The sequence below is a fragment of the Rugamonas sp. GW822-FHT03B10 genome, from assembly GCF_058801745.1.
Genome location: NZ_JBXANP010000007.1, coordinates 112,501 through 227,412, shown reverse-complemented (window position 1 = coordinate 227,412; position 114,912 = coordinate 112,501). Strand labels below are relative to the sequence as shown.

The window sequence follows — 114,912 nt, the reverse complement described above, 5'->3', positions numbered from 1 at the left end:
TCGCCATGTCCTTCTGCTGCCAGCCCACGCCGAGCTGGGCGCCGTAGACCATGCCGTACAGCAGGTGGGCCGCATCCAGCTCGCCGCTGACGAGCTTGTCGCGCACGCCGGCCCACGACGGCTCCTTGCGCAGCACGATCTTGATGCCGTATTTCTCGTCCATGCCCAGCACGGAGGCCATGACCACGGTGGCGCAGTCGGTCAGTGGATTGAAGCCGATCTTGACGGTTTGCTTTTCCGGTCGCAAGGCGCTGCTCATGGCCGCGCTCCGGTTGGCTGGGTTCGCATGTGGGTACATGTCATCGCAGTGCTCTCCATCGACAAATAAAAAGGCGCCCTTCCCGGCATGCTCGCTGGCATGCGGTGCAGACGCCCTTGTCTCGTGCAGCCCGGCCGCCGTTGGCCGGACCCGCTACGGTATGAAGTGCAAGGACCATGCCATGCGTTGCAGGGGCGTTACGCGGCGTTCGGGGGGAAAAGATGGGGCGGCAGGCACGCAATGCGCACCGTTTCTGTGCCGCGCACCATTTTGGACAGCGTTCAGCCCAGCAAGTCCTCGACATCGAGGATGCGCTGCGCGATCTCGGCCAGCTTGAGGTTCTTGTTCATGGCCATGTTGCGCAGCTTTTGGTAGGCCTGGTCTTCGGTGAGCCGGTGGCGCGCCATCAGCAAGCCCTTGGCGCGCTCGATCACCTTGCGCTCGGCCAGCTTGTGCTTGGTGTCCGACAGTTCCGTGAGCAGCTTCTGCTCCTGCCTGAAGCGCGCCAGCGCCACGTTGAGCACGGGCTTGATGCGGTCGGCCTTGAGACCGGCGACGATGTAAGCGCTCACTCCGGCGCGCATGGCCTGTTCCATGGACTGCTGGTCCTCGCTCTCCGTGAACAGCACGATGGGGCGGCGCTCGTCGCGGGTGGCCACGACAATGTGTTCAAGCACGTCGCGGGCGTCCGATTCGGCGTCGATGATGATCATATCGGGCTGCAACTGGGCGATCTGCTCGGGCAGATGCATGTCGGCCGGCAGCGAGGCGACGATGTCGTAGCCGGCCTCCAGCAAGCCCTCGCGCAGGGCCTGGGTCCGCGCCGCCTGGGCGCGCTGGGCCACGTCGCCCGCGTTGGCGGCCGTGATGACGGTGTTGACGATGACGATACGTAGATTGCGCATGGCTGATTGTGGTGGCAGCCGAGTATTCAAGGCGTGCAAAAGTTAAACTTCATGCAGCTTAACGTAAGCAAGAACCGCACCACGCGCTGAGGGGAACGCCGGGGCGGACGGCATGGCCGACCGCCCCGGCGACGGCGTTAGGCCGCCTGTTGGCCGTACTTTTGCAGGCGGGCGGCCAGACGGGGTGCCAGGTCTTCGGCGGAAGTCACCGTCATTTCGAGGTCGTTCAGCAGGCCATCCTTGAGGCCGTAGACCCAGCCGTGCACGGTCAGTTGCTGGCCGCGGTCCCACGCATCCTGCACGATGGTGGTCTGGCACACGTTGACCACCTGCTCCACCACGTTCAATTCGCACAGGCGTTCCGAGCGGGCGGCGGTGTTGAGCACGTCACCGAGGTAACGCTCATGCTTCTGGTTCACGTCCTGCACGTGGCGCAGCCAGTTGTCGGCCAGGCCCACGCGGGCGCCCGTCATGGCCGCGTGCACGCCCTTGCAGCCATAGTGGCCCACGATGATCACATGCTTGACCTTCAGCACGTCGATGGCGAACTGCAGCACGGACAGGCAGTTCAGGTCCGAGTGCACCACCACGTTGGCAATGTTACGGTGCACGAACACGTCGCCCGGCGCGAGGCCCAGCAGTTCGTTCGCGGGCACCCGGCTGTCGGAACAACCGATCCACAGATATTCGGGCGAAGCCAGTTGCTCCAGGCGTTTGAAAAACTCGGGATCGCGATTGACCTCCGATTCGGCCCACTGGCGGTTGTTACGCAGCAGATCTTGCAGGGGGGAATTACCGATCACTTGCTCGCTCATTTCGTCCTCTCTACATAATAAAACCGCCGTTCTGTCCCGGAGGGCATGGCGGCGGTCTGTCTGTGGACGCCGAAGCGTCCTGGATGTGTGGAGCGAATTCTACCTGAAATTACTCAAAGAAGTCTTTGACCTTGTCTTTCCAGGTTTTGCTCTGCGGGCTGTGCTTGGCGCCGCCCTCGGTGGTGGCCTTCTCGAACTCGCGCAGCATGTCCTTCTGCTTTTCCGTCAGCTTGACCGGGGTTTCCACGGCCACATGGCAGAACAGATCGCCGGCGTAACCGGAACGCACGCCCTTGATGCCCTTGCCCTTCAGGCGGAAGGTCTTGCCCGACTGGGTGCCTTCGGGAATCGTGAACGACACCTTGCCCGACAGCGTGGGCACTTCGATGTCGCCGCCCAGGGCCGCCTTGGCGAACGAGATCGGCATTTCGCAATGCAGGTCGTCGCCTTCGCGCTGGAACACCGGATGCGGCTTGATGTGGATCTCCACGTACAAGTCGCCCGACGGCCCGCCGTTGGTGCCCGGTTCGCCGTTGCCGGACGAGCGGATGCGCATGCCGTTGTCGATGCCGACCGGAATCTTCACCTCCAGCGTCTTGTTGCGCTTGATGCGGCCCGCGCCGCCGCAGGGCGAGCACGGATCGGTGATGATCTTGCCCGTGCCGTGGCACTTGGGGCAGGTCTGCTGGATGCTGAAGAAGCCTTGCTGCATGCGCACCTGGCCGTGGCCGCCGCAGGTCGAGCAGGTCGACGGCGAGGTGCCGGGCTTGGCGCCGGAACCGTGGCAGGTGTCGCACTTGTCCCACGACGGCACGCGGATCGTCGTGTCGAAGCCGTGCGCGGCCTGTTCCAGCGTGATTTCGAGGTTGTAGCGCAAGTCGGCGCCGCGGTACACCTGCGGGCCGGCGTTGCGGCCGCGGCCGCCGCCAAAGATATCGCCGAAGATGTCGCCGAACGCGTCGCCGAAGCCGCCCGCGCCGCCGCCGAAACCGCCGCCGCCACCCATGTTGGGATCGACGCCGGCGTGACCATAACGGTCATACGCTTCGCGCTTCTCCGGGTTGGTCAGCATCTCGTACGCTTCTTTGACTTCCTTGAACTTTTCTTCCGACTCTTTGCTGTCCGGATTGCGGTCCGGATGGTATTTCATCGCCAGTTTGCGATAAGACTTCTTGATCTCGTCTTCCGTGGCATTTTTTGCGACACCGAGTGTCTCGTAGAAATCACGCTTTGCCATGTTGTCGGCACCTTGCTGTATTTACTGATGTACTGATTATGCGAAAAAGCCGAGCGACCACCATCAGGCTCGCCCGGCTCGGCAGGAGAGCGCGGCGCAGGGGAGCCCCACGCCGCGCGGATGCCTGGATTACTTGCTGTCCTTGACTTCCTTGAAGTCGGCATCGACCACGTCGTCCTGCGGCTTGGCCTGCTCTTGCGCGCCAGCGTGCTGCTGCTGGGCGCCTTCGCCGCCGGCCGCGGCCTGCTGCGCCTGCATGTCGGCGTACATCTTCTCGCCCAGCTTCTGGGACGCGGTCGACAGCGCCGCCACCTTGGCGTCGATCTCGGCCTTGTCGCCGGACTTGATCGAACCTTCCAGCTCGGTGATGGCCGCTTCGATCTTCTCCTTCTCGCCCGCTTCCAGCTTGTCGCCGTATTCGGTCAGCGACTTGCGGGTCGAGTGCACGAGGGCGTCGGCCTGGTTGCGCGATTCGGCCAGTTCCTTGATCTTCTTGTCCTCTTCCGCGTTGACTTCGGCGTCCTTCACCATCTTCTGGATTTCCGCTTCCGTCAGGCCGGAGTTGGCCTTGATGGTGATCTTGTTTTCCTTGCCGGTGGCCTTGTCCTTGGCGCCCACGTGCAGAATGCCGTTGGCGTCGATGTCGAAGGTCACTTCAATCTGCGGCGTGCCGCGTGCTGCCGGCGGGATGCCTTCCAGATTGAATTCGCCCAGGCCCTTGTTGCCGGCCGCGATCTCACGCTCGCCCTGGTAGACCTTGATGGTCACGGCGGGCTGGTTGTCGTCGGCGGTCGAGAACACTTGCGAGAACTTGGTCGGGATGGTCGTGTTCTTGTGGATCATCTTGGTCATCACGCCGCCCAGCGTTTCGATGCCCAGCGACAGCGGGGTCACGTCCAGCAGCAGCAGGTCCTTGCGCTCGCCCGACAGCACGGAACCCTGGATGGCGGCGCCCACGGCCACGGCTTCGTCCGGGTTCACGTCCTTGCGTGGATCCTTGCCGAAGAATTCCTTGACCTTCTCCTGCACCTTGGGCATACGGGTCATACCGCCGACCAGGATGATGTCATCGATGTCCGACACTTTCACGCCGGCATCCTTGATTGCAATGCGGCATGGCTCGATGGTGGCGTTGATCAGCTCTTCCACCAGCGATTCCAGCTTGGCGCGGGTCATCTTCAGGTTCAGGTGGACCGGCGCGCCGTTCGCCATGGCGATGTACGGCTCGTTGATCTCGGTCTGCTGCGACGACGACAGTTCGATCTTGGCGCGCTCGGCCGAAGCCTTGATGCGCTGCAGGGCGATCGGATCCTTCTTCAGGTCCAGGCCGTTGATCTTCTTGAACTCGTCGATGATGTAGTCGATCACGCGCTGGTCGAAGTCTTCGCCGCCCAGGAAGGTGTCGCCGTTGGTCGACAGCACTTCGAACTGCTTCTCGCCGTCCACGTCCGCGATCTCGATGATGGACACGTCGAACGTGCCGCCACCGAGGTCATACACGGCGATCTTGCGGTCGCCCTTTTCGGTCTTGTCCAGGCCGAAGGCCAGCGCGGCCGCGGTCGGCTCGTTGATGATGCGCTTGACGTCCAGACCGGCGATGCGGCCGGCGTCCTTGGTGGCCTGGCGCTGCGAGTCGTTGAAGTAAGCAGGCACGGTGATGACGGCCTCGGTGACTTCTTCACCGAGGTAGTCTTCGGCCGTCTTCTTCATCTTGCGCAGCACTTCTGCGGAGATTTGCGGCGGGGCCAGTTTCTTGTCGCGCACACCGATCCAGGCGTCGCCGTTGTCGGCCTTCATGATCGAGTAAGGCATCAGGCCGATGTCCTTCTGCACTTCCTTTTCCTCGAACTTGCGGCCGATCAGACGTTTGACGGCGAACAGCGTGTTCTTCGGGTTGGTGACGGCCTGGCGTTTGGCAGGCGCGCCGACGAGGATTTCACCATCTTCCTGGTAAGCAATGATCGATGGCGTCGTGCGCGCGCCTTCGGCGTTTTCGATTACCTTTGGCTGACCATTTTCCATGATGGAAACGCAGGAATTTGTGGTTCCCAGATCGATACCGATAATTCTACCCATGATTGTTTTCCTTATTTGCTAAAGTTCAGATGGTTCTAATGTGTGGAAATGCTGTACGTTTTCAAGTGCTTGTCGCGAAATTTCAAACGTTTGCCGCAGTCCCCGTTTATTTGGCCTGGGCCGCCGTCACGATGGCCGGGCGCAGCAGGCGGTCGGCGATCATGTAACCCTTTTGCAGCACGGCCACGACCGTGTTGGCCTCCTGCTCGGCCGGCACCACGGCCACGGCCTGGTGCTTGTTCGGGTCCAGCTTGTCGCCCTGGGCCGGCATGATCTCCAGCAGACGGTTCTTCTCGAACGCCGACGTCAGTTGCTTCAAGGTCATCTCGACGCCCTCTTTCAGCGATTCGAGCGAAGGCGACTCGACCTTCAGGGCCATTTCCAGGCTGTCCTTGACGGGCACCATGGCCTCGGCGAAGCTTTCCACGGCGAATTTATGCGCCTTGGCGACGTCCTCCTGGGCGCGGCGGCGGATGTTCTCGCCCTCGGCCTTGGCGCGCATGAAGGCGTCGTGCATCTCGGCCAGACGCGCCTCGGTGGCGGCCAGTTGCTCTTCCAGAGTAGATTCAGCGGGAGTCGAAGCTTGGGCCGACGCCTGATCCGCCTCTGGATTAGGTACAGCTTGGTTTTCCTGATCTTGCATCTAAAAGACTCCTACATTCATATTGTTTGACTAAGCATTGACGACTGCACTGTGCGATCAGATGGGGCTAATCCCTGTCGTTTCAAGGGCTTGCCCGCGCTCCACCCGGCGCCGCCTGTGCCATGTAACAACGGTTACAAAACTTCCGATACGCGCAGATTCTCTTTTGCCAAGAACCGGCTAGTATGAATAGAGACGGCTGAGCAGACGACTGTGCAGACCGTTTTCCCGGGAGCGCCCCATCATGAAGTTGCCATTGATCGCAGCATCCATCCTCGCCTACATCATCCTGGCAACCGCCTGGCTGTGCTACGCGGCCGATCCCCTGGGCCGGCTATTTTAACAGGCTGGCACTCGTCACCGCCAAGTGCTGATTATGCCGCGACGGCGCGCGGAGTTCCAGTCCCCGCGCGCCGCTTTCGCATCTTTATGCGGCCGCGCCGCGCCGGATGGCCGCCTCGCGGCCCAATTCCGCCTCTTTTTTCAGCAACGCGCGCTGGGCTGGCGTGGTCAGCGTGGGCCAGCCGACGAGATGCTGTTCGGCAATATCGGCCAGCGCCGCGATCCAGGCCGGGGTCGCGTTCAGGCAGGGGATGTAGTGGAACTCGCGGCCGCCGGCCGCCTCGAAGTCGTGCCGCACTTCCATCGCGATTTCCTCCAGCGTCTCCAGGCAATCGCTGGTGAAGCCGGGGCACAGCACGTCGATGCGGCGCACGCCGTCGCGCGCCAGTTGCTGGACGGTGGGCGCCGTGTACGGCTGCAGCCACTCGGCCTTGCCGAAACGGGACTGGAAGGTGACCACATATTGCTCGGGCGTCAGCTTGAGGCGGGCCGCCAGCAGGCGCGCCGTCTTCAGGCATTCGCAGTGGTAGGGGTCGCCCAGCAGCAAGGTGCGCTTGGGCACGCCGTGGAAGCTGAGCACCAGTTTGTCGGGACGGCCGTTGGCCTCCCAGTGCGCCTGCACCGACTGTTCGAGCGCCTGGATGTAGCCTTCGTGGTCATGGTAATGCTTGACGAAGCGCAACTCCGGCACGTTGCGCACGCGCGCGTAGTGGCTGAACACGGCGTCGTAGATGGAGCCGGTGGTGGTGCCCGAATACTGCGGATAGGCGGGCAGCACGGCGATGCGTTCGCAACCTTCGGCCTGCAGCTGGGCCAGCACGCCGGGCAGCGACGGGTTGCCGTAACGCATGGCCATGACGACCTTGACGTCGTGGCCGCGCTCGCCCAGCAAGCCTTGCAGGTACTGGGCCTGCTGCTGCGTATACACTTTCAGCGGCGAACCTTCACGGGTCCAGATCGACGCGTATTTCGCGGCCGATTTACCGGAACGGAACGGCAGGATGATGAGGTTGAGGATGAACCACCAGACGGCGCGCGGGATTTCCACCACGCGCGGGTCGGACAGGAATTCCTTCAGGTAGCGCCGCACGGCGGGCCGGGTCGCCTCGTCGGGCGTGCCCAGGTTGACCAGCACGACGGCGCTGCGCGGCACCTTGCCATGCGTGTGGGGAGGTTCGGGAAGAAAGGTCATGGCGGGCGCGGTGGTGGACGGAGCTTGCCATTATAGTTAAATCGCCCGGCGCGGGGGGAATGCCGGGGTCAGGTCCAACATCGCGCCCGTTAAGACGCCAGCAGCTCGCGCGCGTGCTTGCGCGTGGTGGCCGTGATTTCCAGCCCGCCCAGCATGCGCGCCACCTCCTCCACCCGGGCCTTGGCGTCGAGCACGTCGATGCGCGAGGCCGTCTTGCCGTTCTCCAGCGTGCTTTTCGCCACCTGGAAATGCTGGCCGGCCTGGCTGGCCACCTGCGGCAAGTGCGTCACGCACAGCACTTGCCGCTCCTGGCCCAGCCGGCGCAGCAAGCGCCCCACCACTTCGGCCACGCCGCCGCCGATGCCGCTGTCGACCTCGTCGAAGATCAGGGTCGGCGTGGTGGTGGCGTTGGACGTGATGACGGAGATGGCCAGCGCGATGCGCGCCAGTTCGCCGCCCGAGGCCACCTTGGCCAGCGGCCGTGGCGCCACGCCCGCGTGGCCGGCCACCAGGAATTCCACCTGCTCCAGGCCGTGCCCGGCCGGTTCGCACGGGTTGAGCGCGACCTCGAAGCGGCCGCCCGTCATGTTCAGGTCCTGCATCGCGCGCGTGACGGCCTCGCCCAGCTGGCGCGCCGCCTGCGCGCGCGTGGCCGACAGGCGCTGCGCCACGGTCAGGTAGGCCGCCTTCAGCTTCTGCTCCTGCTGGCGCAAACCATCCAGGTCGGTGGCGTCGGCCAGCTGGCGCAGCTTGGCGGCCAGCGCCGCGTGCTCGTCCGGCAACTGCTCCTCCGTCACCCGGAACTTGCGGGCCGTCGAGTGGATCGCCTCCAGCCGCGCGTCGACCTGGCGCAAGCGCTCCGGGTCCAGCTCGACCCGGTCCAGGTAGCTGTTGAGTGCGTAGGCCGCCTCCTGCAACTGGATGCGGGCCGGCTCGATCAGGTCGACGATGGCCTGCAGTTCCGTGTCGATGCCGGCCAGCTTGCCCAGCTTCTGGTTCAGGGCCGACAGTTGCGACAGCACCGGGTGGTCGTCCGCCTCGGAAATGACGGCCAGCGCTTCCTGCGCCCCTTCGAGCAGGCTGGCCGCGTGCGACAGGCGGCTGTGCTCGTTGCTGATCTCGGTCCATTCGCCGGGCCGCACGGCCAGCTTGTCAAGCTCGCCCACCTGCCACTCAAGACGCTCGCGCTCGTACAGCACGTTGGCGGCGTTGGTCTCGTATTCCTCGCGCTGGCGGGCCAGTGTGCGCCAGGCCTTGTAGGCGGCGGCCACGGCCTTGCCATCGTCGGCCGCCGTGGCGCGCGCGCCGCCGTCGGCCGTCAGCGCCTGATGGTCGAGCAATTCGCGCTGGGCGTCGGCCTTGAGCAGCGACTGGTGCGCGTGCTGGCCGTGGATGTCGACCAGCAGGTCGCCGAGCTCGCGCAACTGGGCCGCCGTGGCCGCGATGCCGTTGATGTAGGCCTTGGAGCGGCCGGCGTTGTCGATCACCCGGCGCAGCAGCGCGCCGCCCTCGTCGGCCGCGTATTCGTTCGCCTGCAGCCAGGCGGCGGCCTGCGGCGTGACGGCGAAGTCGGCCGTGATGTCGGCCTTGGCCGCGCCCTCGCGCACCACGCTGGCGTCGCCGCGCCCGCCCAGCGCCAGCGTCAGCGCGTCGATCAGGATGGACTTGCCGGCGCCGGTCTCGCCCGTGAACACGGAAAAGCCGGCGGAAAATTCCAGTTCTATGGTATCGACGATGACGAAGTCGCGGATGGTCAGGGTACGCAGCATGGTGGACTGGGGATGGGGTCGCTGGATGGTGGGTCGGTGGGCCGGGTCAGCTGAGCTTGCCTTCGCCGGACGGGTATTCGTTCCAGTGCAGCTTTTCGCGCAGGGTGTTGTAGTAGCTCCAGCCCTCCGGGTGCAGGAAGGTGATGGTGTGCGGCGAACGCTTGATCAGGATGCGGTCGTGCGCGGCCAGGCTGGCGAAGGTCTGCATGTCGAAATTGACGCTGATGTCGCGCCCGCGCATGATCTCGATCTCGATCAGGCTCGATTCGGGCAGCACGATGGGCCGGTTCGACAGCGCGTGCGGCGCGATCGGCACCAGGCCGATGCCGCCCAGGCTCGGGTGCAGCAACGGGCCGCCGGCCGACAGCGCGTAGGCGGTCGAGCCGGTCGGGGTGGCGATGATCAGGCCGTCCGAGCGCTGGTTGTACATGAAGTGGCCGTCGACGTCCACGCGCAGCTCGGCCATGCCGGCGCCCGCGCCGCGCGACACCACCACGTCGTTGACGGCCATGCCCACGTGGATCACCTCGCCGTCGCGCAGCACCTGGCCTTCGAGCAGCGTGCGGCGCTCGGCCTGGAAGCTGCCCGTCAGCATCTTGGCCAGCACGTCGAGCATGCCATCGAGCGGAATGTCGGTCATGAAGCCGAGCCGGCCCTGGTTGATGCCGATCAGCGGCACGTCGTACGGCGCCAGCTGGCGCGCGATGCCGAGCATGGTGCCGTCGCCGCCCATCACGATGGCCAGATCCGCGTGGGCGCCGATCTCGATCGCGCTCATGGCCCGCGCGCCGGTCAGGCCCAGGTGCGCCGCCGTCTCCTCCTCGAACACGACCGCGTGGCCACGGCGCTCGAGGAACGCGACGATGTGGCCCACCGATTCCTCGATGCCGTCCGTGTTCTGGCGGACGACGAGCGCGATGGTGTGGAACGGGACATGCAAGTCAGGCATAAGGATCTCGGTGTAGTGAGGAGTAGCGACACGCAGCAGGGTAACCGATAACGCCGGCTTCTGCCATAAACGGCGCGGCCGCTACGCGCAGACCGGATGCCCGGCCGCACGCCTGCACGACTCGACCATCGAACACTGTATAGGCGAACAGTATAGTGCGGCGGCCGCGCCGGCGTCAATGACCGGCCGTCAGCACGCCGGCGCCGATGGTGAACATGAAGCCGATGGCCATGGTCACGGAATAAGCGGCCATCAGGGCCAGCCAGCGCCACGTCGTGGCCAGCTTGCCGCCGGGGTAGACGCGGCGCATGGCCCACGGCAGATAGGCGATCAGCCACACCCACAGCGCGAACCGGACGATGCCGGGCATGGGCAGCATCAGGCCCATGAACACGGCGAACGCGAACGCGTTCACGTGCAGCGCGAACAGCAGGTGCTCGCCATAACGGCGGCCCGAGCCCAGGTACAGCAGCTTCAAGTACAGCGCGAACAGGGGCAGCAGCAGGAACATCGCGTACGGCGCGAAATGGTAGAAGCCTTGCGTGAACACGTCCACGCGCTGCGCGTCCGTCAGGCTGGACAGGTATTGCTCCTGGTGCTTGAGCTTGGCCGCGCCGGTCGGCCACACGCCCTTCAGGCCCGTGACCAGCAGATCGCCATCGCTGTCGCCGTCGTCGTCAAAGAACACCACCTCGCCCCGTTGCGGCTTGGCGGGCGCGGCCTTGCCTGACGTCGCGTGGGCCGTCGCCGGCGTGGCCGCCGCGCCTGGCTCGGCCGTCGAACCGGCGAGGTCGATGGGATTGGCCAGCTTGATCAGCGCGAAGAACAGCACGCTCAAGGTCAGGTACAGCCGCAGCGGCTGGACGAAGCGCACGCGCCGGCCCCGCACGTACTCGTTGGTCAACGCGCCGGGCCGGAACAGCAGCCGGCCCAGCGTGCCCCACAGCTTGCCTTCCAGCGCCACGTAATGGCCGATGAACTCGTGCAGGAATTCGCGCGCGCTGGGTGGATGGAGCACCGTCTCCTGTCCGCACTGGTGGCAATAATTGCCGCTGACGGCGGCCCGGCAGTTGGCGCAATGGGACGGCGCGGCATGGGCATGGACATCGGCGGCGTGCAGTTCAGAGCTCAAGGCGCTTCCTTCGCAAACAGCGACCTGCATGGTCGCGAAATCAATGATGGCGAAATAGTAACCGAGTTTCGCCCGGAAAAGACAGTCCGCATCCCGCCCCCGGCGCGCGCCAGCCGTGCGCCAATCGCGCGACCGGCACGCGCGGGGCGCGCTAAGATGGCGCCTTCAAGCCTTACCTGGAAAGGCACGATCATGGCGACAACCAGCAAACCCGGCACCGGGCCCGGCGGCGGCCACCTGCCCCACGAACGCGACGAAACGACGGAACAGCCGCCCCGCCACCCGCGCACCATCATCGAACAGGCCAATAGCGACCTCGAACGCGGTCTGGTCGATACCGACCTGCACGGCGTGCGCGGCGTGGATCAGGTCAAGCCCACCGCGCCCCATCCGGGAGGCGCCAAGCCCAAGCCGGACGTGCGGCGCGACTGAAGGCCGACGACCATGTGGCCCACGCCCCGCTGGGCGCCGCGCGCGCTGGCGCGCATGATGTTGCCGCTGCTGGCGGCGTTGTGCGCGTGCGCGCTGGCCGAGCAGCCATACCCGCAATATCCACCCGGCTTCGGCCCCCACCCCGAGCTGCCCGAACCGTCCCGCTCCCTCATCCCCACGGTCGCCGTGGCCCCGGTCGCGCGCTGGCAGGAGAATGAACGCCCGGTGCCGGCCGCCGGCTTCCAGGTGCAGGCCTACGCGCGCGGCCTGGACCATCCGCGCTGGCTGGCCGTGCTGCCCAATGGCGACGTGCTGGTGGCTGAAACCAACGCACCCGCGCACGCCAACGACGGCCACGGCGTGCGCGGCATGATCACGCGCCACCTGATGAAAAAGGCCGGCGCCGGGGTCGCCTCGGCCGACCGCATCACCTTGCTGCGCGGCGTGGGCGCCGATGGCATGGCGGCCGAGCGCACGGTGTTCCTCGACCAGCTGGCATCGCCGTTCGGCATGGCGCTGGCCGGCAACCACCTGTACGTGGCCAACACCAACGCGGTGCTGCGCTTCGACTACCGGGACGGCCAGACCAGCATCGTCACGCCCGGCACCAAGGTGCTCGATCTGCCGGCCGGTCCGCAAAACCAGCACTGGGCCCGCAACCTGCTGGCCACGCCCGACGGCCGCACGCTGTATATCGCCGTGGGTTCCGGCAGCAACGTGGGCGAGAACGGCCCGCAGGCCGAAACGGGCCGCGCCGCCATCTGGCAACTGGACCTGGCCAGCGGCCAGAGCCGGCCGTACGCGACCGGCCTGCGCAACCCGGTCGGCATGGACTGGGAACCGCACAGCGGCCAGTTGTGGGTGGCCGTCAACGAGCGCGATGAACTGGGCGACGATCTGGTGCCCGACTACATGACGGCCGTCCACGACGGCGCCTTCTACGGCTGGCCCTACAGCTATTTCGGCGCCCACGTGGACCCGCGCCCGTCGCCCGCGCGGCCCGACCTGGTGGCGCGCGCCGTGGCGCCCGACTACGCGCTGGGCGCGCACACGGCCTCGCTGGGGCTGGCGTTCTACCGTGGCCAGCTGTTCCCGCCCAGCTACCGCGAAGGCGTCTTCATCGGCCAGCACGGCTCGTGGAACCGGCGCCCGCCCAGCGGCTACAAGGTGATCTTCGTCCCGTTCGCCAACGGCGCGCCGTCCGGCCCGCCGCGCGATTTCCTGATCGGCTTCCTGGACCGCAAGGGCACGGCCCACGGCCGTCCGGTGGGCGTGGCCGTGGCCCGCGACGGCGCGCTGCTGGTGGCCGACGACGTGGGCAACACGATCTGGCGCATCACGCCCAAGGCGCGCTGACATGGCCTGCCTTATGTGCGTCCCCGAACGGAGGCGGGGCTGCGGCCGCGTCATCATGACGCATCCCACGTTACACAGGAGCACATCATGAAACGCACAGGAACGGCGGTCTGGAGCGGCGACCTGAAGGGCGGCGGCGGCCGGGTGGCGACCGAGAGCGGCATCCTCGACAACGTCTCGTACGGCTACCACAGCCGCTACGAACACGACGCCGGCACCAATCCGGAAGAACTACTGGGTGCGGCCCACGCGGCCTGCTTCACGATGACGCTGGCGGGGGAACTGGCGGCGGCCGGCATGAAACCGCGCAGCCTGATCACGACGGCCACCGTCTCGCTGGGCAAGGTCGGCGATGACTACCAGATCGGCTCGGTGCACCTGAACCTGATCGCGTTCATCCCCGGCGCCAGCCAGGCCGCGTTCGAACAGGCCGCGCTCAAGGCCAAGCTAGAATGTCCGCTGTCGCGCGCGCTGAACGCCCACATCACGCTCGACGCGCGGCTCGATCACTGAACGCCGCCGGGCGGCCCCCGGCATGGTTGCGGCAAAACGCATAAAATGCGGCTTACTCTCCACCGTCAAGAAAGACCACCATGCGTATTTTGCACACCATGCTGCGGGTAGGCGACCTGCAACGTTCGATCGATTTCTACACCAAGGTGCTGGGCATGAAATTGCTGCGCACCAGCGACAACCCGGAATACAAGTACACGCTGGCCTTCCTCGGCTACGGCGCCAACCCCGAGCACGCGGAACTGGAACTGACCTACAACTACGGCGTGAGCAGCTATGAGATGGGCACGGCCTACGGCCACCTGGCCATTTCGGCCGACGATATCGTGCGCGCCTGCGAGGCTGTCAAAGCCAATGGCGGCCATGTGACGCGCGAGCCGGGGCCGGTGAAAGGCGGCTCGACCGTGATCGCCTTCGTGACCGACCCGGACGGCTACAAAATTGAACTGATCGAGCGCCAGTTCGACGGCGCCGGCGCCGGCCTGTAAGCCGGCCCCGGCCCGTCCGGGCTGGCCTGCGGCGCCTTAGTGCGCCAGCAGGGCGTTGACCGTGTCCAGGTCTGCCGGCTTGAGCGAGCCGGCGGCCGCCTTCAGGCGCAGACCGGCCATGATGGTGTCGTAACGGGCCTTGGACAGGCTTTGCTGGGTCGAGTACAGCAGCTTTTGCGCGTTCAGCACGTCGATGTTGATACGCACGCCGACCTGGTAGCCGAGCTTGTTCGAATCGAGCGAGGACTTGCTCGACACTTCCGCCGCCTCCAGCGCCTTCACTTGCGCCAGCCCGCTGTTGACGCCCAGATAAGCCTGGCGCGCGCCCTGCGCGGCCGCGCGCTTGGTCGCCTCCAGGTCGTTGCGGGCCTTGTCTTCCAGCGCGATCGACTCGCGCACCTTGCTGGTCACGGCGAAGCCGCTGAACAGCGGGACATTCCACTGCACGCCGATCGAATTGTTGTTGGCCACGCTACTGTTGGTCTGGTTGCTGTGCGCGCTGCTGGCCACCAGGTTGACGGTCGGATAGTGGCCGGAGCGGTTGCGCTCGATGTCGCGCTTGGCGATCTCCAACTGCAACTGGGCGCCCACGACGGCGTAGTTCTGGCCCTCGGCCGAGCTGACCCACGGCTCCATGGCGGCCGGCTGCGGGCCGGCGATGGTGACGCCGGAGCGCAGCGGCGCCAGGTCGGCCGGCGCCTGGCCGACGATCACCTGAAGCGCCGTGCGCTTGTTCTCGAGGTCGTTGATGGCGGCGAACTCCTGCGCCACCACCAGGTCATAGGCGGCCTGGGCTTCGTGGGTGTCGGTGATGGTCTGGGTGCCCACCTCGAAGTTGCGCTTGGCCGAGGCCAGCTGCTCGGTGGTGGCCACTTTCTGGGCCTGGGTCGCGGTGAGGAAATCCTGCGCCGTGAGCACGTCGAAATACGCCTGCGCCACGCGCACGATCAGGTCCTGCTGCGCCTGGGCATAGCTGGCCTCGGCGGCCGCCTGCACCAGTTTGCTTTGCTGGTATTGCTGCCAGCTGGCCCAGTTGAACAGGGGCTGGGTCAGCGTGACCTGGTAATTGTTGACGTGATAGTCGTTGTCGCGCTTGGGCGCGGGATCGATCTGCAGATCGCCGGTGTTGCGGCTGTTGGCGCCGCTGGCCGAGATGAACGGCAGCAGGCCGGCCCGGCCCTGGGTGATGCGTTCCTGCCCCGCCGTCAGGCTGGCGCGGGCGCCGGCGAAGGTCGCGTCGTTGGCCAGCGCCTGCTGGTACACCTGGACCAGATCGGCCGCCTGTGCGTTGAACGTCATGAAAGCGCTGGCGATCAGCACGGCGATAAGGGGTCTCTGCATTGCGTTCTCCGTGGGAGTCATCAAAAAAAGTTAATCATATCAAAAAGACACCATTCGTTGCCGCCGAACCCAGCGCCGCGTCGCCGCGGCCCGGTCGTGTGTTGCTAGTACTTGGGCATCGCGTGGTCGACCTGCACGGCCCAGGCGTGCACGCCGCCGGTCAGGTTGCTCACCTTGCCGAAGCCGTGACGCTCCAGGAAGGCGGCCACCTGCAGGCTGCGCGCGCCGTGGTGGCAGATGCACACGATGGCAGCATCCTCATCGAGGTCGTCGATGCGGGCCGGGATGGTGTGCATGGGGATCAGGGTCGAACCGGCGATGCGGCACGTCTCGAATTCCCATGGTTCACGCACGTCCAGCAGGAAGGGGCTGGGGCGGGCCTCGTCGGCCAGCCAGTCGGCCAGCTCCAGCGCGGTCAGATGCTGCATGCTGCCCCGCTCAGAACGTGAAATGCGAAGGCGCCGACGCTTTGCTCAGCAGCTTCACATTGGTTTCAAACAAAGTCTTGGTGTCGTAGCCGGCCTCGCCCGTGCGGGTGATCAGCTGCGCCTTCATCAGCGGTGCTTCGCCGATGATGGCCACCAGGCGGCCGCCGACCTTCAGCTGCTGCAGGAACGCCTCGGGCAGCGCGGGCAGGCCGCCGGAGATGACGATCACGTCGTAGGGCGCGCCCTGGGTCCAGCCGTGGGCGCCGTCGCCCAGTTCGACCGTCGCATTGGTCACGCCGTTGTCGGCCAGGTTCTTCTCGGCCAGCGCCTTCAGTTCGGGGTCGATCTCCACGGTCGTCACGTGACGGCCCTTGTGCGCCAGCAGGGCGGCCATGTAGCCGCTGCCGCTGCCGATTTCCAGCACGTTCTCGTGTTTTTTCAGTTTAACTTCCTGCAACAAGCGCGCTTCCAGCTTGGGGGTGAACATGCTCTGGCCGCCTGGCAGCGGGATTTCCGTGTCGACGAAGGCCAGGTTTTTGTGGGCGGCCGGCACGAAATTCTCGCGCTTGACCACCACCAGCAGGTCCAGGACGTCTTGGTCCAGCACATCCCAAGGGCGGATTTGCTGTTCGATCATGTTGAAGCGGGCTTGTTCGATATTCATCTTATGACTCGGTGGAAAAAGAATAATCCGTCATTTTATCGTTGATCTGGCAAGGAAGGCACATGTTAACGAGAAACCTGACGGGACGCGGGAAATTGCGACAGTCTGCAGTTTGAGGGGGTTGAAGTGGCCAAATCGGCCCGCCGGATCGGTGCGCACGGGCATCAGGCGGCATTGGCGGCGGGCGGCAGCAAGCCGTTCAGGGCCATGTCGATGAACGCCGCCATGTACGCTTGCGGGTCCAGCGCCGACATGTCGCAGGGCAGGAACGAATGGGTCCACATCATCAGCATCAGCACCGGGGCCGTCAGCACGGGGGTCATCACCTCCGGGTCGAGCGGGCGGAATTCGCCGCGCGCCACGCCGCGCACCAGCACGCTGGAGATGAGGCGGTTGCCGCGCTCGATCACCTCGACGTTGTAGAACTGGGCCAGGTCGGGGAAGTTGTTGGCCTCGGCCATCATCAGCTTGGTGATGCCGGCCAGCTCGGTGGCGCCGATCTGGTCCCACCAGCGCATCAGGATGGCGCGCAGCAGCTCGCCGCTATGGCCGTCGAATTCGGCCACGGTCTGCTCGGCCGCGCCGATGGCGTTCACAATGTGATCGCGCACGACTGCCTTGAACAGTTCTTCCTTGTTCTCGAAATACAGGTAGAGCGTGCCCTTGGACACGCCGGCGCGGCGCGCCACGTCCTCCAGCCGGGTGGCCGCGAAGCCGCGTTCGACGAACTGGCCCAGCGCGGCGGCCAGCAATTCCTGCGGCCGCGCATCTTTGCGCCGCTCCCAGCGGGGCTTGGGTTCGGGTGGGGCTTGCATAGGCATCCAGTTTTAACTTACTTTCAAGTCATTAATATAGACGGGCCTGCCGTCAGCGTCAAGCCGGGGGCATGACAACCGGCATGGCGGAATGTTCTATGCACAAGAATCGGCACAATATTTACGCATTGTACAAAATTCTGTACCATGAACATGCACTGACCACCTGCCGAGAACAAAGGACCAATCCCATGAACATTTTCACTTTCAGCGAGGCGCGCGCCGGGCTGAAGGCGGTGATGGACGAAGTCTGCAATGACCACAATCCGGCCGTCATCACGCGCCAAAACGGGGAAGCCGTCGTCATGTTATCGCTGTCCGATTTCAATAGCATCGAGGAAACGCTGTATCTGCTCGAATCTCCGAACAACGCCAGCCGTCTGCTGGCTTCGTTCGAGCAATTGAAAGCCGGCAAGGCCAGGAAACGGGAGCTGGTCCGCGATGAAGCATCACAAGGCAAGTAGCAAGGAGCAAGCCCGGCAAGCGGCCGTCGCCTTCACCGACATTGGCTGGGAGGACTACCTGCATTGGCAGGAGGCGAACCCCAAGCTGGCGGAAAAGATCAACGAACTGATCGATGCCATCATGGCGGACCCGTTCAAGGGTTTGGGCAAGCCGGAACCACTCAGAGGTAATCTGACAGGCTTGTGGTCGCGCCGGATCGACCGTGAACACCGCCTGGTGTACATGGTGGAAAACGATACGGTGTATGTGGTCGCATGCCGCTACCACTATTAGCGACAGAACGTGGAAGGCGCCCGCGCGCGCAGGTTGCTGCGGCGATTTAACCACGGCGTGACAATTGAGGAGATTTCCTCGCCCCCTCGCGTAGCAAACTACCCAACATTGGTATTGATTCATCTCAATACCCATGTATTCTTCGACTGCGCCTGCGCACTTGTAACGGGAAATTGGCGATGAGATTCTGTACGGTAGCGACTGTCATCGTGGCGACGCTCGGCCTGGCCGGTTGCTCGACGCCCATCGTCACCCAGACCAATGCCTTCGTGAACGCCGGCGCCACCATCGCGCGCACGGTCGAGACGTCGCAGCAGAACAATCTGGACCAGGAGAACGGCCAGCGCGCCTCCATGCTCGCGGCCAATTACGTGGTCAAGCCGGTCAGCAACCCCGAGCGCCCCGGCGATGGAACCTTCCCCGGCTTCGTCGAGGGCAACGGCCAGTGCGACCTCAAGGGCCGGATCTACCTGCGCTATGTGTACACGCCGGAACGGCCAGCCGAGCCATTCCTGCAGGATAAGCCGACGCTGGACATGCTGAAACAGACCAGCTTCTGGTCGCCCCGGCTGGCGGCCCAGTGCGGCGCACTGCAGCGTTGCGAACAACATCCGCAGGCCGCCAATTGCAACACGACCTGTTACAGCACCGACGAGCGCGCTTGCATCGACGCCATCAGCACCATGGTGGCCAAGGAAAAGGATGGCGCCAAACGGGACGCCATGCTGCCCGTCGCCATGACACTGGGCGTGCACGCCTATCCGCTGCAGGTGCCGATCGAGGCGCGCGCCAGCCTCGACGCGCTGCTGGCCTTCACCAGCTACCTGCACCTGCTGCAGGCGGCGGCCGTGCCGCAACCGAGCCGGCTCGACCGGGCCATGGGCAGACTGGGCGGCGACCCGACGCAATCGGTGGCCGACAACGCCAGCACCCTGGCGCAGAACGTGGTGTCGCTGCGCACGCGCTACAACAACGCGCAGCAAAAGGCGCCGTTCCTGCCCAAGATAGGCGGCGTGTCCGACACCAGGCTGACCACGCAACTGGGCGCGCTCGGGCAATTGCTGTCGGTGCTGAACGAGATCAGCAAGACCGAGACGTCGGCCCGCCACATCGAGGACATCCTGCTGGAGAACGTCAACGCGCAAGGCGAACGCGCCAGCGGCGAAGGCACCCGGCCGCGCTACCAGGGCATCGACCAGGCCATCACGGAGATCGGCACGGCGCTGGCGGTGCAACTGAACAACACGCTGGCGATCCAGACCATCACCGCGCTCAACATCCGCGACATCTACGGCGCCCGCTTCACGCAGTCGCACTCGATGGCGACCCGGCTGGAAACGCTCAAGGCGCTCGATGATTTCCCCTTGGTCAGCATCGCCGACTACAAGGCCGAGCAGGAGAACGTGGGCAAGCAGTTGCCGGCCACCATAGCGGCGCTGATCGCGTCGCACGACCGGCTGGTCGAGATGATCGTCGATCCCTCGTCCGACGACCGCAAGAGGGCCTTCGTCAGCGGCGTGCAGAACCTGAAGACGGTCGTGCAGGCGCTGGCGGCCACGGTGTCGGCGTTCAAGTAAGCGAGGGAGCACCATGACCATCACCCTTTCCGACCTCAGCAAGGACATGGCCAATCTGGCGGCGGCCTTTGGCGCCCTGGCCGCCTCGCCCCAGCCTCCGTTCACCAGCGCCGACCAGGCCCATCTGGCCAGTTGCGCGGGCACGGCCGTGCAGGCCACCACCCACCTGGCCATCGTCGGCGCAGGGGGCGGTGTGAAGAAGTCCACCGCGCGCGCACTGGAGCAGTGCCACGCCGACGCGATCGCCGTCACGGCCAAGCTGACCGCCGTGGGCAATCCACCATCGCAGGTGGCGGACACGGCGCAACAACTGTTCGAACAGGCCAAGAACGTCACCAACGCGGCTTACGCGATCGCCTGATGCAGCGGGCCGCCTCGCGCGCGGCCCCATACCACATCAGAACATCAGAACACCTTGACCACCCGTAGTTGCGTGAAGTCGCCGTGCTTGGCGTTGCGCGACGACGTGGTCGTCATGTATTGCAGCGTCAGCGCGGCGTCGATACCCGGGACCTTGGTGGTGAAGAACATCCCCGCGCTGTTGGAGCGGAAGCGGCTCGCGCCGAACGGGTTGTTGTCGTCATCCTGGTACTGGCGCAGATACACGCCGTGCACGCCGAGAACGCCCACGGCCGTCTTGTAGCCGGCCGCCGCTTCGACGCTGACCCAGTTACCGCTGCGCAGTTCATTGTCCTTGTTGCGGGTATTCAGGCCCACCGACACTTTGGTCGCCAGTCCGATGTCGGCCGTCGGCAGCCAGGCCAGTTGCAGCGCGGGCCGCAGGGTGTAGTAGTTGCCGGTGCTGAGATGCGGCCCGGGGCTGGTGTCGTACTTCCCGGTCGGCAGCACCACGCTCGCACCGGCCAGCACGTGCACCTGCGCCCCGGTGTACAGCCAGCCCGCTTGCAGCTCCACGTCGCCGATGCCGGTCACTTCGCCGCTGAAGTCGGCCGACTGGGCGGCCACCTGCCCCTGGTATTGCGCCCCGAACTGCGCCTGCACGGCCGATTGCACGGGCGCCGGAATGGCCGCGTTCCAGTTCAGCGCCGGCGTGCCGGCGGTGATGTTGACGTCCTGCTTCTTGCGCCCGTACGGCACGTCCACCACGAACGCGAACTGGCCGCCGGCATACCGTTCGGGGGTGATGTAGCCGATGGCGAGATCGACCCGCGTCATCGGGCCGGTGGCGTCGAAACGGGCGGTGCTGGTGCCGTAGGCGGGATACAAGGCGGCAGGCGTCGGGGCTGGCAGCGGCACCACGCCGCCGGGCAGCGTGGTGGAGATGGCCTGGCCATCGTTGCCGGTCACTTTGCTGACGCTGATGTGGGTGACGGCGACGCCGCCGGCCCACCCGGCCTGGTCGGGCGGCACGAACATTTCGCCGCCCAGGCTGCCGGCCATGTTGTAGCGCGGCTCGAATGCTTCGGCCGCGTGGGCCGGGACGCTGCCGGCCAACGCGCCGCACATGGCTGCGGTGGCGGGGATGGCGCGCATTGCGGCCGTTTTAAAATCGATCATGCTGGTCTCCTCGTTGTTATGGTTTGTAGTGGTACTGCCTGTTGCCTCTTATCGTGTCCGCCGCATGCGCTAACCCATGCGGGACGTCCGCAAATGCGCTGGTTGCAGGCCGGGCGCCGCCCGCGCCACGCCGAGCAAGGCCAGCGCCTCGCCGACGATCGCGTCGGCCTGCGCCAGCGGGCCGTCGTGCAGCACCGTGCGGTCCGGCCGCACCACGGCCAGCCAGCCCACCGGCGCCGCGCCGGGCACCAGACAGTCGCTCATGTCTTCCCACGATGGCTCGCCGTCCACCGCCACCTGGCCGCGATGGCGCAACTGCAGCGTGGTGCCGCCGGCTTGCGCCCAGGCGGCCTGCAGGCCGGCGGCCAGCACCGTCTTCGGATCGCAGCCGAAGCCCACCAGCGCCAGCCTCTGCCCCAACGCCTCGTCGCTGAGCATGAACGGCTGGCCGGCGCCGCGCCGCACCAGTCCCTGCGGGAACAAGCCGCCGCGCACCAGCCGTGCATCGCGCGCGCATGCCTTGAACAGGCCGCGCCCGAACCGGCTCGGCGGCTTGATCTTCAAGTCCTGGAACAGCGCCCGTGTGGCCGGCAGCAGCTGCATCAGCGACATCAAGCCATGCACGCCCAGCGCCGTCAGGCGGTTGCGCGGCATGACCAGGCGGCCCATCAGCAACGCCAGGTTGACGATGGACTTGGCGTGCGGACGGCGCTCCATGTCGTAGCTGTCGAGAATGGCCGGCGCCGCGCGGCCCTGCACCACCCAGGCCAGCTTCCAGCACAGGTTGGCCACGTCGCGCAGGCCGGCCACCAGCCCCTGACCGATGAACGGCGGCGTGATGTGGGCCGCGTCGCCGGCCAGGAAAATGCGGCCGCGCGAGAAGCGGTTCACCACGCGCGCATGGAAGCGGTAGACTGCCGTGCGCTCGATGGTGATGTCCTCCGGCCGGCACCAGGGCTTGAGCAGTTCGCGGATCTTTTCGGGGCGCTCCATCTGCTCGCGCGTCTCGCCCGGCTGCAGCATGAATTCCCAGCGCTGGCGGCCGCCCGGCGCCACCATGTGCGGCGTGGGCCGGCGCGGATCGCACATGAATTCGATGTGGTCGATCGGGTTCGGCACGTTCAGCGCGTCCACCACCAGCCAGTCCTGGGTGAAGGTCTTGCCGTGGAAGTCCATGCCGGCATGACGGCGCACGAAGGAATTGGCGCCGTCCACGCCGACAATGTAGCTGGCCCGCACGCGCTTTTCCTGGCCGTCGGCCAGCCGCAGGCGCGCCTGCACGCCCTGGTCACGTTCCTCGAAATCGATCAGCTCCGCGCCCAGTTCCACGTGCACCTCCGCGCGCGCTGCCAGGCGCGCGCGCAAGGCCCGCTCGAGTTCCGGCTGGTAGAACGTCACCAGCCTCGGATGGCCGTCGATATGACCGGCCGTGTTGGCGCGCGCGTAATTGCCGAACAGGGGGGAATGCATCTGCACCTTGGCGATCGCATGGGTGGCGAAATCGCCCTCCTCCAGGCCCGCCATCTGCAGGATGCGCAAGGCTTCGTTGTCCAGCGCGATGGCACGCGGCGCCATGAAAATATCGCTGCTCTTGTCGATCGCCAGCGTGCGCACGCCGTAGCGTCCCAGCAGGTTGGCAGCGGCGGCGCCCACCGGGCCCAGGCCGACCAGCAGCACGTCGACGACGTCGGGAATAGTCTGTTTCATCATTGGTCTTTCGGTTGCGGGAGGGAGTGGACGGGACGTCATGCGGCGGGCACGACATCGATGGGCAGGCTGAAACGGCCCAGCAGTTCAAGCACGCGCACCTGATGTGGCACGGCGCACGTGACCAGCGCCACCGTGCCGCGTTTGACATCGGCGCGCACGCGCACGCTGGCTTCGATGCCGTGTTCGCGCAGGATGCGTTCGAACACGTGCTCGGCGGCGCGCATGCGCAATTCCGCCTTGGCCACCTTGCCCACGGCCGTCAGCACCATCTGCGGCAGGATGGCGACGCGCACCGGCGCGGCGGCGCGCTCGGGCACCAGGCCGGTGGCGGCGTCCACCAGTCCCTCCGGCGTGGCCGTGGCGCCCGGCTTGAGCGTGACGTAGGCCACCGGCAGTTCGCCGGCGTGGGCGTCGGGCTGGCCGACGGCGGCCACCATGGCCACGGCCGGATGGCGCAACAGGGCGTCCTCGATCATGGCGGGGTCGATGTTGTGGCCGCCCCGGATGATCAACTCCTTGGCGCGCCCGGTCAGGTGCAGATAACCATCCTCGTCGACGTAACCGAGATCGCCCGTGTTGAGCCAGCCCGGCTTGAGCCAGATGCCGCGGTTGTCCTGGTCGCGCAGATAGCCCGGGAAGATGTTGGGGCCGCACACGCCGATGACGCCGATCTCGCCCACACCGCAAGCCTCGATGGCGTTGCCGGCGCTGTCGATGCGCCACGCCGCCAGTTGCTGGTGCGGCAGCCGCAAGCCAACCGTGCCCAGGCGGCGCCCGCCATGCACCGGGTTGACCGACGACACGCAGGCGCCCTCCGTCAGCCCGTAGCCTTCGCACAGCGGGATGCCAGCCGCCGCCTCGAAGCGCCGCGCCACCTCGCCCGGCAGCGGCGCGGCGCCGCAGAAGGCGTAGCGCAGCGAGGAGATGTCGGCGCCGTCCAGCGGCAGATTGGCCAGCGTGGCGTAGACGGTCGGCACGCCGCTGAAGCTGGAGGCGCGGAAGCGCTCGACCAGCCGCCAGAAATTGCTCATCACGTTCTTGCCGCGATAGCCGGCCGGCGTCAGCATCACCACCTCCCAGCCGCCGCAGAACGCGGCCAGGCCGGTCACCATCGCGCCGTTGACGTGGAACAGCGGCAGCCCGCACAACACCACACTGGGGCGCGGCTCCAGCACGTTGAGCATCCAGGCCACGAAGGTCTCGTTCAGGTGCGTGTGCATCGCCACCTTCGGCAGGCCGGTGGTGCCGCCGGTGTGGAAATAGGAACAGATGTCGGCGCCGCCGATATGCCGTCCCGAGGCCAGCATGTCGTAGCGCTCGCGTTCGAGCGCGGCGTCGAAGCCGATCACGGCGACGTCGCGCCGGGCCGGCCGCCGCGCCTTCGCATACAGCGCCTTCAGCAGCAGGCGCTTCGGCAGGCTGACGTAGGATTCCGCGCTGACCACGAAAACGGTGCGGATGGAGGGGCAACGATCGACCACCGCCACCGCCTTGTCCCACAGGTCGCTGTCGGGCACCGGGGCGAAAGCGACCAACGCCTCGGCGCCCGTCTCGGCGACGATGCTGGCGATGTAGTCCACCTCAAGCATCGGGTTGACGGGACTGGCGATGCCGGCCGCCTGCGCGCCCAGTAGCGCAAAGTGCATCTGCGGCAGGTTGGGCAGCAGCAGGGTGACGGCCTTGCCCTTGTCGATGCCGGCGCGGTGGAAGGCGTTGGCTGCCTGCGTCACCCGCCGCTTGAGCGTGCGGTAGTCGACGGTGAATTCGGGCGCGTCCACGTCGCCCGTGAGGACGAAGCGCAGCGCCGTCTGGGCGGGATGGCGTTCGCACACCCGGCACAGCAGGTCGTAAGTGTTCTGCGCCGGCAGCTGGTCCTGCCATGGGGTTTGCTCGAACGTCAGAACGTCGTGCAGATCGCGGATGCCGGCGCTGTAGCGCGCTTCGGCTTGCGTGTTATCGGGCATGTTGGTCTCCTGGTTGTTGTGATGGCGTTGCTGCGGGGCTTACGACGGGATCAGCACGGCGCGGCCGGGCAGACCTTGCTCAACGTGGCGGTGCGCCATCGCCGCCGCGCCCAAGGGATAGCCGGTGCAGGCCGGCGGCGGCAGCCGGTGCGCGCACTGCCCCAGCGCGGCATACAGCCGGCGTTCGGGGCGGAACACGGTCCAGGCGTAGCGCGCGCCAGTCGGCGCCAGCGCGCGCATGCGCCGCTTCTGGCGCAGCGTGGCAAGGGCGCCGCCCAGCAAGCCTTGGCGGTCGACGTTGGCGAGCATGGGGTGGACCGTGGTGGCGTGGCCCAGCGCGTCGGGCGACAGCAGGCGCAGTAGCAGCGCTTCGTCGTCCCAGTTGGCGAAATTCAGGGTCGCGGCGTAGCGGCGCGGCAGATCGTGCAGGGACTGGCGGTGGCGGTCGATCACGGTCGCGGCGCCGGCGGCCTGGCAGGCGGCCAGCCCTGCCGCGCCGCCCACGGCCGTTACCTGCGCGCCCATCTCATGCAGCAGCCACGTCGCCAGCAGCCCGACACCGCCGGACGCGCCATGCACCAGCACCTCACGTCCGCGCAGCGTGTCGGCCGTGATGCCGGCATCGGCGATGGCGCGCGACGCGGTCAGGAAGTTGTAGGGCAAGGCGGCCAGCGCCAGCAGGTCCACACCCTCCGGCTGCCGCAGCGCGTGCTCGGCGCGCACGATGACGTGGCTAGCGTGGGTGCCGGCGCTCGATGGCGGCTTGGCGCCGAACACGGCGTCGCCCACGCGCCAGCCGGTGACGCCGCAGCCCAAGGCGGCCACCGTGCCGGCGAAGTCGTTGCCAAGCACCAGCGGCATGCGCGCCGCGCCCATCAGCGCGAACAGGCGGCGGCCGTAGCCGGCGCGCCGCCGCACGTCGATGGGATGGACGGCGGCGGCCTGCACCCGCACCAGGATCTCGCCCGCCTTGGGCGCCGGACACGGCAGGCGTTGCAGGCGCAACATGGCGGCCGCGCCGAAATCGCCCGTCGTCACGGCCAGCAGTTCGGTGCTCATGGCGCGACGATCCGGTTGCGCTGTTCGCCCAGATCGAGGGCGCCGTCGTCGGTGCGGATCGATGCCGTCATCGTGTCGCCGGGCCGCAGGTAGGCGGCGTTGCGCAGTCCTTTGCGGATGAACATGCGCCACTTGCCCTGCTCCGACAGCAGGTGACGCGCCACCCACATCGCCAGCCGGTTCGGCGCGCGCGCCGCGCAGCCGGCCGGCGTGCCGGTGGCGATCAGGTCGCCGGGGCGCAGGTCGTGCAGCGCCGACAATTCCGTCAGCGTCTGGTGCGGCTTGAACAGCATCTCGCCGCAGTAGGCATCCTGGCGCGGCTGACCGTTCACTTGCAACCGCATACGCAGTTGCGGCCAGTGGCGCCACTCGTCCGCGCTCAGCAACAGCAGGTAGGGGCCGGCCGGACCGAAGCCGCGATAGCTCTTGCCCTTGTAGAATTGGGCCTGCGGCAGTTGCACGTCGCGCGCCGACACGTCGTTCACGATGGTCACGCCGGCCAGCCATTCGTGCAGCTGGTCGGGCTGGACCACCGTCGCGCGCGTGAGCGGGCGGCGCATCACCAGACCCAGTTCGACTTCGTAATCGAGCAACTGCACATGGGCCGGGCGCACCACGTCGGCGTGGGCCGAGGTCAGGCAGGACGAGGCCTTGGCGAAGATCGTGTTGAAGCCGATCTTGTCCGGGTCCATGCCGGACTCGCGCACATGGCTGGCGTAATTGATGCCCTGGCAGATGAACTGACGGTCATCGGTGACGGGCGACAGCAGCGTCACCGCGTCCAGCGCCAGCGCCGGCGTTGCTGCGCCCGGCGCGAGCGACCGCGCCTCGTCCATGCCGTCCTGCACGAAATCGGCCGTGCTGGCATAGTCGCGCGACAGCGGCGCGATACGCCCGGCGTGCACCACGCCCCACCCTTGTTTGCCGCCATGCGTGTAGCGGACCACTTGAACTGCCATAGATTTCCCCCGGTTGAATGAAGATGGGCTGCGCGATCACAGCCAAGGACGCGGCTGCGACATGGCGCGGCCGAGCAGCTTGAGCCGCTGCATGCTCAGGCGTCCGCTGCGCAGCAGCCTGATGACTTTGAACAGGGTGGCCAGATTGCGCGGCGCGCCCATGGACTTGGGCACGTCGTCGCCCCAGGCCCAGATGCTCGACATCTCCAGCGGCACGTAATGGGTCTCGTGGCCGGCGGTGAACACGTCGCCGTCCGTGTAGTGCTCGAACTCCATGCCGTCCGGGTCGTACCAGTAATCGAACAACTGGCTCCCCAGCACGTGGCGGCCGATGCCCCACATGTGCCGGTGGCCGTTGGCGCGCAGCACGTTGTGGCCCTGGCCCAGCGCGTCGAGGTCGACCACCTCGTAGGCGCTGTGCTCGTATTTCTCCTCGATGCCGCCGGCCAGCACGAAGCTGTGGTGGTCGGCCGGCGTGTCGCCCAGGTCGAGCCGGAAGAAGCACAGGTTGGGCGTGCCATCCTCGAGGTACTGGACGTCGGTCGGAATCAGGCCCAAATAGCGCATGTACCAGTCCGCCATGTCGCCGAACGCCGTGGTCTGCAGCACCACGTGGCCCAGCTTGGCCACGGCGGCCGGCTCCAGCGGCGGCCGGACCGTGGCGTTCACGCGCAGCGTCATATCCGGGCCGTTGGTGAGCGGATGCAGGGGCGCGCGCAGCGGCAGCGGCGCCAGCGCTTGCTGGCCGGTGATCAGCCACAGCAGGTTGCCGGCCGGGTCGATTAGCTCGACCCCGCTTCCGCCGCCGGGAATGGCGCCGGGCGGCAGGCGGCGCGCCCCGGCCTGCGTTGCGGCCAGCGCCAGTTCGGCCTCGCCGGCCACGGTGAAAGCGGCGCCCAGGTAGCGCGAACGGGTTCCCGCGTGCGCCATGTAGATGCACGGCGCGCCGCCGGCGCCACGCATCAGCAGCCGGTCGACGCCGCGCGACACGGCACGCATGCCGAAGTCGGTGAGGAAGGCTTCCACGGAACCCAGATCGGGCTTTTCGAACATCAGGAACGCCAGCGCTTGCGCCTTGAGCAGCGCAGCCGGGCGGGTCAGCTGTTGCACGCCGGGTGGCCGCGCGCTTTCCGGGTGGGCGATTGGCACGCGCAAGGCGGCGGGGGATGGGGCAGGCATGGTGTCTCCTCGGTGGCAAGGTGGTGGATTGCGATGGCCTTGATCGGCGTCATTTTTTTCTCGTTTGACTGACATTATCGTTAGGCTGACGTTTATGTCAATCTATTTTTTGGGTATAATTCCGCTGGCCGGCGCTGCCGGCGACGGCAACGGCAACGGCAGGCTTATTGGAGAGGGCGGCGATGGGTGAGGAAGTCCAGGTGGACAGGCGGACACGTGTTGCGGCGGAGCGACGCGAGCGCACCCGCGCCAAGCTGCTCGAATGCGCGCTGCAAGTGTTTTCCCGCAAAGGTCCGCAGGCGGCCGTCATCGACGATGTGCTGGCCCTGGCCGGCATGTCGCGCGGGTCGTTCTACAACTACTTCCGCACCAACGAGGAATTGCTGGTGGCCGTCGCCAGCGAGACGGGCAACGAACTGCTGCGCATCATCGATCCCGTGGTGCAATTGCACGACGACCCGGCGGCCCGCATCGCCTGCGGTGCGCGGCTGGTGATGCAGACCGTGCGCGCCTATCCGCTGCTGGGCGAGTTCCTGGCCCGGCTGCCGATGCCGGACGCGGAAAGCCAGCTGATCGGCGTCGCCTTCCTCGCGCGCGACCTGGAGCAGGGACTGGCGGCGCAGCGCTTCCAGGCCATCCCGGCGCGCGTGGCGATGGATTTCGTGGTGGGCGTGCTGTTCAGCGCGGCCCGCTCGTTAGCGCGCGGCCAGCATCCGGCCAGCTATGCCGACGCCATGGCGCAGGCCATGTTGCAGGGCCTGGGACTGCCGCAGGACGAGGCGCGCCGCGTGGCCACCCTGCCCTTGCCGGCGATCGCCATCGACGACAGCTCCATCATCCGCGCCGCGCGCCCTGTACCGGCCAACGCCCCGGCAAGCGCGCCAGCCTAAGTACACCAAGCACACTGCGCACACCAGGCACACGGGCGCGGCGCGCCGGCGTGCCCGTCTGTTGCGAAAATGCCCCCGCGTCGTTGCGCCATGGCGCGACCAGCTGCGCTACACTAGCTGACCACCCCGTGACGGCCAGACCGATGATCGCCAAGAACCTGCCCGAACTGATCGCCCTCAAGCGCCTGATCGACGAAGGCGGGAAGCACTTCGAGGTGTCCACGCCGTGCGCGGTGGACATCGACGGCCGCCAGTTCCCCGTCTACACGCTGGCCATCGGCAATCCCGATCCGGCCGTGCCGGCGCTGGGCTTCTTCGGCGGCATCCACGGTCTGGAACGGATCGGCACCCAGGTCGTGCTGTCGTTTCTGGAAAGCCTGCTGTCGCGCCTGCGCTGGGACCGCACGCTGCACCACCAGCTCGACCACATGCGCCTCGTCTTTATGCCGCTCGTCAACCCGGGCGGCATGTGGCGCGCCACCCGCTGCAATCCGCAGGGCGTGGATCTGATGCGCAACGCCCCGGTGAACGCGCTGGAGAAAGTCCCGTTTATGCTGGGCGGCCAGCGCTACAGTGCGCGCCTGCCTTGGTACCGGGGCACGCCGGGCGCGCCGATGGAACCGGAAAGTAGCGCCGTGTGCGCGCTGGTGGAGCGCGAACTGCTGTCGCGCCCGTTCAGCATGGCGCTCGACTGCCACTCGGGCTTCGGCCTGCGCGACCGCATCTGGTTCCCGCACGCCCACACGGCCACGCCGATTCCGCATCTGGCCGAGATCGGCGCGCTGGAAGAACTGTTCAGCCAGAGCTATCCCAACCACAACTATGTGTTCGAGCCGCAAAGCCGCCAGTACCTGACCCATGGCGACCTGTGGGACTACCTGTACCTGAACGTGGAAGGCGCCGGCGAACGCACCTTCCTGCCGCTGACGCTGGAGATGGGCTCGTGGGCCTGGGTCAAGAAAAACCCGCGCCAGCTGTTCAACCGGCTCGGCATCTTCAACCCCACGGCCACCCACCGGCTGCAGCGCGTGTTGCGGCGTCACCTCGTGTGGTTCGATTTCCTGATGCGGGCCGCCGCCAGCCATGGCCACTGGCAACCGCAGGGACTGGCCCGCAAGGCCCAGCAACGGCGCGCGCTGGCGCGCTGGTACGACTGATGGGCCGCTGGGTCCTGCTGCGTGGCCTGATGCGCGAACAGCGCCACTGGGGCGACTTTCCCGCCCAACTGGCGCAGGGACTCGACGGCGCCACCGTCATCACGCCCGACCTGCCGGGCAACGGCAGCCGCCATGCCGACGCCAGCCCGACTTCGGTGGCCGCCATGGTCGACGCCTGCCGCGCCCAGTTGCGGGCCGACGGCCAGCCACCACCCTACCGCCTGCTGGCCCTGTCGCTGGGCGGCATGGCGGCCGTGGAATGGGCCAGCCGTTATCCGGATGAGATAGCCGCTTGCGTGCTGATCAACACCAGCATGCGGCCGTACAGCCGCTTCCACCAACGCCTGCGCTGGCGCAACTATCCGGCCATCGCCGGCCTGCTGCTGCGCGGCGGCGTGGCGCGCCAGGAAGGCCTGATCCTGCGCCTGACCAGCCGCGACGCCCACGCGGACGATGGCTTGCTGCAACGCTGGATCGCCTACCAACACGATCATCCCGTCAGCCGCGCCAACGCGCTGCGCCAGTTGTGGGCGGCGGCCCGTTTCCGGGCGCCGGCCAAGCGTCCCGACGTGCCCATGCTGATCCTGTCGGGCGCGGGCGACCGGCTGGTGGCGCCGTCGTGCTCGCAGCGGCTGGCGCAAGCGTGGGCCGTGCCGCACCGCATTCATCCCAGCGCCGGCCATGATTTGCCGCTCGACGAAGGGCCGTGGGTGGCGCAAGCCGTTGCGCAATGGCTACGCGCGGGCACGCAGGCCAGTGATGGCGGGCAAGCGGAGGTTGTCTTGCCTGCCACCGATCGCCAGACAGCCGGTCAAAGCCGGGTAGAATGACGCCTCACGCCGCGCCTGCCGCCGGACTCTTTCCTCTGAACACGTATGACTTTGCCAACCTCCGCCATCGCCTGCCGTCCCGGCTGTGGTGCCTGCTGCACCGCGCCCTCGATCACCAGCCCCATTCCCGGCATGCCCAACGGCAAGCCGGCCGGAGTACGCTGCATCCAGTTGAGTGAGGACAACAGTTGTCGGATATTCGGGCGGCCAGAGCGCCCCGCCTTCTGCGCCGGCCTGCAACCGTCGGCTGAAATGTGTGGCGACACACGCGAATACGCGATGCTGTGGTTGTCCACGCTGGAACGGGCGACGGCACCGGCCCGTTCCTGAACCTGCGCAAGGTCAAGGCGGCCCCTCGCAAGGCTCGACAGCCAGGGGGGAGCCCGGCGCCCATCGCAGCCCGGCAGGCGTATCATGGCGATAAGCACGAGAAGGAGGCCATCATGGAACGCGAACGGGCAAAGGCCGGCGATACGGTGCGGCCTATCGGCTGGCATCGCCGCATGCTGGTGATTAAGACAACAACCGGCCTCACCGGCATGAGCGACGACGACGACGTGCTGTGCCGCTGGCTCGACGACCACGGTGAGCACCAGCAAGTATTCAAATCCGGCCAGCTGGAAGTGGTCACACCGGGCGCGCGCGCCCACAATCCCGGCATGCGCACCGTGCGCTGAATTTGCACCGAATTTGCACTAAATAACCGCTCCCTCCCCCGCGCGCCGCCGCCCCGGCGCCATTTTTCCCACCCGATTTGCGCCCGATTCAGAATGGCGGCACGCCGCCATGGTAAGCTTCGTGCCCGCGCAGCGCTGGCGCCCGCGCCGGACACCATTTCCACCATTAAATTAATTCGACATCTAACGATTATTCATGGATATCATTCTCGCGCTCAAAGCCCTCATCATGGGCTTGGTTGAAGGTTTCACCGAGTTCCTGCCCATCTCCTCCACCGGCCACCTGATCCTGGCCGACAGCCTGCTCAACTTCGCCGGCATGGAAGAGAAGATGAAAGTGTTCGAGATCGTGATCCAGGCCGGCGCCATCTTCGCCGTGTGCTGGGAATACCGGGCCCGCATCGCGGCCGTGCTGAGCGGCCTGTTTAGCGACCGCAAGCAGCAGCGCTTCGCCATCAACGTCTGCATCGCCTTCCTGCCGGCCGCCGTGCTGGGCGTGGCGTTCAACAAGGCCATCAAGGCCGCACTGTTCAAACCCGTGCCGGTGGCGCTGGCCTTCATCGTCGGCGGCCTGGTGATCCTGCTGGTCGAGCGTAGCGAAGCGAAGAACCCCGGCATGGCCCGCATCACGTCGGTGGACGACATGACGCCGCTGGACGCCATCAAGATCGGCCTGGCCCAAGCCTTCGCCCTGATCCCCGGCACCAGCCGCTCCGGCGCCACCATCATGGGCAGCATGATGTTCGGCCTGTCGCGCCAGGTGGCCACGGAGTTCTCGTTCTTCCTCGCCATCCCCACGCTGCTGGGCGCCACCGTCTATTCGCTGTACAAGGAACGCGCGCTGCTGTCGGCCGCCGACCTGCCCCTGTTCGGCATCGGCTCGGCGGCCGCCTTCGTGTCGGCCTTCCTGTGCGTGCGCTGGCTGCTGCGCTACATCAGCACCCACACCTTCACCTTCTTCGCCTGGTACCGCATCGTGTTCGGCCTGGTGGTGATCGCCACCGCCCATTACGGCCTGGTGCAGTGGGTGGACTAAGCTAAACCGGAATTCGCATCATGACCGACACCAGCACCCGCGCCCTGCACCTGCTGCAAACCGTTTTCGGCTACCCGGCCTTCCGTGGCCAGCAGGCCGAGATCGTCGAGCATGTGAGCACCGGCGGCGACGCGCTGGTGCTGATGCCCACCGGCGGCGGCAAGTCGCTGTGCTACCAGATCCCGGCGCTGGTGCGCGATGGCGTGGGCGTGGTGATCTCGCCGCTGATCGCGCTGATGCAGGACCAGGTGGACGCGCTGGCCGAGGTGGGCGTGCGCGCCGCCTTCCTCAATTCGACCCAGACCTACGAGGAAGCGAACCGCATCGAACGCCTGGTGCGCACCGGCCAGATCGACCTCGTGTACGTGGCGCCGGAACGGTTGATGACGGAGCGCTGCCTGAACCTGTTCCAGGATTCGAAGATCGCCCTGTTCGCGATCGACGAGGCGCACTGCGTGTCGCAATGGGGCCATGACTTCCGGCCCGAGTACATCAAGCTGTCGGTGCTGCACGAGCAGTTCCCCAACGTGCCGCGCATCGCGCTCACGGCCACGGCCGACCAGCAGACCCGCGCCGAGATCGTGCACCGGCTGCAGCTGGAGGACGCGATGCAGTTCGTGTCCTCGTTCGACCGCCCCAACATCCGCTACCAGATCGTCGAGAAGGCCAACGGCCGCAAGCAGCTGCTGGACTTCATCACCGGCGAGCATGGCGGCGACAGCGGCATCGTCTACTGCCTGTCGCGCAAGAAGGTGGAGGAGACGGCCGAATTCCTCAACGAGAACGGGGTGCGGGCGCTGGCCTACCACGCCGGCATGGAGCACACCAAGCGCGCCGCCAACCAGGCCCGCTTCCTGCGCGAGGACAACATCGTGATGGTGGCCACCATCGCCTTCGGCATGGGCATCGACAAGCCGGACGTGCGCTTCGTGTGCCACCTCGATCTGCCGAAAAGCATCGAGGGCTACTACCAGGAGACCGGCCGCGCCGGCCGCGACGGCCAGCCCGCCAGCGCCTGGATGGCCTACGGGCTGCAGGACGTGGTGCTGCAACGGCGCATGATCGACGAGTCGGAGGCCGACGAGACCTTCAAGCGCGTGCTGGGCATGAAGCTCGACGCCATGCTGGGCCTGTGCGAGACGCTCAGCTGCCGGCGCGTGCGCCTGCTCGACTACTTCGGCGAGGCGGCGGCCCCGTGCGGCAACTGCGACACCTGTCTGATCCCGCCCGTGTCGTTCGACGGCACGGTGCCGGTGCAAAAATTGCTGTCGGCCGTGTACCGGGTCGATCAGCGCTTCGCCGCTGGCCACGTGATCGAAGTGCTGCGCGGGGTGGAGACGGAACGCATCAAGACCTGGCACCACGATTCCCTGTCCGTGTTCGGCATCGGCGCCGACCGCAGCGAGCAGGAATGGCGCGCCATCCTGCGCCAGGTGATCGCGCTGGGATTGGTGACGGTGGACCACGAACAATACAGCTCGCTCAAGCTGACCGACGCCGCGCGGCCCGTGCTGAAGGGCGGGCAGAAGGTGCAGCTGCGCCAGTACCAGAAGCCGGTCAAGCAGAAGCGCCCGACCACGGCCTCCAAGGGCTATGTGGAGAGCGACCTGTCGCCGCGCGAGCAGGCCATCTTCGACAAGCTGCGCTGGTGGCGCGTGGAGACGGCGCGCGCCCACAACGTGCCGGCCTATGTGATCTTCGTCGACGCCACGCTGCGCGAAATCGCCAAGGCCCGCCCCACTTCGCTGGCCGAGTTGCGCGGTGTGTCGGGCGTGGGCGAGAAGAAGCTCGCCTCCTACGGCGACGAGCTGGTGGCGATGATCGCGGAGATGGACTAAGCCGCGCCGGCGCCCCGGTCGGCCGGGTGGTTGACGCCATCGTTGGTGGGCACGGGCCCCAGCGCGAACGGATCGACGCCCTCCAGACAAGCCACGTTATAGCCATACTGGTGGGGGTTGGAGCGGCGCTGATGGTGGGTGTAGATGCCGCAGCGCGAACAGAAATAGTGTTTTGCCGTGTGGGTGTTGAACTGGTACAGCGTCAGCGCGTCCGCGCCCTGCACCACGCGCAGCCCGGCCAATGGCACGGAGCCGGCGATGGCGCCCCGGCGCCGGCACATCGAGCAATCGCAGCGGCGCGGCTCGACGATACCATCGGGCAGGTCCAGTTCCAGCACCACGGCGCCGCAATGGCAACTGGCCCGGTGCACGGGCAGGATGGCGGTGCCGCCGACTTGCTTGATCATCCGTTCAGTCTCCTGGTGAGTGGCCGATTCAATGCTCGATGTTCAATCTTATCAAAATAATTCGAAGCGCATCGCATGCGGATCGGTTGGAAAAACCGGGTGGGAATCCGTCCGTTCCGCTAAGATGACGTCCTTTGCATCTACAAGCCCGCCATGGAATTCGCCCTCCCCCTGCTGATCGTCGTCGTGACGGCGCTGCTGGTCTACGCCATCATCAAAACCAATCCGGCCAAACCGGCCGCCATCCCGCCGCGCGCCGGCGGGCCGTATCTGCCGCAACTGCCGGCGACGGCGCCGGCGCTGCACTGGTCCGACGAGGGCCGGTTCATGGTCGAGGTGGTGAACGAGTCGCGCTATCAGGCCACGCTGAAGGAACTGGCGGGCGCGCACGGGGAACAGGCTGCGGCCGTGCCCTTTGTGGCCACGTTGGTGCCGGACGACCAGAACGCGTACGAGAACACGGCGGTGGCGGTGTTCCTGGCCGGCCGCATGGCCGGCTACCTGGCGCCGAAGGAGGCGCTGCACTTCCGCCAGCGCTTGAAATTGAAGGAGATCGAAGGCCAGCCGACCACCTGCGATGCGCAGGTGCGCGGCGGCGGCATGTGGCAGGGACGCCATCTGGCCTACGTGGTGGTGCTCGATATCGAACCGCTGGACTGAATTGCGGAAAACCAGGGTCAGGTCATGAATTCACGCAAGTTGCGTGATTTCATGACCTGACCCCGGTTTTGCGTTATTTCTTGGTGAACACCAGATCCCACACGCCGTGGCCCAGCTTGAGGCCGCGGTTCTCAAACTTGGTCAGCGGACGGTAGGCCGGTTGCGGCGCATAGCCTTCGGCCGTGTTCTGCAAGCCTTCCTCCGCGCCCAGCACTTCCAGCATCTGCACGGCGTAGTCTTCCCAGTCGGTGGCGCAGTGCAGATAGCCGCCCACGGCCAGTTTTTGCGTTAGCAGCTTGACGAACGGCCCCTGGATCAAACGGCGCTTGTTGTGGCGCGCCTTGTGCCACGGGTCGGGGAAGAAGATGTGCACGCCGTGCAGCGAGCCGTCCGGGATCATCTGGTTCAGCACTTCCACGGCGTCGTGCTGGATCGCCTTCAGGTTGGTCAGCCCCTGTTCGCCGATCAGCTTGAGCAGGCTGCCCACGCCGGGCGTGTGCACTTCCACGCCGATGAAGTCCTTGTCCGGCATCGCCTGCGCGATATGGGCCGTGGTGCCGCCCATGCCGAAGCCGATCTCCAGCACCACGGGCGCCTTGCGGCCAAACGCTTGCGCGTAGTCGAGCGGCGCCTTGCTGTATTCGATCAGGAATTTCGGTCCCAGCTCTTCCAGCGCGCGCGCCTGCGCGGTCGACAGGCGGCCGGCGCGGGTGACGAAGCTGCGGATGCGGTGTTCGGTCGGGTCGTACAGCATAGGCCGTGCTGGGCCATTGTTGGGCGTATCAGAAGACATGGGGTGCGGATTTCAACGGTAAAAAGGAACGCCCGGCGCGCGGGCGCAGGACGGTACGGGCGGCGCGAAGGCCGGCAGCTCGGCTGCAATAACCGCGCATTATATCAGCCGCCCCGCAGCAGCCGCAGGCCGTTGACCACCACCATCAGGCTCACGCCCATGTCCGCGAACACGGCCATCCACAAGGTCGAGTAGCCGGCCACCGCCAGCACCAGGAACAAGGCCTTGATGGCCAGCGCCAGCACGATGTTCTGCACCAGGATCGCGTGGGCGCGCGCGCTCAGCCGCATGAACCAGGCCAGCTTGCGCAGGTCGTCGTCCATCAACGCCACGTTGGCCGTCTCCATCGCCGTGTCGGTGCCGACCGCGCCCATGGCGAAGCCGATGGCGGCCTTGGCCAGCGCGGGCGCGTCGTTCACGCCGTCGCCCACCATGCCGACCGCGCCATGCTCGCTGGCCAGCGCCGTGATGATGCGCAGCTTATCGTCGGGCAGCAGGCCGGCGCGCACGTCGGCGATGCCGAGCCGGGCGCCGACGGCGCGCGCCGTGTCCGCGTTGTCGCCCGACAGCATCACCACGCGCACGCCCAGCGCGTGCAATTGCGCCACCGCCTCGGCGCTGGTGGCGCGCACCGCGTCGGCCACGGCCACCACCAGCAGGGCCGTCGTGGCGGAGCACAGCACCACCACGCTCTTGCCGTCGCGCTCCAGCGCGGCCAGCGCGGCGGCCAGCGCGTCGTTCCACAGCCCCAGCTCGCGCACCAGCCGCGCATTGCCCAGGTAGTGCGTGTCGCCGTCCACGTCGCCACGGATGCCGCGTCCCTGCAACGCCTCGAAGCGCGCCACCGTGGCCAGCGCGGCGCCCTGCTGTTCGTCATGCCAGTGCTGCGCCAGCGCGCGCGACACGGGATGGGTGGACAGGGCGGCCAGGCTGGCCGCGCGCCGCAACAGCGCCGCGCGCTCGCCGCCGGCCAGCACGACAACGTCCGTCACCTGCGGCGTGCCGAGTGTGAGCGTGCCGGTCTTGTCCAGCGCCACCGCCTTCAGCTTGCGCCCCAGTTCCAGATACACGCCGCCCTTGACGAGGATGCCCTGGCGGGCCGCCGCCGCCAGCCCGCTCACCACCGTCACCGGCGTCGAGATGACGAGCGCGCAGGGGCAGGCGATCACCAGCAGCACCAGCGCCTTGTAGAGCCATGCGATGGGGTCCGCGCCCGTCACGAGCGGCGGCACCACGGCCACCAGCACGGCCAGCCCCACCACCACGGGAATGTAGGTGGCCGCGAAGCGGTCCACGAAGCGCTGGGTCGGCGCGCGCTCGCCCTGCGCCTGCTGCACGCTGCTGACGATGCGCGACAGGGTGGACTGGCTCTGCGGCGCCGTCACCGTGTAATCGAAGCTGCCCTGTTCATTGATGGTGCCGGCGAACACGGTGTCGCCCGGCAGCTTGGGCACCGGCATGCTCTCGCCCGTGATCGGCGCCTGGTTGACGGCGCTCTCGCCCGCCGCCACCACGCCATCGAGCGCGATGCGTTCGCCCGGCATCACGCGCACCAGCGCGCCCGGTTGCACCTGGGCCGCCGCCACGCGCTGCCACGCGCCCGACGGCGCCTGCACGGTGGCCGTGTCGGGCGTGAGCGCCAGCATGCCGCGGATGGCATGGCGCGCGCGGTCCAGCGAGCGCGCCTCGATCAGTTCGGCCAGCGAGAACAGGAAGATCACCATCGCCGCTTCCGGCCACTGGCCGATGGCCAGCGCGCCCAGGATGGCCAGCGACATCAGGAAGTTCATGTTCAGCGACAGGTTGCGCAGCGCGATCCAGCCCTTCTTCAACGTCCCGAGGCCGCCGCACGCGATGGCCGTGAGGGCCAGCGCCAGGACCGGCCAGCCATGGTCGCGGCCCGTGCTCCACGCCACGCCCTCGGCCGCCAGCGCGGCCAGCCCGGACACCGTCAGCGGCAGCCAGCGCGGCAGACCGAAGGGCGGCGAGCCGGCCGCGCGCGGTGGCGGGGACGGCGGCGCATCCGCCCCGTCCCGCGCCGGCAGCGAACTGGAGACGACGGCCGGCGCCATGTCGAGCGCCGTCAGCGCCGCCACCAGCGGCGCGATGGACGGCAGCCGATGCTCCACCGTCAGCTCGCGCCGCATCAGGTCGAACCGCAACGCGTCCACGCCGGCCATGGCTTGCAGCCGGTCGCGGATCAGCTTTTCCTCGGTGGGGCAATCCATGTTCTGGATCAGGAACACGGCTTGTTCGGGGCTGGCGGAAGCCGCCGCCGCCGTGGCAGCCGGGGCGATGGCGGCGCCGCCGCAGCCATCCTTGCCGTCGCACGCGCTCATGGCGATGTCATCCCGTCAGTCCGTGTAACTGGCTTCGGCCGCGATATGGGCCGGCAGCGTGAGGTGGAAGCGTTGCAACTGCTTGCGGCTGTAGAGGAATTTGCCGCGGTCGGCCGTGACGGGGTAGATGCGCTCGGGCGGCGTGCCGGACAGGATCCTGAGCGCGATCTCGGCCGCCGCCTTGCCCTGGTCGCGGCCATACAGCACCAGGCCGCCGATGGTCTTCTCCGGCCCCACGGCCCAGTCCCAGAAACCGAAGATGGGCACCGGCGCGTGGGCCGCCGTCCAGCGCGCCACCTGGTCCGTCGTGTTGACGCTCTTGCCGGCCCCGTCGTGCAGCGCCTGGTACAGGCCGACGAAGATCACGTCGTAGTTGTCCTTCGCCTTCAGCACCTCGGCCTGCCATTGTTCCCACTGGCCCACCAGCTTCAGTTCGACGACGGTGGCGCCGATCTGCTGGCGCGCCCTGCCCTCGAACGTCTCCTGGCGCACCACCTGGGACGTGATGTCGGTATCGAACAACACCAGCGCGCGCTTCGCCTGCGGCACCAGCTCGGATACGAGCGCGATGTTGCGCTTGAGGATGGGCCGCTCCAGCACACCCGTGATGTTCCTGGTGAGCCTGGCGTCGAAATATTCGCGCGGATTGTTGTTGATGCCGAGGTAGACCACGGGCGTGGCCGTGGTGCCCAGGCGCGGCGCCAGCAGCTTGAGGGCCGCGTCGTCGCCGAGGATCACCAGCACCGGGTGCAGCGCCTGGTACAGCGCCCAGGCCTTGTCGGCCATGGCCGCGTGCCGCTCGCGCGGCAGGCGCTTGGTGTCCATCTGAAAATACTCGAGGCGGTACTTCCTGCCCAGCGCCTCTTGCAACGCCTCCTTGTAGTTGGCGTCCCATGGCATCTCGGCGTTGTAGCTTTCCACCACCAGGATGGTGTCGGCGGCGGCGCGGGCCGGCACGGCGACGGCCGCCAGCAGCAGCGCGGCCAGCATGGCCAGCACGCCATGCCACGCGGCACGCAGGGCCGGCGGCGGCCCGGTCAACATAAGAGGAACAACGTCTGGCGCGGGGCCGACGCGGTGGCGAGAGCGGACATGGAAACCGGAACAACTCGTTTGTTGTCACATCGATTGGAGCGGGTGAAGGGAATCGAACCCTTATATTAGGTTACCACATGAGATGGACAAAGCTGAAACGACTGCTGCCATATGAGAAACGCGCAACGTCGGCAATATGCATTTGGATGCATTTTATTGCATCAGCGAGCTTGCTGCCCCCCTTCCCTGTAGACGAGCTACAGCAAGATTTAGCGATTGCCTGCTATAGGTGAAGACCACAGAGCAAGCTGGATACAGCGCTACCACGAACGTTGCATTAGCTGCCCGGACGAAGTTAACAACTACACTTTCTTGTCGACCGGGGTTGCCCAGACAATTGCTATGCCGGCCGTTCAAACAGACCTACACATTGGTCCACGCTGGGCCCCACTTGGAATCACATCTACCGTGCTGTTTAGTCGCAGCCGTACAGCCGGTGTGCACTTAAATTTCTCGCCAGTATGTGCTCGAGCTAACCCTTCCTTTACGGGCGTTCACCCTCGCCTGGCTGCAGACTCTCGCGCCAGTTCAGTCTGGAACCCGGCTTACCCGAAATCTACTTAGCTCAAGGCCACTCGACGGCCCCGTCTCGGTCATCTGCATGATTGTAGGGCGCCCGTTCGGTTAGAGATGTTACGCGGCAGCGGGCTTTCGCCATGGCTCACTCGGGTAAATCACTTTGCGCCTGTGTGTTAGCTATTTCATCTTCAACTGCTTTGAGAAAAGCTGGTGTCGAGACGCCCATCGCCGTGCACCATGCTCGTAGTTCTATTAGGTCTAACCGGCGCTGACCGCTCTCACACTTGCTGATGAATACTTGCGTGACGCTCAACTTGGATGCGAGTTCTGTTTGAGTGAGAGACACCTGTTCACGCATGTCACGAAGAACCTTAAGCATGACACCGTACTCCCGTGTGTAAATTGTCTTTTCCATTGTCGGCCGTCGCGTGCTGAGAGCGACAGCGTGCACGTGGGAGAGTGATATTCCAAATCAGAATATTCTATGATAGAATATTCTATTGTGGAATATTGCTCTTTGTCCCGGTTGTTAACTTTGTTAACAGTTCGAGGTGCTGACTAAGGCTGTAACACCAACAAACCCGAACGAAGTGCCCTAGCCGAAACAGAAATTCGTACTCGGTTCGGACGAAGACTTTGGAGTCGTCCTACGAGCCAAGAAATTAAAAGACTGAACACTTCACCGAAGTAGACTACAAATGAGAATTTCGACGTTCAACCTGCACACGCCCGGATTGGCCTTAAACGTTGTTCAGGTCATTAAAGCTATTGTTGCGTATGCAGAGAAACACAAGGAGACGTGCACTCATCGCATAGCACTATCAGAGTTCTATAGAATCGCCGGCTTTCCGTCGAAAATGACACAAGCGCAAGTAGTGACACTCATGTCACGTGCACATACAGCAACTGCTTCAATGCGCGTAGTTGAAGTCTTGATGTCGCGAAAAAAGGTACTTCTAACAGGAAGTTGGCCAGTATTCGATTATATTTTTATCACCCATACTGAAATATCATTTGAAGTTTGCCCGAAAATGTGGATGTGGGAAAGTCTTTCAGAACGCGTGTAAATCAAAATTAAAATGCAGGATTATTCGTTTTCCTAAGAGGGTAAAAATGCTCGTAGAAAACATTCGCCCAGAATACTCACGGCCATGGCTAGGCCGTCAATTCGTTCTCAACGAAGAGTCGATAGCATGGGGGCGTTATGTCGTGACAAACCAAAAGTTCAACGCAACCAATAACAAAAAGTGGAGCTATCTTAAATCCATGATTAAGCAAACCGACCCAAGGGAGCTTGCTTCAGAATTCGAACACTTAATCCATGTTTACTGCCAAGAAAACTTCCCTGACTTTCTTCGTGAAAAACAAGCTCTGGCGGCGTTATATAACGCAAAAGAGCGTATGAAGGCGCTACTTCGCGATGGTTGCGCTCCAGACGATTATTATCGAGCAAGCGTTGCCACGGTCTGCGCTTTTGACGAAGCTCTTTCGGCAGTATTCGAGTCTGCCCTACCGCTGCATGGACTGAGTCGGCTAACCTATGTTCGGTATCGCCAAAAATTGCACGGCATGCATTTGACCACATTTTCTGATGACGAACGTACGTATGACGTTGCGTTCACGCGGGACCTAGTGCTGGCGTCTATCAAACACGACAGTGATTGGAGCCGTATTTGGCCAAAGTTCACTTAAATTTTCCAGTGGTATTTCAGCCTAGTAAATAGGAGAAATACACTAACTTGATACCGAGTAATGAGATTAAGAGGCAACATACATGGAAAAGGATGGCAGTATGAGGCATGACGCTCCCCCCCTCGTATTTCTCGACATGGACGACGTCCTTTGCTTGGACGATACGCATCATAGCGGCGAGATGTTGAGAATATTCAAGCAAAGAATTCCAGACTATCCAGAGATATGGGAGCGCCTTGTTGACTCGGGCGCTGCAGAGAATTTGCGTCAGCTGCATGTTGAGTTCAAACCGCTTTACGTTATTAGTTCGTCATGGGCAACATATCTCGACCGCGAGCAGATGTGCGAAGCCTTGACTCGGACGCAGCTATTGTTCGTAGTGGAGAACCTGCATGCGGAATGGAGAACGCCGCGGGCACTTTCGTCAAGTAGGAGAGATGAAATCGAGTGGTGGCTCGAGGCACATCGTGAGCCGTCGCAGCCGTTCCTCATCATTGACGACAGCTGGAGCGGGACCCGCCTGGCGCACTCTCCCCTCGCACTGGACGGACACGTTGTCTTGTGCAGGAGCGGATACGGATTCACTAAGCGGAGGTTGAAAGAGGCACGTAGACAGCTGCAGCGCCAAAGAGCAAGTGGCAGTGCCGCACTGGTGTATTAGCAAAAGCCAAGAAAACGCCCTTGGCCCTAACGTGTGCACTATTTCGCCGGCGGCATAGTAATCGAAAGTCCGAAGCGAGTTAAGGCTTTCCGAAGAAACGACTTGCCGAGCTTCCCATAAACATAGTCAGCACGATGATTGGCCGCAATATTTTCAGCCGTATTCTCTTTCATTTCTTCGGGAGTTCGCGCGTTCCTTCCGATATTAAGGAGTGAAAAAGTCTCCGCAAGTTGCTGCTTCGTCATCTTTTCCAGCAGCTGCTCGGCGGAAATCTCAGCTGCAGTTGGCTCAGCCAATATAGATTCAAAGATACTTTCTCGACCGGGGCTTTGACAGCTCTTTTGTTCCGCAGCAAGCGCATCGTCAAACTGAATCAGTTTCTGAAGCAGCTGCAAATCCAAGTGCTCTAGGACCAGTTCCTGCCTAGGATGATTTGACGCCTTTAATAACCGTACGAACGGCCGCAAATGCATAGAATCAATTTCGGCTTCGGCGTTAAGCTCCTCGAAATAACCCTGGAATAATTCACGCAAACCTTCAACGCCGCGTGCTTGGGCTGTGCCCATGTAGTCGTCAATTGCGTTGTAGATTCCACCCGTCGGTGCGAAAACAAAAATTCCTTCTTTGAAGCGTCTTTCACAGCATACGCCCACAGAAGAGTTGGCTGGCTCATCATCGTTTGTGTCATCAGCCACATAGTCACAATCCCCAACCTGCCGCAGCATCTCTGACGTCGTGGTTGCGTGTCTCTTGTCAACACCCAATGGCGTAACTTCTGAGGTTTCAAGAACAGCATAGCCAAGTTCCGGTTTGCCAACAAACCGCTCCAAAGTCAACCGCAGCGGCTTCAATATGAGCTTGCCGCCAAAGGGAATTTCTAGTGATAACATAGTGCCGTTTTCACAGACACTGACTCGTGATATTTGTTGGCCTCCTCCTTCTGGAAAGAAGAAGTGGTTTAAGCCATCGCGGCGCGACAAAATTCCAAGAGCACTTGCGATATATTCAACCGTCTCCCACCGTGCTCGCACGAGGCCGGGCCCAGAGACAGCATCGAGCTCAGCTGCAGCCCACTGAGCGGTATTTCCCCTACGAAAATCGGACTGCAATTGAATTACATCGCGCAGACGTCTTGCGAATTCTGAGGCAGTCGGTCTTGCGGAAGGGGTGGACATAGTACTGTCGCTCAACAGGCTCTCTAGCGGCTCGGTAACGAAGCCTTTGGACTGCGAGCTTGCGCTCAAAGACTCGCGGCCTGTGGCACTGTACTGACCGGCAAACGGCACCTTCTCTTCGGTCAAAATGGCCCATACAGTTTTCGCCAAACTGTAAATGTCGGCTTTATATGGGTCGGCTGTGGTGGGACTGTCGAGCATCTCGCGGGCCATATATGCCCATGGACCCATCGGCTCATTCTCTTCCGTGAGTCCCAGCTTGTCTGGAAATGACGCAATCCCGAAATCTCCATAGCGGTACGTGCCACCGAAAAAAAACAGGTTTTCAGGCTTGATATCTCTATGTGCTACCAAGCTTTTATGAATGTCAACCAACCCCTCGGCCAGTTCAGCTAATGCTAGCAATTTGGCGTCCCATACTGTCCCTGCAAGCACCTTTGTGACCGGTTCAGCGAGTGGCATGATGTAATATGGAACGTCTATATCAGGGGCAGCTAAGTGAGCCTCCAAAATGGGCAACACTCGAGGTGAACCCTGCAACAGACCAGTAACGATTTTAACTTCATCGCAGAACCGACCGTAGCGCTTCTTGTCATTGTTAAGCATGAACTTCGCAGCAACCGAGCCCAAGCTGACATGTGTGCCCGAATAGACGACCCCATTGCCACCTGCGCCAATTTGCTTCAATAGTTTGACCTCCATCGACACCTGCTGAAGCTCTGTTTTCTTCTTTGGCACTAAAACCATTTACCGCTCCTGGTTCTCAAAACATAATTCGCAATTTTAAACCTGCTGGTCCCTGCCACCGCAAATCATTCGAAGACCTCGGTAATAATCTCTTCAATCGCCGCCGCATCGATGACCAACGCTCGTCGTTGACGGTTGAGGTTCTCTTAGGGCAGAGTGACATGGCTCAATCCCTGCCGGTAAGCGCGCATCGGCAGTTGCTGGAGCTTTTGCAGCTCAATGCAGCCCTAGAGACAGTTGGATAAGCCGCCCCTCCGTCTCCACTTATTAGATAGCGTCGTTGGTTATAACGCTGATGACCATAAAATTGTCGGCTTTGACAATCTCGTGGGCTTCATCGGCCAGTCCAACAATTATGAGGGCCAAAACTGTTCGGAGCCGTTAATCGGCTTCAATGTGCTACGGTCACCTTATTGCCTAGTGACATAGACTAATCCATTTTATTTGCTAGCAAGAATTCGTGGATGCGCTTTCCGGCTTTAAGTTGAAGTGCTATGACAGATTGCAACCAAGTAAAGAGGCGCTGCTCTATGTCCTGATGGCTCTCGATAAAGAAATCTCGGCCCAAATACCGTTCAGGCTGTCCGTTTGGAAGACAATCGCGCCAGCCTTGGAAAGAATAGTGCAATGGCATATCGTTTATTTCAGCAGTAGCAATTCCAACGTAGACCTTCTCGAGTTCTAGGGCGGATGTGGAGTGAACGACGTCATGGCGAAACTGGATAAGCTCCGCAATATCTGCATTGGAACTGCGTTCGAGCATGAGCTCGCTCCCAATCTCCCTAGGCACGCGCCGAGCGTTGAACTTGGTCAGGTCTGAAAAATGACGTCCTCCAGCTGGTTTAAACTTTAGAGCTTTAGGGTCTAATTGGTCGAGATAGTGAATAAGTTTGCTCAACAAGTCGAGTGATGTGCACATTGAAATTGCAGACATCGACGCAGCGGTCGCTGCAGCATAAGAATCATGGCCACGATGAATTACTTCATTTGTCCGAAGTTGAGAAATTGATGGCACTGCATTAATTATGCAGGAGCGCTGCACTTTCAATAAGTCGATGAATGATGCTATCGCACGGCTGATGAGAGACATTATTTCAGTACAGATTCGTTTAAATTGACTTATTACGAGCCAAGTTTCTAATGTCTCGGCTGAGAAAGGTGCAATTCCCTTTTCTATTGCATCGCGCACAGTTCTGTCTATTATTTCTAAAGTTTGACGAGCGCCATCTCCGTGCCCTAGTTCGAGGTAGGCGATGGGCAGAAAGTATTGCTCATCGTGATATTTTGACGATTGTGAATCAGCCACCAAATAGGTGTGAAGTGCGTAGTTTAAATGGGCAACATAGTAATACTCGAGCTGATTCCACCTGAATTCACTATAGTGTGGAAACTCACTTAGGTTTTGGACGTCGACCAACGGTCGTATTTTAAACTTGGCTAACAATACATCGACAAGTTCGGTTTCGTTTTTCGTAGTGAATGGCAAGCAGCTTGTGCCAAAGACATCATGAACGGTGTACCGGTTCTCATTCAGCCGACGTACAAACAGACCTTTCGTGGTAAAAAATGAATTTGCTAATGCCATTCGGCGACCGCCTTTTTTCATGATGCAAACGTTGAAGGGCTTGCGCCAATCGCAGTCCGTAATTACGGCTCCCCCGTCGTATGGGGAGTACCATCCGCGCCGGAACCCAACGCGTAACGCTTAATATCGGCCACCAAGCTTCCAAATTATTGGAAGCTTGGCGAGTTCTGAAATTCAATCCGAGTATTCGGCCGAAACCAGACCGCGTTCACTCAATTCAGCTACCACCAACGGTGACAGTTGCTGTACCAAGGACGTCGACTGCTGTAAGAACCAAGTGCGAACCTGGTCCGAATTCATCGACGAATCCGTAATAAGCGAGGCAATTGCGGCGGCTGTGATTCGCGACAAGCCGAATTCGACCAGCGAACGACCAGTGTGCGTCGACACCCCGAGTTCAAGAGCCAACGAGAAGTCGTAGACCTGGGTAACCTTATCTTCCAGCCCCTCTTGGACAAGGGCGTATTTCAGAAGGTCGACGTAGGCCTTCGCCCACTGGACAAGTTTGAATCGAATCGTTTGTTCGATAAGCGTGAACATTTCCCGGATTGCGCCATCGATAGCCGCCTGAGTGAGTGGCCGTTTGTTCGCTTGCTGCGCGACCTTCTTCTTGTACTTTACGGCTTCGGCGACTAACTGCGTCAATGGTTCGCCTTGCATCCACTTCAAGGCTGTAACTGTCACGTGGTTAACATAGCCGCGCTGTTTTTTCCCCTCTTCTCCTGAAAGGTTCATACCTCCTAGATACTTATACAGTCGGCGGATAATCGAGTTATACACTGTGTACGCGTCGCCCGAGGGATTCGAGGGCATCAATTTCGAGAAGTCGCGCTGACGCACAAGTTCACGAATCCGCTGCAGAAGGCCTGCGAGTGCGACTGGGTCGAGCATCCAGCTAGTGGTCAAAACCGAAGTCGGTAGCTCAAGGCTCGTAAGCGCCTGGTCAGCCAGCATCGTGAGGGTGTCTTTTTGCTGAGTAGTTAGCGAGAGATTACGGCGTCCTAGCAACCCGTCCAGTGTGTTCTCGGACGAACGAACCAGGATTAGACCTGCCGCAGCGGTAATCCGGTCGCCAGACGCGCGGTCGCGCACAATAATGGGAGCCTTGTCCACGGCAGCCTTCAGTGCCTCAACGACCGCATCAAAATCCTTCTCTACTGTTTGCTTGAAAGCCGACTGCATTGGGAACGGCTTGCGCTCGCTTAGTGGTTTCGTCTCCCAATTCGCGTAGTTCACGAGGAACACATTGCCAACCAATTCCTCACCAAGACGCCCCGCACGACCAGCGAAGTTCCACAGCGAAGCTTCATCGAGCGCCGCGCCCTTACCCCGAGTTGGCGTATCAATGAAGACGTTCCGTGCAGGGAGATTCACTCCCTGAAACAGAGTGGTTGTGCAACAAAGGTAATCCAGTTCGCCACGCTTGAACGCCGCCTCAATTCCTTCGCGCAAGAGGCTCGGCATGTTTCCATAGTGGAAAGCGACACCTTGCCGCACATAATTCGCAAGAGAATATTGCTTGTGGATATGTTGCTCGATGAATTTCGCTAGGTCAGATAACCCCTTCGAGCCTTCAGATTGGCGATTACGTGCGAGTAGTTCCGTTAAATCTTCCGCGTTTTTGGCTCCCGTGGCATAAACCAAGGACCGGCCTGATGCACCCAGCTCGAGCGCGACCGCCGCGAGCTTCGTGTCGTCGCTTAACGCAAACCCACGTTTGAACTGGTACGTCCCGATTGGCTCAAGCTTCTTCGGAGTAACCAAGTCGAGACGCACCATGTGCTCGTCGAGGACGGAAAAACCAACACTGATTCGGTTCTGCACCACCGGTGAAATAGCCGTTTCCTTTACGGTGATTTCGGGAAGCCCGATGCAGTCGCCAATCAGCTGTAGGCCAGAGGCCCCCGGCGCCAAAAAAAGGAAGCGAGCAGCAGGATTGGACTCGCGCAACTTCTCAAGCGTGTCCTGCAAAATCATGCCTCGGCTGTCGTCACCGAGGGACTGTGCCTCGTCGGAAATGACAATGTCAATGAGGCCGGCGACGGCGACCGTCGACAGAAGAAACTGGGCTCGCTCCTGTGTAAGCACGTAAATTTGTTTCGGCCGGCTCTCTGGGTCGGGCACCGGAATGGTCGTGATTCGGATGGAATCGGAAATGCTCGACAGGCGTTTTTCCAATTTGCCGTGTATCTCAGCCAGCAACGCCCGTGTCGGTGCAATATAGATTGCGCCAAATCGCTTGGATGCAATGGCGCGCTCGGCCAAATGCTCAAGCACAACAAAAGACTTTCCAGACGAGGTCGGCGCGGAGACAGCTGTAGCCGGAGACGAGTCCAAGCTTCGCCAGAGGTCGAGCTGGTACTCCGTCAGCGGCACCCGTGCGCCGGCCATATCGACAGTGTTGAGCTCTCGTAGTAGTGAGCTGCGCATGTAGGTTTCGAAGCCGAGGTCGACAGGATGCTCGTGTTCCAATTTACGGAGACCGGGGAAGTTGCCGAGGTCAGAAAGAATGCTAATGCTTGCCTCGCGAACGACATCGTCGACCGAGGCCAAACTTGCGAACACCGCAATCTGCTGAGCCAGGTCCTTACTCTCTTCGTCCTTTGCGGATGCGAAGACACTCGCGGTATTGAGCAGGCGCGTCAGGGCCTGTTCGGCAAGAACTGGTCCTTCAATGCGGACCTGCTCATTTTCCTGCAGTACTGTCGACCGGATGCCTACCGCGCGAAGTTCGGCAAGGTCTCTCCAGAAGCCCGGCTCCTGTCGGATTTCAAACGAAACTTCGGTGGCGAATGTGCTCATGTGTTCAACTCGGAAAAGATTCGCTTGAATTCATTGACATCAGGTATAGCAACCAAAAAGACGATGCACCCGCCCAGGTCAACGCCTTTCGCATCGGCCTGATTCTTCAGGTTCTTGCTGAACGCGCCGTGCTTGGCCGCATACAACTTCTCTAGATGTTCCTCATGAATTTCTGGCGGCTTACTGAGGTCACGAGGCAGTTTGTCTTGGAAGGCACTCTCGCTGAATACGAGACTACCGACGTGGATGTCGCGACGCCGGAGATGGCTGCCATCGCCAGTGTAGGAGTTGAAGAACGACTTAGCCGCCACACGCGCATCTCCCTCTAAAGAATCTAGGTTAGACAAATCGCTAACAAGGCGAAGTTCGTTCAGCATCCGTCCCCGGTCTGCCTGATGCTCCGCGATGGAATCGACCATTTCTCGCGACGCATCCGTTGCGCTTGGGGTTAGCTTTGATTCCAGCAGGTAGAAGAGAACGGACCCATCGTCAGCTTGACTGCCATGCAATCCGTCAACCCCATGCACTGGCATTTCGGAAGACGTCTTAAGCGCCATTTTCGCGCCGAGCTGCGCCGCGCCGAGGTATCGCACCGCGACAACATACGCAATGAGCTCGCCGACTTCGCCATAGCGTCCGGGGTGCTTCTGGTTATACGTGACTAGGAGTCGTTTGGCCTCGCGGCGAAGCCGCAATGCCGCTGCCAAATCGCCGCCCGTCGCCGAGTTGTTGCTCTGGGCGGAGGCTTCTCTCCGTTTGCGAAGAGGTATGACGTAGTTGACGAGCTGGTCAACGAGCAATTCCGCAAGCGCATTGACTTGCGGAATGTGTTCCTGCATTCGAACGAAAAGAAGCCGCGGCTGTTCGAGCGGCGGCGTCATCGTCACTTCCTTCAGGACGTTGTCGACGCCATGAATCGGGTCCAATAATGCGCCAAAGCTATTTTTCGCGTTCGTCATGAGCGTTGTCCAGGTTCGCTGCCGCAACCTTCAGTCGTTCTAGTCGGCACTACGCTCTCTCCGAAATTTGTCGTGGGCGGCGGCCCTGACGCCCGATATGTAATTGCTATTTTACATGTTTGTTGTATTAAAAAATCAATATCCGAATGCAATTCCCGTTGTCAGCACGCACAAATCTGGCTGCAAACCCGAAGCTCGAGGCGCGGATTCGCAGTGAGCAAGATGAGGCGGTACGGATGAACAAGGAGCTGCGCAGAGGAAATTTCAAGTAGGACTGGGCATTAAGCATAAACACGCACGTTTATGCATATTTATTTTCAATATAAAAGCTCTCTCACACTCTCCAATGACAATAAAAGTCCTGAGATAAGGGTTCGGATTCACTAAGAAGCGATTGAAGGAAGCGTGTAGGCGGCTGCAGCGCCAAGGAGCAATGGGTGGTGCTGCTCTAGTCGAAGGGTTAAATGAAAATGGCGGCACGCTCATCTAGCCGTGCCGCCGCCATCTTCAAAGCGCTCAATCACATCATCCAGGCAGTTACTTGACAAGAAAATCGTCTTTGTTTTTACCCGCCAACCATCGAGGGGCGCGGCCGCGGCCCGTCCAGGTTTCACCGGTTGCCGTATCACGGTATTTTGGTGGAACTGGCCGGCGGACCTTCGATATCGTCGGCTTTGCGATGTTGCCAATGTCACTAATGGTCAGACCATAGGTCCGCATGATTTCAGCAATCTTTGCTTTCGCCGACGCAACCTCCGATATGCGCACCTCTTTTGCCTTGTTTTCCAGCTCCGCAATTTGCGCTTTGATTTCGGCGTATGTACTCATGTGTGATTTCCAAGGTTGGCCTGTAATGCTGGTAATCTATCATCATCAGGAACCGCAGACCAGTGGAAATCCAAAAGAGGAATCAGTAGACGTCCGTTTGGCGAGAGGATTAGAAGGCCCCAATCTCGTAGGCCAACTGTACCTCTCGGTTGAGTGAACTGCAGTGCTTGAGAACGAGTAATCCGGCTTCAACCAGCTTGATGTCGCGGGCACGATTGCCATACTCTGGTGACCACACTTTTGCGCCATGAAACAGGTTGTTCCTAATTCGGCGAACCATCAGGAGCACCTGCTGCGCTTTGGGGAGGTTTGGGTCGGGCGGCGAGTCTTTCCAATCAACCCTTCCATTCCGAAGGACCTGCTTTCGCGGAGGCTCGCTTAATAGAAAATGTACGGCTTGCTTGAAGGCCTCGTCGGTTACACGCCGCAAGTGCCAATCGATAGCTGTAGCAAAAGTATCCCAGTTTGCCTCTACTGAGGCCGTTTTGCCTTTTGCGAAACCTGAGCTTTTGAGGGCATATTCACAGCGCGCAAATGTTCCCAGAAACTCGTAAGTCAACGCTTGTGGTAACAGCATTTGGGGAAAAGGTTGCTCCATAAATTGGTTTCCTCTAGGTGGTTGAATTGGCCAGCACCGGCTGTGCGCTCAATTCATTAGCAGGGTACAGCTCTATGCGTGCGCGCAAACTCAGGATTTTTAGAACTGAGCCAAACATCGTAGCGCTCCGGCCGCAGGATTGCCACATCAAGGGCGGTGACCAGGAGCGAGAGCTTGCGTCGCGCTAGTCATTGCTCGCCGATGCCAAAGACCTGCGACCTCGACACCAAAAGTCCGCAAGCCAGAGTGGGTGGAATGTCCGCAAACCAAGTCATAGCTGCACAGCGCAAATTGCCCCTTAACAGATGGCTACTTCTTCCGCAGAGGACTATCTGAAATGCGTCCAACGTGGCAATATGAAGTTGTGCAAATAAAGCATGATTCTACAATCCGAATGTTACCTTTGTACGATAGTCAACACAAAACAGAGCTCGCTCGTGTTGTGACTCTGGTTTATGCAACTTTCACGAATGCACTTATGCTTATTATTGGCCCGGCCGAATTATTAGAAGGTGACGGTACGCAGCTGCGGAATTCTGAAGCTTCATGAACTCGAAAGCTACTACCGCCGGTGCTGTAACCACCGACTCGGACTTGGTGCGAACGAGCAGAGATGGCGACCAGTTCCACTATCATTGGGCCGCGCGCCACTGCCTATCGCTATTGCCGGGCGTTAGCGACTTGGTTGCCATTTCCATTGAGGGCGCATCGGCTCTCGAGGGGCCGGGCTCTGCCAACGAAGGCGATGAGCTTATCGATGTAGGTTTCTACTTTGGCAGCGAGAGGTTAAAGGACGCGCGCCTCATTCGCTATGTGCAGTTGAAGCATTCTACGAAGCGTGCGCGCGACCCGTGGACTGCCAGCGGGCTGAGCAACACGCTTAAAGGCTTTGCAGACCGTTTTGCGAAGCTGCGCGAGGCGTTCACGTGGGATGAACTCAAGGATACCTTGCGCTTCACCTTCACGACCAACCGTCCCATCGATGAGAAAGTGATTGAAGCGCTAGCGGACCTCGCCGCTGGGAAAACTACGCGACACCCTTCAGTTGCGAATACTCTGCTCGGATATGTGAAGGGACTCGAAAGTGAGAAGGCAAATTTTTTCAAGCTCTTCACAATTGAACCGGGGGAACCTGACCTCTGGAATCAGCGCAATCTACTGTTCAAGGATGTAAGAACATACCTGGTCGAGACTGATTCCGGTGCTCCGCTTCAGCTCAAGGAGTTGGTGACGAGGAAGGCTACGTCTGAGCAAGCTTCGAATCCATCTATTCGTCGTCCTGATGTACTCCGTGCGCTCGAGACTGATGAGGCGGACCTTTTGCCAGCACCGTGCTTGATTGCAGGCCCTGCTGACGGCACACTTCCGCGGGAGCAGGAGGGAGAAATTCGCGCTATTCTGGAGTCCGCGACTCACCCTGTCATCCTGCATGCAGAAGGTGGCGTCGGGAAGTCAATCCTCGTGTGGCAGCTTTCCAAGTCTGCCCCCGAAGGTTCCGTCGCGGTTCTCTACGATTGCTTTGGCGATGGGCTTTACAGAAGCGCGCAACATTACCGACACCGAGAAAAGGACGCGCTTCCGCAAATAGCAAACGAGCTTGCCGCTCAGGGGTTGTGTCATCCGTTGATTCCAGTTCGGGGAACGGATAGCAAGCAGTACATGCGCGCATTTGTGGCAAGACTGGCTCAGGCTGTCACCTTACTTCGAGCCAAAACTCCCCTTGCCAACCTCTTTTTGATAGTCGATGCTGCGGACAATGCGGTTATGGCAGCTAGAGAGTTCGATGACCCGGCCTTCGTGCCCGACCTCATTCGTACGGTGATGCCGGATGGTGTGAAGCTTGTGCTCACCTGCCGGACCCATCGGCGAGACCATTTGCAGGCACCACCCGATGCGATTCTTGTTGAACTTCGCCCATTCAGCCGCGAGGAGACAGCTAAACACCTAAAGAATTTCTATCCAGACGCTACCGATAGCGATATCTCCGATTTCGGATTTTTAAGCAGTTCCAATCCGCGAGTTCAGGCGGTGGCTTTGAGTCGTAAGCTGCCATTAAAGGACATGTTGAAGGCGTTAGGGCCTTCACCATCGACAGTTGAGCGGGCTATCGCCGACCTGCTGGCGCAAGCGGTCGAGAAGCTGAAGTTTCGAGAAGGCCATGTCGAAGCTGAACAGATTGGACTAATCTGCGAAGGCTTAGCCGTGCTGCGGCCGTTGGTTCCAATTGCAGTTCTTGCTGAGATTTCAGGCACGACTGAAAGCGCAGTAAAGAGCTTCGCCTATGATTTGGGACGACCGCTGCTGGTGAAAGGTGGAAGTCTTCACTTCCTAGATGAGCCTTCAGAAACTTGGTTCCGGCAGAACTTCCAGCCTGAAAAGGAAAAGCTGGCTACTTTTTTGCATCGATTGAAGCCCCTAACAGCCTCTAGCTCTTATGTCGCATCGGCCATTCCCCAACTGCTGCTGGCAGCGGGGCGAATGGATGAGCTGGTCGAATTGGCTCTATCTTCCGAAGGTCTGCCCACAGCGAACCCGCTCGAACGTCGTGATGTGGAGGTGCAGCGCTTGACCTTTGCGTTGAAGGCTTGCCTACAAGAGAAACGCTACGCTTCGGCGGCAAAACTTGCGCTCAAATTAGCCGGTGAACTCGCCGGCGTCGCGCGCCAGAATGACCTAATACAGGGAAACACCGACATCGCGTCTGCGCTTCTTTCTTCCGACCGTATCGACGAACTGGTGTCTCGGCGCGCATTCCGGGGAACTTGGACAGGTGCTCATCACGCCTATGAAGCTGGCTTGCTGGCGGGGCGAGTGGAATTCCTTTCTGAAGCGCGAAGCCACTTAAGGATGGCGATAGATTGGCTATATTCGTGGGCAGACATGCCCCAGGAAGAGCGTGAAAAATCGAACGAGCAAGTTGAAGCTAGCGACATTGCCGAACTGGCGATGGCTAAGCTGCTAGCGGAAGGACCGCAAGACGCAGTCAAATTTCTCAGCGTGTGGAGTCCAAGGCCGCTCTCTATGACCGCAGGCGGTATCTTGGCGCGTCGCCTTGTTGACCTTGGACGATATGAATTGCTTGACCAGTTGGCGCAACACGGCGCGCGAGATATCTGGCTAATGCTGGGATTGGCCGTCGAAGCGTGCAATGGTGGTCACACTCTTCCGGCCAAACCGGTTGAGACACTCATGAGAGCACTGGCTAGCCGCCGAATTCAACTTCATAACCCGGATAGGTCGACTTCCAACTGGAGCGTGCTTAACGGTGTCGCATCCGCTGTTTTACAGGCACTACAAGCGCTGCCTCGTGATGACGCGACATGGGCGAAGGTCATACGTCGCTATCTGCCAGAACACCCGCCCATAGAATTGACTACGCGTCACGGTTCGGAACGGCCGGCGATACTGAGGGCGTACTGTCTAGAGGCCGCATTATTGGGCAGGCAACTTGTGCTTATTGATTTAGCCCCAAAAGAAATTCGTGAAGAACTGGAGAAAAAACCGAACCATCACAGCAGAAGCTCCGAAACCGAAGCGTTTGAACTGTCTACGGGAGGTGTCTTGGCTTGGTTCCGCCTGACCGCGGAGATTGCGTGTGGAAAGATTCCGCCCGAGTTTAATGCGGCCACCCAGGAGGCGCTCAATGCAACGAAAGCTGCTGGGTCTAAAGATTACTACAATGTCTTCAACTTAGAGCAAATCGCGGCACTGGAATGGATACGAGCGATACGTGATGCGTCGGTATCGGACACCAAAACCCTTGCCGCATTTCTGAACTGGTTTAAAGAGAACGCGGACGCTTTCGGGACCGCTGCCATGACAGCTATCTGTCGCCTGGCAGCCCGCAAAAAAGCCCTCGAGAGTATTGCGCTCGAAGTGTCTGTTCGGACCTACGAAGCTATAGAAAATCAACGTGAACGCGCTGAATCTAGAGTCGAGTCCTACCAAAATCTTGCGCGCGCCATTTTCCTGACCAGTAAAGCGGAGGCCCGCTCCTATTTCGAGCGGGCGGTAGAGATTTCAAGCCGCATCGGGGAGGAGAACTCGGACCGCTGGGGGGCGCTCCTTTGCCTCGCCGAGGCAAGCGGAAAGAACAGCTCAGTCCGACCAAAGTCTGCCTACAGGCTAGCACGAGGCGCAGAGCTAGCTTACGATTATGTTGAAAGAGACAAACATTTCGACTGGAACCACACCATCGATGGATTATTGAGCTTATGCCCAGCTTCCACGATAGCAACTCTGAGCCGTTGGCGAGACCGGAAGCTTGGATACGCAGACAAACTTTTGAAAATCGCTGTCGACCGCTCAGTGAAGCGCGGCCTGTTACCGCCCATAGCGCCAATTGCGCTTTGCCCGATTGGCGACAAGTGGTCACGGGCAGAGGACCTGGCGAAAGCTCTTGAACACGAGTCTGCCAAGGATGTTCAGCGCAAAATTCTCGGTGTTGGCTATCGCTATTTTAAGTTCAGCTCGCCTGCCGAGAGCGACCTCGAGGGAGTTTCAACGCTGGCACGCGCTTGCGACTTCGTGGATTCCGACCTTGACAGGCTTCTCGCTGCATCGAGGCAACCGAAGAGTGATAGCGGGAATTCTGTAAGGCAGAACGCGCCGCAGATGTCGGTGAAGCGCAACGACCCCGATTGGAATGTTCTATTCAACGGAGTAGACCTAACGAGCTCAGTGGAGCTTCGCAGCGCTTACTTGCTACTGAAAGATTTCGACCCGCCTTACCAGACTTTTGAGTTCTACACAGAGGCGCTGCAGCGATGTGGCTTGGGCGGTGCCGCCGAGTTCTGTCTAGCCGTTGCGCAGTGGCCGGATTTTGGGAACTATGAATTAAGGCATCTCTTAGATGTGCTCGGGCAGCAAAGTATGAAGCCGGTTGCTCTACGCAAGGCACTGGCAAGCGTAGCGCTAGCCGTATGTAGAAGAAGCCCCGAGTGGGCCAGGAGACGGAGGTGGGGAAGCTCGTTTCCATACCGCGAGCTCATCAGCGAAGGCATTGTTACCGATGACCAGATTGTGGAAGTAACGCTTGAAGGGTTTCTTGTCAAAGTCTCGACGCTTAACTCTGGAGAGCTCTTTCAAATGCTGGAATCGCTGTCTCATCTTTTAACGAGCGACGAGGCCGACGACGCGTTGCACTTTGGGCTGTCACTTCACGAGATGGACATGCGTCCCCAAGACGGCGACGGTCCCTGGAGCGATGTCATGAAGCCGGAGGATAGCTGCGAGGGCGCGGTGGCTGGTTATCTGTGGGCCGCACTAGGCTCACCTAGTGCGTCTGTGCGCTGGGAGGCTGCACACGCCGTGCGGGCGACCATCGAGCTTGGTTGGGTCCCGGTACTGTCTGCACTCGCCAAAGTGGCTGTCGTGAGCAAACCGGGCGCTTTCGTTGATAAGCGGTTTGTCTTTTATGAATGGCATTCTCGTCTGTGGCTCAACATTGCGCTAGCTCGGTGCGCTGCTGAGCATCGTGATATGGTGTTCCTCTTTGGCGATTTTCTCTTAACGTCAGCTAAGGAAGAGCACGTGCTCCTGCGTCATTTCGCAGCCAGCGCTTTGCGCGAACTTCCTGAACTTTTGGGTGAGGCAACCACGCTGGGCGACCCTGAGAAAATCAACGCAACTGAATTGCCACTCGTCGAGCATGCTTCCTATAGAGAACCTGAGATAGAGTCAGAGGCATCCGGCGACTCGACTGACGAGGTCGTGGATGAATACCACTTTGGATTGGACATTGGCCCATATTGGCTTACTCCTCTAGGCCGAGTCTTCGGCATATCGCCAAGCGGAATTGCTAGACGCGCCGTCCAAGCCATCCGCGAGTATATGGGGGGTATTACCGCCAGGCGTAATCACGACGCGCGCTACACGCATGGCGTATTTGCACACGAGCAGACCAGCCACTCACACGGAACCATGCCCCGCGTTGAAGACCTTGCGGCGTACAGTGCGTATCATGCACTGATGATAGTGGCTGCGAAGCTGCTTAAAACCAACCCGGTTGGCAAGGCGACCTACAGCATCGAAAATGACTTTGACGAATGGATTGAATATCGCCTTCTTACGCGCAAGGACGGCAAGTGGGCGGCGGATAGACGCGACCCTCAACTTACCAAGATTCCTCCTGCTCCGGAGAGATACGGCGACAAAGAATGGCGCTGGCAGATAACCACTGACCATCTCGATAGTCTTATGGAGACCGACGAGGGGCTGCAGGTAGTAGCCGGGGACTGGACAAGTGGTATAAATGACTCCGTAGAGACCATTTCGGTGAACAGTGCGTTGGTACCAAGACTCTCTGCGGCGGCATTTCTCTGCGCGGCGCAAACATCCTCGGACCCCCGAGGCTACTTCTTCCGATTCGAGGAAGACCAAGCGATGCCGGATGAAGACGCGGCCACGAGGTCAAATGGTGAAGCTCCTGAGCCGACATCGGTGATTAACCTGAGTGCTCAATTCAGGCTACGTCGGTGGAAGTCTGACCACGGTGAATCATCTGGTGTTGACGAATACGACCCTTGGGGTGAGCGCGTACGTGTTCCCGGCGATGAGCCGAACGCCGCCACAATCTCAACGATGGGCTTACGCTCCGTGGACGATGGGCGTAGGTGGGTGACCAAGAACGGTGCGCTCATGCGAAGTGAGACATGGACCCAATCGAGTGGTTACGGTCGCGAAGAGGAGACAATTCCAGGTACCCGCTTGAGTGCTGACAGAGCTTTTCTTAAGGAGCTCCTCGCCGCCAATCCTGGGCACTTCCTTGTCGTTGGTCTCAGGCTGCGCCGACGGGGCCCGCGCTATAGTTCAGATAATGATGACCATAGCTCGTATGTGTCCCCCTACAACCGCTACTACCTAATTGAAGAAGATGGAATCGCTAGAACGCTCAAGAGCAGTGATTGAACTCGGCAAGCGGCTTATCGTACAGCTGAAGCTTGGAGACGACGAACTTACTCAGTGGATGGCGCACCTGCTTGCTGAACGTATCCACAACGCCGAGGCTGCCCCTCCTGAGGACAGAGTCACGGCACAAAACTCGTGTGCTGAATTGGTCTTTCAGCTATGGGCGCAGAGGTACAGTCTGCCGCCTCGACTCCGTCCCTTGAAAAAGTTAGAGCCACTCCTGCGGACGCTTGACTCACTTGATGCCACCAACGGTTCGCGATTTCGCTTTATGCACGAGCCGCCGGCAGACGTTGAAGTTGAAGATGTCGTTGCGAAGTTGCTTGGCCTCGCGGAGGAACTTGACGACGCGTCGCGGATTTTGGTGCAGTACTTTTTGGCCGAGGCGGCCGAGCAGGCCTCAGAAGAATCGAAGCCTTGGATACAGAGCGCTGTCGATGCGGAAGCGGATGTGACGCTTGAAGTCCGCATCATCAACTTTATTGACGGTGGCCTTGACCGTTCCTCTGATGAGGCGAAATTATCCCGTGAAATATTGGAGAACAAGATAAATAAGCTGGAGCAATTTGCGTCTCTAGCAGCTTCTCATGCAGCATACCTGAGAGAAATGCACAATTTGCCGCCCGATGAAGTGACTGACGTTGAATCTGATGATGAATGATGAGGCCGCTGGAACTGCGGCGATGCGCGGAAATCATGCACGTCAAAGACAATGATGAACAGCGTTTTCTTCCAGACGTCCTCATGCCTTTTCAGCGCGTTGTAGATGTCGGCGACGAGCTTCTCTGCCGGGCGCACATCTGCTGGTGCGTGCGTGCTGTTGACAGGACTTTCCGGCGTGCCCATGAACGCGGGGGGTAATGAAGGAGTATGTCGCTAGCCTATTCGTTGCTGTCGTCCTCGACCTGTACCAGCCGTACAACTACCCGGCCAAATCGCTGGAAATCCAGTCTCGGTTGATGATGCTTGGGCTCGAGCCAAATCACCTCATGCTCATTGGCTCGTTCATCGTCGCCTATGGCATGTTCGAGACCACTTTGGAGCGCGCACTGTTGACGTTGAGCGAAACCAGCATCGAGGGCACGCGGCCCTTTACGGAGAAGATAAATACGGAGGCCCAGTTCAAGATGCTGGGCGACGGTAAAGTGAGCGTTCGGTCCGATTATCGCGCGCGTCGACTAGCCTGCGCCGGCGCAAGTGAAATCGGGCCGCAAGGCGGTCAAACTGCCGCAGAGCGAAGCGCGCTGCTCGTCTCACCGGCGCAGGAGCGCCCGGAGCGCACCTGGCAGAGCTACGAGGCCGAAGTCAGGCGCCCCGGCTATCGCGCCATCTCGCTTGCAACCTGGGAGATGTTCTTGCTGCTGACCAGCCAGCACCCGACGTTCGTGCTTACCGCCCGCGTGCCGCCGCAGCCCCTACACCTTGGACTTGGCTAAATATGCCTCGTAGCTGGTGACAAATTCCCATCCCGCGGGGAATTGCCAGTTCTGGCGAATAAGCCAGAGCTCGATGTCGGCCGCATTGAGGTCGCGCTTTTCAACCTCAGTGCATCTGGTGTCTACGCCGCCCAGGCCTGCCTCTTTATGCACCACTTCGAGCGAGGGAAACGGTCCGTCGAAGCATTTGTGCCACCTCGGAATACTGACCGATTTCGTAATCGCAGCCTTGAGCGCGTTTTGGCTACGGTAAGGCTCAGATTGAGTTAAATTTCCGACCTCGAACACGAGCCTCGGGTAACCGTTGCCAGTGGTGACAAGAAGCTCAAACGAAATAACGTTGAGCTGAATTCTGTTGATGCAGGTGCAATTAACGTTAAAGGCATCCGTAAGGCGAACCTTACTAAGCACTGGATGGCGGTTAGATTTCTTCTGACTGAGATAGAAGTATTCCTCGCATAACTTGTGAAGGGTTTGACCCTGCGGATTAAGCACTGGCTGGGCAGCGCAAGTAAAGTCCGGCGGAAAGGTCACGGCGATGTTGTTAATAGGAATTCCCCTTATTTCGTGGTGGGCGGTGACTAACACCAGCGTTTTTGTTGCGCGCTGCTACATTAGGGGTGGTAGTCCAAGTGGAACTGTCGGACATCAAAGGAAGTCACGTACTCCCAGTCGGCGGGAAAGGGCCAGTTCTCCTTGACAAGACGTAGTTCTATGTCTTCCATCTCGATAAGCCGTTTTGCGTCTGGATAGCTTTCGGCATCGTACTGCACAAATCCGTTATCAGTGGGATAGCTCACGTCGCGCGAAAACCGCGGGTAATTGTCGAGCGTGCCGCGTACCACCTCAAGGTGCGGGTGCGTGCCTTCGATATCCAGGCGAAACAGTGGAATTTGGGCATCTCTGGCGATGGCGTCTTTGTATGCATCCCGAGTGAGCTGCTTGGCCCAGTCTTCAACTCTCGCCTCCGCGGCTGCGGTGCTCAGCAAATGCAAGTCCGTTGGCTCCTTGTGGAATTTGCCATCGGCTTCGAAAACTGCCTTGGGATACCCGTTTCCGTCGATGATAAGTATGTCGAAAGACAGTGCAGCGAGGGAAATCTTCATTTCGAATGCAGGCATCGTCACGGCACCCACCACCGTAGTAGGTACCGGTATATCCGCGATGTCAGTATGGCTGAGTTTGATAGCCTCGTTTAACCGAACCTGGCTCAGCACCGGGTGGCGGTTCGCCTTCTTCTGGTTGCGGTAGAAGTATTCTTCGCAAAGGTTATAGAGCGTCTGCTCCCAGGGATTGAGCACCTGCTTGGCTGAGCAGGCAAATCCGGCAGGCAGGCTCACTGGTTGCGTGAAGGCCATGCGAGTTCTCCTTTTTATTGTCAGTGGGGCCGCAGCCGGCAAAGAAAAAGGCCAGGTTGTCCTGGCCTCGTTCCGCACGTACCTCGCAGACTGCCGATTTCCTACGGCACGGGGTGGTCTTCGGCACCGCTGACGATAATCCTTGAAACTGTACAAGGCTGTCAAGTAGTTGCCGCCACCTGCACTTCCGCTATGTCACAGGCATCAAAAGCTATACCGGGGTGCAGCACGTTGCTGTTAACCGGAAAGGAAATACTTATGACTCCTGCAAAAACCACAACGCTTCACACGCGATGCCTTGCTGAGCATCTCTGCGCGAATCATTCGAAGATTTCAGTGATGAGCTCTTCAATCGCCCTCGCGTCGATGCCCCCACGCTCGTCGTCGATGGTTACCACCAGTGATGCCCTGTCGCCCCCACCATCCGAGAGCAGCGCGACGCCATTTTCCCGGTACCATTCCAACTTGTTCTTCCATCTCTTCGCGTAGCCTGCGTCTGCAAGCATGCCGCAGTGCTCCCACAGAATGGTTCTGCCAAGTGATTCGTCTGTGATTGTGAAATCGGGAAGGCGATAGTCGCCATCCTTTCCGTAAAACCGAACTTCATAGCCTGCTTCAATACCATGCGCTGCCAGCGCATCATCGATGATGACTTCTGATTTCGAACGGAGTAACGTGCCTCGACGGGACCGATGAATCAATTTCTCATCTAACCAGTTGCCGTTCACTTGCACTGGTGCTGGCAACAACTCCGGCGCCTCCTTCTCGAACAGATTGGTGAAGCGAGCTGGGATGACTGCGTTGTCATCTGTGGCCAACTGCTGTAGTTCCGCAAGGTCACCTTGGTGAAGTATCACCACTCGCTTCTTCTGACGGGTCAGAGCCGTGTAGAGCATCTCGCGGCTGATGAGCCGGCTCTTCTTCGGCAGTACAAGGATAGTGGTTTCGAACTCGCTGCCTTGCGCTTTATGAACAGTCACCGCGAAGGCCAATTCCAGCGAAGGTCCCTTGTCAGTATCAAAGTCCGTCTTCGCGAAATTGTAGACATATCCCTTCTGTGACGAAAACTCGACCTTTGTGAGCCACGGGTCCGTGGTGGAATCGCGCGAAACGATTTCACCCTCAACCACACCAATTTCGCCATTGGCGATGTACTTGAGTGCTCCAGAATCCGGATTCACAAACTTCCGGCTATGGTTGCGCACGTTGATAACTTTGTCCCCGTAGACGATTTCCTCCATCCCCCTTGGCGGCGTTGTCCTGCCGCCGTGTGGGTGCCCATTGTTGGCCCAGGCAATCACGTCCTTGCGAAAGGTCCGGTGCAGCATGCGATTGATGTCTCTTGCTCCGAAAGCGTCATTGCGCAGCGGCGTCAGTACCTGCCAGTCGTCGACGCGGGCGGCTGCGCCGGGTCGGAAACGAATGTAGTCTCCGTCGCGAATCCCGCCGTAGCTCAGTGCAAATCCATCTTGGTCGTGTATGCCCTCAAGATTTAGTTCGGTGCAAAGAACTGCCAACATCGTTGTTCGCAGTTCTTCGGGAGTCTCCCAACGATGTGTGACTACACGGCCTGTGGTATCGCCTTGCCCGCCCAAGATGGCCCAGACCTCGTCCTCGCCTGGCGCTAGGGGGCGGCCACTGAACCAGTTCGCCAGTTGAAGGTCGAGCGGGAAACTGTCGGCCTCGCCTGAAGCCTTATGGCGTCGCTGGATAGTAAGTTCAGCATAGCCTTTCGCCACTCGCGGGAATTGAGCGCCTCCCTTAGGCGTGAGATGGGTCACCGCGTCAAAGAACGGCTTACCGGCTCCAATTGGGGGCAACTGCCTTGGGTCTCCCACGAGAATGACTCTTTCAACGCTAGTCTTAATTGCGTCGAAGAGTGAATGCAACATGTCCTCTGTCAGCATCGACGCTTCATCAACGATGACCGTCTTACATCCCTTATATGGTGCCCCTGGCACTGTTTTGTATTCGCCAGTCCTACTATCGAACCGCTCACCGCATCCTTTCAGGAACTGCGCAAGCGTCGATGCATCATGTCCGGCCTTTTGGCCTAATTGCACGCGGGCCTTGCCGGTTGGTGCCAATAGCGCTACCCCTTTCTCGGCGATGGACTCATGCTCACAAAGCGCTTTGAGCACGGTGGTCTTACCTGAACCGGCTGGACCAATTAACACTGAAAAGCGAGACGCTGCCAGTTCAGCCAACGCGGCCGCCTTTTCCTCACGAGCTCGTACTTCATCCGTGTCGTTCTCATCCAGTGGAGGCAAAAGCTTGTCAAGACGTGCCCTCCAATCGTCAGGATAGTTAAAGCGAGTACCGAGATTTGCGCGGTTGTGAATCTCTTTGGACAGCAACTTCTTGGACGATACATATCGGTGCAGCTGCAATGCCGGCTTGTCACCTTTGAGCGACACGCGGAGCACTTCGTAGGGGAAGAACTCTGCGACGGCCTCAATCACGTCCTCGGACACTGGGCATGGTGGCTCAAGTTTCGCACTTCGAATGCCTAGGATTGCCATTTCCTCAGGCAGCACCGTATGACCACTTGACTGCGCGGCTTCCTCAAGCTGGCCGATAACTTGCGCACGGACTCGACGCTTATCCAGTGCGCCTGACATACGTGAGGGCTCGGGTATCGGGTGCTTGAGTGCTACCGCTTCGACCGGAAAGGCACCTCGGTCAATTGTCTCAAGCGTGACGCGCTCGAGCGTATGTTCTTCGGAGGCGGGCGTTGAGAACCGGTCCCCCTCATAGATGACGTAGGGATTCTCAAGCAACTGCGCATCGACATAATCCAGGCCAGACGCGGTACGAACTGAGGAAACGAAGAAACGCTCGGCTTGCTCATTGGTCAGCGCGAAACGCGCTAAGAGCTTGAGCAGGTCAAGTCGGCTACCTTTCAGTTTCTTCCATACGTCGCTTAAATCTGTAGTCACCAACGTCCGGAGCGTAGACGGCAACAAAGCAGGATTGCGCATGACTTTATCCACGAGCGGCCATGGGTCTTCGTTCTCCCCCAATTTCTCCGCTAGATGGAGTGCCAAGAAGTTACCGTGTTGCACCCCAAGCGCCGTCAGCGCTGCGCCTAGCCCCGGATAGGCCCCCCGCATATTCCACAGTTCCGAGATTCGCGAATCAATCCAACGCAGCGCCTTGGGAATTTCGTCCCCATCAACCAAGATTGCCCGTGCCGCTTCCAAGGCGAGCTTACATTCTAGAAGGGCCGAAATCGCACCATCGTGACTTACATGCTCTGCGGCGTACGAAAATTCGGCAGATTGGCCGGCCGGCGAAAATGCAAGACATTGCTTCCAATCCAACACGACGCCGCGCTCTTCTGCCGCGACAAGCTCGGCATATGGCAGAAGGAACCCCTCACCCTCGCTCGGCCGAATCGAATGCTCGACGGTAACGTCCCAGACGTAGGACGTGTCCACATCACCACTTTTTCCTTCGCGTTCGTACTGAATCGGCTTTCCGATTTGCGTAACCCGTCCCACGCCGACAATCACTCGCCGCGCGTCGTCAGAGAACGGTGTTTGTTTAGCGTAGAAAAAACAAAGGGATTCGTGAGCTTTGACGGACGAGAAAAAGCCGTCCAGCATTGCGCGTTGATTGCGGCCATTCTGCAGCCAACCATTGCGAACCATCCACTCGGGCTCTGTCGGTTCACGTGAGGGGTCAAAGTCCACGCCCCACCCTGCGGCCAGTTTGTCTGCATACTCGCGGCGCATCCATTTAAAAGGGATGCAGGTAGCAGAATACTGCGGTTGTTGCAGCGTCATCGTTTTAAGGTCACGATGCTGCGGGCTTTTTGTTTTCTTGTACGGATGGACGAAGTCTCTGCGGAGCGTAAATGGCGCCATGAATGAAACGCGCTCTCGCACACAAGGTGGCAGCGCTGATTCAGGCAACTCGTCAAAGCGACGTCCCGCCACACACGCTTCGTCGCCGTCTATCTTCTTCGCGGCGATTTCAGTCAGCGCAGTACACGCAGCGTTTTCGCGTGGCCTCTTGCACACAGTTCCGCGCCACTGGTCATCATGCCAAGGTACACGAATAGAAATATGGTTGATGAAGGCCATGCGTGTCTCTTTCAGATAATAAAATTGTTGTTTGCTTGGATGGGGTAACGCACGGATACTCTGCACGACAATGTATCCTTAGGCAATATTTCGGTGAAAATATTCTGAACAAGCCCTTGCCTTGCGCGTGCGATTGACCATCCCCATACCGCCTAACCACTTCGAGGCTTACATCTTGAGTGACGATTGGTGCGTCAGTCTACCGTCCCTCAGCTTCCGCAACCACCATCGGCCAATGTTCGTCAAGTTTGCAAGCGAGCATAACGTGCCGGTAATGCTACGAGATGCGTGCGAGGAGATGCTAGAAGCGGGCTGCCACCAAGCGCTGCAGTTCCCTTGGCGGAGGTAAGGCTTTAGCTCGTCTATGGTGCCTTCCTCTGATACTCTTGCTTGAGCTCGACAGACTAGGCTATTACTCCAATCACTTTCTTCCGGTCACAGACGGAAAATGAAATTTCACTACCCGGCACCACAAGCGCAGGTTGAGGCGCTCCAAGAAATACTTAACGCGAATCCAGAGCCTGGTATCGACGACATTTGGGTGAGTTGGAACCCACGGTACATCGTGGCTGAGGATGCTGGTTTAGTCGTCGGGGTCGCTGGGCTCAGCTGGGGTGACGACCTTTGCGAACTATATAAATTGTATGTTCCACCGTCGAGCAAGCGAAAAGGCATTGGTACTGCACTGGTAGACAAGACGATGGAGATTTTGAGAGAGAACCAAGTGGCTGCACTTGGCGTCGAAGTAGTCGAAGGGAGTTTTCCATTCTGGGAAAAAATTGCCGAAATCTATCCAATCGAGCACTACTACGACAATAAATATATTTTTCACCTTACATGAGCTGGCCGCGTCCCGTTGGACCGGTCAGTGCACAGTGAGGTAGAACGCACTATCGTCTGCATAGGTTGTGTCAGGTAGTACAGCGAATTCCGAAGACTCAAAAATTAGGCGAAAAATCCATTAGCTCGACAAAATCAAGCCTGCGTGGATAATTAGGTTTAACACCGAAAATTCCAAGCCCCAAGTTGTTGGGGCCATTTTTATTTTCAGCGTTCGACGCCGACTTTTTGGAAGGAACTACGTGGCAAAGATTCATCAATGGAACGATATTAAAGAACGATTCACGCACGGGCTGCTGCTCGGCAACGGCGCCAGTATTGCTGTGCACCCTGGCTTCCGGTATGGCTCCTTGTACGAGGAAGCGCAGAAGTATGAGTACCTGACGCCAGAAGTTACAGCGGTGTTTGAGGCATTCGGCGTAGAAGATTTTGAACTGGTGCTGCGCCGACTTTGGCATGCTAAAGTCGTTAACGAGAAGCTGAAAATCCCTAGTGGACCTGTCGAAGAAGCGTATGTCCAAGTGCGCACTGCGTTGATTTCAACGGTTCGTAAAGTACACATTAGCCACGACGACGCGAAACCCTACTTGGTCCCTATCTATCGCTTCATGAGTGGGTTCCAGACAGTGGTCTCATTGAACTACGACCTGCTCGTTTATTGGGCATTGATGCAAGGAAGAGAAGAATTCCCGGGTCGTTTTAAGGATTGTTTTTACAACCGGCAGTTCATCGAAAGCTGGGAGGAGTGGCGTGAGCCTGTCGGAAAGTCCACGTTGGTATTCTACCCGCACGGGAACCTCACACTCGGCCGCAGCATGGACGACCAAGAGTGGAAATTGTCAGCAGCACCTGGACAGGACCTGTTGACCAGGATTCTCCTTGTATGGGAACGTGGCACGCGGACTCCGATTTTCGTCTGTGAAGGAACAGCCGAACATAAAATCAAATCAATTGGTGGCAGTGCGTACCTTCAGCGGGTCTACAGTGAGGTTCTGCCTCAAGTCGGCGAGTCGTTGGTTATTTACGGCTGGAGCATGGCCGGACAGGAAAAACACATTCTTCAACGGCTAAAGAACGCCAAGTGCAACCGCGTTGCGGTGTCGGTCTACGGTGGCAATGAAGACACCGTCCGCCATGCGACGCACGAGCTTCAGACCATAGGCATTGACGACGTCGTTTTCTTTGATGCGGCAAGCCCGGATTGCTGGAACAACGCCGCCGCTGCTTAAGTTATTGTTAGTACTCTAAGCCAAGTTGGCTTCCCTTTTACGAAGGGTTGGGGAACAGCCTGTAATTAAGGCAGTTACGTTCCTACCCACGAATTTTCCGCAAGCCAGTCTAGAAAATCCTTCGAAATATCGGCGTCGACGATTACATTTTTTCGTTGGGATGCGGCAAGGTCAACAATGCATCCTCGTTCGTTATCAATACTAACCAGCCCGCGGAAGTGTTCTAACACCAACCAAAGTGCTTTACAGGCCAACGCTCTTCGGTTTGAAAGTTGAAGAAGAACGTTCTCGCCCTCTTCATTACTTCCGGTTAATGCGTCCGATGGAGGTTGTGCTCCTACCTTAGCCTCGAGCCCCGAGATGTACGCTCGAAGCCTCTCGTTATCAGCCTTGACATTTCCAAGGTCAAGCTCAAGGGTCTGGATACGCACTAGCGCCTGCGGTTCAAACACAAGACTGCGGTTTGTCACGGCGTCAGGGCCCATGAACTCCAACAGCAGCGCCTTGTACCCCGCGTTCCGTAGCAGGGTTGTATAGCTACACGGTTCATTTTCAGCTTGACTAATGTGGGCAGCGACGATTTTCGAGAGGTCCGTGATGTATTCGAACGCGACACGTCTTTTCCTCAAGGCGCGTAGATATTCGGTAATCACCTTCTTGCGTCTAGCGACAATCATCTCCTGATAGTCCTTAAACGGGTTTGCTGAGCGAGCTATTGTTTTTCTCATCCTGGCGTTTGGCTTTCCCACTCATGCAGCTTCCACGGCCAGCAGTTTGAGCTTGGGACGCGGCATAGAATCGAGGTAAGAATTTGTTTCGAGCATCTTCGTGAGGTCCTTTATGGTAAGGCCATTGGCAGAAACGATTGACCTCAGTAGTCCAAGACAGTCTGCACTTGGATTTAATGAAGGCTCTAAGCTTAATGCAGCGCGGACATTCCCAGTATTTGCAAGCAGTTGCCTCCTCAGTAACTCGAACCGGGCACGCACTTGGGGACTTTCAAGCATTGGAAACACTTCACATTCCGCCAACCTAGCTAGCAGGTATTCCGTCGAACCTGTAGGGAATCGTTGTCGACGCAAATGCTTTTCGATAATCTCAGGTGTGCGGACATGCCATGTTTTGTTACTCGTCCCAGAGGCTATCCTCTGTCGCATTACTTCTAAGACCTCGGCTGACATTTGCCACGCGGCTAAGTCTTCGGCTAAATCGTCCCTGCTTTTTTCTAACTGGTCGAGTTCATCTCCAGTTACATCAGAAGAATTTACCGAGATTGCAATCTTCGCCTCAACTTCAGACAGCCCCTCAATAATCTGTCGAATTTTTGCAGTAAGTGCAGGTAGGTGGTCGATGGACCGCACGGCAAATTTACAAGGTCCGCATCGCCGCACCCCCTTAAGCTGTGAGACAACATCTGGAGGACATTGCCCTCCATATGGGCAAATTTCTGTCTTGCTTTCTAAAATTCCAACTCCGCGAGTTTCTCGCAAAATATCAAGCCCAGTCTGCCCCTCATAAGAGCGAATGAGGCTAACGCAACCATAAGCAGCTATTGTTTCCTCGAGGTCTCTTTTCAGACTAACCGAAAAATTAGAGTTGACCTCGTCCGCTTTAATAAAACAGCTCTTTCTTCCAGGAGACGCTCGCAGCATCGCTTCATAGTCGTGTTCATAGCCTATATCCCGCAATTGCAGATTCTGTCGCTGCTGTTCCGCATGTACCTCATCGTCATCGAGCACGACATAGTGATACACGGTGGCCTCAGACTGGCCAGTCCAATATCGCCCAATAATATCGGCTGGTAGAACAGTTATTCCATGCGAAACTACACTTACTCTCGCACTGTGAGGCGTGATATTTGACTTTGGGTACACTTCGCATTTTCGCTTCTGGGAGGCGCCCAAAGTACGCAATTTCGCATCAATATTTTCGTCATCAAATTGCACACCAGGTGGCAAAAAACGAATTAGCTGCAGACCATGCTCGCCCACCTCACTTAACAGCACTTGAAGGCCGGCTAATAGACGAGTCCACGATTTTGTATAAATTGTATCACTGTGCGGCTGACCGTCCTTTGTATAAGAAAAGAGAGGAAGGAAACTTCCCCACTTACTTTCCGGATTATTGTTGTAAAATATCTTATTATTAAACCCTGGCTCGTCAAATAGTTCAGTCCAACTGCGCTGCTGTCGAAGTATTTTAATAACACGGAAATTGACAAACGGCTTCCAGCCGCTCGTTTTCTGCTTATCTGTATTTACATAGAGTTCCGCAAATTCAAGAGAATCTTCTCCCGCTTCCAGATGTGCGTCGAAACTTACCCTATCTAGCCATTGGATATGATTTTGACGCAATCCTGTATAAAGCGAAACAATGAGCTGGTGAAGCACATGGGGATGAGGTATCTTAACAAGGCGGCCGTCTTTAAGCCTCTTTCCTTCAACATAAAAAACGTTCGGCATCTGCCATAAAGGCAGAGTTTTTCCCTTATGGAAAACGATGGGAACAAATCCCAATACATCTTGTTGTTTAGTGATGTCAACAATCTTCCTTACCCTATCGAAACATCGTAAGTCACTGCCATTAATTTCACCGGATACAACCCTATCCACAATAACTTTAGAAAATTCCGCCAATGCTTCCAGATACGACAAAAATAGCTTAAATGCGCGCCGGGGAATCGGCCGCTTATTTGTTCCGATTGATTTAGGTGAAAATGGATAATCGTGACGAGTTAAAGGTTGACGGAAACCTTCTGCTCCGGGAAGAACGTCATTATATTTCTCGATAAAGCCGAAGAACAATTCAACTTGCTTCAAGTTTGCGTAATGGGTAGATTCTGCCCATCCGCGAATATTAGCGACAACCTTCAAAAATTCGATAAATCCCAACGGACGCAACTGCCCATCCAAGAGCCCTAAATCGGACACAAAGACTGAAGAGATAAGTTGCGATGGCGATGCTGGGAATTCAAAAGAAAATCCGGGGTTTATGGCAAACCAGTACGGGAGATATCCGAACAAATATATATTAATAAGGCCAAGTGCGGAAATGGTAGAAAATTTGGATTCCTTTCGAATTTTTCGAATATATGTACGCTCTATTTTTAGCCAAGTGTGCGATGCATTTTTCAAATCGAATTCGATGCCTGGCAAAAAATTCATTTCCGCTAGAGACTCTGGCACCATTGATGACAGAGGCAACGATGTGACCTGCTGAATCAGATGGCTGTGACCTTTCCCTAGTAAATCGTCAAGCCCATTCAGATTCTTCGTTGGCTTTGCACTGATTAACGTCTGACGCCAACCTTCGGCATTCACCGGTGACGCCTCACCGTATTTACGTGCGAAGAGGTCTGCGACCAACATCAAACCAATATCTTGGTAACCAGTAAATCTTGTTTCATCGTTGGCAACCTTGAGAGCCAACATATCTTCGTAGCAAACATCACTGAGCTCGAGCCATCCTGCAGCAACAACTAATCGCTGGCCCATATACACCAGTCGCTCACGTTGTTTGGCATTGTAAAGAGCAAAAACTTCTTCGCGCTGAGGAATATCGTCGCGATATTCAAGTGACCGAAATAGCCGAATAATCTCAGGCAACTCATTTACCGGGTAAAGCTCTCGCCTTGAGATAACATTGCCCTTATGGTTTTTTTCATATCCTCGGGGCCAATAAAAAGAGAATGGAAGAACAATAATTCTTCGCATATGTAGAATAGCTAAAAAGACAGAAAAACCCCGACGCAGAGGTTCCAAATAAGACTTGCGGTAGCCGCCTCCTCCACTCCCTGTAATCGATGGGTTGCAAGTAACAACTGAATAAAGCTCATACGAACATTCACCAATACGAATGTTCACGAACTCAAGGACGCTTCTTACATATTGCTCGTCAAAATTTGAATTTCGGTCATTAAGTATGAACCGTTCTACATGCGCTGGCAGCGCTGCCTCTGAGTATGTCTTAGTAGATACCAAGGATAGGTTAATGTCCTGCAGTTGATAGGATTGAAGTATACAGCTCGATGCGTCCTCGAAGGCCTTGACAACGCTCGCATGTAAGTCTGCGCCAGATTTCAAAAAAATGACTTCGGACTTCGTGGTATTTATCACTTCAGCAGTTCCTCTCGCTCTAGCTGTTTTTCGACTTCGGCTAAACGCTTGAGCAAAGCCGCACGTATAATTTGGTTAACAGACCGCACTCCGTCGCCGTGAAACAGAGCCATATTCGCGTGCTGCAACTCTGCATCTAGCAAGTCTCGGTCGTAGCGAGCATACTTTGCCGTATCTTTTATTTGTCTATGCCCCATAATCTTTTGCACTAGGCCCAGCGGCAATCCATATGTGCCATCCGGTCGCGGAAAATAATTTAGGAGATATGTCCCGTACATGTGTCGAAGGGAGTGTGGTCCTTGGATGCGCATGACATCGGCCAACTTCACCGCCCGACGGAATACGCCATTTCTTGATGATGCTGAGGCCAGAAAGTACGGGGCGCCCAGGTCAACTCCATCGTCGTACTGGAAGACGAAATTGTGTCGCCCATGAGGAATGTATTCATGGCGCAAGTATTCAGCCAACGCTTCGAAGAACCATGTTGCAAATGGGTCGATAAGGAGAGTCAGAGTTGTTGCCCGGCCCTTCCAAGCCAAACGGTCCCGCTCTTTTGGAGTGAGCGCAATATATGAAGGACTATTCGGGCGAGACTTGGGGTCCACTAGGCGAACAGTCCTGGCAGAAAAATCTATGTCCTCCCATAGTAACTGCAGCGCTTCGCTTATTCGGCACCCGGAAGCAGCACATAAAGCATAAAGGGCTCTATCGCGGTGCATTCGAAAGTTCTGGAGAGTTTCTTGAACCTTATCGAAAGGAAACGCGCGTTCGTGGTCGTAGGTGAGGTCTGGTGTCGATGTCGGCAAGATTACCTCATCGATAAACTTTGGACCGCCTGCTATCAGCCCGGCCATCATGGAGTTTGCGACAAGTGCTCGGCGTTGAAAAATTGGAATCGTTTTCTTTTCACCAAGGTCTATGAAGAGCTTTTGTGCGTCGATAAAATTGCAGAAGCCAACCTCAGTTAGCTCAAGCATTTGAGCACGAACTCTTTCGGACAATCGTAGAAAATATCGAATTGCAGAATGCTTTGTTGCGGAAGAATTTTTCGCCACCCGAGGTGATGGCAAAGTCCGGCTGATTAACTGAGCTACAGAATTACCCGAATCCAATCCAGAAACTAAGTACTCATCATAAGCTTCAATAATGTCACGAAGTGTGTCGCGACCGACTGCTCCATCTGCAGCTGCGGGCATACAGGTTGAAGCTTCAAATAGATAATTAATAAATTCCGCCAGCCATAGGCTGTAGTTTCTCCGCGTGTGATACGGAAGTCGCGAAACCGACTTCGCGAAGACTTCGAACGCTTGAACCGGATGGCCATCTGGCCCGAGTAGGCGCCAAGACTCTATTCCGTTAATTTCTCTTTCTATTAAGGAGACATTCTTGAAGACACGGTTTCGCACTTTTGCTCCTGTCGTAAGACCACGACGGGAGTCTAACCAGACTACCAATAAGAACCGCAATAACCCATTGATTTGTAAGGTTTTTTATACCGAGAAATGCGTCATTTGCCAACATCTCTGTGGCATATCAGCAACAATACGGAACTGGCAGGGTTTAGCGAGTCTGTGACAGTGTTCGTACTACAGAGGTAGAACCTTTGCGGAAACTGGGAGAGGAGAATACGGAACGTGACCCGGGCCAACTAGGGGTAGTCCAGATGCATATTTGGGAGTTGTTTCACAGGGGAAATAAGCGGGTGAAGGGAATCGAACCCTCGTATGAAGCTTGGGAAGCTGCCGTTCTACCATTGAACTACACCCGCACCGATGTCGCAAAGTCTAATGTGCATCTAGTAGAACATGCAATAAGAACCCTCGTATGAAGCTTGGGAAGCTGCCGTTCTACCATTGAACTACACCCGCGTGCCTCGCATTTTACGCGGCTTTGCGTGCGGTTGACAACTTTTCACACCGCGTCCGGTCATGCCCGCGCCATGCCGTCAGCCCGGCAGCGTCACCTGCGCCTTGCGCGCGACGATGGCCGCGCCCAGCGACTCCAGGTCCAGATCGCTGTCGCGCACGCGGGGGAAGATCTCGCCCTCCTCCTCGCGCACGTGATGGGCGACCAGTTCGGACAGCACTTTCACCGTCGCGTCGTACAGTTGCTCGCCCTCGTCCATGGCGAGGATCTGCGCGATCAGCTCCTTGGCCGAGCCGTGCTCGACCACCGCCTCGTCGACCTGGTCGGCGCAGTCGGCGATGGCGTCGCGCACGGCCGGGTAGAACAGTTCCTCCTCGGCGGTGGCGTGCTGGGTCAGCGCCAGGCAGATGCGCGTGGCCAGCTTCTTCTTGGTGGCGTGGGCCCGTTCGCCCAGCTGTTCATATTGCTCGAACAAGGCCTTGACGTTGGCATGGTCGGCCTCGAGGACGGCGAGCGCGTCGTCCGGCGCGCTGGCGCGGCCGCGCCGCGCGGTGGTGCTGGTGGAACTGTGCGTCGATGTCATGATGCTCTCCTCAACAGGTGTGCAGGCGCCGGCGCGAACGGCTGGCGATCCGGGCGGCGTCCGCGCGCCAGTGCGCGCGCGCCGACGCAAACCATGATAGCCATGGCTGGCATAACGCTTGTGGGATCACGGCGTGGCCCGTTGTAGGACGCGGACGCGAGCGGAAGCGAGCAACCCCGTGCTGCCCCGGGCGGCCCCGGGCGCCCGCCTGCGCGCTTGGCGTCAGGCCGGCACGGCCCGCTCCAGCCACTCGCCGCGCCAGTCCGGCAGCGCGGCGGCCGGCATCGGCCGGCCGATGCCATAGCCCTGGCCCAGGGCGCAACCCATGTCCAGCAGGGCCTGGTAATGGGCCGGGGTCTCGATGCCCTCGGCCACGATCTGGCGCTCGAACGCGGCCGCCAGCGCCACCACGCCCTGCACGATGGCCAGGTCGCCCTTGTCCTCGAGCATGTCGCGCACGAAGGACTGGTCGATCTTGAGTTCGTCGAACGGCAGACTGCTCAGGTAGGACAGCGAGGAATAGCCGGTGCCGAAATCGTCGAGCGCGAACGTCACGCCCAGCCGGCCGCAGGCGGCCAGGATGTCGCGCACGATGGCGATGTCGTTCAGCGCCACCGTCTCCAGCACCTCGATCTGCAGGGCGCCGAACGGCAGCTTCGGATACGGCGCCATCATCCGGCGCAGGCGGTCCACGAAGTCGGACGACTCCAGGTGGTAGCCCGAGATGTTGATGCTCACGCTCAGCTTCAGGCCCTGCTCGTGCCAGGCCTGCAACTGGGCCAGCGCCGTGGCGGCCACCCATTCGCCGATCTGGATGTCGAGCTCGGTGTTGGCCACCTGGCCCAGGAAGGCGCCCGGCGCCAGCAGGCCGCGTTGCGGGTGGTGCCAGCGGATCAGCGCCTCGACCCCCACCACGGCCCGCGTGCGCAGGTTGACCTTGGGCTGGTAGTACAGCTCGAACTGGCCCTGCTCCAGCGCGTGCCGTATGCTGGTGAGGAATTCGAGCTGGTCGCGGGCCTGGCGGTCCAGCGCCGGATCGTACAGGTGGTAGCGGTTCTTGCCGCCCTGCTTGGCCAGGTACATGGCCTGGTCGGCGTGGCGCAGCAGCGTGTCCGGGTCCTCCTGGTCGAGCGGATAGACGGCCACGCCGGCGCTGGCGCTCAGCGTCACGGCCTTGTCGCCGACCACGAACGGCTGGGCGATCGCCGCCAGCAGCCGCTGCAGCGTGGCGCCCCACTCGTCGGCCTTGTGCAATCCCAGCAGCAGCACCACGAACTCGTCGCCGCCCAGGCGCGCCACCGTGTCGTCGGCCCGGACCGCCGCGCCGATGCGGCGCGCCGCCTCGATCAGCACCTGGTCGCCCATGTCGTGGCCGAGGCTGTCGTTGATGTGCTTGAAGCCGTCGAGGTCCAGATAGCACACGGCCATCATGTTCTGCTCGCGCGCCGTGCGGGCGATGGCCTGCTTCATGCGGTCGGCCAGCAGCACGCGGTTGGGCACGCCGGTCAGGCCGTCGTAGTGGGCCGCGCGGTTCAGCTCATCCTCGTGCGCCTTGATCTGGCTGATGTCGGAGAACACGGCCACGTAGCGCTGCACCTGGCCGCGCTCGTCGCGCACGGCCGAAATCGACACCAGCTCCGGATACACCTCGCCCGACTTGCGCCGGTCCCACAGTTCGCCGCGCCAGTAGCCGTCGTGCAGCACCTGGTGCCACATCTGCTGGTAGAACGCGCCGTCGTGGCGGCCCGACGACAGCAGGCGCGGATTGCGGCCCACCACCTCGTCGCGGCCATAGCCGGTGATGCGGGTGAAGGCCGCGTTCACGTCGACGATGTTGTTGGCGTCGTCCGTGATCAGGATGCCCTCCTGGCTGTTCTCGAACACGCTGGCCGTGATGCGCAGCTGCGCCTCGGCGCGCTTGCGCTCGGTGATGTCGCGCGCCGAGTTGAACAGCACCGGCTGGCCGGCCAGCTCCAGCGGGCAGTTGCTGATCTCGACGTCGACCAGGCTGCCATCCTTGCGCCGGTGGCGCGTCTCGAACTGGCTGCGCACGCCGGCGTCGAGCTGTTGCGCCAGCAGGGCCGCCAGCTCGGCCTGGTTGAAATGGGCGTCCCAGCGCGCCACGTTCATGCCGATGAGCTCCGCGCGTTCGTAGCCGAGCATGGCGCAGAACGCCACGCTGGCCTCGATCACGTCGCCGTGCGCGTCGAGGATGTGGATGCCGTCGCTGGCGTTGCGCAGCAGGGCCAGGTTCTTCTCGCTCTCGCTGCGCAGCGCCTGCTCGATCTGCTTCTGGGCCGTGATGTCGACGTGCGAACCGAGCAAATGCACATTGCCGCCGCCGTCGTCATGGCGCTCGCCGCGCGCCAGGATCCAGCGGTAGCCGCCATCGGCGTGGCGCAGCCGGAACGCGTTCTCGTATTGCAGCCGGCCCGAGGCCAGGTAGTCGCGCACGGTCTGCCAGGCCGCCTCGCGGTCCTGCGGATGCAGCAGCGATTCCCAGGTGGCCAGCTCGTTGCTCAGCGCGTCCGGACCGTAGCCGAGCTGGGCCTTCCATTCGGGCGACAGGTAGATGTCGTTGCTGCTCAGGTCCCAGTCCCACAGGCCGGTGTTGGACGCCTGCAGCGAGAACGTCAGCCGTTCCTGCAGCTGGGCCAGCGCGTTGTACGGCATGTCGATCGCCTCCACCACCACGGCCCGGTAGATGAACAGGTAGGAGATGGTCTTGTACAGGTGGCCCAGCACGTTGTAGCTGCCGGTCATGGTGGTGTACAGCGTGAAGAAGAATTCGCCCATGGCCATGGTCATCACGGCGCCGAACAGCAGCACGGTCTTGAACGGCTGCGGGCGCCGCAGGCGCGCCAGCAGCAGGGCGGCCGTGACCAGGTTGATGGCGATGACCAGGTATTCGGCGTTCTTCTTCAGGGCCGTCAAGCCCTGGCCGGGGACGAAGGTGTCGGGCAGCCAGGCCTGGTGCCACAGCACCAGCCAGGCCAGCGCCAGCACGCCGGCCACCGAGGCGCCCAGCAGCCAGTAGCGGGTGGCGTCGGCCGCCAACGGGCGCCAGCGGCGCACGGCCACGGCCAGCAGCCCGCCGGCGGCCATCAGGCGCGCGGCCAGCCAGAAGTACAGGTGCTTCTGGGCGTCGTTGGCCGACACCAGGTCCGGCATGCCCGTGTACGACAGCATGTGCAGGAAGTCGAAGGCGCCCACGGCCAGAAAGCAACAGGCCAGCCCGACCACGTTGCCGGAGCGGGCCGCGCCGCGCGCGTTCCAGCCGACCACGAACACCATCATGCTGACGACGATGGAGGCGGTCTCCATCAGCATGTGCAAGGGCAGGTAGTAGGGGAACGGTTGCGCGCCGGGCCGGCTCGGCGCCAGCCAGGCCAGCCATTGCACCAGCGCCAGCAGCAACAACAGCCGCACCATGCGGGTCATGGACCTGCCATACATGGGGTGCGGACGCAGCGCGGAATACGGTCGGTTGGATGGCATGGCGCTTCGGTAAGTGAACGGTTCCGGCCGTATCGGCCAGCCTTCAATATACCAAAGCGCACATGCGGCGCAGCAATTTATTCGCCAATAGTTGCGTTCACGGCCACTCGGCCAAGGGCCGGGCGGTGGCCGCGGCGGCGCTTACTGCTGCCGGTAGTTGGCCGAGCGCGGGCCGTACAGCATGCCGTTGGCCTGGCCCGCCGCCAGCAGGCGCTGGCTGGCCACGCCCGCCACGGGGTAGGAGGCGTCGGTCGTGTTGTTGATGATCTGCTTGACGGCCGCCGCCACCAGCGCGCCGACCAGGCCGCCGCTGTTGTTGTTGTTGCTGGCGTCGTTGTTGGCCGACGCCTCGCCGGTCCACAACGTCGCGCCCGTCTTCAGGTCGACCAGCCTGGCCTTGGCCGACACCGTCACCACGCTGTTGATCAGCGTGTAGCTGGCGCCGAAATTGGTCACCGTCAGGTACAGCGCCGCGTCGGCGCCGAAGATCCCCTGCAGCTTGTGCGGATCGACGGCCTGGATGTCCTCCGCGCTGGTCAGCCCGTTCTGCTTGAAGGTCTCCTCCACCAGCGCCACCGGCAGCACGTAGTAGCCGGCCTCGGCCAGCGGATACGTCACTTGCGACAGCACCGTGTAAGCGGCCGTGACGTCGGGCGAGGTGTTCAGCGGCGGCAGCACCACGATCGAGCGCGGCTTGGCCGCCTTGAACGCCGTGTAGTCGTACGGCGTGACCTGGTGGGTCGCGCAGCCGACGGCCAGCATGGCCGGCGCCACGCAGGCGGCCAGCTTCATTACGCGTTTCAGCATCTTATTTCTCAACTTTCTTGGCGGTTTTCAGCAGGAAGTCCATGTAGGCGGCCGATTCCGGGAACAGCGTCTTCTCCGTCTCGAACTGCGCGACCACCTCGTCCTGGCGGCCGGCCAGCGCGTACAGCAGGCCCAGGTGGGCGTGGTAGCCCGGCGGCGGCAGATTGCCCTTGGCGGTGATGGTCTGCAAATCCTTTTCCAGCACGGCGATCTGCTGGTCCGGGCTGCCGCCCTTGAAGTGCTGGTACACCTGGGGCTGGTAACCTTCCCACTGGTACATCGTCTTGGGCGCCGTCTGGCAGGCGCTGAGCATGGCCGCGCCGGCCAGCACCAGCGCGCTCGTCATCATTCGTTTCATGGGCCGCCTTATCGCTGGTTGACGGACATGGCGCCCGCTTCCACACCGGCCACCAGGTGGTCCACGGCCTCGCGCATGGCCAGGTCCAGCACCTTGCCGTTCAGCGTGGCGTCGTAGCTGGCGGTGCCGCCGAAGCCGAGCACCTCACGGTTCGACAGGCTGTATTCGCCCGCGCCCTGGGTCGAGTACACCACCTCCGAGGTGGCGATGTTGACGATGTTGAGCGTCACCTTGGCATAGGCGATCTGGGTCTTGCCGCGTCCCATGATGCCGAACAGCTGGTGGTCGCCCACCTCCTTGCGGCCAAATTCCGTCACGTCGCCCGTGACGACGAAGTCGGCGCCCTTGATGGCCTGGCCCTGCTTCTTGAAGTCCGCTTCCTGCTTCAGTTCCCGCAGATTGTCGCGGTCCAGCACGTTGAAGCGGTTGGTCTGCTGCAGGTGGGCGATCAGGATGGTCTTGGCCTGGCCGCCCAGACGGTCCACGCCATCGGAGAAGATGCCGCGCATGAAGCTGGAACGGTTGTCGAACTTGCCGACGGCGATCAGGGCGCGCGCGCCCGTGTACGGCCGGGCCGCGCTGGCCACGGTGGGCACGGCCAACGCTTGCGAACTTTCCGTCGCGCAGCCGGCCAGGGTCGACGCCGCCAAAACCGCCATGGCCAACAGCGCCGCTTTCTTCATATTCATAGGATTCCCGACAAAGTGATAGATATTTGGTAATTATATAGCAGGAAATAATTCTTTAAGTAAATATATTTCCCACAGATAATTTCCGGCGCCGGGGGTCGGGGGCGGGGGCCGGCTGGTGGCCGGTAGCCGGTGGCCGTCAGCGCAGCAGCAGCAACGCTTGCTGGGGCGTGGCGTTGGCCTGGGCCACCATGGAGACGGCGGCCTGTTGCAGGATGCGGCTGCGGGTCAGCTGCGCCGTCTCGCTGGCGTAGTCGGTGTCGAGGATGCGCGAGCGGGCGGCCGCCAGGTTGGTGCTGGCGCCCAGGGCGCCGTCGTAGGCCATCTGCACCCGGTTCTGCAGCGCGCCCAGTTCGGCGCGCACCGCGTTGGCGCTGTCGATCTTGCCGTCGATGAAGTCGAGCGCGTCGCTGGCGCCGCTGGCGCTGCCCAGGTCGATCGGCGGATCGCCGCCGCCGGACGAACGCAGCACGGTGACCGTGTTGCCGGTGGCCGTGGAATTCTGGCTGCCGGCCGCCAGGCCCACGTTGCCGGGATGGGCGCCGCCCACCAGCAGCTTGTGGGCGCCGCCGCTGGGCGTGTCGAGCACGGTGATGGTGCCGCTCTGGGTGCCGGTGGCCAGGCCCAGCACGGCCGCGTAGGGGCCGCCGGACGCGCTGATGCCGATGTCGCGCCCGTCGGCCGCCGTCAGCGTCAGCGTGCCGCCGCTGGCGCTGGCCGAGACGCCGGCGATGCCCGCGCCCGCGATGGCGGCCGCCGCGTTGGCGGCCAGCGCGGTGGCGTTGGCGCCCACGATGGCCCCCAGCGCCACGCCATTGATGGTCAGGCCGCCGGCCGGGATGTTGCCGCTGGCGCCCACGGCGCCGCTGACGGTGGTGGCGGCGCTGGCCGTCACGCCCGGCACGCCGGCGGCGTTGATGGCGGCCGCCGCCGCCCACGCGCTGGCGGCGCCCTGCCCCGTCCCGGCGCCGGCCACGGCGGCGCCCACCGCCTTGTTGTTGAGGGTGAGGTCGCCCACCTGCAGGGCCGCCGTCACCTGGCCGCTCAGGTTGACCCGCTGTTCCGGCACGTCCACCGCCACCGAGCCGCCGGGATCGCTGCGGTACACGGCAGGGATCGCCACATCGATCACGGCGCCGGCCCGGTCGCCCACCTGCAACTGGGTGCGGTAGGAGCCGTCCAGCAGGTTCAGGTGGTTGTACTGGGTGCGGCTGGCGATGTCGAGGTTGGCCTTCATCAGCGCGTCGGCCTCGTGCTGGATGGCGGCGCGGTCGTCGACGCTGTTGGTGTCGTTGCCGGCCTGCACGGCCAGTTCGCGGATGCGCTGGTAGTTGGCCATGATCTCGCCCATGGCCCCGTCGGCCACCTGCAGCAGCGCGATGCCCTCGCTGGCGTTCTGGGCCGCGCGCTGCAGCCCGCGCACGCCGGCCGTCAGGCGCGCGCCGATGGCCAGCCCGGCCGCGTCGTCGCTGGCCGAGTTGACGCGCTGGCCGCTGGAGAGCCGCTGCAAGGTCGCGCCCAGCGCCGTGTCCGCCCGCGCATAGCTGCGTTGGGCGTTCAGGGCCGACAGATTGGTGTTGATCTGCATGGATGGGCGCTGGGCCACGGCGCACGGGGGCGCCGCGAACCGTTCATGGATTCGTGGTTGTCGCGCTATTAACGGCAGGAAACACGAAACGCTTTAGCGCGATCGGGCGCCGGCGGCAAAAAATAACGCGGCGACTTGATTAGCCGGGTAACGATTCCAGCACCGGGCCGGAATGGTGTGACATCCGCAATGCATGACAACGCGGGATGTCACACCATTTTTCTTAGCCGGGCAGTAGTTCCAGCTGTTCGCGGGCCAGGGCCAGGCCGGCCGGGTCGAGCCGGGCGGCGGCCAGTTGCCGGTATTTGGCGGCGGCCGGCGCGCCGGCCCGTTCCGCCATGGTCAGCCACAGCCAGGCCTGGCCGGCGTCGGCGGGGGCGCCCTGGCCGGCCAGCAGCATCAGACCCAGGTTGAGCTGGGCCCGCGCGTGGCCCTGGCGCGCCGCCTGCAGATACCAGTGCTGGGCCTGGGCGTAGTCGCGCGCCAGGCCGTGGCCGGCGTCGTAGCGCAGCGCCAGCGTGAACTGGGCCAGCGTGTGGCCCTGTTCGGCCGCCTTGCGGTACCAGTCGCCGGCCTGCACGCAGTCGGGCGCGGGGCCGTCGTCGCGGTCGTGCAGCAGGCCCAGCATGTATTGGGCGGCCGCGTAATCCTGCTCGGCCGCGCGCCGGTACCACGCCAGCGCCTTGCGCAAGTCCTGCGGCACGCCCTGCCCGTTCTCGTAGCGCAGGCCGAGGTCGAACTGGGCCCGCAGATGGCCCTGGTCGGCCGCCTTGCGGTACCAGAACACGGCTTCCTGCGCATCCTGCGGCACGCCGTGGCCGCCGTCGTACAGCATGGCCAGGTGGTACTGGGCGGCGGGGAAGCCCTGCTCGGCCGCCTTGCGGTACCAGAAATGGGCTTGCTCGTAATCCTGGGCCACGCCCTGGCCGTGGTCGTAGCGCAGGCCGAGGTTGTTCTGCGCCGCCGCGTGGCCCTGCTCGGCCGCCTTGCGGTACCAGTCCATCGCCTTCTGCTCGTCGCGCGGCACGCCCTGGCCGTTGTCGTAGATCAGGCCCAGGTTGAACTGGGAGCTGGCGTGGTCCTGCTCGGCCGCGCGGCGGTACCACTGGATCGCCTTCTGGCTGTCCTGGGGCACGCCGTCGCCCTTGTCGTAGCGCAGCGCCAGGTTGAACTGGGCCGGCGCGTAGCCCTGGTCGGCCGCCTTGCGGAACCACGACATGGCCTGGCCCGCGTCCTTGGCCACGCCCTGGCCGTTGTCGTAGCGCAGGCCGAGGTTGAACTGGGCGCGCGCGTAGCCCTGCTCGGCCGCCTTGCGGTACCACTGGATGGCCTGGCGGAAGTCCTGCGGCACGCCCTTGCCGGTGTCGTACATCATGCCCAGGTTGTTCTGCGCGCCGGCGTCGCCCTGTTCGGCCGCCTTGCTGAACCAGTGCATGGCCTTGGCGCTGTCCTGTGCTATGCCCTGGCCCTTGGCGTACAGCCAGCCCAGGTTGTACTGGGCCGCCGCGTAACCCTGCTCGGCCGCCAGCTGGTACCAGCGCGCCGCCTCCAGGTAATCCTGCGCCACGCCCTGCCCCTTCTGGTACATCACACCGAGGTTGTACTGCGCGTGTTCGAGGCCGGCGTTGGCGGCCTGGCGGTACCAGGCCACGGCCTGCTCATAGCTTTGCTCGACGCCCTGGCCGTTGAAGTACATGAAGCCGAGGCTGTGCTGGGCGTTGGCCACGCCGCGCTCGGCCAGCCCGCGCACGCGCAGGTATTCGGCGGTGTAGGTGCTGCCGGCTGAAGCGTCGGCCTCGGTCGGGACGTGTTTCTGCATCGGGACTCAGGCCTGGATCGCGATCATGGGCGTCGCCGGCATCGCGGGCGCCGCGCCGGCCGGCGCGCTCAGGCGGTTCTGCTCCTGCAGCACATGGATGAAGTGCGACAGCGAGATCGGCCGGTGGTACAGATAGCCCTGCATGGTGGTGCAGCCGTTCGCCTCCAGGTAGCGCGCCTGCACCTCCGTCTCCACGCCCTCGGCCACCAGGTGCAGGCCCAGCCCGCGCGCGATCGAGATGATGGCCAGGATCACCGGATAGTGGCCCTGCTCGTCGTGGATCTCCTTGACGAAGGACTGGTCGATCTTGATGGTGTGGATGGGGAAGCGGTGCAGATACGACAGCGACGAGTAGCCGGTGCCGAAATCGTCGATCGCCACCGACACGCCGAGCTGGCACAGCTTGTTCAACTGCTCGATCGCGTACTGCGGATTGCGGATGCAGATGTTCTCCGTGATCTCGACCTCGATCTGGGCCGGCGAAATGCCGTAGCGCGTGAGCGCGCCGCGCATCTTCTCGAAGAAGTCGCCGCGGTCCAGGTATTGCGGCGACAGGTTCAGCGACAGGCGGATGGCCTCGCCGCCGGCCGCGTTCCACAGCAGCAGGTCGCGGCACAGCGCGCCCAGCATCCAGTCCGAGATCGGCAGCATCAGGCCGTTGTCCTCGGCGAACGGCAGGAACTCGCCGGCCGACAGCAGGCCGCGCTGCGGGTGGTTCCAGCGCATCAGGCCCTCGGCGCCGATGATGCGGCCGGTGGCCACGTCCACCTGCGGCTGGTAGTACATCTCCAGCTCGTTCTGCTCGAGCGCCTTGCGCAGGCTCTGTTCGAGCGCGATCTTCTGGTGCGACACGTCGAGCATCGAGTTGTGGTAGAAGCTGTGGCCGTTCTTGCCCAGCGCCTTGACCTGGTACATGGCGATGTCGGCGTGGCGCAGCAGCTCGTCGATGGTCTCGCCGTCGCTCGGGTAGATGGCGATGCCGATCGAGGCCGAGATGTGCACCTCGTGGCCGTCGAGGTCGAACGGCTTGTGCAGGCTTTCCAGGAACTTGTCGGCGATGGCCTTGGCGTCCTGGCGGTCGCGCAGCTCGGGCAGCACGATGGTGAACTCGTCGCCGCCCTGGCGCGCCAGCGTGTCGCCGCGGCGCAGGCAATCCTTGAGGCGCAGCGCCACCTGCTGCAGCAGCTCGTCGCCCTTGACGTGGCCCAGCGTGTCGTTGACCAGCTTGAAGCGGTCCAGGTCGACGAACATCACGGCCAGCTCCGACAGCTTGCGCTTGGCCTGGATCACGGCCAGGCCCAGGCGGTCCTTGAACAGCATGCGGTTGGGCAGGTCGGTCAGGATGTCGTGGTAGGCCTGGTAGGAGATCACCTCCTCGGCCCGTTTGCGGTCGGTGATGTCGCGCGCCACGCCGTAGGTGCCGAAGAACTCGCGCTGCTTGATGTCCTGGTCCGGCACGTGCATGCCGATCGCGTTGAGCGAGATCGTCATCAGGGTGTTGTTGAAGGTGCGCTCGACGCCGTTGCCGGTGTTGCACTTGAGGCGCAGCTCGACGTTGCGCGACGCGCGCTCGTCCACGCGGCGCTCGTTGAACACGTAGCGCGCGCGCTCCTGGTCCTCGTCGTGCACGAGGATGGAGTAGTGTTTGCCGATCAGTTCCTCGCGCGTGAAGCCGAGCAGCTGCTGGGCGCGGTCGTTGACGAAGGTGAACTTGCCCTCGTGGTTCAGGGTGTAGATGATGTCGGGCGAGCTGTCGACCAGGTAGCGGTACATCTTCTCCGAGTTCTCCAGCTTGGAGGCGATGCGCGCGTTGTCCTGGGCCAGCATGCGCTGCGACAGCGCGTTCTCCACCGTCTTGAGCAGTTCCTCGCGGCTGTAGGGCTTGCGCAGGTAGTCGTAGGCGCCGCGCTTCAGGGCGCCGATGGCCGCCTCGATGCCGACGTCGCCGCTCATCACGATCACATCCGCCGCGATGCCCTTGGCGTTGATGTAGTCCATGATCTCGTGGCCGCTCATGTCGGGCAGGCGCAGGTCGAGCAGCACCAGGTCGAACTTGATCTTGTTGAGCTGGGCCAGCGCCTCGCTGCCGCAGGTGGCCGTCACCAGGTGGTAGTCGCGGTCGCGCAGCAGCTCGTACAGCGACGACAGCAAGCGCGGCTCGTCGTCGACCAGCAGCAGACGCGGCCAGTTGTCGCCGGCCAGGGACACGGCCAGTTGGGCGGTGGCCGGGTTGGGGTCGATGGCAGCGGCGGCGCTGTCTGGGGGCAGGTTCATCATGGCCTTAAACGGAATCCATCGCCCGCGTGTTCACGCCGGCGACTTGGCTGGTGCTGCCGCGGGCGGGCAGCAGAATTTCAAACGCGGTGCCCGTGTTGCCCGAGCGGCAGGTGATCTGGCCCTGCATCTTCTTGACCAGGCCGTGCACGATGGACAGGCCCAGGCCATGATTGGCGCCATCCTTGCTGCTGCGGACCACCGAGAACAGGTTGGCCAGCACCTCCTGCGACAGGCCGGGGCCGCTGTCGGACACCACCAGCTCCAGGTACAGCCGGCGCTCGCGGTTCACATAGCCGCGGTTGGCGATCTCGATCTTGCCGCCGTCGGGCAGCGCCTCGACGGCGTTCTTGACCAGGTTGACGAGGATCTGCTTGAGCATGTCGGCGTCGCCGTCGATCTCGGCCGGCTGCTCCTGCATGCGCACCAGGATCTGCACCGAGGCGGGCACGAAGTCGGTGGCGCGGAACAGGCGCAGCACGTCGTCCACCACGCGCGCCACGTCCGTCACGCGCGCCGTCTCGGTCGGCTGCAGGTCGGCCAAGCCGTTGATCAACTGGCCCACGCGGTCGATCTCCTCGTTCAGGATCGACATCTCGCCGACCACGGGCTCGCGCCGGGCCAGCTTGCTGTCCAGCACGGACAGGTAGTTCTTGATGATGGACAGCGGGTTGTTCACCTCGTGCACCACGCGGCGCGACGCTTCGCGGTATTCCTCGGCCACGTGGGCGATCTGGCGCTTGGCGTGGCCACGCTCGCTGATGGCCGTCTCCAGCGCGGCGGCGGCCTGGGTGCCGAACGATTGCAAGAAGCGCTCGCGCTTCTGGAAGTGCGGCATCTGCCACGCGGCCGCGCCGCCGATCAGCACGCCCAGGCAGCGCTGGTTGGCCACCAGCGGCAGGCACACCAGGCTGTCCGTGCCCAGCATGCGGAACAGCTGTTCCTCGGCCAGGCTCAGGCCCGCGTCGCCGCGGCCCAGGTAGGCCAGCTTGCGTTCGTTGGCCGATTGCGCCACCAGGCCCGGCTTGCCGAGCGCGATCGAGAACTCGGCCAGCCGCTGCTGCTGGTCGCCGCCGGCCATGCCCACCAGCGCGTGGCCGGTGGGATTCTCCAGCAGCACCACGGTGGTGTCGAAATCGAACAGGATGCGGGCCGAGCGCGTCATCGCGTCGAGCAGGCCCGTCTCGCCGTGCTGGCGGGCGAAGGTCTGGCCCATCTCGGACACCAGCACCATGTTGCGCACCTCCTCGGACAGGCGCTGCTGCACCGGGTCCACCGGCGGCGGCGGCGCGTAGGCCGGTGGGCTGGCCACGTCGTCGGCGCCGGCCAGGTCGATGCCCAGGTGGGCGGCCGATTTTTCCACCTGCCGCTCGGCCGTCTTGGCCACCTGCTCCAGCGCGCCGCCTTCGAGGCCGCACAACTGGGCCGCGTCGTCCAGCGCCTGCCCGCCCTCGTCCGCGTGGCAGCCCAGCAGGTGGGCCAGCCGCACGATGCGGATCAGCGGATGGGCCGACTCGAGCCGGGCGATCGGTTCATGGTGGTACAGCACGCTGTCGGCCAGGAAGGAATCGAGGTGCCAGCGTTCGATCAGCCAGGCGCCGGCCTCCGAGTGGGTGATCTGCAGCGTGCGCTGCTCGACCACGCACAAGTCCTCGTCGTCGCGCGCCATGAAGTTGTAGGCGTATTCCTTGGGCGCCGTGGCCAGCAGGGCGAGCCGGCCGACGTTGTGCAGCAGGCCGGCCAGGTAGGCCTCCTCCACGTGCGGGTAGTCCATCTGGCGCGCGATGTCGCGCGCCAGCACGGCCGTCGTCAGCGAATTCTTCCAGAAGCTGCGCAGGTCGGTGCTGCCCGAATGGGGGAAGCTGTTGAAGGTCTGGAACACCGATTCGCTGATCACCAGCGTCTTGATCATGTCGGTGCCGAGCGACACCAGCGACTGCTCCAGGCCCACCGCGCGCGTGTTGCGGTGGTAGGCCGAGCTGTTGGCGACGGTCAGGATCTTGCTCGTCATGCCCGCATCCTTGGCGATCAGGGCGGCCAGTTCCGGCATGCCGGCGTCGTCGGCCTGCAAGTGCTCGATCAACTTGATGAGTATCTGCGGCATGGCCGGCAGACGCGCAATCAGCAAGCGATTGCGTATGTCCTGGTCTGATTGATGCATCGTATCAAGCATAGCCGCCAATGGATGTCGAAGGGGGGACGACGTTCTGGGGTATCACGCCGCCACGGTTATTGTTCTGCTGTTTGCGTCACCTGCGACCGCCCTCGTGGGGCGGTCATCCATATTGCAAAAAAAATTATATTAGCATAAGTGTTACTAACTATAACTTACCAGCAATAAAAATTCCTGCTCAACCGCACTGGTTTCCTGCGGTAAATATTAATCGACCCGTTTGGCGAGTAGCATGCTCTGCTAATAACGAGACGTCAACCATAATGCAAGAGTAGCCATACTAATTCCCCTCTGTTCGACGGATCGATGCGGGCTGCGACGTGATACGGATGACAGCATTTCCCTTCTGACAGCAGTGTCGCAGAGGGGCGAGGCGGGGCGGAACGGGCAGTTCGGGGGCGGTCCGGCGGCGGCGCGAAGTGTCGCGAAAAAGCCATGCGGGGTGGTATTGCGTGGTTCAAACGACCATAAAAAAGGGCCAGACCCTGGGGTCTGACCCTCGCTTTTGGCGGTGCTGCGGTTGGCGCCGGATCAGTCGAAACGGCAAACCCGGATCAGGCCACGGGGTCCGACCCTTCGGCATCGGCCGCCTTCGGCTTGGCTTCCTCGCGCCGGTTGTAGCCGGCCACCATGTCGAAGCGGAACAGCCGGCATTCCAGCGCGCCGTTGAAGAACGGCGTCTTGCGCGACTCCTTCAGGCGCAGCATGCGCGGCAGCTTGAGGTCGGCCGTGAACAGGAACACGGTCCAGCCGGCGAAGCGCTGCTTGAGCGTGGTGCCCAGCGCCGAATAGAAGCTGACGGCCAGCTCATCCTCGGGCAGCGAGCTGTCGCCGCGCACGCCGATACGCTCGCCGTACGGCGGATTGGTCAGCAGGATGCCCGGCTGCTCGGTGGGCGCCTTGACCTCCTGCGCCTCGATCTGCTTGAGCGGCACCTCGAACAGGATGCCGGCGCAGCGCAGGTTGTGGCGCGTCATGGCCACCATGTCGCCCGAGATGTCGCTGCCGAAGATGGTCGGCGTGGCCGGCAGCGGATTGGGCTTGATGGCCGCCTTCATCGCTTGCCACGGGGCCGGATCGAAATCGTTGAACCGCTCGAACGCGAAGCGGCGGCGCGCGCCGGGCGGGATGCCCTGCACCATCTGCGCCGCTTCGCACAGGATGGTGCCGGAGCCGCACATGGGGTCGAACAGCGGCACGCCCGGCTTCCAGCCCGACACGCGCAGCAGGCCGGCGGCCAGGTTCTCGCGCAGCGGCGCGTCGCCCGTCTCCTCGCGCCAGCCGCGCTTGAACAGCGCCTCGCCCGAGGTGTCGAGGTAGATGATGAACTGGCGCGCGTCGAGGAAGCCGACGATGCGCATGTCCGGCTCGCGCGTGTTGACCGAGGGACGCTTGTTGAACTGGTCGCGGAAGCGGTCGCAGATGGCGTCCTTGATCTTGAGCGTGGTGAACTCCAGGCTCTTCAGCGGCGACTTGACGGCCGTGATGTCGACCCGGATCGTGTGGTCGTAGGTGAACCAGTCCTCCCAGGGCTGGGCCAGCACCAGGTCGTAGATGTCGTTCTCGTTCTTGTAGCCGGAGACGGCCATGCGCATCAGCACGCGCGAGGCGATGCGCGAGTGCAGGTTGATGCGGTAGGAGTCGGACAGGTCGCCCGAGCAGTGCACGCCGCCGGGCACCTGGTTGTGCACCTTCATGGTGGGGCTTTGCTGGGCGATCTCGCCCAGCTCTTCGGCCAGCGCCGCTTCCATGCCGCGCGGGCATGGGCAAAAATAAGAAGTCATCAGGTGTACCTTTTATCCGTTAAAAAACAAGCATACCGTTTATACCGTATGCACTTTTACTGCAAAAACTTCAGAATGGCTTGACCACCACCAGCATCACGATGGCCAGCAGCATCAGCACCGGCACCTCGTTGAACCAGCGGTACCACACGTGGCTGCGCTTGTTGGCGCCGTTCTCGAACTTCTTCAACAGCCTGCCGCACGCGTGGTGGTAGCCCAGCACCAGCACCACCAGCGTCAGCTTGGCGTGCATCCAGGCGGGGATCATGAAGCCGTCCGGCCCGTGGTACTGCAGGTACAGCAGGATCATGCCGAACACGATGGCGGGCACCATCAGCATGGTCATGAAGCGGTACAGCTTGCGCGCCATCAACAGCATCCGCTCGGTCGCCACCGTCTCCGTTTCCTGCGCCAGATTGACGAAGATGCGCGGCAGGTAAAAGATCCCGGCGAACCAGGAAATGATGAAGAAGATGTGCAGCGCTTTAATCCAGAGCATGTGACTCCCGTCGGTTGCCTTTGTTTACCAGCTTATTTGCGTACTTCGCCGTGGCCGAACACCACGTATTTGAGCGAGGTCAGGCCCTCCAGGCCGACCGGGCCGCGCGCATGCAGCTTGTCGTTGGAGATGCCGATTTCCGCGCCCAGGCCGTACTCGAAGCCGTCCGCGAAACGGGTCGAGGCGTTCACCATCACGGAGGCCGAATCGACTTCGCGCAGGAAGCGCATGGCGTCCGTGTAGTCCTCGGTGATGATGGCCTCGGTGTGCTTGGACGAGTAGCGGTTGATGTGGTCCATCGCCTCGTCGATGCCGTCCACCACCTTGACCGACAGGATGGCGGCCAGGTACTCGGTGGCCCAGTCCTCCTCGTTGGCGGCCACCAGGTGCGGGTAGCCGGCCAGGATGGCCATGGCCTCGGGATCGCAGCGCAGCTCGACCTGCTTGGTGGCGTACAGCTTGGCCAGCTCCGGCAGCACGCGCGGCGCGATGGCGCGCGCCACCAGCAGCGTTTCCATGGTGTTGCAGGTGCCGTAGCGCTGGCACTTGGCGTTGAAGCCGATGTCGAGCGCCTTTTGCAGGTCGGCCTTGGCGTCGATGTAGACGTGGCAGATGCCGTCCAGGTGTTTGATCATGGGCACCGTGGCCTCCTCCATCAGGCGCGCGATCAGGCCCTTGCCGCCGCGCGGCACGATCACGTCCACGTACTGCGGCATGGTGATCATGGCGCCCACGGCGGCGCGGTCGGTGGTGTCGACCACCTGCACGCCGTTTTCCGGCAGGCCCGCGCCCAGCAGGCCTTCCTTGACCAGCTTGGCCAGGGCGCGGTTGCAGTTGATCGCTTCCGAGCCGCCGCGCAGGATGGTGGCGTTGCCGCTCTTGATGCACAGGCCGGCCGCGTCCACGGTCACGTTGGGGCGGGCTTCGTAGATGATGCCGATCACGCCCAGCGGCACGCGCATCTGGCCCACCTGGATGCCGGACGGGCGGAATTTCATGCCGGAGATTTCGCCGATCGGATCGGGCAGCGCGACGATCTGGCGCAGGCCTTCGATCATGGTGGCGATGGCCGCCTCGGACAGCGTCAGGCGGTCCACCATGGCCGGCGCCAGGCCGGCCGCGCGGGCCGCATCCAGGTCCAGCTGGTTGGCGGCGCGCAGGGCCGGCGCTTCGCGCTCGATGGCCTCGGCGATCAGGAGCAGCGCGCGGTTGCGGGTGGCGCTGTCGGCTTTGGCCATGGCGCGCGACGCGGCACGCGCCTGCTGGCCCACTTGTTCCATGTACTGCTTGATATCCATCATCGCTCCAATTAAGCCTTCAGAATCTGCATTTCGTCATTCCCGCGCAGGCGGGAACCCATGGAACGCAAGCGATTAGACAGCTCAAACGTTCTATGGGTACCCGCTTTCGCGGGTACGACGGCGTTAACTAAACGTTCCTCGCCGCTTCAGCCGCGCGCGACTTTCAGCGCCAGCTGCAACATGGCGTCCCATGCGTCGCCGGAGAACGCCTTGGCCCGCAGGCCCTTGATCATCTTGTCCACCTGCGCCGCATCCTTCATGGCCGCCTCCAGCGTCGGCAGCGAAATGCGCCGCAGGGCCGGGTCCATCATGCGCTCGCGCGGACCCCAGATGCGGTATTCCTTGAGCAGTGCGCCCAGCGGACGGCCCTGGGCCATCCCCGCTTTCAATTTTAACAGCGTCCGGATTTCCTCGGACACGGCCCACAACACCAGCGGCAGCGCCTCGCCCTCGCCCTTCAAGCCCTCCAGCATGCGCACCAGCCGGGCCGGGTCGCCGGCCAGCATGGCTTCGCTCAGCTTGAACACGTCGTAGCGGGCCACATTGAGCACGGCGTCGTGCACCTGCTCATACGTCAACCGGCCCGGCTCGTGCAGCAGGCCCAGTTTCTGGATCTCCTGGTGCGCCGCCAGCAAATTGCCCTCCACCCGGTCGGCGATGAACTCGATGCTCTGGCGGTCGGCGCTCTGGCCTTGCGCGGCCAGCCGCTGGCCGATCCAGTTGGGCAGCTGGTTGCGCTCGATCTGCGGAATGTCGATGTAGACGGCGGCCTGCTGCAGGCTGGCCACCCAGGCCGCCTTCTGCGTCTGCCAGTCCAGCTTGGGCAGCGTGATCAGCGTCAGGTTGTCCGGACTCAGGTCCTTCACATAGCTTTGCAGCGCCGCGCCGCCATCCTTGCCCGGCTTGCCGCTCGGGATGCGCAACTCGATCAGCTTCTTGTCGCCGAACAGCGACAAGGCCTGATTGGCCGCCAGCAGTTCGCCCCACTTGAAGGTGCGCTCCACCGTCAGCACGTCGCGCTCGGAATAGCCTTGCGCGCGCGCGACGCGGCGGATCTTGTCGGCCGCCTCCAGCGCCAGCAGGTGTTCGTCGCTGGTGACGACGTACAGCGGCGCCAGTTGCCTGGCCAGGTGGCCTTCCAGCGCGTCCAATCGCAATTGCATGACCGTCCCCGCTTACTGCCGGCTGACCGGCGGCACCGACATCTGCACCGGCTTGACGGCGGCGATGCGGCGCATCATCTGCTGCACCAGATCGGTCTGCATGTCCTTGTACAGCAAGGCTTCCTCGCGCTCCTTGGCCAGCAACTGGGTTTCGTTGAAGGTGATGGGGCGGTTCAGCGAAATGGTGGTCGACGGCAGCAGCTCGTTGCCCTGGCGGTCCAGCACGCGGAACACGATGGTGTAGGCGAGCAGGTATTCACGCACCCGGCCATTGCTGTTCAGCGACAGGATCGATTTGCTGCGCGTCTTCTCCGGATCGCTGAGCACCTCGATCACGCCGTCGGCATCCTTGGCGTTGGCCGCCACGATGGTACCGCCGTTGGCGCGGATGTTGCGCTTCAGGTCGATCGCCAGCGGCGACGACTCGGGCAGCCCCACGTACAGCGACGGGAACGGCAGCGTGTAATGGCCACCCTCCCCGCGCAGGTGGAAGCCGCAGGCCGTCAACGACAGCGACAGGGACAGCGCCAGCAGCGCGCCCCGGCGCCGCCACGACACGGGTTTGGTGGCCGCCATCGCTTACACCACGATGTTGATCAACTTGCCGGGAACGACGATGACCTTCTTCGGCGTGCCCTCGATGAACTTCTGCACCGCCTCGTTGGCCAGCGCAGCCGCCTCGATGGCCGCCTTGTCGGCCGTCTTGGCGACGGTGACGCTGCCGCGCAGCTTACCGTTCACCTGGATCATCATCTCGATCTCGGCCTGTTCCAGCGCGGCCGGGTCCACCTGCGGCCAGGCCGCGTTCAGCAGATCGCCGGACACTTTGCCGTAGCCCAGTTCTTCCCACAGCACGTGGGTGATGTGCGGCGCGACCGGGTTGAGCAGACGCAGGAAGATCGAGAAGCCCTCGGCGATCAGGGCGTTCGATTCGGCGCTGTCGTCCAGCTTGGCCGACTCCATCGTGTTGAGCATCTTCATGCAGGCCGACACCACGGTGTTGTACTGGATGCGCTTCAGGTCGTAGTCGGCCTGCTGCAGGATCTTGTGCAGTTCGCGGCGCAGCGTCTTCTGCGGCTCGGTGGCCACCGGCGCGGCCGGCGCGGCCAGCGCGGAACCGATGCGGGCCGCCTGCGCGTAGCCATAGGCCCACACGCGGCGCAGGAAGCGGTTGGCGCCTTCCACGCCGCTGCCCGACCATTCCAGCGTCTGTTCCGGCGGCGAGGCGAACATGGTGAACAGGCGGGCCGTGTCGGCGCCGTACTGCTCGATCTGCGCTTGCGGGTCGATGCCGTTGTTCTTCGACTTGGACATCTTCTCGGTGCCGCCGATGTGCACCGGCTGGCCGTCCGCCGTCAGGGTCGCGCCTTGCGGGCGGCCCTTGTCGTCCAGCGTCAGGTCCACGTCGGCCGGGTTGAACCAGGTCTTCTTGCCCGCTTCATCCTCGCGGTAGTAGGTCTCGTTGAGCACCATGCCCTGGGTCAGCAGGTTGACGAACGGCTCGTCGAACTTGACCAGGCCGAAGTCGCGCATCACCTTGGTCCAGAAGCGCGCGTACAGCAGGTGCATGACGGCGTGTTCGATGCCGCCGATGTACTGGTCCATCGGCATCCAGTAGTCGTTGCGCGCGTCGACCATGGCGTCGTTCGAGCCGGGCGAGGTATAGCGCATGTAGTACCACGACGAGTCGACGAAGGTGTCCATGGTGTCCGTCTCGCGGCGAGCCGGCTTGCCGCACTTGGGGCAGTCGCACTTGAGGAAGGCTTCATGCTTGTTGAGCGGATTGCCGCTGCCGTCCGGCACGCAGTCTTCCGGCAGCACGACCGGCAGGTCTTTTTCCGGCACGGGCACGGAGCCGCAGTCGTCGCAGTGGATCATCGGGATCGGCGTGCCCCAGTAGCGTTGGCGCGACACGCCCCAGTCGCGCAGGCGGAACGTGATCTTCTTCTCGCCCAGGCCCTTCTCGGCCATGGCGGCGGCCACCGCTTCCACCGCGTCGGCGTAGTTCAGGCCATCGAACTGGGCCGAGTTGCAGACGATGGAGATGTCCTTGTCGCCATACCATTCCTGCCACGCGTCGGTCGAGAACTCCTTGCCCTCGGCGCGGATCACCTGCTTGATCGGCAGGTTGTACTTTTTGGCGAATGCGAAATCGCGCTCGTCGTGGGCCGGCACGCCCATCACGGCGCCGTCGCCGTAGGTCATCAGCACGTAGTTGCCGACCCAGACTTCCACCTGGGCGCCCGTCAGCGGATGGGTAACGAACAGGCCGGTCGGCATGCCCTTCTTCTCCATCGTCGCCATGTCGGCCTCGATCACGGAACCGAGCTTGCACTCGGCGTTGAAGGCGGCCAGCGCCGGGTTGGTCTGCGCGGCATGCACGGCCAGCGGGTGCTCGGCGGCCACGGCGCAGAAGGTCACGCCCATCACCGTGTCGGGACGGGTGGTGAACACGTACAGTTTGCCGTCGTTGATCAGCGCGCCGTCATCGCCCGCGATGGTGTGCGGGAAGGCGAAGCGCACGCCGGTCGACTTGCCGATCCAGTTGGTCTGCATGGTGCGCACGCGCTCGGGCCAGCCGGGCAGCTTGGTGTCCACGTATTCCAGCAGCTCGTCGGCGTAGTCGGTGATGCGGGCGTAGTACATCGGGATTTCGCGCTTCTCGATCAGCGCGCCCGAACGCCAGCCGCGGCCATCGACCACCTGCTCGTTGGCCAGCACGGTCTGGTCGATCGGATCCCAGTTCACGGTGCCGGTCTTCTTGTAGATGATGCCCTTTTCCAGCATCTTGAGGAACATCCACTGGTTCCACTTGTAGTATTCGGGTTTGCAGGCCGTCATCTCGCGCGACCAGTCGATGGCCAGGCCCATGGACTCCATCTGCTCGCGCATGTGGGCGATGTTGGAATAGGTCCACTGCGCGGGCGGCACGTTGTTGGCCATGGCCGCGTTCTCGGCCGGCATGCCGAAGGCGTCCCAGCCCATCGGCATGAGCACGTTGTAGCCGTTCATGCGCAGGTAGCGGTACATCACATCGTTGATCGTATAGTTGCGCACGTGACCCATGTGCAGCTTGCCCGAAGGGTAAGGCAGCATCGAGCAAGCGTAGTACTTACCCTTTGGGAAACGGGGGTCGTTTTCGACGGCTTTATAGGCGTCGATCGCCTTCCAGTGCGATTGGGCGGCTTTTTCGACGTCGGCGGGACTATATTTATCTTGCATGATGTGTGCGGCCAGAAGTGAATATGAACCGAACATTATACTGGTTCGCGACGGCGCTGAGGTTGCGGGCGCGGCCGGCGCCACTCTGGGACGCGGACGTGGCATGATGTGGTTTTCATAACGTGAGCAGGGAGACAACCATGATCAAGGGATTACGCACCGTGATCTACCCCACGCCCGACCTGGCCCGGGGCAAGAACTGGTACACGCAGGCGTTCGGCGTGGCCCCGTATTTCGACCAGCCGTTCTACGTGGGATTCGCCGTGGGCGGCTTTGAACTGGGCCTGGTGCCGGACGGCCAGCCCGGCCAGACGGGCGGCAAGGCTTACTGGGGCGTGGACGACATCGAAGCGGACGTGGCGCGCCTGCTCGCGCTGGGCGCCACCGTCCACGCGGCCGTGCAGGACGTGGGCGACGGCATCCGGGTGGCGGAACTGAACGACCCGTTCGGCAATGTGCTGGGCCTGATCCAGAACCCCCACTTCGATCCGCAAGCCGTGCGCTGAGCCGCGTCAGGCCGGGCCCGGTGCGGCCTTGGCCCGGCCTTGGTGCGGCCCTGATCCGGCCCTGATCCGGCCCTGATCCGGCGCGGCGCCGACCGTCAGGGCCGCAGCAGGATGGCGCCGGCGTTGGCGCCCGTCTCCAGCCGGCGCTGGGCCTCGGCCGCCTGCGCCAGCGGCAGCACCCCGGCCACTGTGGCCCGCAAGCCGCGCCCGAGCTGCGCCAGCGTCGCTTGGGCGCCTTCCCGGTAAAGCCGCTGGTCGGCCATCAAGCCGAACACGCTGGGCCGCGCCACAGCCACATTGCGGCCACCACCGAGCAGCGACAGGTCGAGCGGGACTTGCCCGCTCACCTGCCCCACGCTGGCGACCATGCCGAACGGACGCACCGCCTGCACGGTGTCCACCAGCGTCTGACCGCCGATGCCGTCGATCGCGTAATCCACGCCGCGCCCGCCCGTCAGCGCGCGCACGGCCTCCGGCACGGACTGCGCGCGGTAGTTGATGGCGTAATCGAGCCCGTGTTCGCGCGCCAGCGCGGCCTTGGCCTCGCTGCTGACGGTGCCGATCACCGTCGCCCCCAGCGCCTTGGCCCACTGCACCAGCACCAGCCCCAGGCCGCCGGCGGCCGCCTGCACCAGCACCGTGTCGCCGGCCTGCAGCGGCCGCACGTGCTGGAACAGCATGTGGGCCGTGATCCCGCGCAGCAGCAGCGCGGCCGCCGTGTCGTCGTCCACCGCGTCGGGCAGGGCGATGGCTTGCGCGGCCGGCAGGTTGCGCGCCGTGCTGTAGGCGCCGGCCGGCGGCCCCGCGTAGGCGATGCGCTGGCCGACGGCCAGGCCCTGCACGCCGGGGCCGAGCGCCTCCACCACGCCGGCCGCTTCCACGCCAAGCACACCCGGCAGGGCCGGCAGCGCATACAGGCCGGTGCGGTGGTAGATGTCGACGAAGTTGACGCCGATGGCCGTGTGGCGCACGCGGATCTCGCCCGCGCCCGGCGGCGGCAGCGTCGCGCTGCCATGTTCCAGCACGCTGGCGTCGCCATAGGCGTGGATCAGGATCTGGCCGGCCTTGTTGTTGATTGCCTTGTCCATGAAGTTCTCCTTGAAGTTGATGGGACGGAGTCAGGTTACACTGCGCATAAATCCACAACAATTCTCAAAAATCACCCAATGTCTGTGCAAAAACAATCAGCCGGCGCCTTGCAGTGGGACGACGTGCGGCATTTCCTGGAACTGGCGCGGCTGGGCAGCCTGTCGGCCGCCGCCCGCAAGCTGGACGTCGAGCATTCGACCGTGGCGCGCCGGGTGGAGGCACTGGAGCAGGCGCTGGCCGTGCGCCTGTTCGACCGCCTGCCGCGCGGCTGGACCCTGACGGCGGAAGGGGAAACGCTGGCGCACCAAGCCCGCAAGCTGGAGGACGAGGCGCTGGCCTTCGCCCGCGTGGCGCTGGGCGTGTCGTCGCTGCAGGGCACGGTGCGGCTGTCCGCGCCGCCCGCCATGGCCGCCCATTTCCTCGTGCCCCGGCTGGCCGCGCGGCGCCAGGACTGGCCCGGCATCGACCTGGAAGTGATGGCGGAGACGCGCGAGGTGAACCTGGCGCGCGGCGAAGCCGATCTGGCGCTGCGCCTGACGCGGCCCACCATGCCGGGGCTGGTGGTGCGCGCGCTGGGCAAACTGGGCATCGGCCTGTACGCCGCGCCCCACTATGCGCAGCGGGCGCCGGAACAATGGGAATTCCTCGGCTACGACGAGAGCCTGCGCCTGGTGCCGCACCAGCAATGGCTGGAAGGCGTGGCGGCCGGGCGCCGCTTCATCCTGCGCAGCAACGACTTGACGGCGCTGTGGCAGGCGGCGCGCGCGGGGCTGGGCGTGGCCGCCCTGCCCCACTTCATCGGCCGGGCCGACACGGGGCTGGTGGCGCTGGCCGCGCCCACCCAGCCCGCGCCGCGCGAGATCTGGCTGGTCATGCACCCGGACGTGCGGCGTTCGCCGCGCGTGCGCCTGGTGGCCGACATGATGGCCGCGCTGTTCGACGCCGAACGGGATCTGCTGGCCGGCGCGGTCTGAGCTTGACCCCGTGCAGCCATGCGCCGGGCATGATAATATACGCTTTGTATATAAAACGTATAAAGGCATGAATCCCCATGGGCATCGTCAAAATCTCCAGCCAGATGCATGAGAATCTGCGCATCGCCAGCGGCGCGTTGAGCCGCTCCATCAACGCGCAGGCCGAGCACTGGCTGCGCATCGGCCTGCTGGCCGAAACCAATCCGGACCTGCGCTACAGCGACATCTGCAACCTGCTGCTGCGCGCCGCGCAGGAAGGCGGCGTGACGCTGCCGCGCGAGCACGACGACGTGCACGACGCGGCGCTGGCCGCCGCCATGAAGGTACTGGGAGGCGCGCATGAACAAGCGTAAATCGCTGGCCATCCTGGTCAAGACGCCCGAGCAGATCGCGCAGGCGCGCGTGGCGGCGCAACTGGCGGCCGACGTGCTGACCATGATAGAACCGCACGTGCAGCCGGGCGTGAGCACGGCCCAACTGGACCGGCTGTGCAACGAATACATCGTCAAGGTGCAGCAAGCCATTCCCGCCAACGTCGGCTACAGCGGCTTTCCGGCCACCGTGTGCACCTCGGTCAACCAGGTGGTGTGCCATGGCATCCCGTCGGCCGACGAAGTGCTCAAGGACGGCGACATCATCAACATCGACGTGGCCGTGATCCGCGACGGCTGGCATGGCGACACCAGCCGCATGTACTACGTGGGCACGCCGTCAAAAAATGCCAAGCGGCTGGTGGATGTGACCTACAACGCGATGTGGGCCGGCATCCGCGCCGTGCGTCCCGGCGCCACGCTGGGCGACGTGGGCCATGCGATCCAGACGGTGGCCGAGAAGGCCGGCTTCTCCGTGGTGCGCGACTACTGCGGCCACGGCATCGGCCTGGTCTACCACGAGGATCCCGAAGTGCGCCACTACGGCAAGCCGGCCACCGGCATGCTGCTCAAGCCGGGCATGCTGTTCACCATCGAACCGATGATCAACGCCGGCCGCGCCTCGACCATGGAGCTGGACGACGGCTGGACCGTGGAGACGCGCGACGGCTCGCTGTCGGCGCAATGGGAGCACATGGTGGTGGTGACGGCCAGCGGCTACGAGGTGCTGACGCTGGCGCCGGGGGAACTGGCGGGCTGATTCAGGGTCAGCGCAGCACCAGCTTGAGGGCCGGCTTTTCGCCGTAGTCCTCGTAACGCTCGTTGATGCCGGCCACGCAGAACGTGATCTCCTCCAGGATGTCGGGCACTTGCGCGCCCATCGCGGCGGCGTCCGTGATGACCAGCTCCAGCACTTCGTTCGGCTTCAGGCGGAAGCGCGTCATGCCGTCCTCGTCGCGCAGGTAGCTGAGGCAATCGACCCAGGCGTCCATGGTGCCCGTGTAGCTGTCGGGGAAGCCCAGCGCGGCCTGGCAGGCCTGGTGGAACGTGGTGAAGTCGACGATCGCGGCGCCATTGATTTCTGCGGTGGCCATTATTTTTTCTCTTTCGGTGGTTCGGTGACGAAGCCCAGCTTGCTCAGGCCGGCCGTCTGGGCGGCGGCCATCACCTGGGCCACCACTTCGTAACGCGTGTTCTTGTCGGCCCGCAGCTGCAGCTCGGGCTGCGGGTCCAGTTTGCTCGCTTCGGCCAGACGCGCGTCCAGCGCCGTCTGCGCCACGGCCTCGTCGTTCCAGTAGACCTGGCCCTTGGCGTCGATCGCCAGCGACACGCTGGCCGCCTGCTGCGGATTGGCCTGCGCCTGCGCCTTGGGCAGATCGAGCTTGACGGCGTGCGTGAACATGGGCGCGCTGATGATGAAGATCACCAGCAGCACCAGCATCACGTCCACCATGGGCGTGACGTTGATGTCGGCCATCGGGCCCTGCTGGCGGTGGTGGTTGAATGAGCCAAAGGCCATCGCTACTCCCGGCGTGGTGTGCGGGGCCGGACGGGCCGGCCCGCTGTGATGGACGTTATGCGGATTCGCCCCGGGCCCGCTCGCCCGTCGTCAGGTAGGCGTGCAGGTCGAACGCGAACGCGTCCAGCTCGGCCAGCGTGAGGCGGTTGACCCGGTTAAATCCGTTATAGGCCAGCACGGCGGGAATCGCAACCGTGAGGCCGATGGCCGTCATGATCAGCGCCTCGCCCACGGGACCGGCCACCTTGTCGATCTGCACCGTGCCGGCCGTGGAGACGGCCGCCAGCGCATGGTAGATGCCCCACACGGTGCCCAGCAGGCCGACGAACGGCGCGGTGGAGCCGATCGAGGCCAGCAGCGTCAGCCCCGCCTCCAGCCGGGCCGTGACGCGCTGCACGGCCGCGCGCAGCACGCGCGTGACCTGCTCGGCGTGCCCCATCTCGGCGCCCAGCGACGGCCGTCCGGCCACCTTGAGCTGGGCCGCGCCCAGCTGCGCCAGCGGCGCGTACACCTGCTCGGGATCGGCCTCGGTCAGCGCGGCCACGCCGTCGTGCATGGTGGGCGCGTCCCAGAACGCCTGCACGGCCGGCGCCGCGCGGCGGATGCGCCAGGCCGCGTAACCCTTGGCCAGGATGCAGAACCAGCTGGCCAGCGACATGGCCAGCAGCAGGTAGGCCACGGCGTGGCTGACGGCGTCGCCCTGTTCCCAGTAGCGCGCCAGGTTGAAGCTGGTGTCGAGGTTGGGCGTCATCGGCGCGGCGGCTCCCCGGTCAGTCGTTGAGCGACAGCACGTCGTTCATGTCGTACAGGCCGGTGGCCTTGTCGGCCAGGAAGCGGGCCGCGCGCAGCGCGCCGTGGGCGTAGGTGACGCGGCTGCTGGACTTGTGGCTGATCTCGATGCGCTCGCCGGTGCCGGCGAACAGCACGGTGTGGTCGCCCACGATGTCGCCGCCGCGGATGGTGGCGAAACCGATCGAGGACGGGTCGCGCTCGCCCGTCACGCCTTCGCGCGCGTAGACGGCGCATTCCTTGAGGTCGCGGCCCAGCGCGTCGGCGATCACCTCGCCCATCTTCAGCGCGGTGCCGGACGGCGCATCGACCTTGTGGCGGTGGTGCGCCTCGATCACTTCGATGTCGTAGCCGACGGCCAGCGCCTTGGCGGCCTGCTGCAGCAGCTTGAGCGTGACGTTCACGCCCACGCTCATGTTGGGCGCGAACACGATGGCGGTCTTCTTGGCGGCGGCGGCGATGGCGGCCTTGCCGGCCTCGTCGAAGCCGGTGGTGCCGATGATCATCTTGATGCCATGCTCGGCGCAGTAGGCCAGGTGGGCCAGCGTGCCTTCCGGGCGGGTGAAGTCGATCAGGAACTGGGCGCCGGCCAGGCCCTTGGCCAGGTCCGATTCGATCGCCACGCCGCTGGTCTGGCCCAGGAAGGCGGCCGCGTCGCCGCCCAGGCCGGGCGAACCGGCGCGGTCGAGCGCGCCGGCCAGGCGGGCGTCCGGCGTTTGCAGGATGGTTTCGATCAGGATGTGGCCCATGCGGCCGCCGGCGCCGGCGATGGCGATATTCAATGGATTCATGCTCTGTGCTCTGTCAGTGAAAACGGTTCAATTACTGCTTGGTGGCCGGCGGGTCTTCTTTGATGACGGGGGCCGGGCCGGCGATGCGGGCGATGTATTCCTTCTCGGTCGGCAGATGGCCGCCCTCATAGTGGTCGACCTTGCCATCCTTGAAGAACACGGTCACGCGGCTGGTGGTGATCTCGCCGTTGCCCTTGGCCAGGCGGAACGGGTAGTCCCAGCGGTCGGCGTGGAAGATGTCGGCCGCCAGCGAGGTGCCGAAGATGAAGCGCACCTGCTCGCGCGTCATGCCGATTTTCAATTGCGCCAACATTTCTTCCGAGACAAAGTTACCCTGCTGGATGTCGGGGCGGTACGGCGAGAAGAACCACATGAACTTCTGGAACTTGGTGATGGTGGTGGTCTGCGCGCCATCGGCCGCCACGGGGGCGCTCTCGTGCTTGGCATCGCTCAGTTTTTCGCCCAGCGCGCTGCGGGTGGCGCAGCCGGAGGTGGCCAGCGCGACGCAAACGGCGGCCGCCAGCAGGGGCGCGCGGCGTGAAATTCGGTGCAACAAAGACTGCGATAAAGCCTGGGTGACGCGCATAAGTGTCCTCAATTGAATTGAGCGGAAGTGCCAAAACGCTATATCATAAAGCACATGACCCACATCCGAGTAACAAACATGAGTAACAATCCTACCGACCTCAAGGCCAGCGGCCTGAAAGCCACCCTGCCCCGCCTTAAGATCCTGGATATTTTTCAAAGCAGCCCGGTACGCCATCTGACGGCCGAAGATGTCTATAAAATATTACTGGCTGACAACATGGATGTGGGCCTGGCCACCGTCTACCGCGTGCTGACGCAGTTCGAGCAGGCCGGTCTGCTCAACCGCAACCATTTCGAGACGGGCAAGGCCATTTTCGAGCTGAACGAAGGTTCGCACCACGACCACCTCGTATGCCTGGACTGCGGCCGGGTGGAAGAGTTCTTCGACGACGAGATCGAGCAGCGCCAGCAGAAGATCGCCGAGGAGCGCGGCTTCAAGATCGCCGAGCACGCGCTGGCCATCTACGGCAACTGCGTCAAGACGGCCTGCCCGCACAAGCACTAACGGGAACTCGGACCCACCCCCATCGTCATTCCCGCGCACGCGGGAATCCATAGGTCGCGTGCTCAGACGCTCGGTATGGGTTCCCGCCTGCGCGGGAACGACGTTTTAGCGCCCTGTCCTATTCTTCAATGGTGGCTGAGCGCGTTCGACAGCAGCTTGGCCGTGATGTCCACGATCGGAATCACGCGCTCGTAGGCCATGCGGGTGGGGCCGATCACACCGAGCGTGCCGACGATCTTGCCGTTGGCCATGTACGGCGCCGTCACCACGCTCATCTCGTCCATCGGCACCAGGTTCGATTCGCCGCCGATGTAGATCTGCACGCCGCTGGCCTTGCTCGACACGTCGAGCAATTGCATCAGCCCCGTCTTCTGCTCGAACATGTCGAACATCTGGCGCAGCGACGTCATGTTCGACGACAGGTCGCTCACCGACAGCAGGTTGCGCTCGCCGGCGATCACCATGTCGTCCGAATCGTCGGCCATCGCTTCGCTGCCCGCCTCCACGGCCGCCTGCATCAGCCGGCCCATGTCGTCGCGCAGCTGGCGCAGCTCGCCCTGCAGCCGGTGGTGCACCTCGTCGAACGCCAGCCCGCCGTAGTTCTGGTTGATGTAGTTGGCCGACTGGGTCAGCTGGGCCGGCGTGTAGTCCACGTCCGTCAGCAGCAGCCGGTTCTGCACGTCGCCCGTGGGGCCGACGATCACCAGCAGGATGCGCTTTTCCGACAGGCGCAGGAATTCGATCTGCTGGAACACCGATTCGCGCCGCGGGCTCAGCACCACGCCGGCGAACTGCGACAGCGACGACAGCATCTGGGCCGCGTTGGTGATCATCTTCTGCGGCTGCGGCGCCTGCAGGCGCATGCGCGCCTCCACGGCGTGCTCGTCGAGCTGCTGCACGGTCAGCAGCGTGTCGACGAAGATGCGGTAGCCGCGCGGCGTGGGCACGCGTCCGGCCGAGGTGTGGGGGCTGGCCACGTACCCGAGCTCCTCCAGGTCGGCCATGATGTTGCGGATGGTGGCCGGCGACAGGTCGAGGCCGGAGATCTTGGACAGCGCTCGCGAACCGACCGGCTGGCCATCGGCGATGTAACGCTCGATCAGGGCTTTGAGCAGGGTTTGGGCGCGGGTATCGAGTTGCATATTTCTCTATGCCGGCGCGGGCCGGCCACAAGCTGGGTCACCCGCTTATTATGCACGCTCGCGGCGTGCTTGCGCCATCATTCGGCGGCAAGTTGGTCAAGCAGCCACGTTTCCAATTCGTCCAGCGTGGCGCAGATGGCGTCGGGCGCCACGCCCAGTTCCTCGTGCGCGCGGCTGCCGCCACGGTTGAGCCACACGGCCCGCATCCCGGCCTGCTGGGCGCCGATCACGTCGAGTTTGAGGTCATCGCCCACGTAGACGGCCGCCTCGGGCGCCACGCCCAGCGCCGCGCAGCCGGCCAGGAAAATGGACGGGTCGGGCTTGGCGCGGCCGAACTGCGGCGCGGCCAGCGTGGCCTCGAAATGATGGGCCAGGCCGATCGCCTGCAGGTCCGCGTTGCCGTTGGTGATGGTGCCCAGCCGCCAGCGCGCGCGCAGGCGGGCCAGCGCCGGCAGCACGTCGTCGTAGGGCGTGACGGCGTTGCGGGCGCCGAGGAAGGTGCGGATGGCGCCGTCGATGTGGCGCACGTCGGCGCCGGCCAGCGCGAACGCTTCCTCCAGCCCCACCCGGCGCAGCTGGGCCAGATCGACGATCAGTTCCGGGCGCCGCGCCAGCAGGGCCATGCGGCGCTCGCGCAGCTCGGCGATCGAGAATTGCCGGGCCACGGCCGGCGCGTGCTCGTCCAGCCAGGCGTGCAGCACCAGCTCGGCCTGCGCGATCACGGGCGCGATCGGCCACAGGGTGTCGTCGAGGTCGAACAGCAGGGCTTGCGGGCGGATGACGGGCATGGCGCGACAGTGATGATGAGGAAGGCCGTATTGTCGCACCAATCGCCGCGCCGGGCAGGCGTGGTAAATTTGCGCCACCATCACTCAGGAGTTGCCGTGCCGTCCACCCTATTCCGCCGTCTGGCCGCGCTGGCCGCCCCGCTGCTGCTGGCCGCCTGCGCCGCCGTACCGCCCACGGGCGACGGCGCGCCGTTCACATCGTACGTCGTGCTGGGCGAGGATGGCGCGGCCATCGCGCGCGTGCTCACGCAGGCGCCGGCCTGCCCCGCCATCGTGCTCGACGGCGCGGCCCGCCCGATGGCGCTGCGCGCCGCGCCGGCCACCGTCGCCCAGCGTCCCACCGCGTCGCCGCCGGCATTGTCCAAGCCGTCCGTGTTCGACGTGCGCGTGTGCGAGGCGGCGCTGCCGGCCGGGCTGGCCAGCGCCAGCGTGCTGGGCCGGCCGCTGCCGCTGCCGCGCGCCGACCCGCGCCGCATCGTGGTGCTGGGCGACACCGGCTGCCGCCTGCTCAAGAAGGAGGACAGCTTCCAGGCCTGCAACGACATGGCCCACTATCCGTTCGCGACCGTGGCCGCCGCCGCCGCCGCGTGGCGGCCCGACCTGGTGATCCACGTGGGCGACTTCCACTACCGCGAGAACCCGTGCCCGGCCGGCGACCAAGGCTGCGCCGGCAGCCCGTGGGGCTATGGCTGGGATGCCTGGCGGGCCGACCTGTTCCAGCCCGGCGCCGCGCTGCTGCAGGCGGCGCCGTGGGTGGTGGCGCGCGGCAACCACGAAAGCTGCCTGCGGGCCGGCCAGGGCTGGTGGCGCTTCCTCGATCCGCGCCCGCTGCTGCCGGGCCGCGATTGCGACGCGGCGGCCAACGACGACCAGGGCGACTACAGCGATCCCTACGCCGTGCCGCTGGGCTGGGACAGCCAGCTGCTGGTGTTCGACACGGCCAGCACCACGTGGCGCGGCTTCAGACCGGGCGACGCGGGCCTGGCCCATTACCAGGACGGCTACCGCAAGCTGGAGGCGCTGGCGCGCCGCGCCCGCCACACGATGGTCGTGGAGCACCATCCGCTGCTGGGCATCGGCGCGGACTTGAAGGATGGCGGCAAGCGCCGCCTGCTACTGGGCGACGCGGGCCTGATCCAGAGCTTCGGCGGCATCAATCCGCGCCTGCTGCCCGACAACGTGGAGCTGATGCTGTCGGGCCACGTGCACCTGTGGCAGCAGGTCAGCTTCAGCAGCGGCCATCCGGGCCAGTTCATCTCCGGCTTCTCCGGCACGGCCGAGGACATCGTGCCTATCCCCGACCCGCTGCCGCCCGGCACCAGCCCGGCGCCGGGCGCCGTCATCGAGCAGCTCAGCGCGTGGATAGACGGTTTCGGCTTCATGACCATGGAGCGGCGCGGCCCCGATAGCTGGGAGGTCCAGGTGCACGACCTGCACGGCGCCGTGCGCAACACCTGCCAGGTGCGGGGCAAGCGGTCCGTGTGCGAGCGCACGCGCGTGCGGTGACGCGCACCGGCCGGCGGCCGGCCGGACCGGACACAGGCTGTTACAAGGGTTTGCCCGCCGCTGTTACCAAATGCACTAAAATATGGCCCGCGCGTGTAGTATGCGCACTGCGATGCGCATGCCGCCCCGGCCCCTATTCGATTTGGAGAGTGTGTTTATGAAAAGTTTGTATCTGCGTGCCGGCCTGGCCGTGCTGTGCGGCGCCACCCTGGCCGGCTGCGGCGGCGGCTCCGGCAGCCTGCAACTGGGCGGCACCATCGTGGGCCTGAACAAACCGGGCCTGGTGCTGATGAACGGCGCATCGACGGTCACCGTCACGTCGGACAACTACGCCTCCTTCGTCTTCCCCGACCTCGTGGCCAACGACGCCTCGTTCGACATCGAGATCAAGCAGCAACCGGATCCCGCGCTGGCCACCTGCGACACCGCCATCCAGTACAACAAGGGCAAGGCCAACATCTACACCGTGCGCCAGGCCATCGTGACCTGCCACACCACCACCTACCCGCTGGGCGGCACCGTGCACGGCCTGGTCGGCAAGGGCCTGGTGCTTGCCAACGGCAGCCAGACCGTGCCGGTGTCCGCACCGGCCACGGCGGGCGCCGACGTCAGCTTCGTGTTCACCACGGAAGTGCCGAACGGCAGCAACTATGGCGTGACCGTGCTGGCCCAGCCGACCGACGACAATGGCAATCCCACCGTCAAGTGCGTGGTCGACAGCGCGGCCGGCGTGATGCCTGCGGCCAAGAGCGACCAATTGCTGTCCGTCAGCTGCAGCAAATAACTATTTGGAGAACCCCATGAAAGTATCGACCCTGCGCGCCACTGCGGCGCTGGCCCTGGCCCTGGTGCTGGCTGGCTGCGGCGGCAAGGCCATGTTCGACGTGGCCGGCGTGATCAGCCCGGCCGGCCCGCTGACCAATTCCGGCCTGGTGCTGGCCAACGGCACCGACACCCTGGCCGTGCCGGCCGGCGCCACCACCTTCACCTTCGCGCGCCGCGCCGCCTACGGCGATGATTACAACGTGGTGCAGCAGACCCCGCCCGACCACATGAGCTGCCAGGTGTTCAACGGCAGCGGTTCGGCCGGCCACACCAGCTCCATCGTGGTGACCGTGCAGTGCACCCAGAACAGCTACCTGCTGAGCGGCAGCGTCGTCGGCCTCAAGAGCACCGGCACCGGCCTGGTGCTGATCAACGGCGGCGGCGCCACGGTCGGCCCCGTCACGCCCGGCACCGACCCCACGGTCAACGTCGGCTTCCAGCTCGGCGACGTGTACGACGGCAGCGCCTACGGCGTGACCGTGCTGACCCAGCCGGTCGGCCAGACCTGCACCGTGGCCAACGGCACCGGCGTCATGCACGACAAGCCCATCAGCAACGTGCTGGTGACGTGCATCTGATGCGCATACGACCATCAGATATACGTTTTTAGAATAGTGGATATTGGAAAGATAAATTTGCTTTATATGCCGCGCCGCAGCATACTGCACCTGTCTCCTCCAACTCCCTAAGAAGAATTGGATTTAGCCCGCTCTGATGAGCGGGCTTTTTTTTGTCTGGACGGAGAACAAAACCGGGGTCAGGTCATGAAGCGAAGCAAGTTGCTTCGCTTCATGACCTGACCCCGGTTTTTTTGCTGGAGCGCTCAGGCCGGCGCCACGGCCGGCAGCGTCAGCGTGACGGCCACGCCGGCCCCCACGGCGCTGCGGATGCGGATCTCGCCCTTGAGCGTGCCATGCGCCAGGTTGTGGACGATGAACATGCCCAGGCCGGAACCGCCCTGCCCCAGCCGCGTCGTATAGAACGGCTCGAACACCTTGTGCTGCAGCTCGGGCGCGATGCCGACCCCGTTGTCGCAGTATTCGAGTTCCACCTTGTCGCCCCGCTGGCACCCGTCGATCACGATCTCGCCGCCCTTGCCGTCGAAGCCGTGGACGATGGAATTGCTGATCAGATTGCTGATGATCTGCTCCAGCGCGCCCGGATAACTGTCCATCCGTATGCCGTCGGGGATGCGCACCACGGTGCGCACCTGGGCGTGGCGCAAGCTCGTGCCCAGACTGTTGAGGATGTCGTTGACGGTGGCGCGCACGTCGAACTGGCGCCGGCGGGCGCTGGTCTGGTCCACGGCCACGGCCTTGAAACTCTCGATCAGCTCGCTGGCGCGCGAGGCGCTGCGCAGCAGCAGCGCGCCCGCTTCGCGGAAGTCCGCCACGGCCTGGGTCAGCACGGTGCGCGTGAGCTGGCCGCCCTGCACGGTCTGGGCGAACGCGCCGCAGCGCTCGTCGAGCGCGGTGGCCACCAGCATGATGTTGCCGAGCGGCGTGTTCAGCTCGTGGGCCACGCCGGCCACGATGCCGCCCAGCGAGGCCAGCTTCTCCGACTCCACGATCTGTTCCATGGCGCGCCGCAAGTCGCGCGTGCGGTCGTCGATGCGCTGTTCGAGTTCCTCGTTCAACTGGCGCAAGGTCTGCTCGGCGGCGCGGCGCGCGCGCACCTCCTCGCCCAGCTCGCGCGCCAGCGCCGACAGCTCGGCCGTGCGCTCGGCCACCAGCGCCTCCTGGTGGCGCCGGTGCCGGTACAGTTCGCAGAACACGGTGACCTTGCTGCGCAGGACCAGCGGCTCGATGGGCTTGATCAGGTAGTCGACGGCGCCCAGCTCGTAGCCGGCGAACTGGTGCGGCGGTTCCGTCATGCCGGCCGTGACGAACACGATCGGCAACTGGCGCGTCTTGGGATTGGCGCGCAGCAGGGCGGCCGTCTCCAGGCCATCCATGTCGGGCATCTGCACGTCCAGCAGCACCAGCGCGAACTCGTGGCGCAGGCTCAGGCGCAGCGCTTCGTTGCCCGACTCGGCGCTCACCAGCTCCAGCGTCAGCCCGAAGTCGTCCAGCAGGGCCGCCAGCGCGGCCAGGTTCTCGCGCCGGTCGTCCACCAGCAGCACCGGCACCGGCACGGCGGCGCCGCCGCCAACGCCGTTGGTGTCCGCCTGGGCGCGCACGGCGGCGCTACACATAGCGCTTCCGGTAGATGCGCAGGCCCGGCGCCAGCGTCTCGTAGCGGGGCGCGACGGCGCGTCCGTCCAGCCCCTCCTTCATGCCCAGGCACAGGAAACCGCCCGGCTGCAGGCAGCCGTCGAACAACGCCAGGCAGCGTTCCTTGAGGGCGGCCTGGAAGTAGATCATCACGTTACGGCAGATGACCATGTGCATCTCCCCGATATCGGTGTCCGTCACCAGGTTATGCTGGGCGAACACCAGGTTTTCCTTCAACGCAGACATGACGATAGCATGCTCGTAGCGCGCCGTGTAGTAATCGGCGAATTGCGCCGTGCCGCCACTGAGCTGGTAGTTGCGGGTGAAGGCCCGCACCTGGCGCAGCGGATAGATGCCGTCGCGCGCCTGCTGCAGCACCGTTTCGCTCAGGTCCGTCGCATACAGCCGGTAGCGGCCGCGCATGCCCGCCTCGTGCAGCAGGATGGCCAGCGCGTACACCTCCTCGCCGCTGGCGCAGCCGGCCAGCCAGATCTTGACGAACGGGTAGGTCTGCAGAAAAGGCAGCACCTGGCGCCGCAGGGCCAGGAAGAACGGCGGGTCGCGGAACATGTCGGTCACGTGCACCGTGATCCCCTGCAGCAGCGACGCGAACAGGGCCGGCTCGCGCAGCAGCCGTTCCTGGGCCCGCGAGAAGGTGGCGCAACCGGAGCCGGCCAGCCAGAGCCGCAGGCGGCGCTTGAGCGACGACGGCGCGTACTGGCGGAAGTCGTGGCCGTACACTCGCCGCACGCCCTCCAGCAGCAGGGCGATTTCCACATCCTCGACCGGGTCCGCGTGCATGGCGTCAGCCCTGGGTCCAGACCCGCAGCAGCGACAGCAGCTTGACCGTGTCGAGCGGTTTGGTGATGTAGTCGCTGGCGCCGGCCGCCATGCATTTCTCGCTGTCGCCCTGCATGGCCTTGGCCGTCATGGCGATCAGCGGCAGGGCGCGGTGGCGCGGCTGGGCGCGGATCGCCCGCATGGCTTCGTAGCCATCCATTTCCGGCATCATGATGTCCATCAGCACCACGCACACGTCCGGGTGCTGTTCCAGCTGGCGCAAGGCTTCCTTGCCGTTCTCCGCCTCCACCACCACGGCCCCCTTGTCCGTCAACAGGCTGGTGAGCGAGAACACGTTGCGCATGTCGTCGTCCACGATCAGCATCTTGCGCCCCTCGAACGGCAACTCGCCCGGCAAGGCCGCGCCGGCGCCGGGGCGCGCCGCCGCCACGGCCTGGCGCTGCGCCGCCGCGTGCAGGCACAATGCCACTTCGTCGGCCAGCCGCTCGGCGCTGCGTTCGCCGCGCAGCACGATGCTGTCGGCGTGCTGGCGCAGGGTGCGCTGCTGGCTGGCGTCCAGCGCGCGGGCCGAGTGCAGCACCACGGGCAGCGGCTGCCCCGCCAGTTGCTGCACCTGCTCCAGCAGTTCGGGAGCCGGCACGCCGGCCAGCTCCAGGTCCAGATCCAGCACCAGGCAGCCGATGCGCTGGGTCGCCAGCACGGCCTGCGCCTCGGTGGCGCCGCGCGCGCCCACGGCCGCGATGCCGCGCGTGGCCAGCTGGCTGCACAAGCTGCTGGCGGCGGTTGGCCGGTCTTCCAGCACCAGCACCCGCCAGGGCGCGGCGCGGTCGGCCGGCACCGGGGCGTCCGCGCCCGGTGCCGGGGACGACGCAGTGGCGCTGGTGGCAATGGCGTTGGCGCCGTCGACCGCGCCCGTGAGGGCGTCCGCCGTGCCATGGGCCGCCTGCAGCGGCAGCAGCAACGTGAAGGTGCTGCCCTGCCCCACCACGCTGTGCAGGGCCAGGCTGCCGCCCATGCGGGCCGCCAGTTGCAGCGAAATCGACAGCCCCAGTCCCGTGCCGCCGTAGTGGCGCGAGATGCCGCCGTCGGCCTGGCGGAACGCTTCGAAGATCAGCTGCTGCTGGCTTTCCGGCACGCCGATGCCGGTGTCGCCGACGGCCCAGGCCAGCATCGCCGGCCGCCCGTCCTGGGGCGGCGCCAGCGACACGCGCAGCGCCACCTCGCCATGGGCCGTGAACTTGATCGCGTTGCCCAGCAGGTTGCGCAGCACCTGCGCCGTGTGCTGCACGTCGAGCCGCAAGCGCTCCGGCACGGCCGGGTCCAGCGCGATCGACAGGCGCAAGCCCTTCTGTTCGGCCGCCGGCCGGAACAGGTTGTCGAGCGCGGCCAGCATCGCGGCCGGTTCGCCGTCCTCGTAGTGGCAATCGACCTGGCCCGCCTCCACCTTGGCCAGGTCGAGGATGTCGTTGATCAGGTTGAGCAAGTCCTTGCCGGCCGCGTGGATGGTGCTCGCGTATTCGGTCTGCTCGGGCGTCAGGTTGCCGGGCCGGTTGTCGCGCAACAGGCCGGACAGGATCAGCATGCTGTTGAGCGGGGTGCGCAGCTCGTGCGACATATTGGCCAGGAATTCGCTCTTGTAGGCGCTGATGCGCTGCAGTTGCTCGGCCTTGTGCCAGATCTCGCGGCTGGCCTGCTCCACTTCGGCGTTCTTGGCCCGGATCTGCTCGCGCTGGCGTTCCAGCAGGTCGGCCCGTTCCTCCAGTTCCTCGTTGCTTTGCTGGAGCTCCTCCTGCTGCACGCGCAATTCCTCGGCCTGGCGCGCCGTCTCGGCCAGCAGCGCGCGCGTGCGCTGGCGCGACAGCCCCACGTCGAAGCCGATGGCCACGCTTTCGCTCACCTGTTCCAGCCACGCCAGTTCGGCCGTGCTGTAGGGCCGGAACGCGCCCGCCTCCAGCGCGCCCACCACGGTGGCGCCATGCAGCAGCGGCAGCACCACCACGCAGGCCGGCGTGGCCTGGCCCAGCGCCGAGGCGATGGTCAGATAACCGGGCGGCACCTGGTCCAGCACGATGGTGCGCCGTTCCAGCACGGCCTGTCCCAGCACGCCCTCGCCCAGCGCCAGCGGCGCCGCCTGGGCGTCGGCCGGCGCCAGCCCGTAGCCGGCCACGGGACACAACTGCCCGGTGGCCTCGTCGTACAGGTAGCAGGCGCCGGCGCCGGCGCCGATGCGCGGGCACAGGTAGGACAGCACGCGGTCGGCCAGCACCGCCGTTTCCAGCTCGCCGCGCATGCGCACATTGAGCTCGTTCTGGCCAGCCATCATCCAGTCGCGCCGTTCGCCCCGCAGCCGGCTGTCGCGCAGCGCGTCCAGCATGCTCAGGAAGGCCTGGTCCAGCGTGCTTTGCACCTGCCCCATGCGCAGCAGCGAGCGTTGCAACTCGCCCACCTCGTCCTGCGCCGCCGGCGCCTGCGCCATGGCCGGCGGCGGCGCCACGGCGAGCCGCCGTTCCAGGTCGCCGCGCGCGATGGCGCCGGCCGCCTCGATCTTGTCGCTGGCGCCGGCCGTCAGCACGCGCGCCACGTCCAGCGCGTGGCCCAGCGGCCGCGTCACCGAGCGGATGATGATGTGGCCCAGTGCCACGGCCAGCACGCACAGCAGCAGCACCGCGCCCACCAGCATGGCCTCGGTGCGGTGCTGGCCGGCCACGCGCGCGGCCAGCACTTGCTGCAACGCGTCCAGGCCCGCCTCGGCCAGCCGCTGCTCGACGTCGATGGCGTCGCTGAGCTGACGATAGTAGTCGCCGGCGTCGTAGCCGAGGCGGGGCGGCCGCACCAGCTGTTCGCGCGCCAGCTTCAGCGCCTGTTGACCCTTGGCGCGGCTGACGCGCAGCAGGTCGGCCAGCCGGGTGCGCAGGTCGGGATTGTGGGCCAGCGCGACGGCCAGCGCGTCGTCGATGACGCGGTAGTAGTCGTCGGCGCGGTCGGCCCGCGAGGCGATCGCGATGCGTTCGTCCATGCCGGCCGTCCCGCGCACCAGCATGGCGGCGCCGGCGCCGCGCAACTGGCCCAGCGTTTCGCGCAGCACGGGCGCGCGCACCAGCAGCGCGTCGGTCAGGAAGTAGGAATCGGGTTCGGGATCGAGCCGCAGGCCGGCGTGGCCGATCATGTTGTCGTTGAAGCGGAACAGCTGCGCGATCAGGTCGCTGTGGCGCGCGAAGCTGTCGGCCGCCGTGAGCGCGCCCTGCGCATCCTTGGCCGACAGCGCGCTCCACTGTTCGAGCAGGCGGAACCAGGCGGCGCTGAGGTCGCGCTCATCGAGGCCCCGGACGTGGCGTTCCATTTGCGCGAACGCCTGGTCGGCTTCGCGCAGCTTGGCCATGGCCGGCGCGCGCGACGCGGCGTCACCGGCCAGCGCCATGGACGCCAGCCCACGGTGCTGCTGCACGAGATTGACCACCGTCAGCAGCGCGCGCGCCGGCACGATGCCCCGCGCCGCCCGCTCGGCGACGGCGATCGACTTGTTGGCTTCATTGAGGAACAGTGCCGTCGGAATGGCCACCGTGACGCAGCCGAGCAGCGCCAGCAGCAGGAATTTTTGCCGCAGCATCAGGCGGCCGAGAAACGCTGTGAACAAAGCCACTCCTCCATGTGAGCCATCGATCGGCTAACCGCCGCCCGACAGGTGGGGCCGCGCCATGCCGTCCGCCTCGCCGTCGCGCTGCCCGCGGGCCTGGCGCAGCAGGCGCTGCGTGTGCTGGTGCGCCAGCTGCATGCTGAAACCGAGCGCGCACGCTTCGCGCACCAGCGCCAGCAACTCCTGTTCCAAGGCCGTGCAGGGACGGAACGCGCCCAGTTCCAGCACGCCCACGGCCGTGTCGCCATGCCACAGCGGCCACACGGTCAGCACCGTGGGCCGGGCCGCGCCCAGCGCCGAGCCGATGGCCATGTAGTCGGCCGGCACCGCGTCCAGGCACAGCGTGCGCCGCTCGCGCAAGGCCTGCCACGGCAGGCCCTGGCCGGGCGCCAGCCGGGCCGGCGCGTCGTGCCGGTTGGCCAGCGCGTAGGTGGCCACCCGTTCCAGCGCGCCGTCGGTGTCCGACACCAGGTACAGCGCCCCCAGCCCGGCGTCCAGCCGCTGCGCCAGATAGCGCAGCACGCGGTCGGCCAGTTCGGCCGTGCTGAAATCGCCGCGCATGGCCTCGGCCAGTTCATTCTGGCCGGTCTTGAGCCAGTCGCGCTCCGTGTCGCGCAACCGCGCCGCCCGCAGCGACTCCAGCATGGAGGCGAACGCCGCATCGAGCGCGCGCTGCAGCTCCAGGTTGCGCTGCACGGAGCGCAGCAGGCTGCCCAGTTCATCGTTGCCGGGCGCGGCCCCGTGCAGCGCCAGCTCCGGCGCCGCCGCCAGCTCCCGATCAAGGTCGCCGGCCGCGATGGCCTGGGCCGCCGCCACCTTGGCGTCGCTGCTGGCGGTGAGCGTGCCGACCGCCTCCAGCGCCTGCGCCAGCGGGCCGGCGATGGCGCGCCGGTAGAACAGCCACAGGAACAGGCCGGCCAGCAGCAGCAAGGCGGCCAGCGTGGCCAGCACGGCGTAGATGGCGCGCCGCCCCGTCTCCAGCTGCAGGCTGGAGTCGACCTCCAGCACGCCGCGCACGTCGCCCAGTTTCCAGTCGGTGCGGGGGCTGGTGGGCAGGCTGTTGTGGCAGTCGACGCAGGACTGGGCGATCATCTTGTCGGCCAGCGCCACCCGCACCACGGTGGCGCCGCCGATCCGCTCGGTGCGGGTGTAGGCCTGGTCGGGATGGCGCTGGAAATGGGCCCAGGCGTCCTCGCCGAAGCTGTCGAGCACGCGGTTGGCGCGGTTGGGGAAGGGATAGGGGCTGTACAGCTTGAGGTTGACGCCGGAGTCGCGCAGCAGTTCGCCCAGTTCCAGCACCATGGTGGCCGGCAGCGGAATGGTGTCGGGGCGGTCGAGGTGGTCGCTGTCCACGCGCAGGCCGGGGTGGGCCATCACCTTGGCCACCACGTTGGCCGTGTAGTACTGGCGCAGCAGCGTGAACTGGCGCGCCGTCTCGCGCGCGGCGCTGACGGCCTCCTGCTCGGCGTTACGCTCGATGTAGCGCGGCACCACGATGGCCGCGCCCAGCGCGCACAGGCCCAGCGCGCCCCCGATGGGCAGGAACAGTTTCCAGAATAGGGAGCGGGGTGCCGCTGTCGTCATGTTGTCTGGCCGCGCCGGGTAATGTCCGTTGCTGCCAGCATAACGCAATTAAGGGCCGCCGGGTATGCGGCGCAAACCGGGGCCAGACCCGGGGGTCGGGCCGCCGGCCATGCCGCCTAGGCGGCCGGCTTGAGCAGGTTGGCCAGCGCCACGTACTGGGCCAGGCCGACCGCCTCGGGACGGTCGGTGGGGTTGATGCCGGCGGCCACGATCTGCGCCTCGGTGAACATGCCGGCCAGGCAGTTGCGGATCACCTTGCGGCGCTGCGAGAACGCCTTCAGCACCACCGCCTCCAGCGTGGCCTCGTCGCACGCCAGCGGCTGGGCCACCGGCACCATGC

At 63.0% G+C, this 114,912-nt stretch carries 97 protein-coding genes and 1 tRNA gene (2 of these 98 cut by a window edge); 31 read left to right on the top strand and 67 right to left on the bottom strand.

Annotated elements, in window-relative coordinates:
* The 10 genes from AC1RQG_RS14105 to AC1RQG_RS14060 all read right to left on the bottom strand — a co-directional run.
* Nucleotides 1-259: the 5' portion of a CmpA/NrtA family ABC transporter substrate-binding protein gene (locus tag AC1RQG_RS14105; protein WP_493132337.1), read on the bottom strand. It extends 917 nt beyond the left edge of the window; only the first 259 of its 1,176 coding nucleotides appear in the window; the start codon lies at nt 257-259; its stop codon lies off the left edge, out of view.
* Nucleotides 260-540: 281 nt separating this feature from the next.
* Nucleotides 541-1,164, bottom strand: coding sequence for an ANTAR domain-containing response regulator (locus AC1RQG_RS14100; protein ID WP_493132335.1), 624 nt, complete (start codon nt 1,162-1,164; stop codon nt 541-543).
* A gap of 137 nt (nt 1,165-1,301) precedes the next feature.
* Nucleotides 1,302-1,979, bottom strand: a complete 678-nt coding sequence (gene can / locus AC1RQG_RS14095) for a carbonate dehydratase (protein WP_493132333.1) — start codon at nt 1,977-1,979, stop codon at nt 1,302-1,304.
* A 109-nt stretch (nt 1,980-2,088) separates the two neighbouring features.
* Complete coding sequence (gene dnaJ, locus AC1RQG_RS14090; RefSeq protein ID WP_493132331.1) at nt 2,089-3,216, bottom strand: molecular chaperone DnaJ; 1,128 nt, start codon at nt 3,214-3,216, stop codon at nt 2,089-2,091.
* Nucleotides 3,217-3,345: 129 nt separating this feature from the next.
* Nucleotides 3,346-5,292, bottom strand: a complete 1,947-nt coding sequence (dnaK, locus tag AC1RQG_RS14085) for a molecular chaperone DnaK (protein ID WP_493132329.1) — start codon at nt 5,290-5,292, stop codon at nt 3,346-3,348.
* Between the two features lie 106 nt (nt 5,293-5,398).
* Nucleotides 5,399-5,935, bottom strand: coding sequence for a nucleotide exchange factor GrpE (grpE, locus tag AC1RQG_RS14080; protein ID WP_493132327.1), 537 nt, complete (start codon nt 5,933-5,935; stop codon nt 5,399-5,401).
* A gap of 427 nt (nt 5,936-6,362) precedes the next feature.
* On the bottom strand, nt 6,363-7,469 hold the full coding sequence (gene hemH / locus AC1RQG_RS14075) for a ferrochelatase (RefSeq protein WP_493132325.1): 1,107 nt from the start codon (nt 7,467-7,469) through the stop codon (nt 6,363-6,365).
* An 89-nt stretch (nt 7,470-7,558) separates the two neighbouring features.
* Entirely contained in the window at nt 7,559-9,238 is a 1,680-nt protein-coding gene (gene recN, locus AC1RQG_RS14070) for a DNA repair protein RecN (protein ID WP_493132323.1), read from the bottom strand.
* Nucleotides 9,239-9,284: 46 nt separating this feature from the next.
* Nucleotides 9,285-10,187 (bottom strand): NAD kinase, encoded by a 903-nt coding sequence (locus AC1RQG_RS14065; protein WP_493132321.1) that lies wholly within the window; start codon nt 10,185-10,187, stop codon nt 9,285-9,287.
* Between the two features lie 175 nt (nt 10,188-10,362).
* Complete coding sequence (locus AC1RQG_RS14060; protein WP_493132320.1) at nt 10,363-11,319, bottom strand: DUF3667 domain-containing protein; 957 nt, start codon at nt 11,317-11,319, stop codon at nt 10,363-10,365.
* A gap of 192 nt (nt 11,320-11,511) precedes the next feature.
* Here AC1RQG_RS14060 and AC1RQG_RS14055 point away from each other — a divergent pair, with 192 nt between their 5' ends.
* From AC1RQG_RS14055 to gloA, 4 genes are all read left to right on the top strand, one after another.
* Entirely contained in the window at nt 11,512-11,751 is a 240-nt protein-coding gene (locus tag AC1RQG_RS14055; RefSeq protein WP_493132318.1) for a hypothetical protein, read from the top strand.
* A gap of 12 nt (nt 11,752-11,763) precedes the next feature.
* Nucleotides 11,764-13,107 carry a PQQ-dependent sugar dehydrogenase gene (locus tag AC1RQG_RS14050; protein WP_493132316.1) on the top strand — a complete coding sequence of 448 codons (1,344 nt, stop codon included), beginning with the start codon at nt 11,764-11,766 and terminating at the stop codon, nt 13,105-13,107.
* A gap of 87 nt (nt 13,108-13,194) precedes the next feature.
* Complete coding sequence (locus tag AC1RQG_RS14045; RefSeq protein WP_493132314.1) at nt 13,195-13,620, top strand: OsmC family peroxiredoxin; 426 nt, start codon at nt 13,195-13,197, stop codon at nt 13,618-13,620.
* A gap of 80 nt (nt 13,621-13,700) precedes the next feature.
* Entirely contained in the window at nt 13,701-14,108 is a 408-nt protein-coding gene (gene gloA, locus AC1RQG_RS14040; RefSeq protein ID WP_493132312.1) for a lactoylglutathione lyase, read from the top strand.
* A 36-nt stretch (nt 14,109-14,144) separates the two neighbouring features.
* Here the strand turns inward: gloA and AC1RQG_RS14035 are convergent, their stop codons facing one another.
* From AC1RQG_RS14035 to AC1RQG_RS14020, 4 genes are all read right to left on the bottom strand, one after another.
* Nucleotides 14,145-15,449, bottom strand: coding sequence for a TolC family outer membrane protein (locus AC1RQG_RS14035; RefSeq protein ID WP_493132310.1), 1,305 nt, complete (start codon nt 15,447-15,449; stop codon nt 14,145-14,147).
* A 104-nt stretch (nt 15,450-15,553) separates the two neighbouring features.
* Nucleotides 15,554-15,877: a rhodanese-like domain-containing protein gene (locus AC1RQG_RS14030; protein WP_182219060.1), complete on the bottom strand. Its 324-nt coding sequence runs from the start codon at nt 15,875-15,877 to the stop codon at nt 15,554-15,556.
* A gap of 10 nt (nt 15,878-15,887) precedes the next feature.
* Nucleotides 15,888-16,541 carry a protein-L-isoaspartate O-methyltransferase family protein gene (locus AC1RQG_RS14025; protein ID WP_493132308.1) on the bottom strand — a complete coding sequence of 218 codons (654 nt, stop codon included), beginning with the start codon at nt 16,539-16,541 and terminating at the stop codon, nt 15,888-15,890.
* A gap of 164 nt (nt 16,542-16,705) precedes the next feature.
* Nucleotides 16,706-17,356 (bottom strand): TetR/AcrR family transcriptional regulator, encoded by a 651-nt coding sequence (locus tag AC1RQG_RS14020; protein ID WP_493132306.1) that lies wholly within the window; start codon nt 17,354-17,356, stop codon nt 16,706-16,708.
* Nucleotides 17,357-17,547: 191 nt separating this feature from the next.
* On the opposite strand from AC1RQG_RS14020, the gene AC1RQG_RS14015 reads away from it, so the two are divergent.
* The 4 genes from AC1RQG_RS14015 (at nt 17,548) to AC1RQG_RS14000 (ending at nt 20,032) form a co-directional block, all read left to right on the top strand.
* A complete protein-coding gene (locus tag AC1RQG_RS14015) occupies nt 17,548-17,820 on the top strand; it encodes a type II toxin-antitoxin system Phd/YefM family antitoxin (RefSeq protein WP_493132304.1) in 273 nt (90 codons plus the stop codon).
* A complete protein-coding gene (locus AC1RQG_RS14010; RefSeq protein WP_493132302.1) occupies nt 17,798-18,094 on the top strand; it encodes a Txe/YoeB family addiction module toxin in 297 nt (98 codons plus the stop codon). The genes AC1RQG_RS14015 and AC1RQG_RS14010 overlap by 23 nt, the downstream gene beginning before the upstream one ends.
* Nucleotides 18,095-18,273: 179 nt before the next feature.
* Nucleotides 18,274-19,671, top strand: a complete 1,398-nt coding sequence (locus AC1RQG_RS14005) for a hypothetical protein (RefSeq protein ID WP_493132300.1) — start codon at nt 18,274-18,276, stop codon at nt 19,669-19,671.
* 13 nt (nt 19,672-19,684) lie between these two features.
* Nucleotides 19,685-20,032, top strand: coding sequence for a hypothetical protein (locus AC1RQG_RS14000; RefSeq protein ID WP_493132298.1), 348 nt, complete (start codon nt 19,685-19,687; stop codon nt 20,030-20,032).
* A gap of 44 nt (nt 20,033-20,076) precedes the next feature.
* Here AC1RQG_RS14000 and AC1RQG_RS13995 read toward each other — a convergent pair whose 3' ends face one another.
* The 6 genes from AC1RQG_RS13995 to AC1RQG_RS13970 all read right to left on the bottom strand — a co-directional run bounded on the left by AC1RQG_RS13995 (nt 20,077) and on the right by AC1RQG_RS13970 (nt 28,060).
* Nucleotides 20,077-21,189, bottom strand: a complete 1,113-nt coding sequence (locus AC1RQG_RS13995; protein ID WP_493132296.1) for a transporter — start codon at nt 21,187-21,189, stop codon at nt 20,077-20,079.
* A gap of 69 nt (nt 21,190-21,258) precedes the next feature.
* Entirely contained in the window at nt 21,259-22,896 is a 1,638-nt protein-coding gene (locus AC1RQG_RS13990) for a bifunctional 3-(3-hydroxy-phenyl)propionate/3-hydroxycinnamic acid hydroxylase (RefSeq protein ID WP_493132528.1), read from the bottom strand.
* Nucleotides 22,897-22,934: 38 nt separating this feature from the next.
* Entirely contained in the window at nt 22,935-24,863 is a 1,929-nt protein-coding gene (locus AC1RQG_RS13985; protein WP_493132294.1) for an acyl-CoA synthetase, read from the bottom strand.
* A gap of 39 nt (nt 24,864-24,902) precedes the next feature.
* Nucleotides 24,903-25,922 (bottom strand): alcohol dehydrogenase catalytic domain-containing protein, encoded by a 1,020-nt coding sequence (locus tag AC1RQG_RS13980; protein ID WP_493132292.1) that lies wholly within the window; start codon nt 25,920-25,922, stop codon nt 24,903-24,905.
* Entirely contained in the window at nt 25,919-26,881 is a 963-nt protein-coding gene (locus AC1RQG_RS13975) for a fumarylacetoacetate hydrolase family protein (RefSeq protein ID WP_493132290.1), read from the bottom strand. The genes AC1RQG_RS13980 and AC1RQG_RS13975 overlap by 4 nt, the downstream gene beginning before the upstream one ends.
* A 36-nt stretch (nt 26,882-26,917) precedes the next feature.
* Nucleotides 26,918-28,060, bottom strand: a complete 1,143-nt coding sequence (locus AC1RQG_RS13970; protein WP_493132288.1) for a VOC family protein — start codon at nt 28,058-28,060, stop codon at nt 26,918-26,920.
* Between the two features lie 182 nt (nt 28,061-28,242).
* Here AC1RQG_RS13970 and AC1RQG_RS13965 point away from each other — a divergent pair, with 182 nt between their 5' ends.
* The 7 genes from AC1RQG_RS13965 to recQ all read left to right on the top strand — a co-directional run bounded on the left by AC1RQG_RS13965 (nt 28,243) and on the right by recQ (nt 34,488).
* Entirely contained in the window at nt 28,243-28,950 is a 708-nt protein-coding gene (locus tag AC1RQG_RS13965) for a TetR/AcrR family transcriptional regulator (protein WP_493132286.1), read from the top strand.
* Nucleotides 28,951-29,093: 143 nt separating this feature from the next.
* The gene (locus AC1RQG_RS13960; RefSeq protein ID WP_493132284.1) at nt 29,094-30,107 is read left to right on the top strand and encodes a M14 family zinc carboxypeptidase; all 1,014 of its coding nucleotides are present in this window, start codon (nt 29,094-29,096) and stop codon (nt 30,105-30,107) included.
* On the top strand, nt 30,107-30,937 hold the full coding sequence (locus AC1RQG_RS13955; RefSeq protein WP_493132282.1) for an alpha/beta fold hydrolase: 831 nt from the start codon (nt 30,107-30,109) through the stop codon (nt 30,935-30,937). The genes AC1RQG_RS13960 and AC1RQG_RS13955 overlap by 1 nt, the downstream gene beginning before the upstream one ends.
* 45 nt (nt 30,938-30,982) lie before the next feature.
* Nucleotides 30,983-31,267: a YkgJ family cysteine cluster protein gene (locus tag AC1RQG_RS13950; protein ID WP_493132280.1), complete on the top strand. Its 285-nt coding sequence runs from the start codon at nt 30,983-30,985 to the stop codon at nt 31,265-31,267.
* Between the two features lie 113 nt (nt 31,268-31,380).
* A complete protein-coding gene (locus tag AC1RQG_RS13945; protein WP_493132278.1) occupies nt 31,381-31,614 on the top strand; it encodes a hypothetical protein in 234 nt (77 codons plus the stop codon).
* A gap of 196 nt (nt 31,615-31,810) precedes the next feature.
* Complete coding sequence (locus AC1RQG_RS13940) at nt 31,811-32,650, top strand: undecaprenyl-diphosphate phosphatase (RefSeq protein WP_493132276.1); 840 nt, start codon at nt 31,811-31,813, stop codon at nt 32,648-32,650.
* 20 nt (nt 32,651-32,670) lie between these two features.
* A complete protein-coding gene (recQ, locus tag AC1RQG_RS13935; protein ID WP_493132274.1) occupies nt 32,671-34,488 on the top strand; it encodes a DNA helicase RecQ in 1,818 nt (605 codons plus the stop codon).
* On the opposite strand, the gene AC1RQG_RS13930 is transcribed toward recQ, so the two are convergent.
* Nucleotides 34,485-34,895 carry a GFA family protein gene (locus AC1RQG_RS13930; protein ID WP_493132272.1) on the bottom strand — a complete coding sequence of 137 codons (411 nt, stop codon included), beginning with the start codon at nt 34,893-34,895 and terminating at the stop codon, nt 34,485-34,487. The genes recQ and AC1RQG_RS13930 overlap by 4 nt on opposite strands.
* A gap of 153 nt (nt 34,896-35,048) precedes the next feature.
* Between AC1RQG_RS13930 and AC1RQG_RS13925 the strand changes: the two genes are divergently transcribed.
* The gene (locus AC1RQG_RS13925) at nt 35,049-35,555 is read left to right on the top strand and encodes a hypothetical protein (RefSeq protein ID WP_493132270.1); all 507 of its coding nucleotides are present in this window, start codon (nt 35,049-35,051) and stop codon (nt 35,553-35,555) included.
* 73 nt (nt 35,556-35,628) lie between these two features.
* On the opposite strand, the gene trmB is transcribed toward AC1RQG_RS13925, so the two are convergent.
* From trmB to AC1RQG_RS13905, 4 genes are all read right to left on the bottom strand, one after another.
* Nucleotides 35,629-36,309: a tRNA (guanosine(46)-N7)-methyltransferase TrmB gene (trmB, locus tag AC1RQG_RS13920; protein ID WP_493132268.1), complete on the bottom strand. Its 681-nt coding sequence runs from the start codon at nt 36,307-36,309 to the stop codon at nt 35,629-35,631.
* Nucleotides 36,310-36,452: 143 nt separating this feature from the next.
* The gene (locus AC1RQG_RS13915; RefSeq protein WP_493132266.1) at nt 36,453-38,687 is read right to left on the bottom strand and encodes a heavy metal translocating P-type ATPase; all 2,235 of its coding nucleotides are present in this window, start codon (nt 38,685-38,687) and stop codon (nt 36,453-36,455) included.
* A 15-nt stretch (nt 38,688-38,702) separates the two neighbouring features.
* Entirely contained in the window at nt 38,703-39,731 is a 1,029-nt protein-coding gene (locus AC1RQG_RS13910) for an ABC transporter substrate-binding protein (RefSeq protein ID WP_493132264.1), read from the bottom strand.
* Nucleotides 39,732-40,443: 712 nt separating this feature from the next.
* On the bottom strand, nt 40,444-40,659 hold the full coding sequence (locus AC1RQG_RS13905; RefSeq protein ID WP_493132526.1) for a helix-turn-helix domain-containing protein: 216 nt from the start codon (nt 40,657-40,659) through the stop codon (nt 40,444-40,446).
* Between the two features lie 755 nt (nt 40,660-41,414).
* Here AC1RQG_RS13905 and AC1RQG_RS13900 point away from each other — a divergent pair.
* Nucleotides 41,415-41,993 carry a hypothetical protein gene (locus AC1RQG_RS13900; protein ID WP_493132262.1) on the top strand — a complete coding sequence of 193 codons (579 nt, stop codon included), beginning with the start codon at nt 41,415-41,417 and terminating at the stop codon, nt 41,991-41,993.
* Between the two features lie 82 nt (nt 41,994-42,075).
* Nucleotides 42,076-42,654: an HAD domain-containing protein gene (locus tag AC1RQG_RS13895; RefSeq protein WP_493132260.1), complete on the top strand. Its 579-nt coding sequence runs from the start codon at nt 42,076-42,078 to the stop codon at nt 42,652-42,654.
* Nucleotides 42,655-42,692: 38 nt separating this feature from the next.
* Here AC1RQG_RS13895 and AC1RQG_RS13890 read toward each other — a convergent pair whose 3' ends face one another.
* The 6 genes from AC1RQG_RS13890 to AC1RQG_RS13865 all read right to left on the bottom strand — a co-directional run bounded on the left by AC1RQG_RS13890 (nt 42,693) and on the right by AC1RQG_RS13865 (nt 51,348).
* Nucleotides 42,693-44,576: a serine/threonine protein kinase gene (locus AC1RQG_RS13890; protein WP_493132258.1), complete on the bottom strand. Its 1,884-nt coding sequence runs from the start codon at nt 44,574-44,576 to the stop codon at nt 42,693-42,695.
* Nucleotides 44,577-45,006: 430 nt separating this feature from the next.
* Nucleotides 45,007-46,161 carry a hypothetical protein gene (locus AC1RQG_RS13885; RefSeq protein ID WP_493132257.1) on the bottom strand — a complete coding sequence of 385 codons (1,155 nt, stop codon included), beginning with the start codon at nt 46,159-46,161 and terminating at the stop codon, nt 45,007-45,009.
* A 174-nt stretch (nt 46,162-46,335) separates the two neighbouring features.
* Nucleotides 46,336-48,963 (bottom strand): DEAD/DEAH box helicase, encoded by a 2,628-nt coding sequence (locus AC1RQG_RS13880; RefSeq protein ID WP_493132255.1) that lies wholly within the window; start codon nt 48,961-48,963, stop codon nt 46,336-46,338.
* Nucleotides 48,960-49,922 (bottom strand): HamA C-terminal domain-containing protein, encoded by a 963-nt coding sequence (locus tag AC1RQG_RS13875; protein ID WP_493132253.1) that lies wholly within the window; start codon nt 49,920-49,922, stop codon nt 48,960-48,962. The genes AC1RQG_RS13880 and AC1RQG_RS13875 overlap by 4 nt, the downstream gene beginning before the upstream one ends.
* Nucleotides 49,923-50,459: 537 nt before the next feature.
* Nucleotides 50,460-50,750 carry an H-NS histone family protein gene (locus AC1RQG_RS13870; RefSeq protein WP_493132251.1) on the bottom strand — a complete coding sequence of 97 codons (291 nt, stop codon included), beginning with the start codon at nt 50,748-50,750 and terminating at the stop codon, nt 50,460-50,462.
* 109 nt (nt 50,751-50,859) lie between these two features.
* Nucleotides 50,860-51,348 carry a hypothetical protein gene (locus AC1RQG_RS13865; RefSeq protein ID WP_493132249.1) on the bottom strand — a complete coding sequence of 163 codons (489 nt, stop codon included), beginning with the start codon at nt 51,346-51,348 and terminating at the stop codon, nt 50,860-50,862.
* A gap of 546 nt (nt 51,349-51,894) precedes the next feature.
* Between AC1RQG_RS13865 and avs3a the strand changes: the two genes are divergently transcribed.
* Both avs3a and avs3b read left to right on the top strand, forming a co-directional pair.
* Nucleotides 51,895-58,257, top strand: coding sequence for an AVAST type 3 anti-phage nuclease/ATPase Avs3a (avs3a, locus tag AC1RQG_RS13860; protein ID WP_493132247.1), 6,363 nt, complete (start codon nt 51,895-51,897; stop codon nt 58,255-58,257).
* Entirely contained in the window at nt 58,223-58,918 is a 696-nt protein-coding gene (avs3b, locus tag AC1RQG_RS13855) for an AVAST type 3 anti-phage protein Avs3b (RefSeq protein ID WP_493132245.1), read from the top strand. Before avs3a ends, avs3b begins: the two co-directional genes overlap by 35 nt.
* Here the strand turns inward: avs3b and AC1RQG_RS13850 are convergent.
* Complete coding sequence (locus AC1RQG_RS13850) at nt 58,843-59,103, bottom strand: alkaline phosphatase family protein (RefSeq protein WP_493132243.1); 261 nt, start codon at nt 59,101-59,103, stop codon at nt 58,843-58,845. The two genes, avs3b and AC1RQG_RS13850, sit on opposite strands and share 76 nt — an antisense overlap.
* 14 nt (nt 59,104-59,117) lie before the next feature.
* Here AC1RQG_RS13850 and AC1RQG_RS13845 point away from each other — a divergent pair, with 14 nt between their 5' ends.
* Nucleotides 59,118-59,693: a hypothetical protein gene (locus AC1RQG_RS13845; RefSeq protein WP_493132241.1), complete on the top strand. Its 576-nt coding sequence runs from the start codon at nt 59,118-59,120 to the stop codon at nt 59,691-59,693.
* Here AC1RQG_RS13845 and AC1RQG_RS13840 read toward each other — a convergent pair.
* From AC1RQG_RS13840 to AC1RQG_RS13830, 3 genes are all read right to left on the bottom strand, one after another.
* Nucleotides 59,673-60,281 carry a hypothetical protein gene (locus AC1RQG_RS13840; RefSeq protein WP_493132239.1) on the bottom strand — a complete coding sequence of 203 codons (609 nt, stop codon included), beginning with the start codon at nt 60,279-60,281 and terminating at the stop codon, nt 59,673-59,675. The two genes, AC1RQG_RS13845 and AC1RQG_RS13840, sit on opposite strands and share 21 nt — an antisense overlap.
* Before the next feature lie 26 nt (nt 60,282-60,307).
* Nucleotides 60,308-61,051, bottom strand: a complete 744-nt coding sequence (locus tag AC1RQG_RS13835; RefSeq protein WP_493132237.1) for a PDDEXK family nuclease — start codon at nt 61,049-61,051, stop codon at nt 60,308-60,310.
* Nucleotides 61,052-61,371: 320 nt separating this feature from the next.
* On the bottom strand, nt 61,372-65,205 hold the full coding sequence (locus AC1RQG_RS13830) for an AAA family ATPase (protein ID WP_493132235.1): 3,834 nt from the start codon (nt 65,203-65,205) through the stop codon (nt 61,372-61,374).
* A 382-nt stretch (nt 65,206-65,587) separates the two neighbouring features.
* On the opposite strand from AC1RQG_RS13830, the gene AC1RQG_RS13825 reads away from it, so the two are divergent.
* Entirely contained in the window at nt 65,588-65,980 is a 393-nt protein-coding gene (locus tag AC1RQG_RS13825; protein ID WP_493132233.1) for a GNAT family N-acetyltransferase, read from the top strand.
* A gap of 241 nt (nt 65,981-66,221) precedes the next feature.
* Nucleotides 66,222-67,208: a DUF4917 family protein gene (locus AC1RQG_RS13820; RefSeq protein WP_493132232.1), complete on the top strand. Its 987-nt coding sequence runs from the start codon at nt 66,222-66,224 to the stop codon at nt 67,206-67,208.
* Nucleotides 67,209-67,282: 74 nt separating this feature from the next.
* Here AC1RQG_RS13820 and AC1RQG_RS13815 read toward each other — a convergent pair whose 3' ends face one another.
* The 19 genes from AC1RQG_RS13815 to leuS all read right to left on the bottom strand — a co-directional run bounded on the left by AC1RQG_RS13815 (nt 67,283) and on the right by leuS (nt 94,947).
* Complete coding sequence (locus AC1RQG_RS13815) at nt 67,283-67,957, bottom strand: hypothetical protein (protein WP_493132230.1); 675 nt, start codon at nt 67,955-67,957, stop codon at nt 67,283-67,285.
* The gene (locus tag AC1RQG_RS13810) at nt 67,958-71,071 is read right to left on the bottom strand and encodes a hypothetical protein (protein ID WP_493132228.1); all 3,114 of its coding nucleotides are present in this window, start codon (nt 71,069-71,071) and stop codon (nt 67,958-67,960) included.
* Nucleotides 71,072-71,319: 248 nt separating this feature from the next.
* On the bottom strand, nt 71,320-72,729 hold the full coding sequence (locus AC1RQG_RS13805) for a tyrosine-type recombinase/integrase (RefSeq protein ID WP_493132226.1): 1,410 nt from the start codon (nt 72,727-72,729) through the stop codon (nt 71,320-71,322).
* A 291-nt stretch (nt 72,730-73,020) separates the two neighbouring features.
* Nucleotides 73,021-73,091, bottom strand: a tRNA-Gly gene (locus AC1RQG_RS13800).
* Between the two features lie 177 nt (nt 73,092-73,268).
* Nucleotides 73,269-73,772: a hemerythrin domain-containing protein gene (locus AC1RQG_RS13795; RefSeq protein ID WP_493132224.1), complete on the bottom strand. Its 504-nt coding sequence runs from the start codon at nt 73,770-73,772 to the stop codon at nt 73,269-73,271.
* A gap of 222 nt (nt 73,773-73,994) precedes the next feature.
* Nucleotides 73,995-77,270, bottom strand: coding sequence for a bifunctional diguanylate cyclase/phosphodiesterase (locus AC1RQG_RS13790; RefSeq protein WP_493132222.1), 3,276 nt, complete (start codon nt 77,268-77,270; stop codon nt 73,995-73,997).
* A gap of 141 nt (nt 77,271-77,411) precedes the next feature.
* Nucleotides 77,412-78,077, bottom strand: a complete 666-nt coding sequence (locus AC1RQG_RS13785) for a DUF799 domain-containing protein (RefSeq protein ID WP_493132220.1) — start codon at nt 78,075-78,077, stop codon at nt 77,412-77,414.
* A gap of 1 nt (nt 78,078) precedes the next feature.
* On the bottom strand, nt 78,079-78,435 hold the full coding sequence (locus AC1RQG_RS13780; RefSeq protein WP_493132218.1) for a DUF4810 domain-containing protein: 357 nt from the start codon (nt 78,433-78,435) through the stop codon (nt 78,079-78,081).
* A gap of 8 nt (nt 78,436-78,443) precedes the next feature.
* Nucleotides 78,444-79,124, bottom strand: a complete 681-nt coding sequence (locus tag AC1RQG_RS13775; protein WP_493132216.1) for a CsgG/HfaB family protein — start codon at nt 79,122-79,124, stop codon at nt 78,444-78,446.
* A gap of 139 nt (nt 79,125-79,263) precedes the next feature.
* The gene (locus AC1RQG_RS13770; RefSeq protein ID WP_493132214.1) at nt 79,264-80,712 is read right to left on the bottom strand and encodes a flagellin N-terminal helical domain-containing protein; all 1,449 of its coding nucleotides are present in this window, start codon (nt 80,710-80,712) and stop codon (nt 79,264-79,266) included.
* A 223-nt stretch (nt 80,713-80,935) separates the two neighbouring features.
* Complete coding sequence (locus AC1RQG_RS13765; protein WP_493132212.1) at nt 80,936-82,531, bottom strand: SEL1-like repeat protein; 1,596 nt, start codon at nt 82,529-82,531, stop codon at nt 80,936-80,938.
* Nucleotides 82,532-82,537: 6 nt separating this feature from the next.
* On the bottom strand, nt 82,538-84,808 hold the full coding sequence (locus tag AC1RQG_RS13760; RefSeq protein WP_493132210.1) for an EAL domain-containing protein: 2,271 nt from the start codon (nt 84,806-84,808) through the stop codon (nt 82,538-82,540).
* A gap of 4 nt (nt 84,809-84,812) precedes the next feature.
* A complete protein-coding gene (locus AC1RQG_RS13755; RefSeq protein ID WP_493132208.1) occupies nt 84,813-86,966 on the bottom strand; it encodes an HDOD domain-containing protein in 2,154 nt (717 codons plus the stop codon).
* Between the two features lie 566 nt (nt 86,967-87,532).
* Nucleotides 87,533-88,762: a THUMP domain-containing class I SAM-dependent RNA methyltransferase gene (locus tag AC1RQG_RS13750; protein ID WP_493132206.1), complete on the bottom strand. Its 1,230-nt coding sequence runs from the start codon at nt 88,760-88,762 to the stop codon at nt 87,533-87,535.
* 70 nt (nt 88,763-88,832) lie between these two features.
* A complete protein-coding gene (locus AC1RQG_RS13745) occupies nt 88,833-89,261 on the bottom strand; it encodes a CopD family protein (protein WP_493132204.1) in 429 nt (142 codons plus the stop codon).
* A 32-nt stretch (nt 89,262-89,293) separates the two neighbouring features.
* Nucleotides 89,294-90,559 (bottom strand): glutamate-5-semialdehyde dehydrogenase, encoded by a 1,266-nt coding sequence (locus AC1RQG_RS13740; RefSeq protein ID WP_493132202.1) that lies wholly within the window; start codon nt 90,557-90,559, stop codon nt 89,294-89,296.
* 149 nt (nt 90,560-90,708) lie between these two features.
* Entirely contained in the window at nt 90,709-91,725 is a 1,017-nt protein-coding gene (holA, locus tag AC1RQG_RS13735) for a DNA polymerase III subunit delta (RefSeq protein ID WP_493132200.1), read from the bottom strand.
* Between the two features lie 12 nt (nt 91,726-91,737).
* A complete protein-coding gene (locus AC1RQG_RS13730; RefSeq protein ID WP_493132198.1) occupies nt 91,738-92,301 on the bottom strand; it encodes an LPS-assembly lipoprotein LptE in 564 nt (187 codons plus the stop codon).
* A 3-nt stretch (nt 92,302-92,304) separates the two neighbouring features.
* Entirely contained in the window at nt 92,305-94,947 is a 2,643-nt protein-coding gene (gene leuS / locus AC1RQG_RS13725) for a leucine--tRNA ligase (RefSeq protein WP_493132196.1), read from the bottom strand.
* Nucleotides 94,948-95,087: 140 nt separating this feature from the next.
* Here leuS and AC1RQG_RS13720 point away from each other — a divergent pair, with 140 nt between their 5' ends.
* Nucleotides 95,088-95,453, top strand: coding sequence for a VOC family protein (locus AC1RQG_RS13720; protein ID WP_493132194.1), 366 nt, complete (start codon nt 95,088-95,090; stop codon nt 95,451-95,453).
* Between the two features lie 95 nt (nt 95,454-95,548).
* On the opposite strand, the gene AC1RQG_RS13715 is transcribed toward AC1RQG_RS13720, so the two are convergent.
* Nucleotides 95,549-96,541: a quinone oxidoreductase family protein gene (locus AC1RQG_RS13715; RefSeq protein ID WP_493132192.1), complete on the bottom strand. Its 993-nt coding sequence runs from the start codon at nt 96,539-96,541 to the stop codon at nt 95,549-95,551.
* 78 nt (nt 96,542-96,619) lie between these two features.
* Here AC1RQG_RS13715 and AC1RQG_RS13710 point away from each other — a divergent pair, with 78 nt between their 5' ends.
* The 3 genes from AC1RQG_RS13710 (at nt 96,620) to map (ending at nt 98,647) form a co-directional block, all read left to right on the top strand.
* Nucleotides 96,620-97,516 (top strand): LysR family transcriptional regulator, encoded by an 897-nt coding sequence (locus tag AC1RQG_RS13710; protein ID WP_493132190.1) that lies wholly within the window; start codon nt 96,620-96,622, stop codon nt 97,514-97,516.
* A gap of 77 nt (nt 97,517-97,593) precedes the next feature.
* The gene (locus tag AC1RQG_RS13705; RefSeq protein WP_493132188.1) at nt 97,594-97,869 is read left to right on the top strand and encodes a ParD-like family protein; all 276 of its coding nucleotides are present in this window, start codon (nt 97,594-97,596) and stop codon (nt 97,867-97,869) included.
* Nucleotides 97,856-98,647, top strand: a complete 792-nt coding sequence (gene map / locus AC1RQG_RS13700) for a type I methionyl aminopeptidase (protein WP_493132186.1) — start codon at nt 97,856-97,858, stop codon at nt 98,645-98,647. The genes AC1RQG_RS13705 and map overlap by 14 nt, the downstream gene beginning before the upstream one ends.
* Before the next feature lie 7 nt (nt 98,648-98,654).
* Here the strand turns inward: map and AC1RQG_RS13695 are convergent, their stop codons facing one another.
* From AC1RQG_RS13695 to AC1RQG_RS13675, 5 genes are read right to left on the bottom strand one after another with little or no spacing between them, the layout of a single operon-like run.
* Nucleotides 98,655-98,981, bottom strand: a complete 327-nt coding sequence (locus AC1RQG_RS13695; protein WP_493132184.1) for a barstar family protein — start codon at nt 98,979-98,981, stop codon at nt 98,655-98,657.
* Complete coding sequence (locus tag AC1RQG_RS13690) at nt 98,981-99,406, bottom strand: ExbD/TolR family protein (RefSeq protein WP_493132182.1); 426 nt, start codon at nt 99,404-99,406, stop codon at nt 98,981-98,983. Before AC1RQG_RS13690 ends, AC1RQG_RS13695 begins: the two co-directional genes overlap by 1 nt.
* Nucleotides 99,407-99,461: 55 nt before the next feature.
* A complete protein-coding gene (locus tag AC1RQG_RS13685; RefSeq protein ID WP_493132180.1) occupies nt 99,462-100,157 on the bottom strand; it encodes a MotA/TolQ/ExbB proton channel family protein in 696 nt (231 codons plus the stop codon).
* A 19-nt stretch (nt 100,158-100,176) separates the two neighbouring features.
* Entirely contained in the window at nt 100,177-100,986 is an 810-nt protein-coding gene (gene dapB / locus AC1RQG_RS13680; RefSeq protein WP_493132178.1) for a 4-hydroxy-tetrahydrodipicolinate reductase, read from the bottom strand.
* A gap of 31 nt (nt 100,987-101,017) precedes the next feature.
* Complete coding sequence (locus AC1RQG_RS13675) at nt 101,018-101,539, bottom strand: outer membrane protein assembly factor BamE (RefSeq protein WP_493132176.1); 522 nt, start codon at nt 101,537-101,539, stop codon at nt 101,018-101,020.
* Nucleotides 101,540-101,650: 111 nt separating this feature from the next.
* On the opposite strand from AC1RQG_RS13675, the gene fur reads away from it, so the two are divergent.
* Nucleotides 101,651-102,079, top strand: coding sequence for a ferric iron uptake transcriptional regulator (gene fur, locus AC1RQG_RS13670; protein ID WP_182219427.1), 429 nt, complete (start codon nt 101,651-101,653; stop codon nt 102,077-102,079).
* A gap of 125 nt (nt 102,080-102,204) precedes the next feature.
* Here the strand turns inward: fur and hrcA are convergent, their stop codons facing one another.
* Nucleotides 102,205-103,221, bottom strand: coding sequence for a heat-inducible transcriptional repressor HrcA (hrcA, locus tag AC1RQG_RS13665; RefSeq protein ID WP_493132174.1), 1,017 nt, complete (start codon nt 103,219-103,221; stop codon nt 102,205-102,207).
* 77 nt (nt 103,222-103,298) lie between these two features.
* Nucleotides 103,299-104,009: an HAD family hydrolase gene (locus AC1RQG_RS13660; RefSeq protein ID WP_493132171.1), complete on the bottom strand. Its 711-nt coding sequence runs from the start codon at nt 104,007-104,009 to the stop codon at nt 103,299-103,301.
* Nucleotides 104,010-104,105: 96 nt separating this feature from the next.
* Between AC1RQG_RS13660 and AC1RQG_RS13655 the strand changes: the two genes are divergently transcribed.
* From AC1RQG_RS13655 to AC1RQG_RS13645, 3 genes are all read left to right on the top strand, one after another.
* On the top strand, nt 104,106-105,515 hold the full coding sequence (locus AC1RQG_RS13655) for a metallophosphoesterase family protein (protein WP_493132169.1): 1,410 nt from the start codon (nt 104,106-104,108) through the stop codon (nt 105,513-105,515).
* 157 nt (nt 105,516-105,672) lie between these two features.
* Nucleotides 105,673-106,299, top strand: a complete 627-nt coding sequence (locus AC1RQG_RS13650) for a hypothetical protein (protein ID WP_493132167.1) — start codon at nt 105,673-105,675, stop codon at nt 106,297-106,299.
* A 16-nt stretch (nt 106,300-106,315) separates the two neighbouring features.
* Nucleotides 106,316-106,918 (top strand): hypothetical protein, encoded by a 603-nt coding sequence (locus AC1RQG_RS13645; protein WP_493132165.1) that lies wholly within the window; start codon nt 106,316-106,318, stop codon nt 106,916-106,918.
* 245 nt (nt 106,919-107,163) lie between these two features.
* On the opposite strand, the gene AC1RQG_RS13640 is transcribed toward AC1RQG_RS13645, so the two are convergent.
* From AC1RQG_RS13640 to rsmA, 5 genes are all read right to left on the bottom strand, one after another.
* A complete protein-coding gene (locus tag AC1RQG_RS13640) occupies nt 107,164-108,534 on the bottom strand; it encodes an ATP-binding protein (protein WP_493132163.1) in 1,371 nt (456 codons plus the stop codon).
* Nucleotides 108,527-109,354 carry a CheR family methyltransferase gene (locus AC1RQG_RS13635; RefSeq protein WP_493132161.1) on the bottom strand — a complete coding sequence of 276 codons (828 nt, stop codon included), beginning with the start codon at nt 109,352-109,354 and terminating at the stop codon, nt 108,527-108,529. The genes AC1RQG_RS13640 and AC1RQG_RS13635 overlap by 8 nt, the downstream gene beginning before the upstream one ends.
* A 4-nt stretch (nt 109,355-109,358) precedes the next feature.
* Nucleotides 109,359-112,988 carry a response regulator gene (locus AC1RQG_RS13630; protein ID WP_493132159.1) on the bottom strand — a complete coding sequence of 1,210 codons (3,630 nt, stop codon included), beginning with the start codon at nt 112,986-112,988 and terminating at the stop codon, nt 109,359-109,361.
* A gap of 30 nt (nt 112,989-113,018) precedes the next feature.
* Nucleotides 113,019-114,572 (bottom strand): c-type heme family protein, encoded by a 1,554-nt coding sequence (locus AC1RQG_RS13625; RefSeq protein ID WP_493132156.1) that lies wholly within the window; start codon nt 114,570-114,572, stop codon nt 113,019-113,021.
* A 116-nt stretch (nt 114,573-114,688) separates the two neighbouring features.
* On the bottom strand, nt 114,689-114,912 hold the 3' portion of the coding sequence (gene rsmA / locus AC1RQG_RS13620) for a 16S rRNA (adenine(1518)-N(6)/adenine(1519)-N(6))-dimethyltransferase RsmA (RefSeq protein ID WP_493132154.1). The gene runs 556 nt beyond the window's last position; 224 of the gene's 780 nt are visible here — the last part of the coding sequence; its start codon lies beyond the right edge, outside the window; the stop codon is at nt 114,689-114,691.

What these genes read in the sequence shown, in the direction of transcription:
- AC1RQG_RS14030 (WP_182219060.1), bottom strand. Translation starts at nt 15,877, where the DNA reads ATGCAGCATCTGACCGCGCTGGAGCTGGCCGACTGGCTGGCCGACGAG.
- AC1RQG_RS13965 (WP_493132286.1), top strand. Translation starts at nt 28,243, where the DNA reads ATGGGTGAGGAAGTCCAGGTGGACAGGCGGACACGTGTTGCGGCGGAG.
- AC1RQG_RS14000 (WP_493132298.1), top strand. Translation starts at nt 19,685, where the DNA reads ATGACCATCACCCTTTCCGACCTCAGCAAGGACATGGCCAATCTGGCG.
- AC1RQG_RS14055 (WP_493132318.1), top strand. Translation starts at nt 11,512, where the DNA reads ATGGCGACAACCAGCAAACCCGGCACCGGGCCCGGCGGCGGCCACCTG.
- AC1RQG_RS13750 (WP_493132206.1), bottom strand. Translation starts at nt 88,762, where the DNA reads ATGACTTCTTATTTTTGCCCATGCCCGCGCGGCATGGAAGCGGCGCTG.
- AC1RQG_RS13720 (WP_493132194.1), top strand. Translation starts at nt 95,088, where the DNA reads ATGATCAAGGGATTACGCACCGTGATCTACCCCACGCCCGACCTGGCC.
- AC1RQG_RS13625 (WP_493132156.1), bottom strand. Translation starts at nt 114,572, where the DNA reads ATGACGACAGCGGCACCCCGCTCCCTATTCTGGAAACTGTTCCTGCCC.
- AC1RQG_RS13915 (WP_493132266.1), bottom strand. Translation starts at nt 38,687, where the DNA reads ATGAGCGCGTGCGACGGCAAGGATGGCTGCGGCGGCGCCGCCATCGCC.
- AC1RQG_RS13990 (WP_493132528.1), bottom strand. Translation starts at nt 22,896, where the DNA reads ATGAAACAGACTATTCCCGACGTCGTCGACGTGCTGCTGGTCGGCCTG.
- AC1RQG_RS13995 (WP_493132296.1), bottom strand. Translation starts at nt 21,189, where the DNA reads ATGATCGATTTTAAAACGGCCGCAATGCGCGCCATCCCCGCCACCGCA.
- avs3a (WP_493132247.1), top strand. Translation starts at nt 51,895, where the DNA reads ATGAACTCGAAAGCTACTACCGCCGGTGCTGTAACCACCGACTCGGAC.
- dnaJ (WP_493132331.1), bottom strand. Translation starts at nt 3,216, where the DNA reads ATGGCAAAGCGTGATTTCTACGAGACACTCGGTGTCGCAAAAAATGCC.
- AC1RQG_RS13650 (WP_493132167.1), top strand. Translation starts at nt 105,673, where the DNA reads ATGAAAAGTTTGTATCTGCGTGCCGGCCTGGCCGTGCTGTGCGGCGCC.
- AC1RQG_RS13660 (WP_493132171.1), bottom strand. Translation starts at nt 104,009, where the DNA reads ATGCCCGTCATCCGCCCGCAAGCCCTGCTGTTCGACCTCGACGACACC.
- holA (WP_493132200.1), bottom strand. Translation starts at nt 91,725, where the DNA reads ATGCAATTGCGATTGGACGCGCTGGAAGGCCACCTGGCCAGGCAACTG.
- hrcA (WP_493132174.1), bottom strand. Translation starts at nt 103,221, where the DNA reads ATGCAACTCGATACCCGCGCCCAAACCCTGCTCAAAGCCCTGATCGAG.
- AC1RQG_RS13785 (WP_493132220.1), bottom strand. Translation starts at nt 78,077, where the DNA reads ATGCTGAAACGCGTAATGAAGCTGGCCGCCTGCGTGGCGCCGGCCATG.
- AC1RQG_RS13945 (WP_493132278.1), top strand. Translation starts at nt 31,381, where the DNA reads ATGGAACGCGAACGGGCAAAGGCCGGCGATACGGTGCGGCCTATCGGC.
- AC1RQG_RS13695 (WP_493132184.1), bottom strand. Translation starts at nt 98,981, where the DNA reads ATGGCCACCGCAGAAATCAATGGCGCCGCGATCGTCGACTTCACCACG.
- grpE (WP_493132327.1), bottom strand. Translation starts at nt 5,935, where the DNA reads ATGCAAGATCAGGAAAACCAAGCTGTACCTAATCCAGAGGCGGATCAG.
- AC1RQG_RS13930 (WP_493132272.1), bottom strand. Translation starts at nt 34,895, where the DNA reads ATGATCAAGCAAGTCGGCGGCACCGCCATCCTGCCCGTGCACCGGGCC.
- AC1RQG_RS14035 (WP_493132310.1), bottom strand. Translation starts at nt 15,449, where the DNA reads ATGCAGAGACCCCTTATCGCCGTGCTGATCGCCAGCGCTTTCATGACG.
- AC1RQG_RS13780 (WP_493132218.1), bottom strand. Translation starts at nt 78,435, where the DNA reads ATGAAACGAATGATGACGAGCGCGCTGGTGCTGGCCGGCGCGGCCATG.
- AC1RQG_RS14010 (WP_493132302.1), top strand. Translation starts at nt 17,798, where the DNA reads ATGAAGCATCACAAGGCAAGTAGCAAGGAGCAAGCCCGGCAAGCGGCC.
- recQ (WP_493132274.1), top strand. Translation starts at nt 32,671, where the DNA reads ATGACCGACACCAGCACCCGCGCCCTGCACCTGCTGCAAACCGTTTTC.
- AC1RQG_RS13645 (WP_493132165.1), top strand. Translation starts at nt 106,316, where the DNA reads ATGAAAGTATCGACCCTGCGCGCCACTGCGGCGCTGGCCCTGGCCCTG.
- AC1RQG_RS13740 (WP_493132202.1), bottom strand. Translation starts at nt 90,559, where the DNA reads ATGGATATCAAGCAGTACATGGAACAAGTGGGCCAGCAGGCGCGTGCC.
- dapB (WP_493132178.1), bottom strand. Translation starts at nt 100,986, where the DNA reads ATGAATCCATTGAATATCGCCATCGCCGGCGCCGGCGGCCGCATGGGC.
- AC1RQG_RS14005 (WP_493132300.1), top strand. Translation starts at nt 18,274, where the DNA reads ATGAGATTCTGTACGGTAGCGACTGTCATCGTGGCGACGCTCGGCCTG.
- AC1RQG_RS13705 (WP_493132188.1), top strand. Translation starts at nt 97,594, where the DNA reads ATGGGCATCGTCAAAATCTCCAGCCAGATGCATGAGAATCTGCGCATC.
- AC1RQG_RS13955 (WP_493132282.1), top strand. Translation starts at nt 30,107, where the DNA reads ATGGGCCGCTGGGTCCTGCTGCGTGGCCTGATGCGCGAACAGCGCCAC.
- AC1RQG_RS13835 (WP_493132237.1), bottom strand. Translation starts at nt 61,051, where the DNA reads ATGGCCTTCACGCAACCAGTGAGCCTGCCTGCCGGATTTGCCTGCTCA.
- AC1RQG_RS13895 (WP_493132260.1), top strand. Translation starts at nt 42,076, where the DNA reads ATGGAAAAGGATGGCAGTATGAGGCATGACGCTCCCCCCCTCGTATTT.
- AC1RQG_RS13900 (WP_493132262.1), top strand. Translation starts at nt 41,415, where the DNA reads ATGCTCGTAGAAAACATTCGCCCAGAATACTCACGGCCATGGCTAGGC.
- AC1RQG_RS13905 (WP_493132526.1), bottom strand. Translation starts at nt 40,659, where the DNA reads ATGCGTGAACAGGTGTCTCTCACTCAAACAGAACTCGCATCCAAGTTG.
- AC1RQG_RS13715 (WP_493132192.1), bottom strand. Translation starts at nt 96,541, where the DNA reads ATGGACAAGGCAATCAACAACAAGGCCGGCCAGATCCTGATCCACGCC.
- map (WP_493132186.1), top strand. Translation starts at nt 97,856, where the DNA reads ATGAACAAGCGTAAATCGCTGGCCATCCTGGTCAAGACGCCCGAGCAG.
- AC1RQG_RS14100 (WP_493132335.1), bottom strand. Translation starts at nt 1,164, where the DNA reads ATGCGCAATCTACGTATCGTCATCGTCAACACCGTCATCACGGCCGCC.
- AC1RQG_RS13870 (WP_493132251.1), bottom strand. Translation starts at nt 50,750, where the DNA reads ATGAGTACATACGCCGAAATCAAAGCGCAAATTGCGGAGCTGGAAAAC.
- AC1RQG_RS14050 (WP_493132316.1), top strand. Translation starts at nt 11,764, where the DNA reads ATGTGGCCCACGCCCCGCTGGGCGCCGCGCGCGCTGGCGCGCATGATG.
- trmB (WP_493132268.1), bottom strand. Translation starts at nt 36,309, where the DNA reads ATGCTGTACGACCCGACCGAACACCGCATCCGCAGCTTCGTCACCCGC.
- AC1RQG_RS13685 (WP_493132180.1), bottom strand. Translation starts at nt 100,157, where the DNA reads ATGACGCCCAACCTCGACACCAGCTTCAACCTGGCGCGCTACTGGGAA.
- AC1RQG_RS13950 (WP_493132280.1), top strand. Translation starts at nt 30,983, where the DNA reads ATGACTTTGCCAACCTCCGCCATCGCCTGCCGTCCCGGCTGTGGTGCC.
- avs3b (WP_493132245.1), top strand. Translation starts at nt 58,223, where the DNA reads ATGGAATCGCTAGAACGCTCAAGAGCAGTGATTGAACTCGGCAAGCGG.
- AC1RQG_RS13825 (WP_493132233.1), top strand. Translation starts at nt 65,588, where the DNA reads ATGAAATTTCACTACCCGGCACCACAAGCGCAGGTTGAGGCGCTCCAA.
- AC1RQG_RS13980 (WP_493132292.1), bottom strand. Translation starts at nt 25,922, where the DNA reads ATGAGCACCGAACTGCTGGCCGTGACGACGGGCGATTTCGGCGCGGCC.
- recN (WP_493132323.1), bottom strand. Translation starts at nt 9,238, where the DNA reads ATGCTGCGTACCCTGACCATCCGCGACTTCGTCATCGTCGATACCATA.
- AC1RQG_RS14020 (WP_493132306.1), bottom strand. Translation starts at nt 17,356, where the DNA reads ATGCAAGCCCCACCCGAACCCAAGCCCCGCTGGGAGCGGCGCAAAGAT.
- leuS (WP_493132196.1), bottom strand. Translation starts at nt 94,947, where the DNA reads ATGCAAGATAAATATAGTCCCGCCGACGTCGAAAAAGCCGCCCAATCG.
- AC1RQG_RS14025 (WP_493132308.1), bottom strand. Translation starts at nt 16,541, where the DNA reads ATGAATATCGAACAAGCCCGCTTCAACATGATCGAACAGCAAATCCGC.
- AC1RQG_RS13960 (WP_493132284.1), top strand. Translation starts at nt 29,094, where the DNA reads ATGATCGCCAAGAACCTGCCCGAACTGATCGCCCTCAAGCGCCTGATC.
- AC1RQG_RS13765 (WP_493132212.1), bottom strand. Translation starts at nt 82,531, where the DNA reads ATGCAGAAACACGTCCCGACCGAGGCCGACGCTTCAGCCGGCAGCACC.
- AC1RQG_RS13755 (WP_493132208.1), bottom strand. Translation starts at nt 86,966, where the DNA reads ATGCATCAATCAGACCAGGACATACGCAATCGCTTGCTGATTGCGCGT.
- AC1RQG_RS13845 (WP_493132241.1), top strand. Translation starts at nt 59,118, where the DNA reads ATGAAGGAGTATGTCGCTAGCCTATTCGTTGCTGTCGTCCTCGACCTG.
- AC1RQG_RS13865 (WP_493132249.1), bottom strand. Translation starts at nt 51,348, where the DNA reads ATGGAGCAACCTTTTCCCCAAATGCTGTTACCACAAGCGTTGACTTAC.
- hemH (WP_493132325.1), bottom strand. Translation starts at nt 7,469, where the DNA reads ATGACCTTTCTTCCCGAACCTCCCCACACGCATGGCAAGGTGCCGCGC.
- AC1RQG_RS13925 (WP_493132270.1), top strand. Translation starts at nt 35,049, where the DNA reads ATGGAATTCGCCCTCCCCCTGCTGATCGTCGTCGTGACGGCGCTGCTG.
- AC1RQG_RS13975 (WP_493132290.1), bottom strand. Translation starts at nt 26,881, where the DNA reads ATGGCAGTTCAAGTGGTCCGCTACACGCATGGCGGCAAACAAGGGTGG.
- AC1RQG_RS13760 (WP_493132210.1), bottom strand. Translation starts at nt 84,808, where the DNA reads ATGATGAACCTGCCCCCAGACAGCGCCGCCGCTGCCATCGACCCCAAC.
- AC1RQG_RS13770 (WP_493132214.1), bottom strand. Translation starts at nt 80,712, where the DNA reads ATGCAGATCAACACCAATCTGTCGGCCCTGAACGCCCAACGCAGCTAT.
- AC1RQG_RS13795 (WP_493132224.1), bottom strand. Translation starts at nt 73,772, where the DNA reads ATGACATCGACGCACAGTTCCACCAGCACCACCGCGCGGCGCGGCCGC.
- fur (WP_182219427.1), top strand. Translation starts at nt 101,651, where the DNA reads ATGAGTAACAATCCTACCGACCTCAAGGCCAGCGGCCTGAAAGCCACC.
- AC1RQG_RS14045 (WP_493132314.1), top strand. Translation starts at nt 13,195, where the DNA reads ATGAAACGCACAGGAACGGCGGTCTGGAGCGGCGACCTGAAGGGCGGC.
- dnaK (WP_493132329.1), bottom strand. Translation starts at nt 5,292, where the DNA reads ATGGGTAGAATTATCGGTATCGATCTGGGAACCACAAATTCCTGCGTT.
- AC1RQG_RS13790 (WP_493132222.1), bottom strand. Translation starts at nt 77,270, where the DNA reads ATGCCATCCAACCGACCGTATTCCGCGCTGCGTCCGCACCCCATGTAT.
- AC1RQG_RS13635 (WP_493132161.1), bottom strand. Translation starts at nt 109,354, where the DNA reads ATGCACGCGGACCCGGTCGAGGATGTGGAAATCGCCCTGCTGCTGGAG.
- can (WP_493132333.1), bottom strand. Translation starts at nt 1,979, where the DNA reads ATGAGCGAGCAAGTGATCGGTAATTCCCCCCTGCAAGATCTGCTGCGT.
- AC1RQG_RS13890 (WP_493132258.1), bottom strand. Translation starts at nt 44,576, where the DNA reads ATGGTTTTAGTGCCAAAGAAGAAAACAGAGCTTCAGCAGGTGTCGATG.
- AC1RQG_RS13640 (WP_493132163.1), bottom strand. Translation starts at nt 108,534, where the DNA reads ATGTGTAGCGCCGCCGTGCGCGCCCAGGCGGACACCAACGGCGTTGGC.
- AC1RQG_RS14065 (WP_493132321.1), bottom strand. Translation starts at nt 10,187, where the DNA reads ATGCCTGACTTGCATGTCCCGTTCCACACCATCGCGCTCGTCGTCCGC.
- AC1RQG_RS13875 (WP_493132253.1), bottom strand. Translation starts at nt 49,922, where the DNA reads ATGACGAACGCGAAAAATAGCTTTGGCGCATTATTGGACCCGATTCAT.
- AC1RQG_RS13775 (WP_493132216.1), bottom strand. Translation starts at nt 79,124, where the DNA reads ATGAATATGAAGAAAGCGGCGCTGTTGGCCATGGCGGTTTTGGCGGCG.
- AC1RQG_RS13885 (WP_493132257.1), bottom strand. Translation starts at nt 46,161, where the DNA reads ATGGCATTAGCAAATTCATTTTTTACCACGAAAGGTCTGTTTGTACGT.
- AC1RQG_RS13850 (WP_493132243.1), bottom strand. Translation starts at nt 59,103, where the DNA reads ATGGGCACGCCGGAAAGTCCTGTCAACAGCACGCACGCACCAGCAGAT.
- AC1RQG_RS13745 (WP_493132204.1), bottom strand. Translation starts at nt 89,261, where the DNA reads ATGCTCTGGATTAAAGCGCTGCACATCTTCTTCATCATTTCCTGGTTC.
- AC1RQG_RS13940 (WP_493132276.1), top strand. Translation starts at nt 31,811, where the DNA reads ATGGATATCATTCTCGCGCTCAAAGCCCTCATCATGGGCTTGGTTGAA.
- AC1RQG_RS13970 (WP_493132288.1), bottom strand. Translation starts at nt 28,060, where the DNA reads ATGCCTGCCCCATCCCCCGCCGCCTTGCGCGTGCCAATCGCCCACCCG.
- AC1RQG_RS13985 (WP_493132294.1), bottom strand. Translation starts at nt 24,863, where the DNA reads ATGCCCGATAACACGCAAGCCGAAGCGCGCTACAGCGCCGGCATCCGC.
- AC1RQG_RS13880 (WP_493132255.1), bottom strand. Translation starts at nt 48,963, where the DNA reads ATGAGCACATTCGCCACCGAAGTTTCGTTTGAAATCCGACAGGAGCCG.
- gloA (WP_493132312.1), top strand. Translation starts at nt 13,701, where the DNA reads ATGCGTATTTTGCACACCATGCTGCGGGTAGGCGACCTGCAACGTTCG.
- AC1RQG_RS13730 (WP_493132198.1), bottom strand. Translation starts at nt 92,301, where the DNA reads ATGGCGGCCACCAAACCCGTGTCGTGGCGGCGCCGGGGCGCGCTGCTG.
- AC1RQG_RS14015 (WP_493132304.1), top strand. Translation starts at nt 17,548, where the DNA reads ATGAACATTTTCACTTTCAGCGAGGCGCGCGCCGGGCTGAAGGCGGTG.
- AC1RQG_RS13910 (WP_493132264.1), bottom strand. Translation starts at nt 39,731, where the DNA reads ATGTTGACCGGGCCGCCGCCGGCCCTGCGTGCCGCGTGGCATGGCGTG.
- AC1RQG_RS13690 (WP_493132182.1), bottom strand. Translation starts at nt 99,406, where the DNA reads ATGGCCTTTGGCTCATTCAACCACCACCGCCAGCAGGGCCCGATGGCC.
- AC1RQG_RS13710 (WP_493132190.1), top strand. Translation starts at nt 96,620, where the DNA reads ATGTCTGTGCAAAAACAATCAGCCGGCGCCTTGCAGTGGGACGACGTG.